The organism is Paenarthrobacter sp. 4246, from assembly GCF_040546855.1.
Taxonomy (GTDB): Bacteria; Actinomycetota; Actinomycetes; order Actinomycetales; family Micrococcaceae; genus Arthrobacter.
The window spans coordinates 227,866-342,604 of sequence record NZ_JBEPOP010000001.1 but is presented as its reverse complement, the minus strand read 5'-3'; the positions used below and the strand labels follow the sequence as shown (position 1 = coordinate 342,604).

The following is a 114,739-nucleotide window of genomic DNA, read 5'->3' as shown; positions in this document are numbered from 1 at the left end:
GAGCCATACCCACAGCCGGGATGCCGCCCAGTGCTCGCCGTATCCCTTCCACACGTTCCAGCTGGTCCCTGTGCGGAGGATGAGCCACCCCGCGGGGAGCATGACGGCGCCGACTACCAGGAAGGCCGCAACGACATCGGCAGGGCGGTGCCACTGGTTGATGAGCGTGGAAACTCCGGTGGCTACGGCGAAGGTGCTGCCGAGGAACCCGGCCAGGGGGCGCCAGCGCGGCGAAACCATCAGGAACACCGCGGCGGCAGCGGAGGCGGCCAGGGTGGTGTGCCCGGAGGGAAGTGAGTTCAGTTCCAGGGTTTGGACGCCGCGGTCGGGCCGGTCCGGGATGAGGAACTTGAGGATCTGCGTGGCCACGTTGGCGGCGATGCATGCGGCCACGGCGATGCCGGCGGCCTTCCAGCGGCGCCGGGCGATGGTCACGAAGAGCACCATGATGGCGGCGATCGCGAGCGACAGCATGGGCAGCATGTCCAGGAACTCCGTAGAGGCCCTCCCTGCTGTTCCGCCCAGCACGGTGGCTTCAACAAGCGCTGATTCGTCGATGAACTGGCCCATGGTGGTGCGCACAAAGAAGTAGTACGTTGCGGCCAGGCCCACCACGCTGGCGATGGTGGCCAGGATGAAAAGGAATCCTGTTCCGATGCCTGGGTCGCGCTGTTGAACCGGCCGTTTGCTCGACCTCCCGCTGGTGCGGAATTGCTGGGAACTCATTCTGTCTAGGGTGCCACAGTTCTCTGTAAGGCCGGTGTGAGCTCGGCCTTAGCGTGGCGGGGCGAAGTGAGATCCCTGCAACATTCCTGTGATGGTTGACACGTGTTAGGTGACAGGTTTAGGCTTCCTAACACGTGTTAGGGAAGGAAATCTACATGTCGGGAACCAATGGAGCTTTGCGTGAATTCACACGTAGAAGTGCCCTCACAGCCCTCGGCGCAGGAATTGTTGGAGTCACCGCGGCGTCGTGGCCGCGCCTGACCGGGGCCGATATTCCAGGCCGTGGGGACAGCAGCCTCAGCATCGCCATCATGGGCACCGCCGCGGACGCCGCAGCCCGCCAGAAGGTCATTGACGCTTTCGCTAAAGTCCACCCGGAAATAAAGGTCAAGGTCCAGGCGATCCAGGCTGTGGACTGGAAGGACTTCTTCACCAAGATTCTCACCATGGTGGCAGCAGGCACCCCGCCGGATGTGGTTTACGTGGCCACGGAAGGCGCCCAGCTCTTCGCAGAAAAGCTCGCCCATCCGCTGGATGAGTACCTCCGCCGGGACGCGGACCACATGAAGGAATACTTCGAGGACGTCCACCCCAGCCTGGTGGAAGCATTCATGTACAAAGGCAGCCTGTTCCAGCTCCCCATCGACTGGAACGCCGCCAACATGTACTACAACACCGCTGCGCTCACTAAAGCGGGACTGGAGCGGCCCTCCGATAACTGGACGCACACCGACTTCCGCAGCACCCTCGCTGCCATGAAGAAGGCCAACCCCAAGGACTTCACCCCCTATTACTGGACCAACCGTCTCTTCGGTGGAGTGGTGCCGTGGCTTTATGCCAATGACACCAGCTTCCTCAAGGAAACCAAGTCCCCGGGCGGCGAATGGCTGTGGGACGGCTTCTACGCCAACGACCCCTCACGCAGCCTCCGCTCCGGCGGCTACCAGTGGCTGGAACCCAACGCCGATGATCCCCGGGTCTTCGAATCCTTCGACTACCTCCGCGGACTGGTCAAGGACGGACTGGGTGTCCGACCGGAGGAAGGCGGCGGCAGCGCACTGATCGGCCTCTTCGCCTCCAACAGGATAGGTACGACGCCGGCGGGCGGCTATTGGGTCCAAGGCCTCCACGAAGCAGGGATGACAGAGAACGACTTCGACGTCCAGTTCTTCCCGAAATGGAGGAGCCAGCGCCACCAGTTTGGCACCGCAGGCTACGCCATCATGAAGACCGCCAAGGACAAGGACGCAGCCTGGGAATGGGTGAAGTTCAGCTCCAGCCGCGAAGCCATGCAGATCGTCTTCCCCACACCGAACACCACACCCGCCCGGCGGTCCATGGTCAACGAACAGCTTTACTCAGGAACCGGTCCACGGAACTGGAAGGTCTTTTACGACACCCTGGACAAGTTCCCCACCACAGGGCCCATTCCAGCGCCACCCCAGCAGGCCGCCGTCGAAACCGCCCTCATGAAAAATGTCAGCCTGGCCGTCAGTGGGGACGAGCGCCAACTCAAAGACGCCCTGACCTCCATGCAGCGTGACCTCGAAATTGCCCTGAGGAGGCAGCCATGAGCACCGCCACCAGTACTCCTACAGGCACGGGGAGCGAGCCGGGCCGTCGCCAGACCGCCCCTAAGAACGGACAAGGATCCAGGCGCGGCCGCGTCCAACAACGCTGGCTGCCGTGGGCCTTCCTGGCCCCGACCATTGTGGGCATGGGTATTTTTACCCTTCTGCCGATTGTCGCCTCGATTGCGCTCGCATTCTTCCGCTGGGACATCATCTCAGCGCCAACGTTCGTGGGTTTCGATAACTTCGCTGAGGTGGTCCAAGACCCCACGGTCCGTGTCTCGTTCCTGAACACCATCGTGTTCGTGGTGGTGGCAGTAGCCCTCCAGCTCGGGCTGGCGCTGGGCCTGGCGATCATGGTGCAGGAGAAGCTCCCGGCCTGGCTCAGGGTGTTCTTCCGCTCTGCCTTCTTTTTCCCGCTGATCCTGTCCGCGGCGTCGGTATCGATCTTCATGCGCTACCTCTTTAACGAGCAATTCGGCGTGGTGAACTGGTTGCTTTCCATCGTTGGCATCCCAGCGGTCCCGTGGCTGACGACGCCAACCGGGTCTGCCGCCGTCGTGATTCTTGTTTATGTGTGGCAGAACTTCGGGTTCTCGTTCCTCCTGTTCATTGGTGGACTGGCTTCTATTCCGGTGGAGACGTATGAGGCCGCGTCGATTGATGGGGCCACGGGTTGGCGCAAGCACTGGTTCGTGACCCTGCCGCTGCTCAGCCCCACCACCCTGGTGGCTTCGGTCATGGCTATCATCAACGCGCTGCAAGTGTTCGACCAGCCTTATGTCCTCACCCGCGGCGGGCCCGGCGACTCGACGCGCACAGCCGTGATGGTGATCTTCGAGTCCGCATTCCAGCGACTTGAGTTCGGCGAGGCCTCGGCGATCGGTGTGATCCTGACGCTCATCATCATGGCCATCACCGCCGCGCAATTCCGGCTCAGCAAACGATTCGTCTTCTACCAGTAAGGCCCGTCATGACTACCATTCAAGAACGTGTCACCACCACGGCGCCTGTAGTGAAGCGGAAGAAACGCGACTGGTCAGTGGCCGTCCGCGTCGTCGTCTTGCTGATCGCGTCCGTCTTCGTCCTGGGCCCGGTGTTGTGGACGCTGTCCACGTCGCTGCGACCGCCGTCGGAATCCTTCCAGCTGCCGCCCGCATTCCTTCCGCTGAACCCGGATTTCACCTCCTACGAGCAGGTGTTCAAGCAGCTCAACATCGTGCTGTTGGTGCTGAACAGCGCGCTGGTCACAGGTCTGATCGCTGTGGGGCAAATGATCACGGCCGCCTTGGCTGGCTACGCGTTTGCGCACCTTAAGTTCCGGGGGCGGGGCGCCCTGTTCTCGATCGTGCTCGCCACCATGATGGTGCCCGCGCAGGTCACGATCGTGCCCGTGTTCATGCTGATCCGTGGCGTGGGCCTCTCGGACACCCTGCTCGCGCTGATCATTCCGGCCATCCCGACGGCGTTCGGTACCTTCCTGATGCGGCAGTACTTCATGGGGTTGCCGGGTGAGCTCGCTGAAGCGGCCGCGATCGACGGCGCCTCGCCGTGGCGAACCTTCCGCTCCGTGTATGCGCCGCTGGCCATGCCTGGTCTGGCGATCGTGGGCATCCTGGCGTTCAACTTCCACTGGAACGAGTTCTTTAGGCCCCTCATCATGACCATCTCCGAGCAGAACTTCACCCTCCCGCTGGGCTTGGTCTCCCTTCAAGGCAACCTCGGCACCGGAAGCATTTCCGTGGTCCTGGCCGGTGTTGTCCTGTCCATGATTCCCGCGCTGGTGGTGTTCATGTTCGGCCAGCGCGCGCTGCAGGACGGCCTCACCGCGGGCACGGGCAAATAGTTTTCACTCTCTTTTGAAAGGGGTTCCGTTGACGGACCTTGCACTTTCTTCCTCTCTGGCTCTTGCGGCGACGCACCCGGATCCCGCATTCCCGCGCTTCCACCCGAGGCCGGCGCTAGGCTGGATCAACGATCCCAATGGCATCAGCTTCATCAACGGCCGGTACCACGTGTTCTTCCAGTACAACCCCTCGTCTGCGCGGCATTCGCAGATCAACTGGGGGCATGTGAGCTCTGGTGATCTAGTGCGTTGGGAAGAGCACCCCGTGGCGCTTTCTCCCCAGGCGGGCGGGCCCGACTCCGCCGGATGCTGGACGGGCGTAGTGACTTCGGACGATGGCGTGCCCACCGCCGCTTACTCCGGGATCAAGGACCACGGCGGTCACTCGCAAGTGGTGATCGCCCGTGGTTCTGCTGATCTGTTGACGTGGGAGCAGAACGGGCACGTGGCTGCGTCCATGCCTGAGGATCCGCTGGTAACCGCCGTCCGCGACCCCTTCATCTTCCGCTTCAACGGTGCCCGCTATGCCATGCAGGGTGCAGGGCTCTGCGACGGGCGCGCGGCCTTGCTGCTGTACACGGTGGACCACATGGATTCCTGGCAGTACCAAGGGATCTGGCTGACCACTGCTGATCCTGTGGCCGCTGAGCATACGCCGGCCGAGATCTGGGAATGCCCGCAGCTGGTGGAGGTACCTCTCTCTTCCGGTGGTTCCACCTGGGTCATGATGTTCTCCCTGTGGCTCTCCGGCGACGACCACGAGCACGCCAACGGGGTGGGATACCTGACCGGCTCCCTGTCCGCGGATCCTGCCACGGGGTTGCCGGTGTTTGCCCCGGCCTCGGGTGGGAAGGCGGATCTTGGCCGTGACTTCTACGCACCGCAGATTGTGCAGCTGGCCTACTCTGCGGGGTCTGCTGCTGCTTCTGTTCCTGCTCCTGCGGCGCTGTTGTGGGGGTGGGCCAACGAGGGCCCCGGGCGCGACGGTCGCCGTGGCCGCACCCAGGAAGAAATTGACGACGCCGGGTGGTCGGGTGTCCTGACGCATCCCCGCGTTCTGTCTGTAGTCGACGGGGCGCTGACTGTCACTCCTGCGCCTGAGATTGAGGCGTACCGGGGTGCTGCTGTGGCTGAAGGTGCGGCCGGCTCCGTTGCTGTGCCTGCGTTTGCCGAGGTACTGGTTCGGGGTAGCGCTTCCGGTTCCGTGGAGCTGGTGCTTGGTTCGGGTGCCGGTGCTCAAATGGTCTACTCGGGTTCCCTTGCTGCGGGGGAGGAGCTCCGGATCTTCATCGACGCTTCCCTCGTGGAGGTATATCGTGTCGGTTCCGTCGCCACCACCCTTCGGGCCTACCCGGCCCCGGGGGAGGAATGGCAGCTCACCTTGCCCGACGGCGCAACTGCCGACGTGTGGCAGTTGAGCCTTCCCGAATAGGCGGCAGGCCGGCGTCGTGCGCTGGTTGTGGGGCCCGCTTTGCTTGGTTGGTGCCCGGTTTAGGGCGCAGAGTGGGCCTCGCAACGTGAGTGTTCTGTGTTGTGGGGCCTGCTTTGCTTGGTTGGTGCCCGGTTTAGGGCGCAGAGTGGGCCTCGCAACGCGGGCCCCCAACGCGGGGTCTCAGCGCGTGGGCGCGGGGCCGGTCGATTCCCGGACGACGAGGCGGCAGGGGACCATCGTTTCCACGGTGGTTCCCTTTCCTGTGGTGTCGGTTCCCTCAATGGCGTCCAGCAGCGTGGTCATGGCGGCGCGGCCGATCTCCCGCAGCGGCAACGCCATGGTGGTGAGTGCCGGGACCATGGTGTCCGCGATCCGGGTTTCGTCGTCGTAGCCCATGACGGAAAGATCACCGGGGACACTGAGCCCAAGCCGTGCAGCCGCAAGCGTTACCCCGACGGCCAGTCGGTCGTTCGCGCACATGATGGCCGTCGGACGTTCAGCCGGGGACACGCCGTCGAGCAGTTTCATGGCGCCGCGGTAGCCGGCATCGATATCCCAGCCGGCCATGAAAATCCGGTCGCTCCGTAGCGGAACGTTGGCCGCTGCGTGCGCATCCCGGTACCCCTGAACGCGGAGTGGCGCGGCCGGTGAGTCTTCATCTCCTGCCAGCAGTGCGATGTCCCGGTGACCCAGTTGCAGCAAGTGCTCGGCAGCTTCGCGGCCGCCGGTAACTTCATCCGGAATAACGTGGTGCAGCTGCGGCTGGGGGAGGGCGTCGTAGCAGTTGGCCAACACGGACGGTACACGGAGCATGCCCTGTGGAACGTCGATCGGTTTCAAGCCCACAGTGACGTACATGAGCCCATCCACTTGCCGGTCCAGAAGGGTCTCGATGGCGCCGGCGTCCCGGGCGCTGTCCCGCTCGGTGTCCATGACAACTGTGACAAAGCCGCGGCTGCGGGCGATGTCATCCGCGCCGCCGATGATGTTGCCGTCGAAGGGGCTGACCACCACTTCATCGGACAGGATGCCAATCACCCGTGAACGCTGGTTGCGCAGGCTGAGTGCGATCGCGTTGGGAGAGTAGTTCAGTTCCAGCGCTGCTGCCCGGATCCGGTCCTGGCTTTCCTTGGCCACATTTCCATCGCCGCGGCCGTTCAGGACCAGCGAGACCGCGCTTCTGGACACACCGGCGCGCTTGGCGACATCCAACGCAGTGGCCTTGCGGTTCATGGGAGTGTCCTTCCGGTCGTTGACAGCAGTCTACCTAACTCGTGTGAGGTTTCCCTGTGGCGCTACGTGTTCATGGACGAGCCGAAGGACGACATCATGGTCTGCATCATGGTGGACGTCCAAATGCCGGCCACCACCATGCTGATCACAAAGACGGCGATGGTGATCCACACCGGCAACAGCCCGCGCTTGGCCGCCACCTTATTGACGATCACCGAACGGCCAATCACGTAGACCGCCGAGTTCAGGAACGTCCAGGCCCAGTGGAAGGGACGTACGACGCCGGACCTCGCCAACCGCTGATAGTCCAGGTACGCGAAGAACACCGAAAGGCCATAGATCACCAAGCTCGATGCCATCAGCAGGAAGTACCCCGGCGTATAGATCGAGAAGGGGTCAAGGGTGGTGACGCCTTGACGCGTGGTGATGACGCGGAACTCCGGCTGCCAGGTAAGCATGAACAATACCGAGACCAAGGGCAGCAAGGTGATGGCCCAAATGAAAGGGTTATAGACCGGTGTTTGCTCGCTGATCGGGGTACGCGGAGCCTTGAAAACCGGTTGGTACTGCATCTGCTGCGGAGCCTGGTGGGGAGCCTGGTGGGCCGTCCAGGCGCGGCCGTCCCACCAGCGCACCAGCCGGGGGTCCGAAGGGTCCGGGTACCAGCCGGGAGGCGTCGCGGAACCGGGTGTTGATTGAGTCATATCTCCCCCACATTGAGTCGTCTTCCGAGAATATCGCGATTGCTGTCTCTCGGTTGCCATGGGCCTCTCCCCAGCGCCTGTGAGGTGGTGTATGAGTGGTTTATGAGCTTCTTCGACGACCTCCCCGAGCCTCCCGAAGAGGCACGTCAACCGCAGCCGCTCAGGCCGGGGTGGGCCGGGCCGCCGTCGGACGAACTGCCAGGGGTGGTTCCCGGTGGCGGGTTTGTTTATCAGAGCCAACGGATGGTGGTGGCGCTGAAACTGGTGGAGGTTTACTCCACGGGTTGCCTGCTGGACTTGGTGTGGTCTGTTCGACGCATGGATGAATCCGAGCAGGAATGGCGGGAGATCGTAGAGGAGTGCTACAACAATCCGCGCTCCAGCCTGGACTCCAGGACGGGGCTGGAACTAGGGGTCGCTTTTGCGGACGGACGCAAGGCGGTCGCTGCCATCCACGGACCGGCGGCGTTCGAGGACACCGACGACGTCACTGGGCCGGTGCTGACAGCCTTGGGTGGAGGCGGAGGAAGCAACAACGGAGATTACGTCCAGTTCACCGGCCGCTACTGGTTGTGGCCGTTGCCGCTGGAAGGGGACACAACGCTGGTGGCCCGGTGGGAGGCGTTGGGACTGCCGGAAAGTTCCCTTGAATTGTCCGGCGTCCAACTGGGGGAGGCTTTGGGCAGGGTCCGGAACTACTGGTCTGGGTAGCTTGTCCACATAGCCGGAAAGACCGACGAAAGGGTCAGAAGGCCGCCGGTACAGTGGCACTATGCCTGCGCTTCCCCCACTCGAAGAACTTCTCGATTCGGCCCATGTGGTCTCTCTCCCCATGCGCGTGAGGTTCCGCGGCATCATGGAGCGCGAGACGCTCCTTATGCGCGGGCCCACGGGCTGGGGCGAGTTCTGCCCCTTCCCCGAATACGACGACGACGAATCCTCCCGTTGGCTGGCCGCCGCCCTCGAAGCTGGGTGGCTTGGTTTCCCCTCTCAGCTCAGGGACACCATCCCGGTCAACGCGACAGTTCCTGCCGTTACAGCAGAGCGCGTCCCGGAGGTGCTAACGCAGTTCGGGCGGGTGGACGCGGTAAAGATCAAGGTTGCCGAGCGCGGGCAGTCGCTGAGGGACGACGTTGCGCGGGTAAACGCAGTACGTGATGCTTTGCCGGAGGCCGCCATCCGCGTGGATGCCAACGGAGGATGGGACGTAGAGCAGGCAGTGAAGGCGCTGGGCAAGCTCTCGGCTGTCGGTCTTGAGTACGCCGAGCAGCCCGTACCCACCATTGAGGGCCTGGCCGAGGTCCGCCGTCGGCTCACTGACGCTGGGACGCCGGTCCTCATCGCTGCGGACGAGAGCGTACGCAAGGAAGACGATCCCCTTCGGGTAGCCAGGGCAGGCGCCGCGGACCTCATTGTGGTCAAGGTTGCTCCACTCGGGGGAGTCCGGCGGGCACTGGACATCGTGGAGCAAGCCGGGCTGCCCGCCGTCGTCAGTTCTGCTCTGGATACCTCCGTGGGCATCCGCGCTGGACTGGCGCTCGCAGCCGCGTTGCCCTCGCTGCCCTACGCTTGCGGACTTGGCACCGTATCGCTGTTTGCCTCGGATATTACGCTGGACCCCTTGGTGGCCGACGACGGCGCCATCCACGTCCGCGAGGCTGTCGCCGATCCCGGGCTGCTGGAGGAGTACGCGGCCTCGGCGGAACGTAGGGACTGGTGGCTGGACCGGCTTCGAAGGGTGCATGCAGTCCTGGCGGGAAACCAGCATCCTTTGTTCACCGTTTCTTAACCGGAGAGACCTCTCAGATTCGGTTTCCGCTGAAAGGCTCAGCGGGAACCTCGTACACCTCTGGAAGGTCTTCCCCATGTCTGAAACCACCGGACGCACGTTTCCGCTGCTCCCCATGCTCGGCCACACCAAGGGCAAGCGCAGCGCGGTTACCTGTGCTTTGAAGTGCGACAATGCCTGCTCTGGCGATGTCTGCAACACCAGCGCCAACGGCTACTTCCGCGATATCGCTTCAACAGCCATGTCCAGGCGTGCCGCACTGGGCCTCGGTGCCGCAGGAGCGCTCGCTATCGTGCTCGGTGGTGCCGTGACCGGTGGCGACGCCGCCGTGGCCGACCCGGGAAACGGACTCTCCGATGCTGCCAAGAAGGGCTTCGACAAGTCCAAGCTCAAGTTCACCGCCATCAAGCCGGTAGATGCAGCGGTGGATGCCTTCACCGTGCCCGAGGGCTTCGACTGGAAGCCGGTCATCCGCTGGGGCGACCCCCTCTTTGCCGACTCGCCTGCCTTTGACCTCAATGCGCAGACTGCCGCAGCCCAGGCCCGCCAGTTCGGGTACAACAACGACTACACGGACATCCTGCCTATCCCGGGTTCCAAGGATCGCCGTGCCGTGCTCTTCAGCAACCACGAGTACACCAACGAGAACATCATGCTGCCCGTAGGCTTCGACCCCGCAGAGGCACGGGCCATCGGCCGGGCCGGGCATGGCCTCGCCGTGGTGGAACTCGAGCGCAAGAACAAGAACAAGCCGTGGAACTACGTCCAGGGCGCACCTCTGAACCGCCGCTTCCTCACGGACACTGTCTACGAACTGACGGGCGCCGCTGCAGGCACCAACCTGGTCAAGACGATCGATGATCCGGCAGGCCGCTGGATCAAGGGCACCTTGGGCAACTGCGCGGGTGGAACCACCCCCTGGGGCACCATCCTCTCCGGCGAAGAGAACTTCAACGGCTACTTCGCCGCTCCCGGCACCAGCGACGGGGACAAGCGTTACGGTCTCTCCGCCAAGGCAACCACCCGCCAGTGGGAACTCGACGAGCCACGCTTCGATACCCGCAACTCCGGGTACGCCAACGAGGCCAACCGATTCGGCTGGATCGTTGAAGTTGACCCGTTCGACCCCACCTCCACTCCCAAGAAGCACTCCGCCATGGGCCGCTTCAAGCACGAAGGCGCCAACGTCATTGTTGCCCCGTCCGGCCGGGTAGTGGCGTACATGGGCGACGACGAGCGCTTCGACTACCTCTACAAGTTCGTCTCCAAGGGCAAGTACCAGGCCGGCGACTCCCGCGAGGCCCGCAAGAACAACATGAACCTGCTCTCCGAAGGTGACCTTTACGTTGCCAAGTTCACGGGCGATTCGCCTGCCGACATCGATGGCACCGGCAAGCTTCCCGCCGACGGCGCCTTCGACGGCACCGGCGAATGGCTGCCCCTTGTAGTCAACGGCACCTCCGCAGTTCCCGGCATGACCGTCCCGGAGGTCCTGGTCTACACCCGCCTGGCCGCCGATAAGGTTGGGCCTACCAAGATGGACCGTTGCGAAGATGTTGAGCCCAATCCGCGTACCGGCAAGGTCTACGTGGCCTGCACCAACAACACAGACCGCGGCAAGCCGGGCAAGGAAGGGGCCACCGAGGTCAACCCGCGCACCCTCAACCGTGACGGGCACGTCGTGGAAATCACCGAAGGCCGCGAGCAGACGGGCACCAAGTTCAACTGGAACCTGCTGCTGGTGGCCGGTGACCCCGCCAAGAACACCTCAACGTACTTCTCCGGATTCCCGGCGGACAAGGTTTCGCCGATCTCCTGCCCGGACAACGTGGCGTTCGACTCCGTGGGCAACCTCTGGATCTCCACCGATGGCGCCCCCGGCACCATTGGCTACGCTGACGGTCTGTTCAAGGTCACCCTTGAGGGACCGGAACGCGGCAAGGTTGAGCAGTTCCTTGCTGTTCCCCGCGACGCTGAAACCTGTGGTCCGATCATCCACGACGAAGAACGCACCGTGTTCGTCGCCGTCCAGCACCCAGGTGAGGATGGCTCGTTCGCGGCGCAGAACTCCTTCTTCCCGGACTACGTCCCGGCCGGAGCTACGCCCGCTCCGGGTGCTGCGCGGGCTCCCCGCCCCGCGGTGGTACAGGTCTTCCGAAAGTAGGTTCTTGTACCTTGCGCATGACGAGTGCTCTCCCGCCCGGGTTGCCGGGTGGGGGAGCACTTTGTATTCCCCGACGCTCTATCACCTCCCGCGTGCTTGGGCCGGACGCTCTGTCACCTCCCGCGTGTTTGAGCCGGACGCTCTATCACCTCCCGCGTTCCTGGCGGCTTGCGCCACAACTGGTAGCGCCCGAGGTGCGGAACAACGGCGACACCCTAGTTAGAGAGGGATGTCCGATGTGGGCCGGGATGTGAGAGAGGGATGTCCGATGTGGGCCGGGATGTGAGAGAACATTGAGGGCTCGCCTGCGCCAATAGACTGGGACGGTGACTTCCCAGGACTCTCTGACATCCATTGGTGCCGCCCGGATCGCCGTTACGGCACTGCTCGACGGCGGTGTGCGGCACGTGGTGGTGGCGCCGGGTTCGCGCTCCGCACCCATGGCCTACGCCCTCGCTGAAGCAGAAGCTTCGGGCCGCGTCCGGCTGCACGTGCGCATCGATGAACGCGACGCCGGATTCACCGCGCTCGGCCTGGCACTTTCCACCGAGGCCCCTGTTGCCGTGGTGACCACATCCGGCACGGCTGTTGGCAACCTCCTGCCGGCCGTCATGGAAGCCAACCATTCGGCCGTTCCCGTGGTGGTTATTTCCGCGGACCGCCCGGAAGAACTCCACGGAACCGGGGCGAACCAGACCACCACCCAACTGGACCTCTTCGGCGATCACGTGAGATTCGCCGTCGACGTTGCCGCGGGCGACCATCCCCAAAAAGCTGTTGCCACGGCGCTGTACGCAGCGACCGGTGCCCTCGAGGACACCCCGCCAGGCCCTGTCCAAGTGAATCTTGCCTTTCGTGACCCCTTGGTGCCAGCCGACGGCGACGCGCTCCCGACCGCTGAGGGACATGGCGTATTTCATTACGACGCCGGCCCTCAGGCACTGGTTCTCCCGGAAGCATCCAGGGAACTCCCCGAGCGACGCACCGTGGTCCTCGCAGGCCACGATGCTGGCCCTGTGGCCGAGGCCTTCGCCCGTGCCCATGGCTTGCCCCTGCTCGCTGAGCCGTCGTCCAATGCACGCTTCGGCCCGAACGCAGTGGGACCGTACCGCGTGTTGCTGGAGCACTTCGGGCCCCAATCACCATCTCCGATCGAACGCGTAGTCTTGTTTGGCCGCGCCACTCTGTCCCGTCCCGTGGCCGCCTTGCTGGCACGCGAATCAGTAGAGACAGCCATCTACCAACCCGTTCCTGTTGCTTGGTACCAGGCTGGCCGTCGCCGCGAAGTGCCCATCGAAACCCTTCCCGAGCTTGCAGAATTCGCCGGCCGCGGGTCCGCCGAATGGTTGGACTCCTGGCTCCTCGCCGGCGCCGCTGCGCAACACGGCTTGGATGGAGTGCTCGCGGGGGAGACCCTTGCCAGTGGCCCGTCCGTCGGGGCCGCCGTGTGGGAGCATTCCCGCGGACAGCTGGTGCTAGGGTCCTCCAACGGCATCCGCGACGTCGACCTCGCCGGACAGCCCCACACCGGACCGATTGCCAGTGTTTACGCCAACCGTGGCCTCGCCGGCATCGACGGCACCATCGCCACAGCCACAGGTATTGCCTTGGGCAGCGGACGCGAAACGACGGTCCTCCTGGGCGATGTCACCTTCCTCCACGACGCCGGGGGACTGCTCCTCGGCCACGGCGAACCCGTGCCGGACCTCCGCATCGTGGTGCTCAACGACGCCGGCGGTGCCATCTTCAGCCTCCTCGAGCACGGGGCCGTTGAGGACTCAGGCGCCTACGGCACCGCCGTCGAACGCCTCTTTGGTACCCCGCATTCAGTGGACATCGCGGCACTCGCGGCGGCGTACGGCGTCGGACATCAAGCGGTAAGTACGACGGCGGAACTTGCCTCGGCGCTCAAGGCGCCGCTCAAGGGGCGCACCATTGTGGAGGTGCGCGTAAACCGGACAGGCCTGCGGGATCTCCATGCCCGGATAAAGGCGGCCATTTCGGCTGCAGTGGGCCAGGTCCTGACAGCGAGGGGTTAGCTCTCGGGGCTTTGGGGGCTTCCAAAGCGCCGAGAGCTAACCCCTCGCGGCAGAAAGTTAGGCTTCTTCGACTCCGATGTGCGTCGGATCCAGGACGCGGCGCAGGAATTCCTTGGTGCGGGGCTGGGTGGGGGCGCTGATGACGTTTTCCGCCGGCCCTTCTTCGACCACAACACCGGCATCCATGAAGACCACGCGGTCGGCAACTTCCCGGGCGAAGCCCATCTCGTGGGTAACCACCAGCATGGTCATGCCTTCCTGGGCCAGCTTGCGCATGACGGCCAGGACATCGCCCACGGTTTCGGGGTCGAGGGCAGAGGTGGGCTCATCGAAAAGCATGAGCTGCGGGTCCATGGACAGGGCACGTGCGATCGCCACGCGCTGCTGCTGGCCACCGGAGAGCTGGTCCGGGAAGCGGTCGGCGAGGTGTCCCAAGCCAACGCGCTCCAGGTTGTGGCGCGCTACGTCCGAGGCCTCGGACTTGGAACGCTTGAGGACCTTGGTTTGCGAGATGGTGCAGTTGTCCAGGACGCTGAGATGCGGGAACAGGTTGAAGTGCTGGAACACCATTCCAACGCTTTGGCGCATCTTGTTGAGGTCTACGTCGGGGTCGGTGGCCTCGAACTTGCCCACGTTGATGGTGCCGGCGTTGGGTTGCTCGAGCAGGTTAACGCAGCGAAGGAGGGTGGACTTGCCGGAGCCCGAGGGCCCGATCAAGCAAACTACCTGACCAGGTTCAACGGTCAGGGAGATCCCTTTGAGGACCTCGTTGCTGCCGTAGGACTTGCGAAGGTCTTTGATGTCGACGCCCGCAGCGCGAACGCCGGACGTGCTCCCAGTGGAGTTATTCATGACTGTCCTGCCTATCGCTTCGTCCGCGCGGAGCGGCTTTCGAACTTCCGTGCCAGGAGGCTCAAGGGGATGGTGATGACCAAGTAGAAGGCGCCGGCCACGAGCAGCGGCGTCAGGCCGGCTCCGAGGCTGGAGATGCCGTCGCGCCCGAACTTGGTGAGCTCGTACTGGGACGCTGTGAGACCCAGGACGTAGATCAGCGAGGAGTCCTTGGTGAGAAGGATAATCTCGTTGGTGAGCGGCGGCAGGACGATCTTGAAAGCCTGCGGGATGACGATCGAAACCATGGCGCGCCACTGCGGCATGCCCAGGGAACGGGCTGCTTCCATTTGACCCTTGGGGACCGCCTGGAGGCCTGCGCGGAGGGTTTCAGCGATGTACGCCGCTGCCACCATACCCAAGGACACCATCACGATGATGTTCACGTCCCATTGGATTCCGAAGGCCAGTGGAACGCCGTAGCCGAAGGCGATGAAGACCAGCAGTGCGGGAACACCCCGGAAGAACTCGATATATCCCGTTGCGAGCCAGCGGTACAGCGGGAAGGACGAGAGCTTCATCAGGGCCAGCAGAAGGCCGCCGGACAAGCCCACCACGAATCCGAGGAACGTGTAGATGAGGGTGTTCTTGAGGCCTACAAGGAAGATGTCCGGGAACATCGGGCCGATCTTGGCGAAGTTGAAGACGCTGTTGCCAACCGTCTTCCAGTCCACGGCAAGGATGATTGCGGCCACGGCCACAACGAAGATCCCGGCCTGGACGTACAGACTGACTTTGGCTCGTTGACGTGCAGTCATTGCCATGGTGTTCTCACATTCATGTTGCGCAGGTGGGGCCCCGAAACAACGTGTCGTTTCGGGGCCCGCCTGCGTGGATCTGGGGGAGCCGGGGCTCGGACTACTTGGTGGCTTCGCCGAACCAGGTGGTCTCGAACTTCTTGAGGGAGCCGTCGTCGGTGATGCGCTTCAGCGTGGCGTTCACGGCGTCCGTCATGGCGGTGTTGCCCTTCTTGATGGAGATGCCCAGCTTCTCGCCCGTTGCGTAGTCTTCAACGCGCTTGAGGTTGGAGTCGTCCTTGATGGCGTAGCCCAGGACGGACTGGTTGCCGATTGCGGCGTCGATGGTGCCGGCCTTGAGGGCCTGGACCAGGAGGCCGGAGTCTTCGAACTGCTGTGCGTCGATTCCCTTGTCCTTGGCGTACTGGGCGCCGGTGGTGGCCTGCTGGACGCCCACCTTCTTGCCCTTGGCGCCGTCGATGTTGCTGATGCCGGAGGACGAGGTGGCCACGAGGGTCAGGTCGTCATCCAGGTAAGGGGTGGAGAAGTCCATGACGCTCTTGCGGACGTCGGTGATGGAGATCGAGGAGATGGAGACGTCGCAACCGGTCAGTGCGGTGCCGGTCTCGATTGCTTCGAAGGAGCTGTCCACCACGTTGAGTTCGGCCTTGACGTCCTTGGCGAGCTCGGCGGCGATGTCCATGTCGAAGCCGACGATCTTGCCGTCCTTCTGGAACTCGAAGGGCTCGTAGGGAACGTCCGAGCACACCGTGAGCTTGCCGGCGTTGATGAGCTTGAGGCCGGAGGCGTCCGTGGCAGCCGGGGTGGACGAGCCACCGCAGGCGGTGAGGGCCAGTGCGCCGGCTGCGAGCACAGCGGCAATCTTGGTGCCGGACAGAACCGAACGGGAGATCTGCATGTTGTTTACCTTTTGTTGCGGTGGATGCTGAACTGAGTCGGTTTTAGTGTAGCGCCGAACGTGAGATGTGCATCACAGGAAACGAAGTTTCACTATTGGATAACAAGTTTACGCGCTTATCAACCACGCCCGAGGGGGTTCAGTCTGGAATCCCAGATTCAGCGGCGGATCCCCAGCGCCTCAAGCATCGGCCGGAATTTCGCCCACGTTTCCGCCAGTTCGGCCTCCGGTTGCGAGCCCTCGACGATGCCGCACCCCGCGTACAGCCGCACCGTGTTGGCGTCCTCGATCACCGCGCCGCGAAGCGCGATACCCCATTCGCCATTGCCGGCGGCGTCGAGCCAACCGACCGGTCCGGCGTACGGGCCCCGGTCCAGATGTTCAAGTTTGCGAATCAACGCCCCGGCAACCAGGGTCGGGGTTCCGCACACTGCCGCGGTGGGGTGCAGTGCGTTGATCAGGGCCAAACACGTGGGCACGTGCCCCTCGATGTCCGCCAACTCTGCCTTAACGTCGGAGGCCAGGTGCCACACGTTGGGCAGTTCAAGGATGAAAGGTTCGCTGTGCGAGTTCATCGCTTCCGAGAAGGGGGCCAGCTGACGCGTCAGGGAATCGATCGCAATCTCGTGCTCATGCCGTTGCTTCTCGGACCCAGCCAGAACGCGCTCCGCATATTCCATGGGCGAGCCGTCCATACCGTCGGCATCACGTCGATCCAGGGTTCCTGCCAGCACACGGGCCTGCGCGGTGCGCCCCTCCACCTGAATCAGCATCTCGGGCGTTGCGCCCACCAATCCGTCCACGCCGTACGTCCAGCATTCGCGGTACCTTGCGGCGAGCTGGCGAAGTACCTCCGCAGCGTTGACGCCCTCCGGAAGGTTCGCGACGACGTCGCGCGCCAACACCAGCTTCTCCAGCTTCCCGGCCCGGATCTCCTCCACGCCGTTGGACACTGCCTGCATCCACGCGGCCTCGCTGAGGGAACCAGGGCTAAGGTGACCGGCGGAACCGTCGGCGGCAATCACCTCAGCTGAGGGCACGACGTCGGACCCGCCTGCCGATGAATCCTCACCGTTCGGTTCCGGTTCAGTCAGCCAGCGGTGCACGGAGGCGAGGACGCCCGCTTCGGTGAGGGGGGCGTCGTCGAACGTTAATTGGGTTGCCCAGGCACGACCATCGCGGATCCCCACCACCAGCTCCGGGAGGATCAAACGGGACACGTGCGGGGAGGTTTTGGAGAAGGCGAACGAGCCGAAAGCCACCGGGCCTGTGCCGGGAAGCTCCACATGATCAGTGATTTCGGCCTCAAGAATGAGGTGCCGCCACCAGATATCGGCCTCAAGGAAACGCTCGGGCCCGGTGGCATTGAAGCGGGTCAGCTCGCCGTAACCCACCAGTCCAGCCTCGCGGCGGGACCAGCAAAGAACGTCGTCCCGCACCAGAAACGACGGCAGCCCCCCGGAGGATGATTCAACATCGAGGGGGACTGTCAAGGTGCGGAGCGTGCTCGTCATGATGGAACAACAGTACTCCCGAGGACAACCAGAATCTGAGCCGACTTCTACAGCGCAGCAAAGTCGGCTGAATGTCTGAGACAATTACAGGGTGAACCGAGCATCCTTGGAAAAGCGTCCGGACGAAGTTGCGACGATGTTTGATGATGTCGCCCCAAAATACGACGTCGTCAATGATGTCCTGTCCATGGGGCAGACACGGCGTTGGCGCCGGATCGTGGTTGATGCTGTGGATGTGAAGGTTGGCCAGAAGGTCCTGGACCTCGCTGCCGGCACCGGAACCTCCAGCGAACCCTATGCTGACGCCGGCGTGGACGTTGTGGCCTGCGACTTCTCCTTGGGCATGCTGAAAGTGGGCAAGCGCCGCCGCCCGGACATTGACTTCATCGCCGGTGACGCCACCAACCTGCCGTTCGCGGACAACAGCTTCGACGCTTCCACCATCTCCTTCGGCCTGCGTAACGTCGTGGAACCCCGCAAGGCCCTGGAGGAGATGCTGCGCGTCACCAAGCCGGGCGGCCGCCTGGTCATTGCCGAGTTCTCGCACCCCGTAGTGCCGCTGTGGCGCAACCTCTACACCGAGTACCTCATGCGTGCTCTCCCGGCCATCGCTACCAAGGTGTCCTCCAACCCGGACGCCTACGTGTATCTTGCCGAGTCCATCCGCGCCTGGCCGGACCAGGACCACCTGGCGCAGTGGCTCAGCGATGCCGGCTGGACCGACATTACTTACCGCAACCTCAGCGGCGGCATCGTCGCCGTCCACCGTGCACAGAAGCCCGCCGAGCACCGCGAAAGTGTTCCCGTGGCTAAGCTTCGCCGCCAGATCAAACCGCGCCAACAGGCCGGCTGACCCCGTACCGCCTGCTGATTTAGGACGACGTGAAAGTACTGATTGTTGGCGCGGGCCCGGCCGGGTCCACCGCCGCGTATTACCTCGCCCAGGCGGGCATCGACGTCACGGTGCTGGAAAAGACCTCTTTCCCGCGTGAGAAAGTGTGCGGCGACGGCCTCACCCCGCGCGCCGTCCGCGAGATCCAGAAGCTTGGGCTGTCACATGCTGTGGAGGACGGGTGGCGCCGGAACAAGGGCCTCCGCCTCATCTCCGACGGTCGCACCATTGAACTGCCCTGGCCCGAGGTTTCTGACTTTCCCACGTATGGCCTGATCCGCACGCGCCTTGGCTTCGACGAATCGTTGGCCCGGCACGCCGAGGCCGCTGGCGCCGTCGTTCTTGAACGCCACAGCGTCACCTCCGCTTTGACCGCCGACGACGGTCGCGTCATCGGCGCACGTGCGTCGATCCTGGACGAGTCCGGACGCAAGACGGGCGAAACGCGGGACTTCCAAGCCGACGTCGTACTCGCTGCGGATGGCAACTCGACACGAACCGCCGTGTCGCTGGGGATGCATAAGCGCGACGACCGTCCTCTGGGCGTCGCTGTGCGAACCTACTTCACGTCGCCGCGCCATGACGACGACTGGATGGAAGGCTGGCTGGAACTTCCCGGCAAATCCGGCAAGCCGCTGCCCGGTTACGGCTGGGTGTTTGGTGTTGGCGACGGCACCTCCAACGTAGGCCTGGGCATCCTGAACTCCTCCAAGGAATTCGGCAAGCTCGACTACAAGCAGGTCCTGCGCGAATGGACAGCCGGGATGCCGTCGGACTGGGGCTTCACGCCGGAAAACCAGGTAGGGGAGATCCGCGGCGCCGCGCTGCCCATGGGCTTCAACCGCACGCCGCACTACTCACCCGGGCTGCTCTTGCTGGGCGATGCCGGTGGCATGGTGTCCCCGTTCAACGGTGAAGGCATCTCCTACGCCATGGAGTCCGCGCGGTTCGCGGCAGAGTTCCTGATCGACGGTGCCGCGCGTTCGGCTTCTGCCGGTTGGTCAACGCACGACGCCGACGCGCACCTCTCGCGGTACGCGGACTATGTGCGGGACCAGTGGGGATCGCACTTCACACTGGGACGCGCCTTCGCATTCCTGATCGGCAAGCCTGCCGTGATGAAGCTAGCCCTGCGGACCGGGATGCCGATTCCTGTGCTGATGCGCTTTGTGGTCCGCATGCTCGCCAACCTCACCGACCCCGCCGCGAAGGGCTTCGAAGACCGTGTGATCCGGGTCCTCGAGATGCTGGTGCCGGCCACGTCCAACACTTCCTCTGCCCGCGCCCTGACGCCGGCAGGCACCGACTCCGCGGTTTCCGCAACAACTAGTTAGGGTTATTCCGTGACGAACTCTGCCGAACACAGCTGGACGCATGCCGGACACGGCTTGCCACAGACTGTTGAGCCTGCTCCCAACACCACTGCGATCGCAACGGGACTCCAGCTTCCCGCCGGATTCGCGGCAATAGCCGGCGACGCCGAACTCGGTCCTGCCATCACCACCAACCTTGCCCGGGTGGAAAAGAAACTCCGCGAAGCCATCTCCAACTCGGACCCCCTGGCTGATGCAACGTCGCGTCACCTGGTGGAAGCCGGTGGCAAACGCATCCGCCCACTGCTTACCCTGCTGTGCGCCCACCTTGGCGATGCTTCACGTCCCGAGGTTGTCCAGGCTGCAGTAGTTGTGGAGCTCACCCACCTCGCAACGCTCTACCACGATGACGTGATGGACTCCGCTCCCTTCCGCCGCGGTGCTCCTACGGCCCATGAAGTCTGGGGCAACTCGGTGGCCATCCTCACCGGTGACCTCATCTTCGCCCGCGCTTCCATCCTGGTGTCCGAGCTCGGCTCCCGCGCCCTGGGCATCCAGGCCCGAACCTTCGAACGCCTGTGCCTCGGCCAGCTCCACGAAACCGTAGGACCGCGCGAAGACGAGGATCCCGTGGAGCACTACCTGTCCGTCATCGCGGACAAGACCGGCTCCTTGGTAGCCGCCTCCGGGCAGCTCGGCGCGATCTTTGCGGGTGCCGATGAGGCCTACGAGGACCTGCTGGTGGAGTACGGCGAGAAGGTGGGCGTTGCCTTCCAGCTTGCCGACGACGTCATCGATGTCACCGGTGTGAAGGTCAAGTCCGGCAAGTCCCCGGGCACCGACCTCCGCGAAGGTGTGCCGACTTTGCCTGTGTTGCTGCTCCGCCGAGACGCCGCCGCAGGGGATGCCTCCGCCACAGCTCTCCTGGAATTGATCGACGGCGACCTCTCCTCCGACGCCGCCCTGGCTGAGGCAGTGGCAGGCTTGCGTGAGCACCCGGTCACCAACGAGTCCTGGAAGATCGCCCGCCAGTGGTCCGCCGAGGCCGTCGCAGCCCTGGCACCGTTGCCCGAGGGAGTGGTGAAGGCCTCGCTGACCAACTTCGCGCATGCTGTGGTGGACCGCAGCAGCTAGTTTTGCGTTGGTTCCTGACCTTGTTTGAGCACACGACGGCCGCTATGCACCCTCATTGGGTTGCATAGCGGCTGTTGTGGTCCCAAAGAGGGTCAGGACGCCACACTTTCCGCTCACATCACGACGCCGGTATCCACTTTGGCGTCCAGCGTGACGGTCCGAAACGCCCGGCTTCCCTGTTGTTCAGGACTTCAAGCACCTCAGCCACCATCTTTTCCGGATGGTGAACGACATCGGAGTAGTAATAGCGAAGGACAAGGAAGCCGCCTCGCATGCTCGCATTGTTCCGGTACTGGTCCTTCTTCACCTGCCTGCCTTCCAAGTGAGTGCCGCCGTCGAGTTCGATGACCAGGGAACCGTTGATAAGGCAGTCGACTTCGCCGACGCCGGGCAACTGAACATGCATGCGGACCAGGAGACCGGCCCGCCGAAAGTGGGTGTGCGCCAAGACTTCCAGTAAGGAGTCAGCCCGAGGCAAGACCAGATCGAGTATCTGCCGGGCCCGTCCATTCCGGTTCCCGGGAAGTCTTGACCTGAGAAAGTCAGGGCCCAGCAGGGCCTGACTTACGGCACTCTGAACCAAGACCAGTGACTCGAGCTCAGGCCGGCACCTCAAAGCATGCAGCAGCACATCGGCCACACCAGCAACCGGAAGATAAGGGTGCCGGGGATGGGCGCAGGAGGCGTGATCAATGATTGCCGGAGCGGGAACACCGTTGCCGCAGCTGAGATGGAGGTCTTGCGGCTTATGCAGCAGCCACAGTCCGTAGAACCTCGCTGCCGAGATGCACGTCAGTCTGGCATTCAGTCGAAAGGCTGCAACGACGTCCGGGTCTGCCCCCTTGGCAGCGTAGACGCCGCGTTTCAACCTGGTGGCCAGCCCGGACTCGATCGCGGCAGCCAGCTTACGCTCAGTGAATCCAGCTCGTTGCAGGTCGAGTGTGCGGGCGACTCCGTGTCGGAGACGGAGGAATTCGACGAGGTCCATCTGGCCATGGTTGCCGTGCATGCCGGGGTCCGGGATAGGCATTTCGTCGTTATGTGGATAACTCAACGTTGCTGTAAATCGATCACGGGATGCGAAAAAATACATTGACCTGGAAAGTTGCATATGTGACAGAGTTGTCATAAGCTATTCACAGATCCACTAAATGCCTCCGGTGGGTCTGATGCGAACGGAGATTGTGGTCCCGGTTCGGTGCAGCGTATGACTCGTAACGTTGCAACGAACCGGGGCCATTCCTTTTTGACCTCAAACTCCGTGGCGTCCTGACCTTCTTTGAACACAGAACAGCCCCTATGCAACCAATAGAGGGTACATAGGGGCTGAAAGTCGTTCTAACAGGGTGAGGAAGCCACGGAGGCCCCAGGGGAATTAGTCTTCGTCGTCGTTGAAGGCCCACTCGAACATGTCGAACACGAACTCGGAGAACGTGCCTTCCTCGCTCTTCCACTGGCCGCGGGCGTTGTTGCGTCGCCAGACAATCGGGTCCGGGATGCCGAGATCGGCGGTGCGGAAGCCCCAGGTGAACTGCTCTTCCTCGTCCTCAAGGAACATGAGGAAGCCTTCGTCGTCCACCTCGAGTTCCTCAGGATCCCAGAAGTAGTGGTAGGCCTCCATGAGGTCCTCGCAGCCACCGATTGCGAGGTAGAACTCGCGCAGGACCAGAGGGATGGTGAAGGAGTGATCGGAGAGGGCGTCGTCCAGTTCGTCGGGCGTGAGGCCGTCTTCTTCCTGCCATTCATCCTCGAGATACTTTGGGACCAGCGCGCGGAACTTCTCGAGGAACATGTCAGTCATGCTCTTATCCTAGCTAATCCCGGGCACCCGAAATTGCGCCCGGGCCTGCGCCGGGGCGGTGCCAGCCACGAACGGCCAGGGGTACGTGCCAGCTGCGTCGCCAGGCCGTCACGCGGAAGGCGAAAACAACCGCTGCCACAACGCACGCATGGAGCCCCGTGAACGTACCCAGATGCCAGAGGAGGGTGGTGAGGCCTGCCCCCACAAACGCCGGGAGCGCATAGAGATCGCGGGCGTTAAACAGCGTAGGAATTTCGTTCGCTGTAATGTCGCGCAGCAGGCCTCCGCCCACCGCGGTGGTGACACCGAGCAGGATCGCGGCCACGGGGTTCATTCCGGCAGTCAGGGCCTTCAGTGTTCCGGTGATGCAGAACAGAGCCAGCCCACCGGCGTCGAACAGTGTTAACAGGGACGTGAAGCGCTGGACCGAGGAGAACAGGAAGTAGACCAGCATCGCAGCGAGCAGCGGGGGAGCCAGATAGGCCGGATTAGTGAAGGCAATCGGGGGACCGGTGTTGATGACGATGTCGCGGATCACGCCGCCGCCAAGGGCAACAATGGAGCCGAGGAGCACGGAGCCAACGATGTCGAACTGTTTGCGGGCAGCCAGCAGGGATCCCGAGACCGCGAAGAAGAACACGCCAACCAGGTCAAGCCAAAGGAGGACGATGTCGATGGAAATCAAGTGGACGGGTTCTTTCTGGATGCGACTCTCAATAGATGCTGGCTCAACGTTACGCTAGCTCCCATGAACAGCCCCGTTTTGATCGCCTGCGCCCACGGAACCCGGAACGCCGAAGGGCAGGCTGCCATCCGTCAGGTCATGGCAGAAATTGAAGCCCTCCGTCCCGGGTTGCGCGTGGTTGAGGCGTACGTCGACGTCCAGGAACCCGAGCTGGGCGGTGTGGTGGAGGGCCTGCCCGAGGGGACTGCCGCCGTCGTCGTCCCGCTTTTGCTGTCCACCGGCTTCCACATCAAGGTGGACGTGCCCAAGGCCATCAAGACCCGCCCCGAGGTAGTGGCCGCCAGGCCGTTGGGTCCGGACCCGCGGCTCGCTGAGTTGTTGGCCACGCACTTGCGCGCGGCGGGGCTGCAGGAGCACGACGGCGTCCTGCTGGCTGCCGCGGGATCGTCCCTTCCGGACGGCTCGGTTGATTCGGAAGAGCAGGCGAGACTGCTCGCAGAGCTGCTGCCGAACAAGGTGCGGGTGGCCTATGGTGCCAGCGCCCAGCCAACAGTGCCCGACGGCGTCGCCTCCTTGCGTGCCGAACTCGCTGCCGAACTCGCCTCCGAACCGAGCGGACCAGCAGGCAGGGTTTTCATTGCCTCGTACCTGCTGGCGACAGGCTATTTCCACGATCAGTTGGCGAAGGCCGGCGCGGACGTTGTCGCGGCTCCGTTGCTGCCGTCAAAGGTGCTCGCGGAGATCGCGCTGGAACGGTACGACGCAGTGTTGGAAAGGCTCTCCTAACCTTTATTCACGCGGAAAAGGGGCCAAATTGACCTGCACAAAACAGGCCCTTCGGACAAGGCCGCTGGCGTTTTCGTGACGAAATGTTTCCCTAGGTGACTTAGCATTTCCGGACCTTTGCTGGCGAAATCTGGCCACACCTACAGTCGATGTATGACAGATACAGCTGTAGCCGGTGCGTCCTCGGACACCGCAGTTCCCTCGCGTCCGGCGCGCACCCGCCCTGCCGCCAAGCCCCACGGCCAGTGGAAGGTTGACGGCACCGCGCCACTGAACGCCAATGAAACCTGGAAGCAGGAAGACAACGGACTGAACGTCCGTGAGCGCATCGAGTCTGTCTACTCCAAAGAGGGCTTCGATTCGATCGACGGAACGGACCTTCACGGCCGCTTCCGTTGGTGGGGCCTCTACACCCAGCGCAAGCCCGGGATCGACGGCGGCAAGACGGCAACGCTTGAGCCGCACGAGCTCGAAGACAAGTACTTCATGCTCCGCGTGCGCATCGACGGCGGTGCGCTGACCACCGAACAGCTGCGCGTCATCGGCCAGATTTCCGTGGACTTCGCCCGCGGCTCTGCCGACCTGACGGACCGCCAGAACATCCAGCTGCACTGGATCCGCGTTGAAGACGTGCCGGAGATCTGGCGCCGCCTCGAGGGCATCGGGCTGTCCACCACCGAGGCTTGCGGCGACGTTCCCCGCGTTATTCTTGGTTCCCCGGTTGCGGGCATCGCCAAAGACGAGATCATCGACCCCACACCGCTGATCCACGAGCTCGCCGAACGCTTCATCGGCGACCCCGAGCTGGCCAACCTGCCGCGCAAATACAAGACCGCCATCACGGGCCACCCGTCCCAGGACGTGGTGCACGAGATCAACGACTTCGCTTTGGTGGGAGTTGTCCACCCCGAACTCGGCGCCGGCTACGACCTCTGGGTTGGCGGAGGCCTCTCCACCAACCCCCGCCTGGCCGAACGCCTCGGTGTGTTCGTCTCGGCCGACGTCGCCGCTGAAGTGTGGCTGGGCGTCACCAGCATCTTCCGCGACTACGGCTACCGCCGCATGCGCACCAAGGCCCGCCTGAAGTTCCTCATGAACGACTGGGGCCCGGCTAAGTTCCGCCAGATCCTGGAGGACGAGTACCTTGGCTTCAAGCTCCCGGACGGCCCTGCCGCTCCCAAGCCCACGGCTCCCGGAGACCACATTGGCGTCCACGAGCAGAAGGACGGCAAGTTCTTCATCGGCGTGACCCCGACGGTGGGCCGCACCTCTGGCGAGGCCTTGGTTCAGTTGGCTGACACTCTGGAGAAGCACGGCAGCTACCGCCTGCGCACTACGCCGCACCAGAAGCTTGTCATCCTGGACGTCGCCAAGGAGCAGGTGGAACCCCTGATCGCCGAACTGGACACCCTGGGCCTCTCCGCCCGGCCGTCCGTGTTCCGCCGCGGCACCATTGCCTGCACAGGCATTGAATTCTGCAAGCTGGCCATCGTGGAAACTAAGGTAACGGCCGCTACGGCCATCGCTGAGTTGGAACGCCGCCTGGCCGACCTCGTGGAGACCAAGCAGCTGCCGTCGGCACTGTCCCTCCACATCAATGGCTGCCCCAACTCCTGCGCACGCATCCAGACGGCCGATATCGGCCTGAAGGGCATGATGCTGCCAACGCCCGACGGCGACCCCACCCCGGGTTTCCAGGTCCACCTCGGTGGCGGGTTGGCCAACAATGAGCGCGAGGAAGCCGGTCTGGGACGTACGGTCCGCGGCCTCAAGGTCACCGTGGAAGACTTGCCCGACTACGTGGAGCGTGTGGTCCGTAAGTTCGTCGCCGTTGGCGCCGAGGGCCAGACCTTCGCTGAGTGGGCACACTCCGCCGATGAAGGAGATCTCCAATGACAGATCCCGTCACCATCACCAACCTCGCCGCTGCGGCAGCCCGGCCGGCACTGCGTTCCCATGAAGAGCTCAAGGCACTTGCTGAGGCCGGGGCCGCCGAGCTCGGCTGGAACGCCTCCGCCACCGAAGCCATCGCCTGGGTGGCCCGCAACTTTGAGCTGCCCACCGTCACGGTGGCCTGCTCCATGGCCGACGCCGTCCTTCCGGCTTTGGTCGCGGACCAGCTTCCCGGCGTCGACGTCTTGTTCCTGGAGACCGGCTACCACTTCAAGGAAACGTACGACACCCGTAACGAAGTTGCCGCGAATCTGCGCGTCAACGTGGTGGACGTCCTCCCGGAAACCACCGTGGAACAGCAGGACCGACTGCTCGGCAAGGACCTGTTCGCCCGGGACCCTGCGCAGTGCTGCGCCCTCCGCAAGGTCCAGCCGTTGCGCCGCTCGCTGGCCGGCTACGAAGTGTGGTTCACCGGTGTCCGTCGCGACGAGGGCCCCACACGTACCAACACGCCGGTGGTTACCTGGGATGAAGGCTTCGGCCTGGTCAAAGTGAACCCGATGGTCGACTGGACCTTCGATCAGCTGATCGAGTACTCCGAGGACAACATCCTTCCCGTCAACCCCCTCCTGAGCCAGGGCTACCCGTCCATCGGCTGCCAGCCCTGCACCCGCAAAGTGGCCCCGGGCGAAGACCCCCGCGCCGGCCGCTGGGCTGGATCCGACAAGACAGAATGCGGACTACACACATGAGCACATACACAACCAACGCAACGCCGGATGCCTACGCAGCAGATGCCGCCCCCGCCCCTTCGCTGGACGGCAATGCTGCAAGCAGCATTGCGTCCAGCTACGACAGGCCCGATGCCACTCCCGGGGCGGCATCTGCTGCTTCGGCTCCGAAGTCTGAACGGTTGAGCTCACTGGACACCCTCGAGTCCGAGGCCATCCATATCATCCGTGAAGTTGTTGCCGAGTTTGAGAAGCCTGCGCTGCTGTTCTCCGGCGGCAAGGACTCTGTGGTCATGCTGCACTTGGCCACCAAGGCGTTTTGGCCGGGCAAGGTTCCGTTCCCCGTCCTGCATGTGGACACGGGGCACAACTTCCCGGAGGTCATCGACTTCCGCGACCGTACGGTGGAGCGACTGGGTTTGAAGCTTGTGGTGGGCTCGGTCCAGGAGTTCATAGACCGCGGCGAACTGGCTGAGCGTGCCGATGGCACCCGCAACCCGCTGCAGACCGTTCCGCTGTTGGACGCCATCCAGCGCAACAAGTTCGACGCCGTGTTCGGCGGCGGCCGCCGCGACGAGGACAAGGCCCGCGCCAAGGAGCGCATCCTGAGCCTCCGCGACGAATTCGGCCAGTGGGATCCGCGCAACCAGCGTCCTGAACTGTGGAACCTGTACAACGGCCGCCACACGGTGGGCCAGCACGTCCGTGCGTTCCCCATCAGCAACTGGACTGAGCTGGACATCTGGCGCTACATCGAGCGCGAGAACATCGAGCTCCCTGGCCTGTACTACGCCCACGAGCGCGAAGTTTTCGCCCGCGACGGCATGTGGCGCGCTGTGGGCGAAGTATCCCAGCCGCTGCCCAACGAGGAAGTCGTCACCAAACTGGTGCGCTACCGCACTGTGGGGGACATGTCCTGCACAGGTGCTGTGGAATCCGATGCCCGTACCGTGGCCGACGTCGTTGTTGAAGTCGCTGCCTCCACCCTGACCGAACGTGGCGCCACCCGAGCAGATGACCGCATCTCCGAGGCCGCCATGGAAGACCGCAAGAAGGACGGCTACTTCTAAATGAGCATCGAAACACTGGCTGCGGGTCTGGAAACAGCCCTGCCCACCACCCTCTTCCGTTTCGCTACTGCCGGCTCGGTGGACGACGGCAAGTCCACTCTGGTGGGCCGCCTCCTTCACGATTCCAAGGCGATTCTTGCTGACACGCTCGACGCCGTTGCCCGCACCTCTGCGGACCGCGGCTTCGGCGGCGAGAAGGGCGGGATCGACCTCGCCCTCCTGACTGACGGCCTGCGTGCCGAGCGCGAGCAGGGCATCACCATCGATGTCGCTTATCGCTACTTCGCCACCGACCGCCGCAGCTTCATCCTGGCGGACTGCCCCGGCCACGTTCAGTACACCAAGAACACGGTAACCGGCGCGTCCACTGCGGATGCCGTCGTCGTACTTATCGACGCCCGCAAGGGTGTCCTTGAGCAGACGCGCCGCCATTTGTCCGTGCTGCAGTTGCTGCGCGTTGCCCACGTGATCGTGGCCGTGAACAAGATCGACCTGGTTGATTTCAGCGAGCAGGTTTTCCGCGACATCGAGACCGATGTCCAGAAGGTTGCCCGCGAACTGGGCCTTGGTTCCGATGGAGTGGCGGACCTGCTGGTGGTGCCCGTGTCCGCCCTTGACGGAGACAACGTGGTGGACCGCTCCGAGCGCACCCCTTGGTACGACGGTCCGGCACTGCTGGAGGTCCTCGAAACCCTCCCGGCTGCTGACGAGCTTGAGGCCGAACTGGAGAGCTTCCGCTTCCCGGTCCAGCTGGTGATCCGTCCGCAGGGTGCCTTGGCTCCTGACGCTGTTGCTGCTGGGCTCGATGTGGAGGCGTACCGCGATTACCGTGCCTATGCCGGCCAGATCACCGAGGGCTCCGTAAAAGTCGGGGACGAAGTGAGTGTCATCAGCCCAGGCCACGAGCCGCGCACCACCACGGTGATCGGCATCGACTTCGCCGGCCAGTCGTTGGACGAGGCCGCAGCACCGCAGTCGGTGGCTGTTCGCCTGGCTGACGAGATCGACATCGCCCGTGGCGACACCATCGCAGCTGCAGGTACGGTCCGCGAAAGCACTGCAGACCTGTATGCGTCGTTGGCTTGGCTCTCGCCGAAGCCGCTCCGTGAGGGCCAGAAGGTCCTAGTGAAGCACGGTACGCGCACGGTCCAGGCACTGGTCCGGAACGTCACCGGCAAGCTGGACCTGGCCACGTTCAACGTGGAGCCGGCGACCAACCTGGAGCTTAACGACATTGGACACGCACAGCTCCGGCTCTCTGCTCCGTTGCCGTTGGAGAACTACCTGCACCACCGCCGCACCGGCGCTTTCCTGGTGATCGACCCCATCGACGGCAACACCCTTGCCGCCGGCTTGGTCAAGGACCACCCGGGCGACCACGAAGACGAACGTTACGTCATCTAGGGTCACACGTAGTCACAAAACCGCAGCTTGTTCGCGACTCCTCACGTTGTACGGCGGGAATTTCGGACAAGCTGCGGTTTTCTTTTTGGGGAAGGACCCATGCCACAGAACACCACGCTCAGCACGTACTTGACCTCCGGCAAGGACTTGGTCCTGGACGGTGCCTTGGCCACTGAACTCGAGGCGCATGGCTGCGACCTGGAGGATTCGTTGTGGTCCGCCAAGGTCCTGCTGGAGCAGCCGCACTTGATCAAGCACGTCCACCGCGACTACTTCGACGCCGGCGCCTCCGTGGCCATCACGGCCAGCTACCAGGCCACTCCGCAGGGTTTTGCGCGGCGCGGGTTGTCCGTGGAGGAGTCACTGGAGTTGGTGGCGTTGAGCGTCCGGCTGGCCGACGAAGCCCGCCAGGAAGCCTTGGCGGAGGGTTCTGCGAGCGGCCCTTTGCTGGTGGCCGGATCCGTGGGCCCCTACGGCGCCTACCTTGCCGATGGCTCCGAGTACCGCGGTGACTACACGCTTTCTGCCGCGGAATTCCGGGATTTCCACCGCCCGCGTATTGCGGCGCTGGTGGAAGCCGGTGCTGATTTCCTGGCGTGCGAGACGCTGCCGTCGTTCGCCGAAGCGGAGGCGCTGTTGGCGCTCGTGGCAGAGTTCGACGTCGAATCCTGGTTTACGTTCACGCTGCGGGACAGCGGCCACATCAGTGACGGAACGCCGCTTGGGCAGGTGACTGCGCTGCTCCGCGCGGAACCGCGCGTGGCCGCCGTCGGGGTTAACTGTGTGCCGCTGGAACTGGTGACGGACGCGCTGGGCACTCTGCAAGAGACTTCCGACAAGCCGTTGGTCGCGTACCCGAATTCGGGCGAAACTTACGATGCCGTGACCAAGACGTGGGCTCCCTCGGAGGGCGTTCAGGGCACCGGAACCCTGGCCGGCAACGCCGCTGTTTGGCTGGACCGGGGCGCCCGTCTCATAGGTGGCTGCTGCCGCACAACTCCGCGCGACATTGAAGCACTCGCGGCGAATATGACGCCACGTGAACCTGCGTGAACCTTGATTTCTACGGGATTGAAGCCGAAATATGACAGTCCTTACTGTGAAGGCATGACCTCTCCGGAATGGTCCTTGCTTGCCCTCGACGGGCGATGTCACGGGGCCTGATCTTCGCCCCCACTTCGCATCCCACATTCATAAGGACCCACCCTCATGTCGAACACCCCCGAGTCACAGAAACCCGATTCCGGCACCACCCGCATCGTCGCCGGTGAGACCGCACCCAAGCCCAAGCGCAGCCGCACTGTTGAGATCGCACTGGCCGTGGGCCTGGTGCTGCTGATCGGCGCAGGCGCCGCAGTTGCTTCCGCTGTTTCGCAGAACAACCAGGCTGCACCGGCTCCCACCACGACGCCTGCAGCTGAACTCAAGCTCGGCTACTTCAGCAACGTCACCCACGGCCCGGCGCTGGTAGGCACCAGCAAGGGCCTGATCGCCAAGGAACTGGGCGACACCAAGCTCAGCACGCAGGTCTTCAACGCCGGCCCGGCCGCGATCGAAGCCCTGAACGCCGGCGCCATCGACGCCACGTACATCGGCCCGAACCCGGCCATCAACTCCTTCGTCAAGAGCAAGGGCGAGTCCATCAGCATCATCGCCGGCGCAGCATCGGGCGGCGCCCAGCTGGTGGTCAAGCCGGAGATCAACTCCGCGGCCGACCTCAAGGGCAAGGTCCTCAGCTCCCCGCAGCTTGGCGGAACCCAGGACGTGGCCCTCCGCGCTTGGTTGGGCGATCAAGGTTTCAAGACCAACACCGATGGCAGCGGCGACGTCAACATCAACCCCACCGAAAACGCCCAGTCGCTGAAGCTCTTCCAGGACGGAAAGCTCGACGGCGCGTGGTTGCCTGAGCCGTGGGCCTCCCGCCTGGTGCTTGAAGCAGGAGCGAAGGTGCTGGTTGATGAGAAGGACCTGTGGGAAAACGGTGACTTCACCACCACCATCTTGATCGTGAATAAGAAGTTCGCTGCCGAACACCCGGAAACCGTGAAGGCTCTCCTGAAGGGTCACGTTGAATCCGTGAACTGGCTCAACTCGGCCTCGGCTGAGGAGAAGGCGACCACCATCAACGCGGTCCTGAAGGACACGGCAGGCAAGCCCCTTCCGGCCAACGTGATTGAACGCGCTCTGCAGAACATCAAGTTCACCACCGACCCGCTCGCCGGGACGTACAACAAGCTGCTGGAAGACGGTGTCAAAGCCGGAACCACCCAGCAGGCCGACATCAACGGCATCTTCGACCTCCGCACCTTGAACGAGGTTGAAGGCAAGAAGACCTCAGCCGCAGGTCTTGGCCAGGACTAAGCAGTAACGGGCTGGTCCGCTTCCCCTTGCGGTTCACGCGGGGGAAGCGGGCCGGCTTTTGGCCGCATCAGCTCTACCAATCAACACGAAGGACGGGACCATGCCAGTCGTACTCGAGAACCTGGGCAAGCGCTTCGGCGACGGCGCCCCGGTGCTGGACGACGTCAACGCCACCATCGCGCAAGGCGAGTTCGTCGCCCTCCTCGGTGCGTCCGGCTGCGGTAAGTCCACCTTGCTGAACATCATGGCGGGACTGGAACCGCCGACGTCGGGCGCCCTTGAAGTACCCAGCGACGGTGCCGCCTTCATGTTCCAGGACGCGGCCCTGTTCCCGTGGCTAACCGCGCGGGGCAACATTGAGTTGGCGTTGCAGTTGGCTGACAAGTCCAGCACGAAGGCGAGTCGGCGTGCCCGTGCCACCGAGCTGTTGGAGCTGGTGCACTTGGGCGGCGCGGGGGATAAGCGTCCCCACGAACTGTCCGGCGGCATGAGGCAGCGAGTCGCGTTGGCCCGTTCCCTGGCGCAGGACCGGCAGTTGCTGTTGATGGATGAGCCGTTCGCCGCCCTCGATGCGATCACCCGGGACCTTCTCCATGACGAGCTTGAGCGGATCTGGAAAGAAACGGGCCGGACCATCGTGTTCGTCACCCACAACGTGCGTGAGGCCGTCCGACTCGGCCAGCGCGTGCTGCTGTTGTCCTCGCGTCCCGGCCGGGTTGTGGCCGAATGGGACGTCACCGAGGAACACCGCACTGATCCGGGGCGGGCCGGGGAGCTGACCGGAACCATTACGCGCCGCCTTCGCGAGGAGATCCGCCGCCATGCCAAGTAACCCCATCACCACCGAAGAGCGGACCCTTCCCGTGACAGATTCAAAAGAGCACATCACCTCGCCGTCGCTGAAGGGCAACGCCTCGGAACTCCGGGACCTTGAAGCGGGCTTGGATAACCTCCAGTCAGACACAGGCCGCAAACACGGTATTGAGTGGAATCGTGTCCTGCTTCCCGTGGCCGCGCTGGTGGTCCTGATCCTTGCGTGGCAGTTCTACGTTTCCTTGGAGTTCAAGCGGCGTGACCTGGTACCGGGGCCGTTGGATGTCCTCACCCAGTTCGTGACCATGTGGGGTGAAGGCAAAGTCCAGGAAGCGGTGTGGACTTCGCTGCAGCGTGGTGTGATCGGCTTCCTGATCTCGGTGGTCATCGCTACTCCCGTGGGGTTGATCCTGGCTCAGGTAGCTCCCTTGCGCCGTGCGTTCGGGCCTCTGATCTCCGGGTTGCAGGTTTTGCCGTCCGTGGCATGGGTTCCCGCTGCGATCATCTGGTTCGGCCTGACCGACGCCACCGTCTACTTCGTGGTGTTCATGGGCGCTATCCCGTCCATCATCAACGGGCTCATCTCCGGTGTGGACCAGATCCCGCCGCAGTACCGCAGCGTGGGCACCGTCCTTGGCGCGAACCGGCTCCAGATGGCGCTGCAGATTGTTCTGCCCGCCGCACTTCCCGGGTACATCGGTGGGCTGAAGCAGGGATGGGCTTTCTCCTGGCGCTCCCTCATGGCCGCCGAAATCATCGCAGTGGGCGGCACCATCGGCTTCGGGCTGGGCTCATTGTTGGATCAGGGCCGTTTGCTCTCCGATATGACCATCGTGATGTCCGCGATCCTGCTGATCTTGTTCGTGGGCATCCTGATCGAGCTCCTCGTTTTCGGGCCGATCGAGAAGCGCTTGCTGCAACGCCGGGGTTTGCTGGCGGGCAGCAGCCGCTAACCATTGGAGTTTTTGTACACGTAATGCCCTTAAGAGTGCTTCTTAGGGGCATTACGTGTACAAAAACTCGCCCTTCCCGGCCGGATCTGGTTTCGGCCCGAATGAAGTGCTACGTTGCCACCAGCCTTTGCACGTGGGGGAGGCGATTCCCGGGAGTCGTGTGAAGGGTGGCAGGTCATGACCATGCAGCAAAGAACACTGGTGTCGGTTGCTGTAGCTGCACTGCTTTCCGTGACGTCGTGTGCAGCGCCGCCCCCGCAGCCCGATGCGGAAGCGAAGGCCGCTGTCCAGGCCCTCATTGAGCGGGCGATCGACCGCAGGAACCATCAAGTGGTCAGTGGCTTCTCTTCCGCCAAGGAAGACATCGGCAAGGATTTCGTTCCGGAAGCAGTTGAGCGCATTGAGCTTGAGTACCAAAAACTCCACCAACGCAGGGACTCCATTTCTCCCTATGGCGTCCTTTTGACGGACAGCGGCTCGGAGATGACCATCAAGAAATTCACCATCACCGATGCCGGCGCCAACGTAGAGATTTCGGAGCAGACACAGCTGGAACACGGTCCGGTGAACGGCGTGCAAGGCCCCAGCGAAGGTTACGCCTACGACCAAAAAGTTGAACTGTCAAAATCCGGGGAAGGCTGGAAGATCGTCAGTGTCTCCCCTCTCAATCCGGGCAAGCCATACCCGACCACAGTTGTTGATCCAGACACGCTTTAGGCCCTCGGCACTTGGCGTCGGCCGCTGCGTAACGGTCGACTTCCGGACGGCGGGCAAGGGCTCGACGGCGACCTCCCGCCGTCGAGCCCTTGCGTCACCAGACGGTGAGGTTAGAGTCCGGTCAGCAGATCCCGCATTTCCCGAATCTCTGCTTCCTGCGCCGTGACGATGTCCTTGCCTAGCTGGACAGCCTCCGGGTTCTTGCCCTGGGCTATCTCGGTTTTGGCCATGGTCACAGCACCTTCGTGATGCGCGATCATCTGCGTGAGGAAGAGCTTGGCCGCTTCAACACCGTGGGCATCCCTAAGCTTCTGCAGGTCCGCCTCGCTCAGCATGCCGTCCATGCCGTGGCCGCCATGCCCCGAGGATCCCATGACAGGCACGTTCCAGCTGTTCAGCCAGCCCGTCATCTTCTCTATTTCGGGTGCCTGCGCGTCTTTGATCTTCACGGCCAAGTTGGTAATCGAGGCCGGGATGTCAGCCTTCGCCAGCATGACGTCGGACATCTCCACCGCTTGGGAGTGATGGGGGATCATCATCTGGGCGAACATGGTGTCTGCGGCGTTGTGCCCGGCGTCGCTGCTGTTCGCAGAGGGGCTGATGGAGGTGCCGGAACTTCCATGGTCCATGCCCGGCATGGAACCGGAGCCGGGGTTGGAAGCGCAACCAGCCAGGGCAAGCAGAGCTGCGAGAGCCGCTCCGGTCACAGTGAAGTTAGTTCTGTTCATCAGTAAAAGTCCTTTGCATTTCGGGCGGCGGTGATATTCAGCCGCCCGGTAGTCAGCAGATGGTGAATGGATGTGCGGTCCCGGCTGTTACCGGACCATCCAGTGCTCACGTACGGCTGATGCAGAGTTGCCCGGGTGTAGGACCGTGGGGTTGGTAGGACCAGGACGGAAAAATGGTGGGCAGTTCCCACGATGCAGGGGTGACTTCGCCTGTCGTGCCGGGTGGGGGAGCGCTCAGAGAAGCTGTTGTGAGGGATGGGATGCAACCGGCAGCCTGAGTGCAGGAGCAGCTTCCAAATTCCGTGCCGTGATCGTCGCCAGCCGAGGCACCGCTCACCTCATGAGAAGGGCCGTGCGCGTGGTGGGATGAGGAGGTGCTCACTACAGGTGATGCCGCATGAGACGCATGCGTTCCCCCTGCCCCATGCGGACCGCTGATGATGTGCATTCCGAATATGCCTGCAATGACGGCCGTCACCAGAAGTAGAAGCAACGCCCGCACGAGGGAGGCGGCAAGAGCGCGAGGGGACAGCAGTTTGCTCACGATGCTTCACCACCTTCGTCCACTTCCAGTGGTGACAGTATACCCCCATAGGGTATCTACAAGTGATTCATTTTCTGTTGGCACTCCTTCCCCTATGCATTCCTCCGATTTCCGCTGCGCCATTGCCATTCGCAGCCTAGAATCGTCGAATGGGCCTTCTAACGTTCAGCATCAACGTCACGCTTGATGGTTGCGTGGACCATCAGGAGGGCATCGCCGACGACGAGACGCACGCCCACTTCACGCGTCTCCTGGATCAGAGCGGCGCAATGCTCTGGGGCCGGACTACCTACGAAATGATGGAGGTCTACTGGCCCTTGGTTGCCCGCGGCGAAGTAGAAGCGCCGCCAGCCCTACGCGAGTGGGCGATCACCTTGGAGGGAAAACCCAAGTACGTCGTTTCCACAACGCGGAGCGACTTCCCCTGGACGAACAGCCACCGGCTGGTCGGCGAACTGGGTACGGCCGTTCAGGAACTCAAGGACAGGACTCCCAAGGGGGTGCTTCTCGGCAGCGGGAAACTAGCAACAGAGCTGGACCGATTGGGCCTGATCGACGAGTACAAATTCCTCATCCACCCCATGATCACAGGCCACGGCCCCACCCTTTACCAAGGCGGACTGCCCAGCACCCGGCGCCTTGAACTGATCTCGGCCGAGCCGCTCAGTAACGGGGCGGTGGCGATGCATTATCGCCGGGCTGAATGAGGAAGGGGCAGGCACCGGACGACGTGGAGTTTGTACCACTCCACGCGAACTACGCTTTAGAAGTCCCCACCCGGGTAGATGCCCTCGGGTAAGGTGAAGCACGGCGAGCCCGAATCGATGTCAATCTGGTTTGGGGCCAGGCCTTCGGCGACAATGTAGTTCTCCCCGCTTCCGCTGCGAGCGATCATTTGAACTTCATAGGAACCCCCGATGTCGAGCCTGTTCCTGACTCCAAAGAGGCCGCTCTGATAGTGGGCTTCGATGTCCTTCACGATTGAATTGATTTTGGTTCCGTCGGCTACCGTGATGGTCGTGGAGCCCTTCCACTTGTGCTGTGTCTTGTTGCAGGACAGCAGCACGCCCTTCTTCTTTTGATCGATCGAGACAACCGTGCCTTTCGGGATCAGGGCGGCGATCTCCAATTCCATGGCTTGGGCTTTGGCCTTCGCTTCCTGCCACGTCAGTTCAGCTTTCGTCGGTTCACCCTGTGTCTTTGTTGCGGTGGTCACTGGTGGTTCGATGTGTGTCCCTCCGGGGCTTCCGGCGCAACCGGCCAGAACCATCGCACCCGCCAACAACAACGCCATGGCGCCGTGTCGCGCCCTCATCAAGGCAGAATTCCAGGCATGACTCTGAGTACTTGCAGGTTGTCCTCGTTGATTGAGGCGATGAGGTTGTGGTTGTTCATGTGGACCTAAAAATCTCCACCGGGGTAGGTGCCCTCGGGCAATGTGAAGCACGGCGAACCGGAATCAATGCGAATCACATTTGGGGTTAGGCCTCTACCGATAAGATATCCTTCACCGGGAGCGGGCCCAAGCAAATGCACTTGATAGTCACCATCAATTCCCCTTCGAGTTGTCACCTCGAAGCTGCCACCTCTGTAGTGCAGTTCAAGGCCTTTAATAACTTCTTCCACATTCGCGTCGGCCGTCAGCGTGATATCTGTCCAACCGTTCCAGTTGTGAGCGGTCTTGTTGCACGACAGGAGTACGCCGGTCTCCTTCTGAAGGACGGAAGTGACTTTGTCTTTCGGGATTAGACCGGCGATCTCGAGTGCGGTCTTCTGCGTATCTGCTTTCGCGCTTTGCCATGTCACGTTTGTTTCCAAGTCATTTTCCTCCCTTGAAATATCCGTACCAGTACAGCCGGAAAGACTTATGATGGTCACCAAAAATAGGGCGATAGCCGTGTAGCGTGACATTTTCATCGGTTAATCAGGCTTTGCATGTCCCGAAGCGCCTCCCGGTTGTCCTTAATGTTGGAGGCAATGAGGTTGTGGTTTTCCATGAGGATGTTCCCTTCTTCGACGGTGTTGATCGCCCTAAGTTGGTCGTCGTGGGGGCCGCGGTAGTAGTGCTGCTCAAACTCTTCGCGATGAATCGGATTGTTTCCCTCCCATACCACCCCTCTCTTCGTGACGGGGTTGGTAACTCCCTGGCCATGGATGAGCAGATCATAGTAATACAGGTTCGAATATTCCGTGGTTGGCTGTGGTTTCCAGTCCCGGAGCATGCCTGCCCCAGCAAGAGAGACCACCTTGTCGTATCGGGCCCCGGCGACTTCGGAGCTGGTGACGTTCGCCAGGCCCCAGCTGTGTCCGATGCCGGTTTGTTCGGCACCGTTCAGGTAGGGGTCAATACGCATTCCGGTCTCGAAACCTGCCAGTTGCTGCCCGGACGTGCGTGCGAGTTTCTCATCGTTCGCCTCACCGATTCTCGCGAGGTTGGGGCCGCCGGCGGTGTCCTCTTCCCCGGGGAACCGCCCATCCTTGTACACGAAAGCCACCGTCCCCGGCACGTTGTTATTGAGGTATGTCGAGACCTGCTGTACGCCGCCTTCGTAGAAGATGTTCAGTCCGGTGAACGTTCCTGGAACGTAGGTGATCACGTGCCGTGTGTCGGGGCCCGGGGTGCCGATCATTTGCACAATCCGGGACTGGTCCCGGTCATAGAGGTAAAGCTGAACTTGCCCGGCTTCCACCTGCTTCAGGTAGGCGACCTCATTTTCCAGCATTTTTGTTCGGTTCGGGTCGTGGTGGGCTTGCCCGATCCCCGACAATTTCCGGGCTGTTTCCAGGTCGTTCTCCGCCGCACGGAGCAGGCTTGGCGCGTTCAACTGGTTAGCCCGGACCCGGGCCAGTGCGGGCATCCCGTCCAAAGCGCCGAACATGGCCGGAGCCGCAGCCAGCAGCAGCTCCTGTACCTGCGTGAACCCGGACTCGTTCACTGCAGTGTGGGCTCCCGTTTTCATGCCCGCCCACCAAGCCCCGATTTTCGATGGGTCCATGCCTCGCAGGGTCTGCTGCCATCCGGGTATTGTGGCCAATGCCTTCACGTCAGCCTCGGAGGCAGTGGACAAGTAGCCCAGCAGCGCCGAGCCCGATAAGGTCATCGGCGCCGTGGCAAGCACAAGAACGCCGTTCGATACCGTTATCTGCCCGAGGTCACCGCTCCCACCGGCAGCACGGAACGTCGACGCGATGTCGGAAAGCCGGGTCGCGTCCTGATGGTTGTCTTCCAGGAACCGTCGCAGCCCGCCACGGACAGCGTCGAGATCAGAGTGCGCCCAGGAGCACTTGTCCTCGAACTCGGACACAGCTGCACTGACTCTGTTGGCCGCGCCTCGGTCTGAGTCGTCCTGGATCCTGAAGGTTGACACTGCGGAGTCCAAGGTGTCCGGATCAGCGGAACTCGCCCCACCAGTGCTTCCACTCGCCCAGACACGAAACCCCTGCCGCGCAGTCTCCACGCTCACCACCGGACGGTCAGTCGCCTCCATCGACGGGCGCGGCCCCACATCCACTGCAAAACCGCCGCCAGCACGCGCCCAACCGGAGGCAAGCGCCCACTCCGTCACCTGGTCCAAGCGACGCTGCTCAACCTCCGCGGCGCTCTTCGCTTCCTGTACCCGACGGGCAACGTCTTCCAACATATGGACCAGCTCCGAACGGGCCGCCCGTTCAGCGGCAACGTTCTCCCGGAAACAGTCAGCGAACACGCCCCGGAATTCCGTAAGAGCAGCAGTCGAGATCGATTCCCGCCCGCCGCGTTGATCCTGCAACGTACGCGCTGCGTCTCGACATGCACCGATCAAACGATCGGCACCCCCGTGTCGAAATTCATTTTACTCCATCAAATAGATAAACTGCCGACGGCTCCACTATACCTAATGCGCTCGACGGATTCTGAATCACTGTCGGAAAGCGCTGAGCGCTGGACGAGCGGCTCCGTGGAATTCTCCGGGCCTCCGCGGAGTTGTCCCGAACATGCACAACAAACGGATCGGTTTCCTCTCCTTCGGTCACTGGGCCCGCGTCCCCGGTTCCCTCGTGACAACGGCTGGGGAGGCCCTGAAACAGGGGATCGAACTCGCTGTGGCTGCTGAGGAACTGGGCATCGACGGAGCCTTCTTCCGGGTGCACCACTTCGCCCGGCAGCAAGCATCGCCCTTTCCACTGCTGAGCGCTATTGCGGCACGGACCAGCCGGATCGAAATGGGCACCGGCGTGATCGACATGAGGTACGAAAACAGCCTATACATGGCCGAGGAAGCAGCAGCCACGGACCTCATCAGTGATGGGCGGCTGCAGCTCGGAGTGAGCCGTGGTTCACCCGAACCCGCACGGAACGGAGCAGCCAACTTCGGCTACGTCCCCGAGGACGGTGAGGACGGTGGCGACATGGCCCGCCGCCACACTGCATTGTTCCGCAAAGCCATCGCCGGGCACGGGGTGGCCGAAGCGGACCCACATTACTCCGGCGGGGCCACAGGTCTGCTGCCCATCCAACCCCAGTCACCCGGCCTCCCGCAGAGAATCTGGTGGGGCGCCGGAACCCGGAAGACTGCAGTCTGGGCAGCAGAGCAAGGCATGAACCTCATGAGCTCAACCCTCCTCACTGAGGACACGGGAGTGCCTTTCGATGAACTGCAAGCCGAGCAGATCCGAATGTTCCGCGAAGCCTGGGCCGCCGCCGGACACGACTTTGAGCCACGAATCTCCGTCAGCCGAAGCGTGATCCCCATCGTGGACGACGTCGACAACCACTACTTCGGTCTGCGTGCCCAAGCGGACAGCCAGGACCAGGTAGGAATTCTCGACGGCGCGTTGTCCCGTTTCGGGAAAAGCTACATCGGTGAGCCGGATCAACTGGCGGACGAACTGGCGAAGGACGCAGCAGTGCAAGCAGCCGACACGGTCCTGCTCACAGTGCCCAACCAGCTTGGCGTCGACTACAACGCCAAGCTGCTGGGCAACGTCGCCAAGCACGTCGCTCCTGCTTTCGGTTGGAGCGCCAAAGCCTAGGACGCCACCGCCACCAGCTCGAGAACAGAAGACGAAGCAGGCTCCGCGAACACCCGGTACCCCCGTTCGTGATCGAACCCGTGTATTTCACGCGTATCCAAAGCAGCCATGAATTCGAGGGTTTGCCGGGTAATCACCTGCCCCGGGACCAGGATGGGAAACCCGGGCGGATACGGCGTCACGAACCCTGCGGAGATTACTTCCTGTCCTTCGGCCACGGCAGACGCCACCTGAGCCGCGGACAAGTAAACCGTGGAATCGGGCTTGTAACTCTCAAAGTAGGCGGACCGGATGTCCCCGTCCTCGCAGGAATCGTCCGTACGGAAGCGCGCGGCGAAGGTGCTGAAGTCGGGGAGCGGGGGAGTCGGGCGGGGAGCGTCGGACGAGGCGGGAAGTGACCGCTGCCGCGCCGAAGGATGCGGGTTCTCAAAACCTTCAGCGAGTTTCACCAGGACCTCGATCAGGTACGCCACGGAGCTTCGGGACGTGCCGATGTTGGTCATGAACAGCACAGTGTTCCGTGAGGTCTTGTTCACCTGTATGCCGTGATCGTCCATGAGGTAGCTGTGGCGGAAAGTGTCGCCGTCGATCCCTGTCTTGCTGATGTCCAGCGTCAGGCGGCTGGGATCGATGACGAATTCGTCCCGCTGCCAGGCGTCCTCCAGCTCCGACAGCCCATCCCGCAGCGGCATGCTGGAGCCGGTTTCCCTGTAGCGCGGACCGATGAGGTCCCGCGAGGAGAGCACCCGGAAGTACTTCTTCAGCAGGGGATGCCGGGCCACGGCTTGGGCCACGGACACGGCAAGGTCGGATTGCCGTTGCACCAGGCCGAAACCTTCCAGTTCCACCTGTCGTCTGCCAATGTCCAGGGAAGCCAGAATTTGGTAGTTGGGGGAGGTGGACGTGTGGGTCATGTATGCCTCGCGGAAGGACTCCCGGTTGGAGCCGGCGAAGTCCTGGTCATACACGTGGATCATGGAACCCTGCCGCAGCGAGGTCAACGTTTTGTGGGTTGACTGCGTTGCGTAGACCCGCAGGCGTGCCTTGGCAGGATCCGGAATCAGCCTGGTGGTGAGCCAGGCTTCGTCATCAACGGGTTCGCCGGTGACAGGGTCATGAAGGGCGGCGGCCTGTTCCGCGTACCGGGTGGCGTAGGCGGGATCCGTGAAGGAAGCTTCCAGGGCGGCTGCAGCCGCCATGCCGGTTCGACGCCGGTACACCGGATGGGAGCGGGCGAAGGCAAACCACGCCTCGTCCCACAGGAAAACCAGATCCGGTTTGATGGCCAGGCATTCCTCCATGACCCTTTCGACGTCGTAGACAACGCCGTCAAACGTGCAGTTGGTGAGGGTGACCATCTTCACTTCATGAAGCCGGCCTGCCCGCCGGTATTCCAGGAGCCTCCGCTTCAGGCTGGTCAAAGGGACAGCACCATAAAACGCGTACTTGTCCAGGGGATAGGCATCCAGGTAGGAGACTCGGGCACCGGCAAGCACAAAGGCGTAGTGGTGCGATTTGTGGCAGTTGCGGTCCACCAGCACAACATCGCCCGGAGCAAGCAGCGATTGATGAACGATCTTGTTGGCCGTGGACGTGCCGTTGGTGACGAAGTAGGTTCGCTGCGCCCCGAAGGCCCGGGCCGCGAGTTCCTGTGCGCGTTTGATGGACCCATGCGGATCCAGCAAAGAGTCGAGACCGCCCGAGGTGGCAGACGTTTCGGCCAACAGCAGGTTTGTCCCGTAAAAATCGGCCATGTCCCGGATCCACGGTGAAGTCCCTACAGACGCACCCCGGGAAATCGGCAGGGCGTGGAAGACGCTGGCCGGGCGGCGGCTGTAGTCCTGCAACGCCGTGAAGAACGGTGTTTCGTAGCGTTCGGCCACCCCGGATAGCAGTGACAGATGCAGGTCCAGATGATCCTGTCGCCGGAAAATCCGCCGGAACTTCCTGGTGAGGGATCCCGCCAGGGACTCGATGGAAACCCCTGCCACCAAGTAGACGTCCAGTTCCGGCCGCAGCACGGAAATTGCATCGGCCAGCGCAAGGATCCGTCTGATGGGTCGCGAGTCCTGCAAGTCTGCGGAGGTATGCCGGGCCAGGAACCTCCGGAGGTCGCTGCCCAACAGGTGGGAGCTGCGGAGGGAGAAGCCCGGGCGAAGAACAACGGACTGGATATCGGGGTTCAGCATGATGGCCACCAAGGCATCCTCATAGCTGGGAACCACGTTGACCGTGTACGTGAACGCATCCGAAGGGCGGCGCTGCGCAGCCATGGTGTTCTTGAGCGCCTCGGCTTCTTCGGGCTCAATGGTATCCACCACCAGGACCTCAAAGCGTGGCCGCTCCGCCGGCTCGGACTGGTCAACAACTTCCTCGTCCGGGAGCTCAGCGCGCGGCACTGCAGCTGTTTCCCCGGCAGAGGCGAGCGGGAGGTGGGACAAACCGCCCAGAAGCTGGAGCGCGGCCTGGGGTTCGCCGTCGTCGATTAATTGGCGCAACTGGGCCACGGCGTTGACTCCAGGCTCGGCCCAATAGGGTTCCACCGCCGCCAGGAGGGCAAAAGTCCGGTCGATCTGGGACAGCAAACCGGACTCCTGGTATCGGGCCGAGGCGAGCTGCCTGAGGGCGTACCCCAGGAACTCCCACGCATCGGCTCGGGACCGCCAGGCCCTGCTGGGGGTGCCGATTCTGGGGGACGGCGAAGAGGTGCTCATGTGTTTCACTTTCAAACTGAAAAGGGGTCTAGGACGTCAGGGCTGTACGGATGCGGCCGCGATACGCATACCAGCCGGCTATCAGCAGCGGCGCCAACACCAGCATCGAGGCCAGCACCCAGCGACCTGTTTCCGAGAACCCCATGGTGACCAGGACAAAGGCCAGGAAACCGAGCGTGAGGTAGGAGGTAAAAGGCGCTCCGAACAGCCGGAAGGCCGGGCGTACCACCTTGCCGCTGCGAACCCAGTGCTGGAGTTTGATGTGACAGAGCATGATGGTGGCCCAGCCGCCGATGATTCCCACGGCGGAGATTTCCAGCACGATCTCAAAGACCTGCGAGGGGACAACGGCGTTCAATCCAACGCCCACCAGGGTGATGGCCGCTGTCAGGAGGATGCCACCGTAGGGCACTCCGGACGCGCTGATCCGTCCGGTGAATTGCGGGGCGGAGCCGTTCACAGCCATGGACCGGAGGATGCGGCCAGTGGAATAGAGACCGGCGTTGAGGCTGGAGAGCGCGGCGGTGAGGACCACGAAGTTCATCACGGACGCCGAGATGGCTCCGGCCTGCGGATCACCGAGATGCGAGAAGAAGGTGACAAACGGGGATTCGCCGGCTTTGTAGGACGTGAAGGGAAGCAGGAGCGAGAGCAGCAGGACTGAGCCCACGTAGAAGACCCCGATGCGGATCACCACGGTGTTCACGGCCTTGGGCATCACCTTGTGGGGGTTGGCGGTTTCGCCGGCCGCGGTGCCCACCAGTTCCACAGCAGCGTAGGCGAACACCACGCCGCTGATGGCCAAAAGCGGCGCCACGGAGCCCATGGGGAACATGCCACCGTTCTCAGCGATGACGTTGAAGCCCGGAACGCCAACGTCCGTCCGGCCGCCGAAAACAATGAAGCAGATTCCCACCACGAGGAACGTCACCAGGGCACCCACCTTGATCATGGCAAACCAGAACTCCATCTCGCCAAAGATCTTCACGGACACCAGGTTCAGGGAGAGCACCACTACCAAAGCGATCAATGCGATCAACCACTGCGGGATGTCGTTGATGGGTGCCCAATATTGGCCCCAGAACTTCACATACAGGGCTACGGCGGTGACGTCCACAATGGAGGTCATGGCCCAGTTCAGGAAGTAGAGCCAGCCCGCGGTGTAGGCCATTTTCTCGCCGTAGAACTCCCGGGCGTAGGAAACGAACGAGCCCGACGTGGGGCGGTACAGCACCAACTCGCCCAGTGCCCGCAGGATCAGGAACGCGAAGAAGCCGCAGACGGCATAGACCAGCACCAGCGCAGGTCCGGACCCGTTCAGGCGGCCTCCGGCGCCCATGAAGAGCCCGGTACCAATTGCGCCTCCGATGGCGATCATCTGGATCTGCCGGGGCTTGAGGGTCTTGCGGTAGCCGGTTTCCTCTTGGGCGAAAGCGTTCGACGGCGGACTGGCAGCCAGGTCTGTTGGGGAAGGAAGGGTTTGTGTGGACGCAGGGGTGGGTATCACTTCGGGGGTCTCCTTTGACTCCGTTGCCACCACAGGTGGCTCAATACTCCACAACGTGGGGCTGGCTGCCTCGCAGTTGCGCCTGAAAATGGCCGCGCTGCAGTCAGTCTTTGTGGTGTGTGGGACAGTCACCAACTCTAGGTCGCTGCCGTCGACAACAAATTGGCTGGCGAACCAAATTCGGGGCCCGACTCTTGTGCCGGCGGGACAACACTGGTGTTCTGGAGGGCCGGTAATGTTTCTCGCTGTGCGTGCCTGCGCACATGTACCGGCGGCGCCCTCAATGGCGAGGAAGCGTACTGCTGAAGAAACTGATGTGGAGAGGAAGCGATAGCTTCGTTGAAAGCCCTGGAAATTGACGACGACGGAGTCGTCACCTTATTGAGCGACGTCCTGGAAGATCTGGGTGTCGGCAACGCCCGGTTGCTGCTGGCCCCGGCAGAGGACAACAGAACCGTTCGCGAAACTGTCATTGTTGATGCTGAAGACGACGACGAGATCCGACCAGGGTCCCTGGTCATGTTGATCGGCGTTCGCGGGCGTGCGGCGCTCCCTGCGCTCCGCCGCATCATGGCGGGCCGTCCCACAGCAGTTGCTGTCAAGGGCAGTGAACGCGAGTTGGAAGCCGCAGCAGAGTTGCTCCAACCGACCGGCATTGGACTGGTGGCTGTTGCCCCGGGGCTCCGCTGGGATAAGTTCGAGAGCATCGCGCTGGACCGGGTCCGGGAGAACGATGTGCCAGGGGAGACCCCCACGTCAGTTCACCGCGACTTGTTCGCGATCGCCCAAACTACGGCCACACTGACCAACGGCCACGTGGTGATCGAAGATCCGGGCAACAGGGTCCTTGCCTACTCCCCGGCATCCAATGACGTTGACGAGCTCCGCCGGCTGTCCATCCTGGCGAGGCGTGGCCCTGAAAAGTACCAAAAACTCCTGAAGGAATCAGGGGTCTACAAGCACCTGCAGGCCACTGAAGCGCCTGTCCATGTGGAAGCCAACCTTGATGCGGGTCTTCGTGAACGTGTGGCGATCGGCATTCACGCGGGCAGCCGGGTCATGGGTTACATCTGGTTGCAGGAAGGTGCCGAACCTTTGGCGGTCAACACGGACCGCATCATGGTGGGTGCGGCCCGGCACGCGGCCATCGAGTTGGTACGCCACCGCAATGAGCAGTCCCAGTCGATGCGCGAGGACCGGGTGTCCAGCCTGCTCAGTGGCACCGCCCAAGTCCATTCGCAGGCCCAATCGGCAGGCATCGATCCGTCGAAGCCAGCGGCTTTGGTCCTGATCTCGGCGGGCGGGCTCAGCCAGAGCGCGGCGGGGCTTCAGCTCCGCAGGGGAGAGCTCTCCAAAGTGGCATCAATCCACGCCGCAGCCTACCGGCCAGGCGCCGTAGTGGGGGCGTTGGGGATGGAAACGGCCATCATCCTCCCCGACGTGGACCCGCTGAAGTCCCTCCCCGCCATCAACCGGCTGGTCAACACCATCGTTCGTGATGCCACCACCCACCTTCATTTCCAGGTGCAGGCAGCAGTTGGTCCCATCGTTCCGCGCCTGGACGCCCTGCACGCCACCCTTGATCACGTGCGCAGCGTCCTCAAAGTCATGGAAGCAACACCGGACGTGCGCGTGGCCTCGTACAGCGACGTGGAAACGACGGTCCTGACCAGGGAATTGCTGGAGTTGCTGGAATCGCGGACTACCCTGCGTCATGCAGGAATCACCCGGCTGTGCGGCCGCTACCCGGAATTCGCATTGACCCTCCTGACTTACCTGGAGTTCTTTGGCGACGTGAACCGATGCGCCGAGGAATTGGCCGTCCACCGCAACACTGTTCATTACAGGCTCCGCCGCGCATGCGAAGTGGCTGGGCTGGATCTGCAATCAGCGGATGAACGCCTGCTGGCACACCTTCAGATCAGGCTCTGGACCTACGCAGGGACCAAGGGCTAGGAACCATGGATATCCAGAATCTCCTCGACGACATCGTCGGGGCCGTGCAGCCGCATGTCGGCCAAGGCAACGTAGCTGACTACATCCCCCAACTGGGAGCCGTGGATGCCCAACAATTCGGCATATCCGTCGCCACCCGTGAGGGCGAGGTGTATTCGGCCGGAGACGCCCACGTGGACTTTTCCATCCAAAGCATCTCCAAGGTCTTTGCACTCGCCTTGGTGCTGGCCTTCGATGGAGACAGTATTTGGAAACGGGTGTTCCGGGAGCCCTCCGGCAACCCGTTCAATTCGTTGGTCCAGTTGGAAAGCGAAGATGGCATTCCCCGGAATCCGTTCATCAACGCCGGCGCAATAGTTGTGACAGACCGGCTCTTGAGCCTGACAGGAAACGCCGCCCACGCCGTGCGGGACCTGATGCGCCAGGAGACCACCAAGGACAGCATCGATACCGATCACCACGTTGCCGGTTCGGAATTGGCCAACAGCCATCGCAATGCTTCTTTGGCCCACTTCCTGGCAAGCTGCGGCAACCTGGAAAACCCGGTGGACGATGTCCTGGACTCCTATGCGAAGCAATGCGCCTTGGCCATGACGTGCGAAGACCTGGCGCTCGCAACCAGATTTCTTGCCTCAAACGGTTTAGGGGCAGATGGGTCCCTGCTGTTGTCACCGGCGCAGACCAAGAGGATCAACGCCGTGATGCTCACCTGCGGAACCTACGATGCCGCGGGCGAATTCGCTTACAGGGTTGGACTTCCCGGCAAGAGCGGAGTGGGTGGCGGGATAGTGGCGGTGGTCCCCAACAAGTGCTCCATCAGCGTGTGGAGTCCGGGCTTGGGAAGATCCGGGAATTCCGTGGCAGGTGTTGCCGCGCTGGACGAATTCACCACCCGTACTGGCTGGTCCGTTTTTTAGGCGCATTATTGAGGGATGACCCCCAAGGACGGAAAGGCCACGAAACCACCCAAGGCCCGCAAGCCTGCTGCGCCTGCGCCGGGAACCCAACCCACCGCCGTCGCATTCTTGGAGCGCCTGAGAATCCGGCAGTCCGACGTCGAACAGGCCAAATATCAGCGGTACTTCAAGACCCGCCAAGGGGACTACGCCGAGGGTGACTTCTTCATGGGCGTCCGCATGGGCGAAGTCTTCACGCTGAGCAAGGAATTCGCGGCCATGCCCCCGGAGGAGATCGAGAAGCTCCTGGACCAGGACATCCATGAGGCACGCGCAGGTGCCGTGAAGATCATGTCGCTCCAAGCCCAGAAGAAGAAGACCACGGAAGAGCGCCGCCACACGCTTTACGAGCTGTACCTGCGGAGGCACGACCGCATCAACAACTGGGATCTGGTGGACCTCGGAGCCGGCAGGGTAGTGGGTGGCTGGCTCATGGATAAGCCGCGGGATCCGCTGTACCAACTGGCCCGTTCGGAAAACATGTGGGAGCGTCGGACCGCCATCGTCGCCACCTCGGCGTTCATCCGGGAAGGCCAGCTGGATGACACTTTCGCCATCGCCGAAATACTGCTGCATGACAAAGAAGACCTCATCAACAAAGCAGTGGGCGGCTGGGTCCGCGATGCCGGGCGTAGCAGCCGCGAACGCTTGTTGGCCTTCCTCGATGACCACGCAGCCACCATGCCCCGGACGGCGTTACGTTACGCGATCGAGCATCTGGGCAAGGAGCAGCGGGCCTACTACCTGACGCTTAAAGACAGGGTTTCCCCGAACTAGGCGGGGAAGTATGTGACGTTGGATTACCCAGCGTTACCGGGTGTTTCCGAGCCTTTGAAGCATGTTACGGGGCGGCCCTACAGTTTTTTCATGGCAATACAGGACATTTACCCCACCGCGCTGCGGCTGCTTGGCCGCCCGGTGCTGGTGGTGGGCGGCGGCCCCGTTGCGGAACGCCGTGCCAAGGGACTGCTCGACGCCGGTGCGAAAGTTACCGTCGTCGCGCCCGTTGCCACCGAAAACCTCCACCGACTCGCCGCTTCCGGGCTGCTCACCTTGGAACAGCGCGGGTACCGCACTTCAGACCTCGACGGCGTCTGGTTCGTTCAGACCGCCACTGGCACTGCCGCTGTGGACACCCAAGTAGCGGCCGACGCCGAGGCGCAGCGCATCTGGTGCGTCAACGCCTCGGACCACGAAGCATCAGCCGCATGGACACCCGCCGTCGCCGTGGTGGACGACGTCAAGATCGCCATCAACGCCGGGGGCGACCCCCGCCGTGCCATGGCCCTCCGTAATGCTGTGGCCACCGCACTTGAAACCGGCGACCTTCCGCTGCGACGCCACCGTAAGCCGGACGCCGCTGGCAAGACGCCCGCCGGCTCCGTTGCACTGGTTGGTGGCGGTCCTGGCGACTCGGGACTCATCACCGTCCGCGGTCGCCGCCTGCTGGGCCAGGCCGACGTCGTAGTTGCCGACCGTCTTGGCCCGCGCGAGCTGCTGAAGGAACTTGCCCCGGACGTCCGCGTCATCGAGGTCGGCAAGACGCCCGGCCACCACCCGGTTCCTCAGCTCGAAATCAACCGCATCCTCGTGGACGAAGCCCTCAAGGGCAACCGCGTGGTCCGCCTCAAAGGCGGCGACCCCTATGTCCTGGGTCGCGGTGGCGAGGAAGCGGAATTCTGCCGGCAGAACGGCGTCGAGGTTGAAGTGGTGTCCGGGGTGACGTCGGCCATCTCGGTTCCGGCGGCAGCTGGCATCCCTGTGACTCACCGTGGCCTGGCCAAGGGCTTCAGCGTGGTGACCGGCCATGAAGAGCTGTCCGAAGTCCCCGCCCGCCCCGATCACACTGTGGTGTTGCTCATGGGAGTAGCGCAATTGCGGGATTCCGCGGCTGCGCTGGCAGGCTCGGGTCTGCCTTTGGACACACCAGTAGGTATCGTAGAGAACGGGTATTTGCCGGAACAGCGCGTCACCATTGGCACTTTGGGGAGCATCGCGGACCAGGCAGAAGCCGTCGGTGTGGCCAATCCAGCCGTCATCGTGATCGGCGAGGTGGTCCGTGTGAGCCCCTTCGCGCCGCAGCATTTCAAGACCGCCGACTACAGCACCATTACCCCCAATCGTCCCCGCGTCCGCAGTAACTGAGAAGAAGAAGGAACACAGCCGTGTCAATTAGCACCCCCGTAGGTTCTGCGGACCGTCCGCTTCGCGTCGCCGTTATCGGCTCCGGCCCGGCCGGCGTTTACGCAGCTGACATCCTGACCAAGAGCGAGGCCGTCAAGAGCGGCGAACTCAACGTCAGCATCGACCTCTTCGACCGCTACCCGGCACCGTACGGCCTGATCCGCTACGGCGTCGCACCGGACCACCCCCGCATCAAGGGCATCGTCAACGCCCTGCACAAGGTCCTGGACCGCGGCGACATCCGCTTCTTCGGCAACGTGGACTACGGCACGGACATCTCCATTGAAGATCTCCGCAAACACTACGACGCCGTCATCTTCGCCACCGGTGCCATCAAGGACGCGGACCTGAACATCCCGGGCATTGAACTTGAAGGTTCCTTCGGCGGCGCAGACTTCGTTTCGTGGTACGACGGCCACCCGGACGTTCCCCGCGAATGGCCGCTGGATGCCAAGGAAATCGCTGTCCTTGGCAACGGCAACGTGGCCCTCGACGTCGCACGCGTCCTGTCCAAGCACGCCGATGATCTCCTGGTCACCGAAATCCCGGACAACGTTTACGCCGGCCTGAAGAACTCCCCGGTCACCGACGTCCACGTCTTTGGCCGCCGTGGCCCTGCACAGGTGAAGTTCACCCCGCTGGAACTCCGCGAACTCTCGCACTCCAAGGACGTGGATATCATCCTCTACGCCGAGGACTTCGAATTCGACGAAGAGTCAGACCGCCAGGTTCAGACCAACAACCAGACCAAGACCATGGTGGGCACGCTCACCAACTGGATCGCCGAGCAGCCCGAGGACCTCTCCGAGCTCACCGCTTCCCGCCGCCTGCACCTGCACTTCCTGCACAGCCCGGTGGAAATCGTGGACTCCCCGGAAACCCCCGGCAAGGTTGCCGGCATCAAGTTTGAGCGCACTGAGCTGGACGGCACGGGCAACGCCCGCGGCACGGGCGAATTCATCGATTACCCGGTCCAGGCCGTTTACCGCTCCATCGGTTACTTCGGTTCGGCCCTGCCGGACGTCGAGTTCGACCACAAGAAGGGCGTCGTCACGAACGACGGCGGTCGTGTCCTGGACGCCGACGGCCAGCACGTTCCGGGTCTCTACGCGACGGGCTGGATCAAGCGCGGGCCGGTCGGCCTCATCGGCCACACCAAGGGCGATGCCCTCGAAACCGTGACGTACCTCTTGGAAGACCGCGAAAACCTGCCGGTCGCCGAAGTTCCCGCGGCAGACGCCGTCGTGGATCTGCTCGACGCCCGTGGCGTGAAGTTCACCAGCTGGGAAGGCTGGCTGGCACTGGACGCCCACGAGCTTGCGCTCGGCGCCGCGGCCACCGAAGCCGGCGGTTCGCACGGCGTTGAGGTCAAGCGTGAGCGCATCAAGGTTGTGCCGCGCGAAGACATGGTCAATATTTCCCGCGATGACGTAGCCGCGGAGGTCTAAAACTACGCGGGGGTCATCCCATCTAACTGCTCCCCGAAAGGCAGAACTGAGAAATCAGTTCTGCCTTTCGGGGAGTAGCTATATCTGGAGCTAGTTGGTTATCCGAGCAGTTGCCCGTAGAGGCCGCTCAAGTATGTGTTCGCCACGCCTACCAATCTGTTCAGCATCAATCGATAACCCAGCCTGGACCAACCAGGGTGGGTCGTTTCTGCATGGATCAGCATCGGTTGCCAAGACCAGAGCTGCCACATCATGCGGCACGAAGATCGCAATGCGCGAAACGGCTTTTGCGCTTTCGTGACGCGGAAATCCAGATATTTCTCCGAATTCGGGATTATTAACACTCCAGAAATGATTGACTGGTGCAATGATCAGAAAGATGTAAACATTCCCTCACGACGGCGACATCGTAGTCTCCGCTTTCTCAGGGGGAGCAATGAAGGTTGGAAATCTAAAATCCGCTGCTGTCATGGCAATGATAGTTGTGATTCCGCTAGGAGTTCCCACCGCGGCGCATGGTGCCTCGGACATCTACTACGCATTTCAGAAACCAATGGCGCAAGGGCAGCACGCAGAGAGCGGATACGGCGGAACGAATGTCGGCGGTGAGGGATTCATGAACTCCACTTTTGGCGGCAAGTTGTACGTCCGAACTCGCGGGGATAACAGCGGTTATGTCTATGGAGGTATTGACGTACCGAATCATGCCCGTACCCGTTTTACGCACTTGCCTGCCGCTTTGACTCACGGCGACTGCTGGTGGGGCTACGGGCTTCAAATTCAAGGGACAGTAGGGGTTGACTGTGCCAGGTCACGACAATAAGCCGGCTTGCACTTGAGACCTGGCTTTCGATCCCTCTTCCTTTAGGAGTAGCAAATGACTTTTTCATCAAAGCACTTACGCTCGACCGCCGCTGCCACACTCGCGATCTCCAGCGTAGCGTTGGCCATCTTCGCGTCCCCTGCCCTCGCCACCAAAGAGGGTTCGCTGGATCCGGACGTTTTGGTCCCTGCGTTAGGCCAAGAACAGCGGGCAATAGACCTGCCCCCTTCAGCTGTAACCGCAAGCCATGCCTTATCGGACCTGGCAACAGATTCCATGCGCCTGCTAAAGAAGACAGAAAGCGCGTCGTACTATGCGGCTGTGAGTTCTGATCGGTCAGAAGTCTGCATGGTCGTATCCCTCGAGGCGCCGGCAGGAAACATCGGAACGGCTTGCATGACACGGGCCCACTTCAATGAGAGCGGTCTTTCACTCCATCTCTGGGGCGATCAGTCAGCCGCTAACGCGAAGGGAGTTACCGCTTATCTGGTGCCCGCTGATGTCGAACTGGAAGCCAACCCCACGTCGAAGTCCCTGCGGGCAGACTCGGTTAAGAGTAATCGGGCAAGCGGCCTGCTCCTGGTTGAAGGCCTCGAAGACTTGCCTCTCACGGTCGAACTGCCGCGAAGCACATCAAAGCGTGCGTTCGTTCTTAACCGATTGGACTAGGCAACGTGCCCAACACCAGCGTTATTCGAACGCTCGGGTCGATGATGGTTACAGTTGCTTGGGTACTTGCCCTTGGTTTCCTTTTGATCCAAATTCGAAACGCCCAGGACGGGATCATCACGGATTTTCTAGGCAACCCTATTCAAGCTATGGTTCCGAGGACGGCGTGGGAATACCAGCTCGCAGCAGTGATTCTCAGTGCAGTCACAATGGGGGTTTTCCGCAACCGTTTCTCGCCTCAAAAATCGAATGGCTCGGTGGCCCCACTTTGGGGAGCAACCATCACATTGGGAATGACGATGATTATTGCCATCATTATTGGGCAACCAGAAACTGAGCTGGGCCAGCGCACTAACTCAATTGTCTTGCAGTGCCTGGTAGAGGGGGCATTTTCACTAGCATCTGCAACAGTTCTCGGTATTCTCATTTCTTGGAACATCGCAATTTCGAGGAACCGGTTTCTGGGCCCAGGAGACCCCGAGCGATGAAGAGAATCAGGATTCCATAACCTGAGGTAAAGGGGGGGTGACGCAAGAGGCCTGTAGCAATGGGGATTCCTGGTAGTTGCAGGGATCACCATAGTAGGCTCCTCTGCTTCCGTTCCAAGCGCCGGCGGTACCCTGAACCATGGACGTCGTCGTCATCGAAACTCCCCAGTTGGGGGACCGCAGCTACCTGGTGCACGACGGCACTGTGGCGCTGGTGATCGATCCCCAACGGGACATTGACCGGGTTGAAGCCGCAGCTGTGGAAGCCGGCGTGCAGATTACGCACGTGGCCGAAACGCACCTCCACAACGACTACGTCACCGGCGGACTGATCCTCGCGGAGAAGCACGGTGCCGCGTATCTGGTGAACGCCGACGATCACGTCTCTTTCACCCGCGTCCCGGTCACTGACGGCCAGGTCCTGCGCATCGGCCGGCTCTCGGTTTCGGTCGTTGCGACGCCGGGTCACACCCACACGCACCTTTCGTACGTGGTCCGGGATGACACGCACGACGGCGGCCGGGAGGCCGTGTTTTCCGGCGGCAGCTTGCTCTACGGCTCGGTGGGGCGGACGGACCTGGTCTCGCCAGACGACACCGCGAAGCTGGCCCACGATCAGTACTCGTCGGTCCGCCGATTGGTGGACTCTGCGGATCCTGATGCGGCGCTCTACCCGACCCATGGCTTCGGATCGTTCTGTTCCATCGGCCCCGCAAGCCACCAGGAATCATCAACGATCGGCGAGCAGGCCAAGTCCAACCACGCCCTGACGGATCCCAACGAAGACCATTTCGTCTCGGAATTGCTGGAGAACATCACGGCCTACCCTGCGTACTACGCCCACATGAGTCCGCTCAATGCCGCCGGTGTCGGCCCGGCAATCCTTGAAGTTCCTGACTCGGTTGATCCTGTGGAGCTGAGCCGTCGCTTGCGGGCAGGGGAGTGGGTGGTGGACCTGCGTCATCGAGTGGCCTTCGCGAACAGCCATCTTCACGGCAGCGTGAGCTTCGAGTATGGGACGGGCGACAACTTCACCAGCTACCTCGGCTGGGTGATTCCCTGGAACCAGCCGCTCACGTTGCTGGGCCCGGTGGAAGATGTTGAAAAAGCGATCCGGGACCTGGCGAGGATCGGCATCGATAGTCCGGATGCCGCCGTCGGGCCTGACTCAACGGGTCTGGACATCGGTGCCGTGGCACCGGCGTCTCCCCAGGCGAGCTACCCGCACGGGGACTGGACTGAGTTACTGAAAAGCCGGGAGCCGGAAGACGTGGTGCTGGATGTTCGCCGCCCGGAAGAATTCAAGGTTTCACATGTGGCGGGCGCGCTGAACATCCCCGTCTACGAGCTCCTGGGGAGGATCACGGAGTTACCGGATGCCCGGATCTGGGTGCACTGTGCCACGGGGTACCGGGCGAGTGTTGCCGCCAGCCTGCTGGACAGGGCCGGGCATAACGTGGTCCTGATCAATGCAAGGTTCAAGGATGCCGCAGGAGCTGGAATCGAGACGGCGCCATGAAAAGGTGAAGCTACCGCGGCGCCTGGTCCGAGCAGTAATCCAGGTTCCGGTACACGCTTTGGACGGCGGCATCGGGATCGTGGGCTTCCAAGGCGTCCACCAGCTCATCATGGCCTTCGCGGGGGATGCCGTTGAAGCCGCCCTTGCGCTGCTGCCGGAGGAGGTCATTGTGGAACACCCCGCCAAACGAAACATACAGCTGGTGCAGCAAAGGATTACCTGACGCCAAGGCGACCCGCTCATGGAATTCCCAGTCGGCGCTGGCCCACGTGGGATAGTCCTCGGCCTGCCAGGCATCGTGCCGGAGCGCCAACAGTCGGCGCATTTCAGCCAGATCCTCTGCGGTGGCGTGCTTCGTTGCCAGGCGGGCGGCCTGGGTATCCAAGCCGAGACGGACCTCAACAATGTGTTCCTGGGTGTGCTCCAGGTACATGCGTTGGGCTGCGCCGGACATCTCGCTGTTCGCCCGGACGTAGGTGCCGTCCCCGCGACGAACCTCCAGCATGCCCGAGTGGGCCAGTGCCTTGATGGCTTCGCGCAGGGTTCCCCGCGAAACACCCAAGGTGGACATCAGCTCAGGCTCAGCAGGGATGCGCTCCTGAAGTGGCCATTCGCCGGACTTGATCATGGCCCGCAACTTGGCGGTGATCTCCTCGGCAAGGGCCGGGCGATGCGAAGGGGTCAGGGTCATGCAGTCCTCGGTCCGGTCTTGGTGGCAGTGCGCTTGCTCGTCAGCATGTGGCAGGTAACCATGAGCGCAACCGCCACGATGGACAGCAGGCCCAGGGGCAGCACCCAGCCGCCGGTGGCGCTGTGGAGGAGTCCCATGCCGAACGGACCGACTGCCGCAATCAAGTATCCCAGCGATTGGGCGATGGTGGAGAGTGCGGTGGTTTCCGCCGTCGACCGTCCGCTGCGGCTGATGATCACCAGAACCAGTGGGAAGATGCCCAAACCGAAACCGAACAGCACGGCAGGAACCACCGCCAACGACGTCGGTAGCCAGATCATGGCAGCAATTGCCACCAAGGTGGAGCTGCTGGCGAGATAGAGGGCGGGACGGAGCATGCCGGGCCGGGAGCCGAAGGCGAGAAGGATCATGCCGGCAGCAACCGAGACCAGCTGCATGACGCCGAACTGCAGGCCGCTTTCAGAGGCGCTCAGTCCTTGGGAGGTGAGGATGTAGGCGAACCAGCTCATCACGGCATAAGCCAGGAAGGCTTGGAACGTAAAGATAGCGGTGATCAGAATGCCCAAGCGCGTGCGCAACAGGGGCCACATGGACACCCTCGGCCGATCAGTCTTGGTGGCGTTCCGGTGGGTGTGGAGGACTATCGGCAGGAAGCCGAGGAGGGCTGCGACACCCAGCAGGCCCCAGGCAGCCAGACCCATGGAGGGTGAACCGAGTTCCTGCGCCAAGGGAACGCTGACGACAGCGGCGAAGGTGGCGCCGCCGGACATGGTGAACGTGTAAAGGCCGGTCATCATTGAAGTGCGCTCGGAGTAGTGTTCGCGGATGAACGACGGCATAGCCACGTTGCATACCGCCAGTCCGGACATGGCCAGGACGGTGCCACCGAGGAGGGCGCCCGTCACCGGAACGCCACGCACCAGCAAGCCGCCGGCCAGCAGCGCCAAAGCGATGGCAATGGCTTTCTCGACCCCCACGCGCCGGGTCAGCCACGACGTTCCCATGCCTGCGACAGCAAAGCACAGCAGCGGGATGGAGGGCAGGATGGACGCAACCAGAGCGCCGTAGCCCAGGACCTGCTGCAGTTCGTGGAACAGCGCAGCGGCACTGGTGATGCCGGCACGCAGGTTCAGGCCGATGAGCACCACGGCAATAATGCCGACGACGGCGACGACGCGTGTCTTGGGGACTGCCGGGTTTGCCGAAAGCGCGGGCGCCACCTGGGCAGTGCTAACAGTAGGGATGTTTCCAGTGCTGGGGGTAAGGGGAGTCGTCGCGGCCATACCTAAAGGTTAGACGTTTGACGTCTAATGTCTAGAGTTTTGTGGCGAAGCTCTCCGCTTGTGGTCGCGGGGTTTAGCGCGGGTTGCGCGAGCCCAAACGCTGCACCGCCAACGCCAGCCACAGCTGCACCCGGTCCGGCGTCTGGGAGGGGTCATAGCCCGTTAGCTCGGTGATCTGTGCCAGTCGGTACCGCACCGTATTCCGGTGCAACGTCAGGGCTTCCGCTACTGCAGCCACTGACCCGTTGTGGTTCAGATAGCTTTCCAGCGTGGCCACCAGCTCGGCCCCGTGAGCGGCGTCGAACTTCCGCAGCGGCGTGAGGGACTCGCTGGCCATGTCCGCGAGAGGAACGTCCTCGCTGGCCAGCAACAGGGACGTCAGGCTGAGGCGTTCGGGCTCGTTGACCGGCAAGCCGTGTGCCACGGCGTCGCGCGCTTCAAAGTAGCTCCAGCGCAAACCGTTCGGCTTTGTGTAGGCGCCGCCGATGCCGATCACGGCATGGATTCCGGCCTCCTGAAGGTGATCGCTGAGGCTCTTGGCCAAGGCAGTGGCAGAACTGCCGTCGTCGCTGATGACCGTGACCAGGTCCTTCCCGACGACGGCGCTGACGCCGGCTTCCAGCGCTTGGGGCAGCGAAATGCTGACCAATTGCTTGTGGTGCGCCGCGGACTCCGCAACAAGCACCACGTTCTTCCTGGTGCTGTTGATGCCAACACCGGCCAAGCGTCGGGCGGCTTCGATGGTCTCCAGGGTTCCGTGGATGACGTCGTCCAGCACCTGGCCGGCCATGGCCCGCTGGGATTGCCGCTGCTTGACCATGTTGTTGAGCTCCACGCTGATCAGGTTTTGCGCGTAGCTGACAATTCCTGAATCCACGAACGGCTGCTTCAGCCACAGAGTGCAGGCATCCCTGCGGCCGGTGGGAATCGGATACGAAGCCCAGCCATCCGCCGTCGGGGCCGGCTTCCCGGCCACGCTGTTGTAGAGCTGCGCGCTGAACTGGGTGAGCACGACCTCAGTGCGGAGCATGCTGCCGAGCTGCTTGAGGAGTTCGTTGAGGCCGCCACCGGTAAGGAGCGAGCGGGCCAGGATCTGGTGCCCGGCGAGGAGCCGTTCCAGGTTGGAGTAGTGGTCGGCCGAGTGCGACTCGGCCACGAGCTTTCCGATGGCAATGAAGGGAATTTCGTAGGGCACCTGCACCAGCGGCAGGCCCCAGCGGTTGGCTTCTGCAATGAGGGCTTCCGGGACGGCCTCATGCGTGAGGCCGATGCCGAATCCGATGCCCACTGCGCCGGCACGCTGGACCTGGCGGACAAAGCGCCGCTGGTCGGCAGCACTCTTGAGCCGCAACCCTGTGGTGAGGACCAGTTCTCCGCCACTGAGGAACCGTTGCGGGTCTTCCAGTTCCGTCACGGCAACCCAGCTGATGTCCTGGTTCCACGTGGTTTCGGCGAGGCCGGCTTGGCGGAGTTTCAGGGAGGGAACAGCGAGGAGGGAAGCGAGGGACATTGCCATGCTTTAAAGCGTAACCCGGCGCTGGTCAAGCGCACTAAGCGAGGGGTTCTTGTGTGTGCAGCTGGCTATTCCTTGCACCCCCTTCCTGGCATAGGCTCTGATCAGCTAAAACCCATGCCCAGACACCGAAAGAGGTTGCACACCGTGGTTCAAACCTTGCAGAACTTCATCAACGGCGAATTCGTTACGCCGGCAGGTACGGGTCTTCTGGACATCGTGAACCCCACCAATGGGGAGATCGTTGCCAAGTCGCCGATTTCGGTGCAGGCCGACGTCGACGCTGCCATGACCGCAGCAGCCGACGCCTTCAAGACGTGGAAGCACGTCACGCCCGGCCAGCGCCAGCTCATGCTTCTCAAGCTCGCCGACGCAGTGGAAGCCAACAGCGACGAACTCGTTGACGCCCAGCACCGGAACACCGGTCAGGTACGATCCCTGATCGCCTCCGAAGAGGTCGCCGCAGGCGCAGATCAGCTCCGCTTCTTCGCCGGAGCTGCCCGCATCATGGAAGGCAAGTCCGCCGGCGAGTACTTCGAGGGCCACACCTCATACGTACGCCGCGAACCGATCGGCGTCGTGGCCCAGGTTGCACCGTGGAACTACCCGTTCCTCATGGCCATCTGGAAGATCGGCCCCGCCCTGGCTGCCGGAAACACCGTAGTCCTCAAGCCCTCCGACACCACCCCGGAGTCCACCCTGGTGCTGGCACGCCTTGCCGGCGAGATCTTCCCGGCCGGCGTCCTCAACGTAGTCCTCGGCACCGGTGAAACCGGCGCCATGATGGTGGACCACAAGGTCCCGGGCCTGGTCTCCATCACCGGTTCCGTCCGCGCCGGCATCGCTGTCGCCAGCGGAGCAGCCAAGGGCCTCAAGCGTGCGCACCTGGAACTTGGCGGCAAGGCTCCGGCCATCGTCTTCAAGGACGCCGACATCAAGAAGAGCGCCGCGGCCATCGCCGAATTCGCCTTCTTCAACGCCGGCCAGGACTGCACCGCCATCACCCGCGTGCTGGTGGAGGACTCCGTTCACGACGACGTCGTGGCAGCCATGGTGGAACACACCAAGACCCTGCACACCGGTTCGCAGAACGACGAAGACAACTACTTCGGCCCGCTGAACAACGTGAACCACTTCAACGCCGTCACTTCGGTAGTAGAGCACCTCCCGGCCAACTGCAAGATCGAAACCGGCGGCCACCGCGCAGGCGAGAAGGGCTTCTTCTTCGAACCCACCATCATCTCGGGCGCCAAGCAGACCGATGACATCGTGCAGAAGGAAACCTTCGGTCCGGTCATCACTGTGCAGAAGTTCAGCACTGAAGCCGAAGCACTCGAACTGGCCAACGACGTCGAATACGCACTGGCCTCCAGCGTGTGGACCACCGACCACGGCACGGCCATGCGCATGAGCCGCGACCTTGACTTCGGTGCGGTCTGGATCAACACCCACATCCTCCTGACGGCAGAGATGCCGCACGGCGGCTTCAAGCAGTCCGGCTACGGCAAGGACCTCTCCATGTACGGCGTTGAGGACTACACGCGCATCAAGCACGTCATGTCTGCACTCGATGCATAACGCGTTCGCATAACCCGTACGAATTTCCCAGAAAGGCAACCACCCCATGACCACCACCGCGAACGAACTCTCGTACCGCATCGAGCAGAAGCGCAACATCAACGGCGCCTTCCCCGGCCCCAAGTCTCAGGCACTGGCCGAGCGCCGCTCCGCCGTCGTTGCTGCCGGCGTCGCCTCGGGCGTCCCTGTCTACGTTGAAGACGCCGACGGCGGCATCATCCGCGACGTCGATGGCAACTCCTTCATTGACCTGGGCTCCGGCATCGCCGTGACCAGCGTCGGCGCGTCCGACCCCGCCGTCGTCGCTGCCGTCCAGGAAGCTGCCGCGCACTTCACGCACACCTGCTTCATGGTGACCCCGTACGAGGGCTACGTTGCAGTTGCCGAGCAGCTCAACCGACTCACCCCGGGCGACCACGCCAAGCGCACCGTGCTGTTCAACTCCGGCGCTGAAGCGGTGGAGAACGCCGTCAAGGTTGCACGCCTGGCTACCGGCCGCGACGCCGTGGTTGCTTTCGACCACGCCTACCACGGCCGCACCAACCTGACCATGGCACTCACCGCCAAGGCCATGCCGTACAAGACCAACTTCGGCCCGTTCGCGCCCGAGGTCTACCGCATGCCCATGAGCTACCCGTTCCGTGAAGAGAACCCGGAGATCACCGGTGCCGAGGCCGCCAAGCGCGCCATCACCATGATCGAGAAGCAGATCGGTGGCGACCAGGTTGCCGCCATCATCATCGAGCCCATCCAGGGCGAGGGCGGCTTCATTGTCCCGGCCGAAGGCTTCCTTCCGTCACTGTCCGCTTGGGCCAAGGAAAAGGGCATCGTCTTCATCGCTGACGAGGTCCAGTCCGGCTTCTGCCGCACGGGCGAATGGTTCGCCGTTGACCACGAAGGTGTTGTCCCGGACATCATCACCATGGCCAAGGGCATCGCCGGCGGCCTCCCGCTGTCCGCGATCACCGGCCGCGCCGACCTGCTCGACGCCGTCCACCCGGGCGGCCTCGGCGGCACCTACGGTGGCAACCCGGTTGCTTGCGCAGCAGCACTCGCAGCGATCGACACCATGGAACAGCACGACCTCAACGGCCGCGCCCGCCACATCGAAGAGCTCGCCCTGGGCAAGCTCCGCGAACTGGCCGGCGAAGTTTCCGTGGTTGGCGACATCCGTGGCCGTGGCGCCATGCTGGCCATCGAGCTTGTTCAGCCCGGCTCCAAGGAACCGAACGCCGAGCTCACCAAGGCTGTAGCTGCCGCTTGCCTCAAGGAAGGCGTCATCATCCTGACCTGTGGCACCTACGGCAACGTGATCCGCCTGCTCCCGCCGCTGGTCATCAGCGACGAACTGTTGATCGACGGCCTCGAGGTCCTCGCCGCGGCCATCAAGGCTCACGCGTAAGTCTTACCGCTGTATTGAGGAGGGCCGGGATTTCCCGGCCCTCCTTTTGTGTCTCTGCGCCGAGGTCGCGGGAACGCGTCGTGTTCGCCGGAGCTTTCCGGGGGTTCTCGCACGGTTCCCACGTTCCCGGTGCTGGGAACACTGAACGCTCGACGGCGGATCGCGCCTAGCTGCCCAGCGTCAGGTTCTTCTGGTGGCCGTGTCCGTCGAGTTGGACCTCGATGACCAGCGGATTGGCGCTCACCAGGGACACCCCGGCGTCGGCATCCACCAGCGTGGACCTCGCCGAGTCATCGAGAGTGATCCGTACTGAGGATTGCGTCCGGGACGGGTCTGCCACGGACAAAGTGAGCTTGTCCCCGGACTGCATCGCGGCCACCGTGCACGGCCCGGACGCTGTGTATCCGCCGGCGGAACCTGTCGCGAAGAAGTTGGCCATCACCAGCTTGTCCTTGGCCACTTCCACCATCTGGACCCCGGCAGAGTTGGCCAGGACCTTCACGTCGGGGTTTGCGGACTGGGAGAACGTGGTGGAGTGGCCTGCAGCCGGCAGGACCATATAAGCGTAGCCGGACGCCACCGGGTCTTTGCCATGGCGGTGAGTGATGGTCACATAATCCCGGGAGACGGGATCGGTGGTGCCGCCGGTGTCTGCCCCTGAATTGACGTCGAACCAGCTTCCCGTCCGGCTGACGACGGCAACCTCGGGTGTTCCCGAAACGCCGGGTGCGTCGAGGAACACGTAACCTCCGTGGCCTTCGAGGTGCACGGAACGCTCCACGACAACGGGTGCATCACCGGCGCCCATCCGACGATTTCGGGAATCGGTCCTCACAGCCGGCACTGAACCTGCGGCGAAGGACCTGTTCTCCACAGTGGTCATGACTGCCGTACCTCCCGTGCCGGTGATGCCCGCGCCCAGGCAGACCACCGCGTCATCCAGGAAGAACCAGGATTTCCGGCCGGACAGGGTCTTGTTGTGGTTGAGATGGTCCATGCCGATCACACCCCACCTGCCGTCCACCGTGAGGCCGCCGGCGAAGGCCTGGAACGCGCGGGGGATTCCGGTCCCGGCAGCTCCTGCACCGCTGGCACGTACCTGGTCATTCACGGTAGTGCCAGGCAGTGCATAAGGATCCACGGTGGGCCAGAAGTCAGCGCTGAACTGGGACGGATCGGTCCGCGTGTACAGAAAGGTCATGCCATCGCCCTGGTACCAGCCGAGGTTGTTTTCGCTGTTGCCCCACTCGTAGCGGCCGATTCGCTTGGAGGAGAGGTTCACTGTGCAGCCCCAGTCCGGGCGGTGGTGGACCAGCCTGTCCTGGTCGGCGAACATACGGCTGTAAACGGGTGCGGGTGCGGCAACCACGGAGGCATCGGACAAGACACCGAGCGAGAGCAAGGACTTTGCCAGGCTCTGCGTTGGGTGCCCCACGAGTTTCTGGTCCGCGCAGCGTTCCAACCAGCCCTTGGCCAGAGCCAGGAATCGTGAACGGTAGGGCTCGTCGCAGCCAGGCGCCAGCAAAAGGACCGCGGAGATGAGTCCGAAGCCGCTGACGTAGTCGGGTTCGCGCTGACGGGAGACCGCACGCCCACGGATGGTGTCCATGATGCGTCCGTCCCAGACGAACGGGGCGTAGGTGTCTTCCACGGCGTCGAGAAGCACAGTGCGCTTGGGGTCATTGACTGCCCAGGTGCTGCCTCCGAGCATCGCGATGATCTCGGCGATCCCGGCCAGGGCCACCACGCCGTAGGTTCCTGCGTACGGCAGGTAAGAGTGCTGAACATAGGAGCCATCGGCGTAGAAGCCGTCTCCGCTGGTGACGTAGGTGAAGACGCTGTTGATTCCGCCGCGGACGGTGTCGCTCAAAGCGTCCCTGCCCAGGGCGATTTCGTCGGGTTTGTTGTCCAAGATGCCCCGCATGCAGCAGGCCAGCGACTTGTCCACGCGGTTGGCCCCGGTCTCCGCCAGGGATGTAGCACGGCCGCGCCAATTCGGGTTGGGCGTAAACCAGCGGACGGCTGCCAACAAGGAAGTCCGCAGGGCTTCGGGAACTTCGGCGTAAAGGAGCGTCAGGATGTCCACGGTCTTTCGGGGGACACCGATCTCCCAGAACCACCAGTTGCCCGCTGCCTTGGTTGACGGTTTGTACGCCGTGTCACTGAGCAGCTTGAGTCCAGCCACAATGTCAGCGGCCAGCTCAGGGTTCCCTGCGTAGGGGTTGCCCTGGACCGCGTATCCAAGTGCCATGTCGTAGAGCCGGTTGAAGTGCAGCCCCATGTTGCCGGTGGCTGCTGCGGACTGTCCGATGCCCGTCAGCGGAATGTCGTTCCACAGCGAGGTCCGTGCAGTGGTTTTGTCCATGGACGTCCACCATTTTTCGGCGGTTTTGCCCATTCCTTCAAGCTGGGCCGCGAGTTCTGGGATGTCTGCTGCGTTTCGGCCACCTGTCAGCACCAGCCGCCTGCGGTTGATGAGCTCCTGCAACCCTGGATCGGTGGCAGCAAAAGACGGGCCGGTGTGGGAAAGAAGTGCGCCCGCGAGGGCGGCTGCACCGGCGGTTCGGAAAAGGGTCCGGCGGCTCATGGAGGTTCCAGCGAAGTTCATGACTGCTCCGTTCAAGGCTGCGGCCCGGAACGCCCCCACCCAACAGATATGCGACGGCGGTCTCCCCAGCGGTGGGAAGGGCCACGGCAAGCAGCTAAGAGGGCGACCAGGCGTTGAAGGCGAGAGGTGGACGTGGTGGGAAAAGTTTCCGCAACCTTATGTCCGAGTCCCGGCTCTCTCAACAGAAATGAACAGAACTGCACAGCCCGTGATGGGACCAAACAGCGAGTGCGCTTAGGCGCCCGCAGCAGCCAGCCGGGCCTTCTTCTTCAGCACGGAGTTCTTCCTGGTGGTGCGGAGCATGTCGATGGTGAGCAGGATCAGGGCCAACCACACCACACAGAAGCCGATCCAGCGGGCCGTGGTCATGGTTTCGTTGAACACCGTCAGGGCCACGACGAACTGGAGGACCGGGGCAAAGTATTGCAGCAGGCCGATGGTGGTCATGGGCAAACGGCGGGCTGAAGCACCGAAGAAGAGCAGCGGCACGGCCGTGATCACACCGGAAGCCACCAGCAACCAGAAGTGGCCGGCGCCCATGGTGGTGAGTGTTTCAGCGCCTGTCACACCCAGGACCACCATGGTGATGGCCGCGAATGGAGCCAGGACGACTGTCTCAACGCTCAGGCTGGTGAGGGCGTCCACCTTGGGTCCCACACGCTTTTTGACGAAACCGTACAGGCCGAAGCTGAAGGCCAGGATCAGGGCAATCCATGGGAGTTGGCCGTAGGAGAAGGTCAGGACTCCCACTGCGACGAAGCCGATACCCACCGCAGCCCACTGCAGCGGTCGGAGCTTTTCCTTCAGTACAAAGACACCCAAGAGGACTGAGACCAACGGATTGATGAAGTAGCCCAGTGACGTCTCAACGGCGTGGCCGGTGGTGACCCCGAAAGTGTAGGTGAGCCAGTTGATGGCGATCAGGCCCGCTGCCAGGGCCAGGGGGCCGAACACGCTACGGTCCTTCACCGCGGCACCGAAAACCCGCCACGCCCGCGTGATGGTGATGAGCAGTGCACAGAAGAGCAGGGACCAGACAATCCGGTTGGCCACGATTTCGACTGCGCTGGCCGGCATCAGGACGAAGAAGTACAGAGGAAGAAGGCCCCACAGGCCATAAGCGCCTATACCGAAGAGGATGCCCGCCGTCGACTCGCTGCGTACTGGCTTGCCGGAACCCTTGCCAAGTTTGCCGACACCGCCGGTACTTTGCCCGCCGCCCCCAACTGTCGTCGTCGTGGGCTGGCTTGAAGAGGAAGAGCTGGCAGCTATCTGATCCGGAGTCGACACATTGTCGCCAACACCACGTAGGCACGCAATATTCCGCAATCTTGGTGAATTTCCGTGACTCCTGCCATATAAGCGGCCGGGCGTGGGGTGGACATCTAGAATTGGAATCTGCGCGCCCCAACAACGGCGTGGCTCACTGCTTCGGAAGGGCTAACGGTGTCCAACTCAGCCGCAACCACCCCCCAACGTCCGCTTCGCGTTGCCATCGTCGGCGCAGGTCCCGCAGGTGTTTACGCCGCGGACATCCTGACCAAATCCAACGAGGTCAAGGACGGCGACGTGGAGGTCAGCATCGACCTCTTCGAGGCATACCCCGCGCCGTACGGACTGATCCGCTACGGCGTGGCTCCCGATCATCCGCGCATCAAGGGCATCGTCAACGCGTTGCACAAGGTCCTGGACCGCGGCGATATCCGGTTCCTGGGCAACGTGACTTACGGCAGGGACCTGACGCTTCATGATTTCCGGGCCTTCTACGATGCCGTGATCTTCTCCACGGGTGCCATCAAGGACGCGGACCTGAACATCCCGGGGGTCGAACTGGAGGGTTCCTTCGGCGGCGCCGACTTCGTTTCCTGGTACGACGGACATCCGGACGTTCCCCGCGACTGGCCACTTGACGCCAAAGAGATCGCAGTGATCGGCAACGGCAACGTCGCTTTGGACGTTGCCCGGATGCTGGTCAAGCACCCGGAGGAATTGCTGGTCACGGAGATCCCGGACAACGTCTTCGCAGGTTTGAAGAAGTCTCCGGTCACTGATGTCCATGTCTTCGGGCGCCGTGGCCCGGCACAGGTCAAATTCACCCCCTTGGAACTGCGCGAACTGTCCCACTGCAAGGACGTGGACATTGTCCTGTACCCGGAGGACTTCGAGTTTGACGAGGCCTCGGACGAAGCCATCAAGACCAACAACCAGATCAAGACCATGGTCAACACCATGACCAACTGGTTGGTGGAAGAGCATGCCGAATCCGAGCAGCCTTCCTCCCGACGCCTGCACCTGCATTTCCTGCACAGCCCCGTGGAGATCCTCGATTCGCCGGAAACTCCCGGCAAGGTCTCGGGGATCAAGTTCGAGCGCATGCAACTGGATGGAACGGGCAACGTTAAGGGAACGGGCGAATTCATCGAGTACCCGGTGCAGTCCGTCTACCGTGCCATCGGATATCACGGTTCCCCTCTGGAGGAGCTTGAGTACGATGCCCGCCGCGGCGTCATACCGAACGACGGCGGTCGCGTCCTGGGTGCCGATGGCGAGCCCGTGCCGGGAATCTATGCCACGGGCTGGATCAAGCGTGGGCCGGTGGGGTTGATCGGCCACACCAAGGGCGATGCCCTGGAGACCATTGGCTTCCTCCTCGAGGACAGGCTCAACCTGCCCCCGGCCGAAAACCCGGATCCGCAGGCCATCATCGATCTCCTTGAGGAGCGAGGAATCGAGTACACCACGTGGGAAGGCTGGAACAGGCTGGATGCCCACGAGGCTGCCCTGGGTGCTGAGTGGTCCGCCGGCGAACGCTCCGCCGGCGAAGGCGAAGGAGACGGTGTGGTCCGCGAGCGCATCAAGGTTGTCCCGCGCGAGGAAATGATCCGGATCTCCCGCGGCTGACATTCTCCCTTCCCCGAACTAGACTTCACCGTACTGTCCCGCCCACCACACGTGCAGAGCACTGTTGATGCGGACTACCAGGGAGTTCGATGAGGAATCCAATCCATCCGCCTGTTCCAGGCAGCGACGCCGCGGCGCTGGTGCAAAAGCGTGCCCTGATTGGCCACGAGCGCTTGGACTCCCTCCGTCCCGGAACCATCCAGGACGGAACCACGCAAGACATCGTGGGGCTCCGCCGATTGGTGCGCGAGTCCTGGCAGCGTTCGGCCAGCCTGCAAGCCAACCCCGACGTCGCAGAGGCTCCCCTCGCGATGGACCAGGACGAGCTGGAGGAATACCGCCGGCAGCATCCGCTGGCCACCATCATGCCCGTGATCAAGAAGTTGCTGGTCCAACCCAGCCATGACAGCGGCCTGTTGGTGGCGGTGGGCGACGACGTCGGCCGGCTCCTATGGGTGGATGGTGACCCGGTGATGCAGCGCCGTGCTGAAAGCATGATGTTCGTGGCCGGCGCCGACTGGTCCGAAGCTTCCGTGGGCACCAGCGCACCGGGCACGGCACTCGCCCTGGACCGCAGCATCCAGATCTCCGGCGCCGAGCACTTCAAACGCTCCGTCCACCCGTGGAGTTGCACTGCGGTTCCCTTCCATGACCCCGACTCCGGGGCGTTGCTGGGCGTTGTGGACATCACCGGCACCGAAACCGCAGTGGCCGCGCACACCCTTTCCCTGGTGGAGGCAACAGTTGCCGCCGCCCAGGCGCAACTGCGGATCGAACGCCTGACGCTGGCCGCAGCGGTTCGTGAGAAGCCTCGACGCCGGAGCGCAGCCGCCACCTCCGGCCATGCCCTGTACCGCAACAGCCTGCAACTGTTGGGCCGTGACCAGGCCCTGCTCAGCATTGACGGCAGGACGGTGTCCTTGTCCGCACGGCACAGTGAAATCCTGGCCATCCTGGGCAGCCACCCTGATGGGCTCAGCGCTGAGGACCTCTGCGCCCAGTTGTACCCCGGAGACGGCTACTCTGCCACGTTGCGGGCCGAGATGGTGCGCCTCCGCAAAGTGATCCAGGAGCTCAGCCCGGACGCTGTTCCCCAGTCGCGGCCCTACCGCTTGCCCGTCGAGCTGCTTCCCGACTCCGGCCAGGTCCTCAACTGCCTGCAGCGAGGCGCCCACCGTATAGCCCTGGAAATCTACAAGGGTGCAGTCCTGCCACGCTCGGAGGCGCCCGGCGTCGTGCAGTTGCGTGAAAGGGTTTCGCACTTGCTGCGCGAGGCGCTGCTCAGCGACGGCAGCGTTGATTCGCTGCTGAAGTACGCGGAGCTGCCCGAGGCGAAGTACGACATCGACCTCCGCCTTGCCGTCTTGAAGCTGCTGCCGCCGCGCTCACCCAAGCGGGCCGCCGTCGTCGCTGACCTTGAACGGATCGAAACAGACATGACAGCGTGAGCTGACTCACATGGTTGCAACGTAGCTGCAACCTCGGGGCTCCTAGGCTCGGATCAATGGCGATAGCCACCGTGATTCGCAGCAAAGGAGCTAGCAATGACTGTTTACGCACAGCCGGGTGCCGAGGGTTCGAAGGTCACGTTCAAGGACCGCTACGAGAACTGGATCGGCGGCGAATGGGTTGCCCCGGTCAAGGGTGCCTACTTTGAAAACATCACCCCCGTCACGGGCAAGGCCTTCTGCGAGGTTGCCCGCGGCACCGCCGAGGATATCGAGCTGGCGTTGGACGCAGCCCACAAGGTCGCACCTTCCTGGGGAAAGACCTCCGCCACCGAGCGCGCGGCAATCCTCAACAAGATTGCCGACCGCATTGACGAGAATGTGGAGTTGCTCGCAGTCGCGGAAACTTGGGACAACGGCAAGCCAGTCCGCGAAACCCTCAACGCCGACATCCCTCTGGCCGCCGACCACTTCCGCTACTTCGCCTCCGCTGTCCGTGCCCAGGAGGGCCACCTCTCCCAGCTTGATGAGGACACCACGGCCTACCACTTTAAGGAACCGCTGGGCGTTGTTGGCCAGATCATCCCGTGGAATTTCCCCATTCTTATGGCCGTCTGGAAGTTGGCACCCGCGCTCGCCGCCGGCAACGCCGTGGTGCTCAAGCCCGCCGAGCAGACACCCACATCCATCCTGGTCCTCATGGAACTCATCGGAGATCTCCTCCCGGCCGGTGTAGTGAACGTGGTCAATGGCTTTGGTGTGGAGGCAGGCAAGCCGCTGGCTTCAAGCTCCCGGATACGCAAGATCGCTTTCACGGGTGAGACCACCACTGGCCGTTTGATCAGCCAGTACGCGTCGAACAACCTCATTCCGGTCACGCTGGAACTGGGCGGCAAGAGCCCCAATATCTTCTTTGACGATGTTGCGGACCAGAACGACGCTTTCTACGACAAAGCCCAGGAAGGCTTCACGCTCTTTGCCTTCAACCAGGGTGAGGTCTGCACCTGCCCGTCCCGTGCGCTGGTCCAGGAAGGCATCTATGACTCCTTTATGACTGACGTCGTGGCCCGCACCAACAAGATCATCCAGGGCAACCCGTTGGATACCGAGACCCAGGTTGGTGCGCAGGCATCGAATGACCAGCTGGAGAAGATCCTGTCCTATATCGACATCGGAAAGCAGGAAGGTGCCAAGGTGCTCACCGGTGGTGCCCGCGCCGAGCTCTCCGGTGACCTGGCAGGGGGCTACTACGTCCAGCCCACCATTTTCGAGGGCCATAACCGGATGCGCATCTTCCAGGAGGAGATCTTCGGCCCGGTAGTGTCCGTCACCAAGTTCAGCGACTACAACGACGCCATCGGCATCGCCAACGACACCCTCTACGGTTTGGGGGCCGGAGTCTGGTCGCGCAATGGAAATGTCGCCTACCGCGCAGGCCGGGAAATCCAGGCTGGCCGCGTATGGGTCAACAACTACCACGCCTACCCGGCAGGGGCTGCGTTCGGCGGCTACAAGTCCTCAGGTATTGGCCGTGAGAACCACGCCATGATGCTGGACCACTACCAGCAGACCAAGAACCTCCTGGTCAGCTACAACGAGAACAAGCTCGGCTTCTTCTAGGAGTCCTTGTACAGCAGATGCCCTTATGGAGCTGGTTTAAGGGCATCAGCTGTACAAAAACTCCCATCATTCGTTCAGATCAAAGGAGATCGTCAATGACCACCATGCAAGCTGCTGTCGTCACTAAGTTCGGTACCGACCTCGAGATCAAAGAAGTGGAAAGGCCGACGCCGGGTCCCGGCCAGGCGCTGGTCCGTCTCATTACGTCGGGGGTATGTCATACCGACCTGCACGCGGCCGAAGGCGACTGGCCAGTCAAGCCGACACCGCCGTTTATCCCGGGCCATGAGGGTGTGGGAGAAGTAGTGGCCCTAGGTGAGGGCGTCACGGATGTTGCTGTCGGCGACCTGGTGGGCAATGCCTGGCTGTGGTCTGCCTGCGGTGACTGCCAGTACTGCCGGACCGGGTGGGAGACCTTGTGCGAGTCCCAGCAGAACGGTGGCTACAGCGTGGATGGCTCGTTTGGCGAGTACATGCTGGTGGACACCCGGTTTGCGGCGCGGATCCCGGAAGGCTCCGACCCGGTGGAAGTTGCGCCGGTGCTGTGTGCCGGCGTCACCGTGTACAAGGGCCTGAAGATGACCGAGGCCAGGCCGGGGCAGTGGGTCACCATCTCCGGCATCGGCGGTCTGGGACACATTGCAGTCCAGTACGCGGTGGCCATGGGACTCCGGGTAGCAGCAGTGGACATTGCCGATGACAAACTGGCCCTGGCCCGCGAACATGGGGCAGAGCTGACAGTCAACGCCCTGCACGAGGATCCGGCGGAAGTCATTCAGCGGGAAACCGGCGGTTGCCATGGAGTCCTGGTGACGGCTGTGCATCCTTCGGCCTTTGGACAAGCCATTGGAATGGCTCGTCGTGGTGGAACGATCGTGTTCAACGGATTGCCGCCCGGAGACTTCCCGGCGCCCATCTTTGAGATCGTCCTCAAGGGCCTGACCGTCCGCGGTTCCATCGTGGGAACGCGCCAGGACCTTGAGGAGGCACTGGAGTTCTACGCCCAAGGGAAGATCAAGCCAACCGTCTCCACCCGGGAGCTTTCGGAGGTCAACGCGGTCTTTGACGAGATGAAGCACGCCAAGATCGACGGCCGCGTGGTGCTGAAGTTCTGATGAACAACACCAGCTTGGAGGCCGCGGTGACCCTGCCCGGGGAGGATTTCTCCCGGGTAGGGCTCACCGCGGTGTCCGTGGAACTCCTGCGGAAACTCTGGGACCAGCACGGACCGCTCATGTTCCATCAGTCCGGTGGTTGCTGCGACGGCTCCGCTCCTATGTGCTATCCGGCGGGGGAGTTCCTGACCGGTGACTCCGATGTCCTCCTGGGCAGGTTCGACATTGGGACCGGCGGCGAGCCACAGCCTCTCGAGTTCTGGATGTCCAAGGAACAGTTCAATTACTGGTCGCACACCCATCTCACCGTGGATGTGGTTCCGGGCCGGGGCAGCGGTTTCTCCGTTGAGTCTCCCGAAGGGAAGCGATTCCTGATCCGCTCAACACTCATGGACTGGGACGTGCCCAGCATTTAGGGTGGCTGGCTGGTGTGATCGGCGCAACGTGCCCCCATCACACCAGCCACACCTGTCACGGGAATTCTGTAGGCGTCTCACTATCTGGGATAAATATGGCCGTCCATTGGCCGGACACTATTCTTGATGAGTCCTATACCACTCCCATCCAGAATGTGGCATTTTTATGAACATTTTCAGGACCAAATCGATCGAGCAGTCGATCGCCGATGCTGACGAACCCGGTCGCAAGCTCAAGCGCAGCCTGAGCACCTGGGACCTCATGATCATGGGCGTCGCCGTCGCTGTCGGCGCCGGGATCTTCTCGGTTGGCGCCAAGGCTGCTGCAAACTTTGCCGGCCCGGCCGTCACCATCTCCTTCGCCATCGCCGCTGTCACCTGTGCTTTGGCCATCATGTGCTACGCCGAATTCGCCACAGCTATCCCCGTGGCAGGCTCCGCCTACGTGTTCACGTACGCCACCATGGGCGAGGTCCTCGCCTGGATCATCGGCTGGAACCTCATCCTTGAGCTCTTCACCGCAGCTGCTGTGATCGCCAAGTACTGGGGCATCTACCTCAGTACGGTCTTTGGTCTGATGGGCGTGGAGATGCCACCGTCGATCCAGGTGGCTGGTGTTGACCTCTACTGGGGTGCTTTCCTCATTGTTGCGATCTTCACCGTGCTGCTGGTGCTGGGGACGAAGCTGTCCGCCCGCGTCGGCAACGTTTTCACGCTGATCAAGATCGCCGTGGTGCTCTTCGTGATTGTGGTTGGCTTCAGCTACGTGAAGTTCTCCAACTACACCCCCTTCATTCCAGCCTCCGAGCCCACCGACTCCGGTGTCGCGGACGTTATGAAGCAGTCCTTCTTCGGCTTCCTCACGGGCGCCGCTCCGGCCCAGTATGGAACTCTGGGCGTCTTCGCCGGCGCAGCCTTGGTGTTCTTCGCCTTCATCGGCTTCGACGTAGTGGCAACCTCGGCAGAAGAGGTCAAGAACCCGCAGAAGACCCTTCCCCGCGGTATCTTCGGTGGCCTTGCGGTAGTGACGCTGCTGTACATCCTGGTCTCCCTTGCCTTGACCGGAATGGTCTCCTACACGCAGTTGGCCGAGGTAAAGAACCCCACCTTGACCACAGCTTTTGAGGCCGTGGGCAACACTGATGCTGCCAAGGTCATCGCGTTCGGCTCCCTGGTGGGCCTGACCACCGTGATCATGGTGCTGCTCATGGGCCTGTCCCGCGTGGTCCTTGCCATGAGCCGCGACGGACTCCTGCCACGCTCACTGTCCAAGACCAGCGAAAAGCGCTCCACTCCGGCCCGCCTGCAGATCATCTGTGGCGCAGCGGTGGCCGTGGTGGCAGGTGTCACCAAGGTGGACTTGCTCGAGGAAATGATCAACATCGGAACGCTCTCTGCGTTCGTGATGGTGAGCTTGGGCATCCTGGTGTTGCGCAAGAAGCGTCCGGATCTCAAGCCAGCCTTCCGTGTCCCGTTCGGCAAGGTCCTGCCGTGGGTCTCCGCAGTGCTCTGCTTCTACCTCATGACCAACCTTGCTGTTGAAACCTGGATCTTCTTCGCGATCTGGTTGGTCATTGGCATGGCCATCTACTTCGCCTACGGCCAGCGCAACTCCCGCCTGAACGAGAAGTTCGCTGCGGCCAAGGCCTCCGTCAACGGCGCTCCGGAAAGTCGCCGGGTCGACGGCGACGAGGACGAAGACAGCTACACGAAGGTCTAAACCAATCGCGGCAGCTTGTCAGACAGCAGCAGTCGCCAGCTCCACGAAGCGCCCGGAAGCCATTGGTTTCCGGGCGCTTCGACGTTACGGTGCCGCATGCGTACCCACCCACTCCACCAAAGGCCTCAGCACCTCCCAACGGGCAGCGATCTCATCCTTGGCTGCGGGAGTGGACGACCACGCAGGCTGACCCACCTCCACGCCCGCTGACAGGGACTTGTGCTTGAGCAGCTCCCCGCGCGGATGGTCCTTGTCAAAGCCCCGCGGAACGGTCTTGAGCTTCTCGCCCTCAATGGTGAAGCCTGCCGCCGCCACAGCCTCAACAATCCTTTGGAGTTCTTCCCCACTGTCCGGAGCGTCCACAGCAGCCCGGAAGCGCGCCAGCTGCGCCGGAGTGTGGGAGTGGTAGCCCCCGCCGATCAGCAAGCCATCGGCGCTGATCTGGACGTAGTAGCCAACGCCCTCCTGTGTGGCGGCAAAGGCCCCCTGAGCAGTCTTGTACGGTGACTTGTCCTGGGAGAACCGGATGTCCCGGTTGGGACGAAAGATCTTTGCTGGCCCGAACTGCGGCTCCAACTCTGAAAGGAGAGCTGTCATCGGCTCCCTGACCTCGGCGTCGTACGTGGTTTTGTGTTCAAGCCACCACTCGCGGTTGTTGTTCTCTTCAAGCTCGGCGTAAAAGCGGAATGCGGCACCAGGGATGCCTTCGAATGTGCTCATGTAAGGATCCTATGGACCCCACCAACGGCCCAGCCATAGGCCAGAAGAGCTATGTGGAAAACAAAAAGAACACCCCGCCGCGGAGAAGATCCGCAACGGGGTGTTCCTCGAAATGCTGTAGAGCAAAGACGCTTAGAGCTTGTTGGCTGCTTCGGCGTCGGACTCGGTCTGGCCTGCACCGAGGTTGGCGCGGAGCTTGGCGCCAAGATCGGAGTCAACGTTGGTCCAGTACTGGATTGCGCGTTCCTTGATGTCGGCGTTCTTCACGCCGCCAACAGCACCGGTGATGGTGTCCAGGAGGCGGGCCTTGGCAGCGTCGTCGTAGACCTCGCGGTACAGGGTACCGGCCTGGCCGAAGTCGTCGTCCTCAGCGTGCAGGGTGTGGGCGGAGAGGGTGAGCTCGCCGTCGTTCTCCCAGCCACCGGCGGGCGACGTCGGCTCAACGGCGGCCGGGCCACCAACGGAGTTCGGTGCGTACACCGGGGTGGACGGGGAGTTGAACAGGAAGCGACCCTGGCCGTCCTGGCTGTAGTTGTTGACCTGGTTCTTGGGCTGGTTCACCGGGATCTGTGCGTGGTTGGTGCCCACGCGGTAACGGTGTGCGTCGGCGTAGGAGAAGATGCGGGCCTGCAGCATCTTGTCCGGGGAAGCGGCAATGCCCGGTACGAAGTTCGACGGCGCGAAGGTGGCCTGCTCGATCTGCGCGAAGTAGTTCTCCGGGTTCTTGTTCAGCTCCATGGTGCCCACGTGGATCAGCGGGTAGTCAGAGTGCGGCCACACCTTGGTGAGGTCGAACGGGTTGAAGCGGTACGTCTTGGCGTCCTCGTAAGGCATGACCTGGACGTGCAGTTCCCAGGACGGGAAGTTGCCGTCGGCGATGTTTTCCTGGAGGTCGCGGATGTAGAAGTCCGCATCCGAGCCGGCAAGCTGCTCAGCCTGGTCACCGGTGATGGTCTTGACGCCCTGGTTGGACTTGAAGTGGTACTTGACCCAGAAACGCTCGCCGGCGGCGTTGATCCACTGGTAGGTGTGCGAGCCGTAGCCCTGCATTTCACGCCAGGAAGCCGGGAGGCCGCGGTCACCCATGAGCCATGTGACCTGGTGGGCGGACTCGGGGGAGAGGGTCCAGAAGTCCCACTGCATGTCAGCGTCACGCAGGTGGCTGCCCGGGAGGCGCTTCTGGGAGTGGATGAAGTCGGGGAACTTGATGCCGTCGCGGATGAAGAAGACGGGGGTGTTGTTGCCAACGAGGTCGTAGTTGCCCTCGGAAGTGTAGAACTTCACGGCGAAACCGCGGGGGTCACGCCAAGTATCGGGAGAACCGTTCTCGCCGGCAACGGAGGAGAAACGGATCAGCATGTCCGTCTCGACGCCCGGCTGCAGGAAGGCTGCCTTGGTGTAGGCCGAAACGTCCGAGGTGGTCTTGAACGTACCAAACGCGCCGCCACCCTTGGCGTGCACTACACGCTCCGGAACCCGCTCGCGGTTGAACTGTGCAAGCTTCTCCACCAGGTAGTGGTCGGTGAGGATGATGGCACCGTCAGCGCCGACGGACTTCGAGTGCGCGTCGGAGGTAACGGGGGCACCTGACTGGGTTGTTGAAATGGCAGTCATTGTTCTCCTTTTTCTTATTTCTGAGTTACGGAAGTTACGGGAAGCTGTTGTTTGGACTGGCAGTCCTGGCAGACGCCTTGGTACAGGACATCTGCGATCTGGATGGTCATGGGCTTGGAATTCTCATCCCAGTGCGGGGTGAGGCACGGTGCGTGTCCCACGGCGCAATCGACGTCCTCCACTTTGCCGCAGCTGATGCAGACGGCGTGGTGGTGGTTATCGCCCACCCGGGTTTCGTAAAGGGCCGGGGAGTGCGGAGGCTCAAAGCGTCGCAACATCTGCAGGTCCGTCAGGTCGCTGAGAACCACGTAAACGGACTGCGCCGTCAGTTCAGGAAGCTCTTTGCGGGCAGCGGCAAGAATGCCTTCTGCTGGAGAATGCGGATGGTGCTGGACTGCGGCGAGCACTGCCAGCCGCTGTTTGGTCACACGCCGGCCGTGGGCATGCAGGGCGGCTGCCCATTCTGCTTGCTCGGCTGTGTGATCTGTCATGCATTCATTGAAACACTTATTTTGAGGAGTTCACAATAAGGCAAGGCTAACTTCAGGCAAATTTAAGAGGTCCTCCAAGGGATTGACGTCTTCGGCAGCTGATCTGCGCACCGCATGGACCCGAACAGGGGGACCTGGGCTCGCCCCTTCCAGAGCCACGCAACTGACACCGCTGAAGCCGCCGGCCTGGGGGAGTGCGGTCAGGGCTGCACCCATCGCCAGCAATTCGACCGGCCTGACCTCGCTGATGGCCGCCACTTTCCTGACGGGTTGAATCACCGTATGGCGGGGACCCGCGTCCACAGCCCGGACCAGCGGTTCAGGCCCGGAATAAGGCTCGACGCCGGAACGCGCCATGGCGTCGAAGCCCGCCATGGTTTCCGGCCGCGCCAGCCGCAGTGCCTCACGCATGGCTGCGTCGGTGGCTTCCATATCGTGGTCCGGTTCGCCCTTCCGGCGGTGCGCCGGAAGCGACAGCTGCTGTCCCGGCGTCGTGGTTTCTCCGGCCCACCGGCCGAAGAGGTGGAAGGTGGGCGTCGACGATTCCGCCACCGGCTCCCCGATTGCTGAACCCAAGGGGTGCCATTGGTGGGTAAACATGATGGCGCACCGGGTGACGCCCAGGACGTTGGCCATAGCGGCACGGACCAGGCCGTGGCAAAAAAGCCAGTCGGCGGCTGACGGGTGTGCGAACTCTGTTGAGGGATCCGAGAGCCTGATCAGCACATGCCCGGCGGTGAGGGGGTGACGTGGCCTGGCGATCTCCCAAAAGGCCGAACGGTACAGCAATTGTCGCGATGCAACCATGTCAACTCCTTCCCCCGGGTGAGCCTACCAAGCGGAGCGCTACGGGCGGGAGAGCCCAAATGGGGCGGAACGCGGGCGGCGGAAGGCTCGTTTAAGGTAGGACGGTGGCGAAACTACTGGCAGACATCACTCCGCTGAAGGAGAGCCCTGCCTTCCGGCGGCTCTGGTTGGGTGCATCGGTGGCTGCCATCGGTACCCAACTGACGTTGGTGGCGGTCAGCCTGGAGGTCTACCGGCTCACCCAGGAGAGCTTCTATGTGGGCCTTCTTGGTATCTTCGCGCTGGTCCCGCTGGTGATCGCCGGACTCTACGGTGGGTCCATTTCGGACGCCTATGACCGCCGCAAAGTGGCCATCATCGCCTCCCTTGTCCTCTGGGCCACCACAGCTGGGCTCGCCTTGCAGGCATGGCTGGAGATCGGCAACATCTGGATCCTCTACGCCTTGGTGGCCATCCAAAGTGGAGCGCAGGGCATCAATGGTCCCGCCCGCAGCGCCATCATTCCGTTGCTGGTCCGCAAGGACCTGCTCCCTGCAGCCAACGCCCTGAGCATGCTGACCTTCGGCCTGTCCATGACTGCCGGACCGCTCCTGGCAGGCGTTCTGGTGGCCACCATCGGCTTCGGCTGGACCTATACGATCGATGTCATCAGCTTTACGTTCGCCCTCTGGGGCCTCTTCAAGCTCCCGCCTTTGCCGCCGTCCAAGGACGCTGTGCGGCCGGGCCTGCGATCCGTGGTGGAGGGGTTCCGCTTCCTGGGTACCCGCCCCAACGTCCGCATGACCTTCATCATCGATCTCATCGCCATGATCTGCGCCCAACCGCGTGCTCTGATGCCTGCCATAGGCGCCGTCATGATCGGCGGAGGCGAAGCCACAGTGGGCGTACTGCTTGCGTCAACGGCTGTCGGGGCTTTTCTCGCCGGCCTGTTTTCCGGCCCGCTGGGTCGGGTACGAAAACAGGGCAGTGCCGTGGTGTGGTCCGTGGTGGGCTGGGGAGCATCCATTGCCGGCTTTGGGCTGGTGGTGCTGCTCGCAGGCGATTCAGGCCGCGACGGCGTGACTCCCTGGTTGATTCCGGCAGCCCTGTGCTGTGCCCTTGCCGGTATTTCAGACTCCGTCAGCGCCGTCTTCCGCACCACCATCCTCCAGTCGGCCACCCCGGATCATCTGCGCGGACGGCTGCAGGGCGTGTTCATCGTGGTGGTGGCGGGGGGACCGAGAGTGGGGGACATGCTGGCCGGAGGTGTCACACAGTTCCTCAGCGAAGGCGGAGTGTTGCTGATAGGTGGACTCCTCTGCATCGTCCTGGCGTGGCTGGCTTCGCGCCTCCAACCCGGGTTCGTTGCCTACGACGCCAAACATCCGGTGCCGTAGCAGTGCCGGTCACCCCACCACCGTAGGCTGGGAGCGGAACACGACGACCGGCGTCGGCGTTAATCCGTACAGAACCCCTGCTGGAGTCGAAGGAAGAGGCAAGAACCACCGTGCACAAACACAACAATGGACTCAAGACGGCGGCACTGTTCGGCGTGCTGTGGGCGGTGTTGTTGGGTTTGGGCGCCCTCATCGCAGCGGGAACGCGCAGCACCACGCCCATCTGGATCATGGCGTTGATCGGCGTCGGCACCACCGCCTACGGATACTGGAACAGCGACAAGATCGCCATCCGGTCCATGGCCGCCTACCCGGTCACTGAATCCCAGGCTCCTCATCTGTACCAGATCGTTCGGGAGCTTTCCGTCAGGGCCAACAAGCCAATGCCGCGGATCTACCTGTCGCCCACCATGACCCCCAACGCCTTTGCCACCGGCCGCAACCCCAAGAACGCCGCCGTGTGCTGCACCGAAGGGATCCTGCACCTCCTGGACGCCCGGGAACTCCGGGGAGTGCTGGGGCATGAACTGATGCACGTGTACAACCGCGACATCCTGACCTCGTCGGTGGCTGCTGCAGTGGCCGGAGTCATTACGTCCGTGGGGCAGATGCTGCTGATCTTCGGCAGCGGGGACCGGCGCAACGCCAACCCGCTGGCCACCATCGCCATGGCGTTGCTGGCTCCGTTCGCGGCTTCGCTCATCCAGATGGCCATCTCCCGCACGCGGGAGTACGACGCCGATGAGGACGGTGCCGAGCTCACCGGCGATCCGCTGGCACTCGCCTCAGCCCTGCGCAAGATCGAGTCCGGCGTCACCCAGCTGCCGCTCCCGCAGGACCAGAAGCTCGTCAACGCGTCGCACTTGATGATTGCCAACCCGTTCCGGGGTGGCGGCATGCGGCGGATGTTCTCCACCCACCCGCCGATGAAGGAACGGATCAGCCGCTTGGAGCGGATGGCCGGCCGCCCGCTTTCCTAGGTTCACAGTGAACCGGTCACGCCCGGACTACGCGAACAGCCCGTCGCCGATGTAGCCGCACTGCCGGACTGACCTGGATGGGACCATCCGTGGCGCCCGTGGTCTTGGTGTTGTCCGTATTCCCGGGCAGCAAATAACCCTCTGAGACGCCGATCGCGCCTCCAACTATCTCTGCAGTCTTCTCTCCAAGACAACGCAACCGCACCTCAGGGGGAGGATCCTCGAACGGGAAAAGTTCTGCCGTTCCGGACCATCTACGCACGTTCGTGGCCCAAGCCAGAGCGTCTAACACAGGCATGCAGCAGGATCTCATGCAGTTGGGCACCGCGTGGGTGTCCTTCACCTCATCGTGCTCCTGGGTTCTGCTCGGATCGAACTCGTTCCCTGGCGGTTTTGAGCGGCTCTTGAGCGAGAATGAAGCGGATGCTTACTGGATTGAACACATCGCTGATGCATTCGCTGCCGCCGGCGGAGGATCCCTCTCACATGGTGCGCTCGACCTGGCCCGTACTGGTCTCACGCCGTTGAGTGACCAAGATTTGTTACATGCGCTCTCGTCCCTGCCCGCGCAGGAGCTCGCCGCCATGCTGACGGCCTCTCCAGCGCTAAAGTCACAGCTTCAGTTGATAAACCCAACCGAGATCCACTCGTGGTGGACGGGACTGAACCCACCCCCGGGCGCCAAAACCCAGTTTTCGGTACGGCAGGACCTCTTGCTGACAAAGCTCCCTACTGTCTTCGGAAACCTGGAAGGAATGCCCTACAAGGCCCGTGACCACGCCAACCAAACCGCGCTTAAGGCAGCCGTAACCGATGTGAAGGCCCAAATCGCCCAAATGCAGGCTCTCGTCGATGAGACTCCCGTGGCCTACGGTGAGGTGCCTCCCGTGGTGGCCGTGATGAGGAAATCACTCACTGACTTGCAGAAACGACTCGACGTGCTCCACAACATCGGAGACGCCCTGAAAGGTCCACACGGCAGCACCAGCGAGCGGCATCTCATCTCGCTCACTCAGGACAACCCACCCTTGGCATCCGTGTCGATCGGCGATCTCGACACGGCGAGCAGTGTCACCTACGCGGTTCCGGGCATGAATACCACCACCGGTGACATGACGGGGTGGACGAAAGCAGCCCAAAACCTACATAACCTGCTTCCAGAAGGAAGCGCTGTGGTGTCCTGGATTGGGTACGAGACCCCACCCGCGCCCGCACTGGATAACAACTTCAACCTCGGCGTTCTTGACGTGAATCGAGCAGTAGCGGGTGGGCATAAGCTCGCCGGGGCGCTCGGTGGCCTGTCTGCAGTCCGCGGTGAGAGCGCGCCGCAACTCAATATTGTGGCTCACTCGTACGGGAGTACCACTGCCGCGGTGGCCCTGACGCAGCCGGGTATCAAGGTGGATAACTTCGTCACTCTCGGCTCGGCAGGGCTGCCCGATAACGTCCATACCGCCGCTGACCTCAACGCAGGACACGTATACTCCGGTCATGCGCGCGACAAGATACCTGGCGAAACCGAAAGCGGTGACCAGTGGGCCTGGACTGGCCGGGAAAACAGCCGTGACCACCACGTGAACCCGATAAAACCGGAGTTTGGTTCCCACGCCTTCGGCACTGATACCGGCGGCGACGCCGGACGGCCCGTCACCGACCACAACGGTCTCATGTCTGATGGTGGCGAACAGGCCGGATATTTTGACGAGCGAACAGAGTCTCTAAAAAATGTAGCCTGGGCAATCAGGGGAGAAACCGAGAAGATCACCCCGTATGTCCCGCTAGGGCCGACTGATCTGCAGAAGGCCCTACTGGAAGGAATGTCGAATGCCAGCGGTTAAGACGCATATTAGGATCCTCACGGCCGTGACGGCCGTGCTAATGATGGGAATGACAATAACGGCCTGCGCTGAGAAGGAGCCAAACGCGACAATGTCAGACAAAGCGACACCGGAAAAGACAATCAGCGCAAGGGAAGGGCGGGACCGGGCGGTCGAACTCGTCATCAACACCACCAAACAGCTCGACGTGACCGGCTGGTGGCCCCGCAACGGCGTCGCGTGGGCGCAGGAGTGCTCCCTAGGGTCGGGCGAGAAGGGAGCCAGCTATGGTTACGACCGCTGGGCACCCCAAGGAACGAACCATGTTGAAGACGGCAAACGCGTAGCCGAGTATTGGAAATCCCTGGGCATGACCGTTCGCACCGTGAATCCAACGACACACCCGACCGTCTTCGCAGAGGGCGGTCCCGTACTTCGGGCTGAGTTCGATACTGATGCATCTGACAAGTCGTACAGCATAGGTGCTACTGCCCCGTGCTCACTGGGCGACGCAGTTACACTGAATGACGAAGACGAAGCAGAACGTAAACAAGGCAAAGTACTCCCCGGAGACGAAGGCCTAGTCGTTCGAGAAGACCCCACGCAATAACTCCACGAGGCAACCAGACCTGATGTCCGCCATTCAGTCCTTACTGTCGGTCACTAGCCGTTCTCACTGTTGATAGCCTTCTTGGCATGCCTGAAGACGATAAGCCGAGCCCGCGTTTCCTGACGATCGAACAGGATGCCGAGGAACTGGCGACCAGTGAGGTTCAGATTCGCGCCATGCTCAAGACCGGCCAGCTCAAAGGCATCCAAATCGGTGGCCGCAACGTCTGGCGCATCGGACGGCAAGACCTAGAAGAGTTCATCCAGGACGCCTACCGACAAGTCAGCGAACGAATCGCAGCGGGCAACCTCGATGAGGACAGCCTTCTCCTCCAAGGCCGTAGTCGCTGAAGATCGCAGCCCTTTTTCATGCCCGGATCAGTTGGCGCAGGGCCGGACCTTGCCGCTTGAAGGCATAGGCACATTCACGCTTCACGACTTGCGGCACTTCTATGCGTCAGGCCTCATCGCGGATGGCTGCGACGTCGTTACCGTGCAGCGAGCGCTGGGGCACGCACAGCCTTCGATCACCCTGAATACCTACTCGCACTTGTGGCCAACTGCTGAAGACAAAACGAGGACCGCAGGATCAAGGCTGATCGCTGCGGTCCTCGGTGATTCTGCGGACTTTGTGCGGACTGCGGACACCGCTGCCCAGTAGTCACGCGGCCAAATCCGTGTTAGCTGCGGAAGTTCACGAACTGCAGGTCGGCCTCTTCGAACTTCTTCAGGATGTTCATGGTTTCCTGAAGGTCGTCACGGGACTTGGAGGTCACGCGGAGTTCGTCGCCCTGGATCTGGGACTTGACGGACTTGGGGGCTTCATCGCGGATGATCTTGTTGATCTTCTTGGCGATGTCCTGGGCAATGCCTTCCTTGATGGTGCACTCCAGGCGGAATTCCTTGCCGGAGGGGAAGGGCTCGCCCTGGTCCAGGGACTTCAGCGAGATGCCGCGCTTGATCAGCTTGGACTGGAAAACATCCAGGACAGCAAGGACGCGGTCCTCGGAGTTGGCCTTCATGAGGATCTTCTCGCCGCTGAAGTCGATCTCCGCGCCAACGCCCTTGAAGTCGTATCGCTGCGCGATTTCCTTCTGGGACTGGTTCAGTGCGTTGGCGACCTCTTGCTTGTCTACCTTGCTGACGACGTCGAATGTGGATTCGCCTGCCATGACTCTCCTTAGGTTGGGGGCCCTGTGAGGGCGGGTTGGTCTGGCATCCAGCCTAGTACGGAAGGTGCTGCTTGGGGCTGTGGAGCGCATTCACAGTTCGCTCACAGCACATGCAAGGTTGGAACTGAGGCTGCCGGTTGAGAGTTGTACCAGTTGGAAGAACGCATAGTGGAGGATCAGCATGAGCAGCAAGGCCGTCCAGTCCATCAGTAAATCCGCGTCTGCAGCAGCGGGCTCCCTTGGCACGGCTGCAGTTGCCGCAGCCAGTGCTGTTGCGGCCGCGGCTGTTGCGGCTTCGATCGTCCTGAGCCCGGTACCCGATGCCACCGCGCGCATGGACGGAGTGCACGCTGACCTGCTGCGGGCGGTGCAACTCAACCAGATCACCGCCGAGCAGGCCGAGAAGTTCGAAGCGAAACTCGCCGGCCGGATCCTCGGGGAAGTCTGACATACCGCGAAATCCCGGGCGTTTTCCCTCGATTAGATTCTTCGCAGAAAGTTCTGTAAGGTTGTCTCTGCCTTCGGTTACCGGATCTAAAAGAAACGGTCTCCGAAAGTGATCTTCTTTTGAAGTTCGGCAGATTACCCGAGCGGCCAAAGGGGGCTGACTGTAAATCAGCTGGCAACGCCTACGGGGGTTCGAATCCCTCATCTGCCACCCAAAGAAAATCCCCGGAACCACTGGTTCCGGGGATTTTTTGTGTTTCCAGGGAGTTCCCGGCGCCGGATTCCTGCCGGGGAATCGGGCTGTTGTTCGCTCTTGCGCCGAGTGGGATCTGAACGAACGCGGGTCCGGCCGTGCCGCCATCACCCACTTTGACCGAAGCTACCCGGCGACTCGCCGCAATACAGGGCGTGTCATGGCATCTGGGCTTCCAAAGTAGGTGGTGAAGGTACGTGTTCGAGCGGAATGCCGCGCCTAGACCTCGCGCTCCCGCCCAAACTCCGTGGTTTGCCTGACCGCCGCGGCTTCCCGGAGCTCGGCGATCTCCATGCGCAGCGCCGCGATCTCGGTCACCAGGTCAGCCATTTCCGCGCGAACGGGTTCCTCGGCCGCGGCGGCCTTCACTTCCGCTGCCGCTGCAACGCCCTCAGCGTTCTCCTCAATCCGTTGAACCAGCCAGGAAGCGATGGATGCTGTGACAATACCCAGCACCGCGATGCCGCTCATCATGAGGGCCGCGGCCACGATCCTTCCAATGGGGGTCACGGGATACAGGTCTCCGTAGCCAACAGTGGTGATGGTGGTGACGGCCCACCAGGCGGCGTCACCGAAATTGAGGATCTTGGCGCCGGGGTCATTCTGTTCGACATCCAGTACGGCCAGTGCGCCGATGAGGATGAGCATCGCCGCCGCTCCTGCCACGTAGGTGGCAACCCGCCCGCGTAGAGTTTCGCCCACGGTGCGCTGGAGAACGGACAGCAAAGTGACCAACCGCAGCAGCCGCAAGGGCCGGAAGAAGGGGAGCACCACGATCAGGAGTTCGTGCAGGTTCCAGAGGAACCACCGCATCCTGTCTTCGGCAAGCCACAGGTTGACGAAGTAGTCCAGCGCGAAGATGCCCCAGGTAATCCAGAGGACAATCTCGAACGGCACCGCAGCGGCGCCGTTCACCCTGCCGATGACCTGCCACGCATAGGCAGTGAGGAAAATCAGTGCGGTGCCCATGAGGGGCCATTCCACCAGGTCCCGGTATCGCGCTTGTGTCATAGGGGAATACTAGCCACCGCAGGCGCCCCAGCCGGACGGGACTCAAGGACGAGCCCGTACAGGAGGAGCCCGCACCGTGCAGGTTCAGGCGGCGGGCGTCTCCAGCCAGTATCCGTCGAGGTGGTGGATCAACTGCCTGCCGAGGCCGCCCTTGAGCTGGATCCACAGCGTGCTGCGGTCCTCGGTCATGCCGTCGATGGTTCCCTCGATGCGGTTGCCGCGGGCGTCCTGGAGGACAACGTTCTGGTGGCGTGAAAGTTCGGGCCAGACCTGGCCCTGTGGCCTGGTGGTTTGCAGCGTGCTCAAAGGGTCCCCCTTGTATGGTCATTCATCAGATGAGTTTCAGATATTCTGCATGTCTTTGATGAACCAGCGGTAAACGTTAGTGCAAACGTTGGACATAAAGCAGGTCATGGACTACTGGCCTGTCCATCATGCGGTCCACGCCTTTCGCGGGAAGTTACCCATGGGTAACATTGTGGGCATGCATCTGCTTCTTCGCACCCTCATGCTGCTCTTCACTTCCTCCAAGCGCTCGCCGCTGGGTGTCTGGGAGGAGTCCTCCCTCCCCCTGAAAGTGCTGCCGACGGACATCGACATTGCCCTGCACGTCAACAACGGCATGTACTTTTCGCTGATGGACCTCGGCCGCTTCGACCTCATGGTCCGCAGTGGCATTTGGGCCAAGATGCGCAAGAAGGGGTGGAGCCCGGTGGCTGCCGGCGAAACCATCGCTTTCCGCAAATCCTTGCAATTGTGGCAGCGCTACACCATTGAGACCCGCATCATCGGCCTGGATACCAAGGCCATCTATTTTGAACAGCGGATGGTGGTGGACGGTGAAATCTACGCCCGTGCGCACATTGCCACGCGACTGGTAGCCAAGGGCAGACCCGTCACCCAGGAAGAAATCATCGCGGAGTTCGGTGCGCCTCCAGCAGGCCTTGAATTGCCCGAATGGATCCATGAGTGGCGAGAGAACAATGCACTGCCCGGAGCGCGTCGCCCCGCCCCGCACGTCTGGAGCTAGACACCCACATCACGGTGCCGCAGCGCCACGGCACCGAGGGCAATAAGGGCTGCCGAAATTGTGAAGAGCCCGGCGACAGCTCCCCAGTCGGCGCCATTGGTCACAGGGGAGTTGCCATACGCCCAGTGATAGGGCGAAAGATTCAGCAACCACTCGACGTCGGGACTTTGCCTCCCCACAGCGTTGAAAACATACCCGAGGACAGCGACGGCGGCACCCGCGGCAACGGCGTATATCTTCCGGCCGGTCATTGCTCCCGCACAGAGGGCCGCCGTTCCGCTGAGAAGGGCAAGAGCGGCGAACAGCAGCACCGCCCCGGCGAGATGTCCGACGTCGATGCCCAGTTGCGCAGGCCCATTCAATCCCAGCACCATCAGGAAGACGAGGACGGAAAGGAACGCGATCCGAACCAGGATGGCGAGGGCGCGTTCCAGCACCACCTGCACGCGGGTCACACTGTGGGCGAGAGTCAGCTCCAACAGCCCCGATTCTTCGTCTCCTCCCACTGCTGCCGCGCCCCAGCCGATGGAGGCCATGGACATCAGCAGGAAGCCAATCAGGCCGAACATGGTGGCTTGGGTGTAGCCGGGGCCTGATGCGATTTGATCGTAGTTCAGGGCTTTGGTCATCTCGGCGGGAAGCGCATTGATCAGGTCCTGCATCTGCGCGCTGCCGCCGATCGAGGGGTAGAGCGGCAGGTACAGCATGCAGGCCGCCGCCAGGCCCAACGCCCAAGCCAGCGTGGAGCGCCAGGAATCGGTCAGGGCCTTGGTGAAAAGGGGCAGGATCCTAGGCACGGTGCGCTCCTTCCGCACGACGATGAGAGTCAGCCGAACCGGCGTCGCCCGTGTCAGCAGCGGATTCGGTGTCAACGCCACCGGTGTACAAGGTCAGGACGGCCTCTTCGAGGTCCGGTTCTTCCAGGACGAGGTCCGTCAGGTCCAGTCGCGCCAACTCCTGGACCAGGGGCTGGACGTGCCCGGAAAGCGTCGCCGTTGCCACCACTGTCCCGGCAGCGTGGCCGTCGGCCGGGAGCTCGCGCACCACGACGTTGGCGATGCCCGGCACCCGGGCCAGCAGCGCCCCGACGTCGTTCGCTGCGGTACCGGTGCTGTTGAACCGGAGCTGCCGCACGGCCGCCATCCGCAGGGCCTCCACCGTGGACACGGTGACGATTTCGCCGTCGCGGAGGATGGCGACGGCGTCGGCTGCTTGTTGGACTTCACTGAGGACGTGGGAGCTGAGGAACACCGTTGCGCCTGCGGCCACTGCCTCGCGGACCATGGCATGAAAAACCTGCTGGACCAAGGGGTCGAGGCCGCTGGTTGGTTCGTCCAGCACCAGGAGTTCGGGTTGGTGCATGAAGGCCTGCAGCAACCCCAGCTTCTGTTTGTTGCCTTTGGAGAGTTTCCGGGTTTGGCGGTCCAGATCCAGGTTCAGGCGGTCAGCGAGGTCGTTGACGTGGTGAGGGTCTACGGGGCCGCTGATGGCGGCAAAGTGCTCCAGCGTGCGGCGGCCGGTGGTGCGGTTCTCCAAGTGGAGCTCGCCGGGGAGGTAGCCGATCCTGCGTCGGAGGGACGTGCCCGCGCGGCGGGGATTTTGTCCGAGTACCGAGATGGAACCCGCGCTGGGCCGGATGATGTCCAGCAGGCAGCGCATGGTGGTGGTCTTGCCGGCGCCGTTGGGGCCGATGACGCCGAACACCGTCCCGGCTTCCACCGCAAAATCCAGTCCGTGAAGGACCTCGCGGTGACCGAACATCTTGCGCAAACCCTCGACGACGATTGCCTGGGTCACGGGGCATGCTCCCTTCCGTGGTTGATGGAATCTTGCTGCAAAGCGTCGCGGGCCGCCTCAAGGAACCGCGAATCGGTATAGAAACCGTGGGTATATATCTCCAGGGCAGGCAGTGTGAGTTGCCGCAGCAACCCAGGTCCGATTCCGTGGGGCTCCGGAGTGACTTCGCCCAGCGTCCTTGAGAGGTGCCTGCCCAGCATGAGGATGGACAAGCTGTTGGAGGCAATCACGACGGCGGTGGACCGGACGTCGTCGAACTTCCGGATGGTTCCCGCCGCGATTCCGGCGTTGATGATGTCCTCCGTTTGCCTCACTACAGCATCAAAGAAGGCATCGCCGGCCTCGGATTCGTCACCCAGCGATTGGCGGATGTAGGCGATCTCCTGGGCATACTGTCCCGGGTTGTTGAGGTAGTCCTGGATCAGTTGGCGTGTTGATCCTGGGTGGGTCTTCTCGCGGCCCTGGCTGGCTGTTTGGGCGAGGACGTGTTGGTCGCAGGCGGCGCGGAGGCCCTCTTTGCTGCCGAAATGGTGGATGACCAAGCCAGGGCTGACCCCGGCCAGCGAGGCAACTGCCCGGACCGTTGCGCGGGCGAATCCATCGCGGCCGAACAGTCCGATGGCGGCGTCGCGGATGCGGGCCCGGGTGGTGAGATCCTCTGCGCTTGAACGCATGTTTCAAACACTAAACACCTGTTCAATGTCTATCAAGTGGCAGGGTCATAACGATGTGGCACCATTGGCTGGGTCGCCGGTGTTGAGTGTGCCGGCGTCGCAGATACTTGCCTCAGTGATATTGATGGGGCAGCAGGTGGGGGTTGGCGAAGTGGGCTTTGACAAGACGGCCGTGGGGCCGGTGCGGGGTTGGTTGCTGGGCGCGGCAGCCGTGGCGCTGCTGGTTCCCGGCGCGCTGGGTGCGGCACTCCCCGCGCAAGCCGCTCCCGCCCTCAGCGCTCCTGCCCAAGCTCCAGTCCCGGTGACGGTTCCGACGGAGACCTCGACGCCGCCCCTCACTGGCGCGATCGGCACCCTGTACAACACCAGCGCATGGGCACGAAGCGTGCTGCTCCGCCCCACCAGTGCCGAGGAATGTTCCGGCAGCGGGAGCACCAGCGGTTGCGTGCAGCGGTTTGCCGGCGGCGACATCGCTTGGTCCGCGCGCACCGGAGCGCGCGTGGTGGTCAACGGACCAGTCCGTACGTCGTGGTGGGCTGCCGGTGGCCCATCCGGTTTTCACGGCTACCCAAAGACCGACACCACCACTGGGCTGCGCAACGGAGGGTCCAAGCAAACGTATGAACGCGGCGCCATCACGTACTCGCCGGGAACGGGTGCGCAGCGGACCAGCGGATCCATCCATCTGGCCTGGGGCCGTGCCGGCTTTGAAATCGGTTATCTGGGCTACCCGGTCACGGGGGAAAGTACGGGACTGCGCGACGGCGGCGCCTGGCAGGCGTTTGAACGAGGGTTTGTGGTGTGGTCACCGGCCACCGGGGCACATCCGTCCATGGGCGCCATCCGTGAACGATGGCGGAAAGCCGGGATGGAAGAAGGCGAGCTGGGGTACCCCGCCACGGATGAAGCCCTGGGGCTGAAAAATGGCGGCTCATCCCAGCAGTACCAGCGCGGAACAATCATCTGGTCGCCAGCCACCGGTGCCCGGGCATTGACGGGTGCCATCCGGAGCTACTGGTCCTCCACAGGAGGCCAAAACGGCGCCCTCGGATATCCGGTAGGCGAGGAAGTCCGGCAAAACACCTTTGTCTACCAACTCTTCCAGGGCGGCACGGTCTACTGGTCCGCGGCGACTGGGGCGCATTCCACCACCCATGGCGATGTCCACAACCGTTACAACTCGCTGGGTGGAGCGGCCGGACAGCTGGGGCTCCCGCTCACGGACAAGCTTCCGCGTGCCGGTGGACTCGTGCAACAGTTCGTCAACGGCTGGCTGGTGTGGGGGCCGTCCACCGGTGCGCGGATTGTTGGACACCCTACCTATAGGGTGTGGTCCGCCAACCCTGGTGAGTTCGGCTGGCCCGTCCGCGATACCTGGACTGACGGCCGGGGTACCCATGTGGCCTTCCAGAAGCTGGAAACCATCTGGAACGACGTTACGGAGGAGCTCTACTCGGCCGAAGCTGTTGACGCATCCACCGTGGTTTTCCTGGGTGACTCCCAACTGGACCTGGATTCCTGGGGCGAGCAAGGTGCCCGCGGGGCCGGTTACCCGCGCCAGGTAGTCCGCAGCATTGGCGGGCTCGGCTACGTTTCCGGAAGTCCCGCCGTCGGGGGTGGCTCGGCGACTGACGCGCTGGCGCAGGACCGGATCCTCCTGCCGCAGGGCAACCCCGGGCTGGTAGTGGTAACCCTGGGCGGCAACGACGCCAGGATCGGCGCCACGGATGCAGCCATCCTGTCCCAGGCCAACCGGCTGTGGGACGAACTCCGGCGCAAGTATCCCCGCAGCACCATCCTGGTCAATGGCGTGCTGTCACGGTATGACTCCAACCACGTCCAACGCCGGTGGGTGGATGGCCTGGTGACCCGCGAAGCTGCACTTCGCGGTTGGCCGCGGATTTCCATGGCCGGTACGGCGACCATTGCGGGAGCCGCAGGCAACTACCTCGACGACACCCACATGAACCAGACCGGCCACAACAAGGTGGCGCCGCTGTATGCGTCCGCACTGAAGTACGTGTTGGGCAAGTAAGGGAAACCGGGCTTTATTCCCGGTAACGCGTGAAGCGAACAGGGCGCCCCTCCACGGGACTTAGCGGGCAGGGTCGCGTACCGTGGAAGCATGGCTACAGTTGACATCACTGGAGAACAGTTCGCATCGACCATCGAGGACAACGACATTGTCCTGGTGGATTTCTGGGCTGCATGGTGCGGCCCGTGCCGCCAGTTTGCGCCCACATACGGGGCAGCTTCGGACAAGCACGCCGACGTCGTTTTCGCCAAGGTGGACACCGAGGCCGAACAGCAACTGGCCGCCGAAGCGGGTATCACGTCCATCCCCACGCTCATGGCTTTCCGCGAAAAGGTCCTGGTCTTCTCGCAGCCTGGCGCCCTCAACGGCCAGCAGCTTGAGCAGGTCATTGAAGCCGTGAAGGGCCTGGACATGGACGAGGTCCACGCCCACGTTGCCAAAGCGCGTGCCGAGGCTCAGGAAAACTAGGAACGAGCGGCGGATTGAAACACTGAAACCGCCGGAAACGCACCGAGGTCGCCGGAAATGTCCGGCGACCTCGGTGCTTTAAAGCGTTCCCGCAGTATGGCGGCGGTCAGAGCCGTTCGAGCTTGACGGGCTCAGCCAGCAAGGCGCTAAGGGACTCATTCAGGTCCTGTACGGCGATCCCCTTGGAGTGCTTCTCGAGGAGTTCCTCGGACTCCCAGCGCTCCGTAAGGACGAGCTTTTCCTCAGTGGCCTCGGTCAGTTCATAGCGGATGCAGCCGGGCTCGTTCACAACCTCGTCGATGGCGATTTCCAAGGCGAGCTTCACGCGGAAGAACTCGCCCTCGTTGGGGATGAACGTGGCCTGCAGGTCAATAGGTGCACTCATGGATCCAACCCTACCGGCAGGACACGGCCCCGCTGGAGGTGGTTACGGTTCTGTTGCGCCCCGTCCCTTGGTAGCGTTCCGTCATGTTGTCCTACACTGCCGGAGACACTGACGTCCCGCTGCTCGAAGAGACCATCGGCGCTAATTTTGAGCGCATCGCCGCACAATTCCCCTTGCGGGACGCCCTGATTGAAGCGGCCGCGATGCCAGGCGGTGACGCCCGCCGCTGGAGTTACGAAAAACTGAACGACGACGTCAATCGCCTCGCCCGCGCACTGCTCGCTGTGGGTGTGGCCAAGGGTGAAAGGATCGGTATCTGGAGCCCCAACTGCGCCGAGTGGACCATCCTGCAGTACGCAACGGCCAAGGTCGGTGCGGTACTGGTCAACGTAAACCCCGCTTACAGGAGTCACGAACTGGAATTCGTGGTGCAGCAGAACGGCATGCGGATGCTGGTGGCTGCGCCTTCAGACAAAAACAGCGACTATGTGGGCATGGCCAGGAATGCGGCCGGAAACTGTCCGGAACTCCGGGAGATCGTATTCCTCCCGGGAAGCCCCGGGCAGGAGTTGGCCGGGGGCGAACCGGAAGCCAATCACGAACTGACGTATGCCCAACTCCTGACCCGGGCTGACGGCGTCGGGCCTTCCGCTGTACGGGACCGGATGGCCGAACTTGACCCGCACGACGCCATCAACCTGCAGTACACCTCGGGCACCACGGGCTTTCCCAAGGGCGCGACGCTGACGCACCACAACATCCTCAACAACGGACACTCCATTGGCCGGCTCCTTAATTACACCGAACGCGACCGCGTGGTGATTCCGGTGCCGTTCTACCATTGCTTCGGCATGGTGATCGGGAACCTGAATGCCCTCAGTTTCGGTGCGGCTACCATCATCCCCAGCCGCGGATTCAATCCGTCGGCGGCGTTGGAAGCGGTGCAGGACTTCGGCGGGACGTCGCTGTATGGGGTGCCCACCATGTTCATTGCGGAACTGGCCTTGGAGGACTTTGGCTCCTACGATCTTTCGACGCTGCGGACCGGCGTCATGGCCGGCTCGCTGTGCCCCATGGAAGTGATGCGCAGGGTCATCGAAGAGATGCACATGGTGGACGTCGCCATTTGCTATGGCATGACTGAGACCTCGCCCGTGTCCACCATGACCCGTGCCGGGGACACCCTGGAACACCGGACCAGCACGGTGGGACGGACCATGCCGCACCTGGAGAGCCGAATTGTGTCGGCCGGCTCGGCAGAGGTGGTGGAGCGGGGCGTGGTCGGTGAGCTGTGCACCCGGGGCTATGCGGTGATGAGCGGCTATTGGGGTCAGCCGGACCAGACAGCCGAAGCGATCGACGCCGAAGGATGGATGCATACCGGCGACCTCGCCCTCATGGATGAAGACGGGTACGTGGTGATCGAAGGCCGCATTAAGGACATGGTGATCCGCGGTGGCGAGAACATCTACCCGCGTGAAATCGAGGAATTCCTGTACTTGCATCCCTCCATCCAGGACGTGCAGGTGATCGGCGTTCCGGATGACAAGTACGGTGAGGAACTCATGGCTTGCATCATCCTCAAGCCCGGTGCTGCGGCCCTGACCGCCGGGGACGTGGCCGAGTACTGCCGCGGGAAGCTGGCGCACTACAAGATTCCCCGCTATGTGGATGTACGCGACAGCTTCCCCATGACGGTTTCCGGCAAAGTTCGGAAGGTGGACATGCGGCAGGAAGCGGTGTCGCGCCTACACCTATAGGGAACAGGCCGTCAGTTGGTATTCCGGCTGATGGTCCGGATTCCCACGGCAAGTCCGACGCCGGCAGTCACCACAGCGGCCACGAGCCCCCAGAACGTGTCCATGCCAATAGTCCCGGAGAAGAGTTCGCGTTCGGCGTTGACGAGGTAGGTCAGGGGGTTGAACAAGCTGGCCACCTTCATCCACTCCGGCCCCGCCTCAATGGGCAGCATGATCCCGGACAGGATCATGAGCGGGAAGAGCAAGGTTTGCTGGACGCCCCAGAAGATCCATTCCTTGTTCTGAGACACAAGGGCCAAGGCGTAGGACAACGCGCCGAGTCCGATGCCGAAAATGCCCAGGATCACCAACCCCAGCAGCACATGAAGGGGATGGAACACGAAGCCGAACGGAATGCACACCACGGAGATCAGCAAGCCCTGCACCACCAAGGGAGCCCACTCCTTCAGGGCCCTGCCGATCATGAGAGAGGACCGTGACAATGGCGTGGCAAGGATCCGCTCATAGGAGCCGGTCATCAGCTCATACTGCAGGTTGGACCCGGTCATGGAGGTACCGAACAGGGCGATCATCACCACCACGCCCGGCAGGAACCACTGGAGGGTGGACTGGCCGCCGAAAGCCGGGGCGCCCACCGCCGCACCAAGGAGCGGACCGAAGAGACCCAGGAACACCAGCGGTTGGATGAGGGAGAAAATCAGCGAGAACGGATCCCGCAGGGGCAGCAGCATCTCCCGCCAGAACACGAACCAGGTGTCCGTCACGATGCTTCCGGCACCTCGCTCCTGCACGGCGACTCCCGGCGCCACGGCATGTTCAATCATCAGACTTCAGCTCCTTCCCGCAGGCTGCGGCCAGTGAGTTCCAGGAAAACGTCGTCCAGTGTTGGTGGTTTCAATTCCAGCGACTGGGCGGGAGCTCCGGCGTCGTGCATGTCCTTCAACAACCCGGGCGCCAGCCGGGAACCGTGGGCCAGCCGAAGACGGAAGCGGACTACGCCGTCGTACGTATTTTCCTGGATGTCGCCCTCGGCCGCGGCCCGGCCCAACAGGCCGCGGACTTCTGACGCGGAACCGGCCGCAACTTCCACGGCCATCAGGTCCCCGGCCAGGTTCGCCTTGAGCCGGGCAGCGGTGTCGTCCGCGATGATGGTGCCGTGGTCGATCACGATCACGCGCTCGGACATCGAATCGGCTTCGTCCATGTAATGCGTGGTGAGCACTATGGTGGTCCCGTGTTCCTCGCGCATCCGCATGATGTGCTCCCACAGATTGGCGCGGTTTTGTGGGTCCATCCCGGTGGACGGCTCATCAAGGAACAGCAACCCGGGGGAGTGCATCAATCCCAACGCCACGTCCATGCGGCGGCGTTGGCCGCCAGAGAGCTTGATGACTGTTCGTTTGGCGAGATCGGCCAGGTCAAGGGAAGCCATGAGGGTTTCGGCGCGTGCCTTGGCATCGGTGGTGTTCATCCCGTAGAAGCGGCCCTGCATGATGAGTTCGTCGATCACGCGGTAGCTGTGGCCGCCTCCGTTGCCCTGGCCGATGTAGCCGATCCGTGCCCGAACGCCGGCGGGGTCCTTGGCGACGTCTACGCCGGCAACGGTGGCTGAACCGGAGGTGGGCTTCAGCAGGGTGGTGAGCATGCGCAACGTGGTGGATTTGCCAGCCCCGTTGGGGCCAAGGAAAGCGACCAGTTCGCCGGGACCCACGTCAATGTCCACGCCCTTGACGGCCTCTACGGTTTCCTTTTTCACGGTGAACGTCTTGGTGAGTTTTTTCGTGTGGATCACGGTGGCTCCAAGGAGGGCTGGTGATGGCTCGTAGACGTCACGCTATACCCGTGACTTCGGTCAGTCCACGGCTCTGCGGACAGCTCCCGTCCGCAATGAAAAGTCAGTGCCGGCGATGATCCTGAACGGTCATCCGCGGCCCGAAAGTGGGTTTGCGGAAGCCGCTCAAATAGAGCATCCTGACCAGCCTCTGCCTCTGCCCGCACCACGGTTCCAGCAGTTCCAGCATGCCGGCGTCATCCGTCTTCCGACCCGTCAGGGCGTAGCCCACGTACGAGGCCAGATGGTAGTCGCCCACGGAAATCGAGTTGGGGCAGCCATGCGTCCGTTGGACCACCTCGGACGCCGTCCAGATGCCGATCCCAGGGATGGTCTGCATCCTGGCGCTCGCCTGCGCTGAGTCCAGGCCGGCCAGCCGTTCAAGCGCGACGGCGGACTGCAGCGCCCGCATCACGGTCGCCGAGCGCTGTGGTCCAACTCCGGCTTTGTGCCACTCCCACGATGGGACGGCCAGCCATTCCCGGGCAGTGGGAGGAACCAACAGTCCCGCGGGGGCCCTGCCCGGGGCGGACGTTCCGTAGCGATACATCAAGTACCGGTACCCGCGGCGTGCCTCCAAGGTGGTGACCTTTTGTTCCAAAATGGTGGGCACCAGGGAGTCAACCACGCGCCCGGTGGAGGGCAGCCGCAAAGCCAGGTTCCGGCGTCGTGCTTCTGTGACACGCCGCGGAAGCGTGGCATGGAAAGCGGGCTCGTCGAAGGCCGACCAATCGTCATGGGCCCCCAGCAAGCGTGGCACTCCGGCGATGGCGTCTTGGGCCCCGGGTCCCCACGCCTGGGCGTCCACAAACGAATCGGGGCCCACACCGCCTGCGGAAAGCCTCACCGTGACCGGACCCGAAGCTGCGGTGAAGGCCATCCAGAAACCGTTGGCGTGCGTGGCGAACGACGGATCGGCGTTGCCGCGCATCAGCGGAAACATGGTCTGGTCCAAGCGGAAGGCACCGCCCGGATGCCACCTCACGGCTGCGTCTGCCGCGGCCGCAACAACGGGCGGAGCGTCTGCGATGGTCATGTTTTCATGGTCCCACGTCCGGCTGACAATCATCTGGCTGAACCCCTTACGACGGCGGCCGCCCGGGTCTAGACTCCCTGATGTGGCGTGGGTGGGCCGCGCCATATCCCAGGTACAAGGAGCGCGAATCGTGGCCGCAATAGTGCATTTCGAGATTCCTACGGATGACAAAGACCGTGCCAACACCTTCTATGAAAGCGCCTTCGGCTGGAACCTCAGCCCTATGCAAGGGATGGACTACACCATTGCCATCACGGCACCCTCCGACGAACAGACCGGCACGCCGAAGGAGCCCGGAGCGATCAACGGGGCACTGTTCCCGCGGACGGACGCGCTGAAGACACCTGTGCTCACCATCGACGTGGACAACATTGACGCAGCGCTGGCTCAGGTGGAGGCTGCTGGTGGCAGCGTGGTCCAGGCCAAGGACGCCGTTCCCACCATGGGCTGGTATGCCTACTTCAAGGACACTGAGGGCAACGTCATGGGTGTGTGGCAGACCGACACCTCCGCCGGCACGTAGCCAGGGGCCGAAGCAAGCCCGGCACCTGGCAGGCGGTAACTTTGTACCTATGAAGTACGCCCAGTCCGTGTTGGACCTCATCGGCAATACGCCGCTCATCAAGCTCAACCACGTCACGGAGGGCATCAAAGCCACCGTCCTGGTGAAGCTCGAATACGTCAACCCCGGCGGATCCATCAAAGACCGGATCGCCGTGAAGATGATCGAGGATGCGGAAAAGGACGGCCGGCTCCAGCCGGGCGGAACCATCGTTGAGCCGACGTCCGGCAACACCGGAGTCGGATTGGCGCTGGTAGCCCAGCAAAAGGGCTACAAGTGCATTTTCGTCGTGCCGGACAAGGTGGGCGAGGACAAGCGCGCCGTCCTGCAGGCGTACGGCGCCGAAGTAGTTGTCACGCCAACGTCCGTGGCTCCTGACAGCCCGCAAAGCTACTACGGCGTTTCCGACCGCCTCGTCAGCGAGATTCCTGGCGCCTTCAAGCCGGACCAGTTCTCAAACCCCGCCGCACCAGGCAGCCACTACGAGTCCACTGGCCCGGAAATCTGGCAAGACACCGACGGCCGGGTCACGCACGTGGTCATCGGTGCCGGAACAGGCGGCACCATCACCGGCACAGGCCGCTTCCTCAAGGAAGTCTCCGCGGACCGTGCAGAGTCCGACGGCGGCCAGGTCAAGATCATCGGGGCGGACCCCGAAGGTTCGGTGTACTCAGGCGGCACCGGCCGGCCCTACTTCGTGGAGGGCGTAGGCGAGGACATGTGGCCCGGCAACTACGACCCCTCCGTTCCGGATGCCGTCCTTGCCGTCTCCGATGCCGACTCTTTCGCCATGACCCGCCGCCTCGCCCGCGAAGAGGGCCTCTTGGTGGGCGGCTCGTCCGGTATGGCCGTGGTGGCTGCACTGCAGGCTGCCAAGGACCTGGACGAGTCAGCCGTCGTGGTGGTGATCCTCCCGGATTCCGGCCGCGGCTACCTGGCCAAGATCTTCAACGACCAGTGGATGCGCTCTTATGGCTTCCTCTCCGGAGGTGAAGAGTCCTCCGTGGGGGAGGTCCTCAAGTCCAAGACGGGCGAGATGCCGGATCTGGTCCATATCCACCCCAACGAGACCGTCCGCGATGTCATCAACATCATGAACGAATTCGGCGTCTCCCACATCCCGGTCCTCTCACAGGAACCACCCGTAGTGATGGGCGAAGTCCTGGGAGCCGTGGACGAGCGAAGCCTCACCAGCAAATTGTTCCGTGGCGAAGCGAAGCTGTCGGACAAGGTCTCCGAACACATGGGGGAGCGCCTGCCCGTTGTCGGCTCACTGGAAACCATTTCAGCCGCGCGCGAGCTGTTGTCCGACGTCGATACCGTCATGGTGACCTTCGCGGGCGCCCCGGTAGGTATCCTGACGCGCCACGACCTTCTGGCGTACCTGAGCAACTAGGCGCCAGCGCCCCGCCCCGGCGCCTATCCAATCGTCCAACGACCCAAGAGGAGCTTCCATGTCTGCCACCAACAACGCCGGCTTCAACACGCGCGCCGTCCACGCCGGACAGGCCTTCGAACCCCGGACCGGTGCTGTGGTGCCGCCGCTGCACTTCAGCTCCACCTATGCCCAGGACGGCATCGGCAACCTGCGGTCCGGGTACGAGTACGGGCGCGGCGGCAACCCGACCCGCGACGCCCTCCAGGAGCAGCTGGCCGCCCTCGAAGGTGGTACCGCAGCGTTTTCCTTCGGCTCGGGCCTGGCTGCCGAGGACTCATTGATCCGTGCGATCGCCCGCCCCGGTGACCACATCGTCCTGGGTAACGACGCCTACGGTGGCACCTACCGCCTGATCAACCGGGTCCTGGGCGATTGGGGCATAGGCAACACCCCCGTGGATATGTCGGACCTCGACGCTGTGGCAGCAGCAGTCGCCGCGAACAACACCAGGATCGTCTGGGTGGAGACGCCGTCCAACCCGATGATGAAGATCACCGATATTGAGGCCCTCGCCGCTGTAGCGCACGACGCCGGTGCCCTCCTGGTGGTGGACAACACCTTCGCGTCTCCCTACTTGCAGACCCCGCTTGCCCTGGGTGCTGACGTGGTGGTCCACTCCACCACCAAGTACATCGGCGGCCACTCCGACGTCGTGGGTGGCGCGATTGTGGTCAAGGACGATGAGTTGGCGGAGAAGATCGGCTTCATCCAGTTCGCGGTCGGTGCGGTTTCCGGTCCCATGGATGCTTTCCTCACAACCCGCGGACTGAAGACACTGGGCGTTCGCATGGACCGTCACAGTGACAACGGACAGGCAGTGGCTGAGTGGCTGCTGCAGCGTCCCGAGGTGGAAGCGGTGCTCTACCCGGGCCTCCCGGACCACCCTGGACACGAGCTTGCAGCGAAGCAGATGAAGAAGTTCGGCGGCATGGTCTCCGTTCAGTTCAAGGGTGGCGAGGCAGCGGCACGCACGGTCGCCGAGTCCACCTCGGTGTTCACGCTGGCCGAATCCCTGGGTGGCATCGAGTCCCTGATGAACTACCCGTCGGAGATGACTCACGCCTCCGTGAAGGGCACCGAACTCGCTGTTCCGGTCAACCTCCTGCGCCTTTCCTGCGGGATCGAGGAAGCCGAGGACCTGATCGCCGACCTTGAGCAGGCCTTTGCCAAGATCAGTAACGGCTGACACTGTGGCTTCTCCTTCACACACGGCGGCTCCCACCACGCAGCGGGGCTGGATCCTCACCGCGGCGGGTGCGCTGACCCTCGCCGTGGCGGTGTGGTTCCTCTACACGGACTACGAGCCGGCGCTGAACGACTTTGAGGTCTACTTCTACGGCGGTGGCAAAGTCCTGGAAGGCGGCGATCTCTACGCTGTCCGGGAGGGCCTGCCGTTTACCTACCCGCCGTTCGCCGCGCTGCTCTTCACGGGTTTGGCGGCCATGGGCTTCTTCGCCAGCAGCCTGGTCTTCATCCTCGCTGCCTTGGTGGGTGCGGGAGTGGTGGCTGCTTGGCTGGCACGGCACTACTTCGGTTTGACGGGCTGGCGCTCAGCGTTTGCCGACTACCGTTTCCGAACCACGGCCTTGGTGGGGGCAGGGGCCATCCTGCTGCTGGGGCCTTGGCGGGATACCTTCGTCTTCGGGCAGATCAACATCATCCTGATGGGCGTCATCCTGGCTGACTTCGCCCTGTACGGGAAAGTCCGCGCAGGTGAAATCCGATGGCCAGCAGGCCTCCTGATCGGCCTGGCCGCAGGAGTGAAGCTGACCCCGCTGGCGTTTGGTTTGTACTTCCTGGTGCGCCGCGACTTCAAAGCACTGGGGTGGATGGCTGGTGGCTTCTTCGGATCCATTGCGTTTGCCTGGGCGGTGCTGCCGCAGGCTTCCGTGGACTTCTGGACCAAGATCCTGCCCGACACCGGCCGGATCGGCGGACCGGCGTACGTGGACAACCTGTCCGTCAAAGGCCTGCTCCTGCACTTCGGCATGCCGGACTCTTCCTTCACCAATGTGGTGTGGCTGGTCCTGTCCCTGGGGCTGGTGGTCCTTGCGGGGCTCATTATCAAGTGGGCCGTGGACGCCGACGAGAACTTCATCGCCGTTTCGGCCACCGCCATCCTGATGCTCCTGATCAGCCCGGTTTCCTGGTCGCACCACTGGGTGTGGGTCGCCGTTGCCCTGCCCAGCATGGCGTTTGCCATGCACCGGGTACCCTCGCGATCCGGCCGGATGCGCACCGCCGGATGGATCATCGCGGCCTGCTCCACGGTTGCCTTCTTCATGACACCCAAGAACCTGGCCGTCTGGGCCGGAGCTGCGGAGTGGGGCAAGGACCCGCAGACCCAGTGGCAGCTCATGATTTCGTCCCTTGGCGTGGTGTGCGGAATAGCCATGCTGGTCTATTGGGCAGTGGCCTACCATCCCTCGCGGACCCGGAAGTAGCCCGCGAGCCCATCCGCGTAGCAATGAATCCGGCCCTTGGCCGCCCTCCTCACCGCTCTACGGTGGGTGGGGCGGACAAGGGCCGGATCACCCTTATGCGCCTAGCCTGAAATACCCTCCCGGCCGTCTTCCTCACGCCCGGTCAGGCGCCTCCTGAACGACCCATCATCGGCGGAGGTGAGCTGGAGATCGTACCAACCTTCCAGAGTGTCCCAGCCAATCTTCCTGGTGTGCCCGGCCTTCAGCTTCACGGTCTGGTTGTTCTCCGCGTACTGCAGGGACTCCAGCTTCACGGTTACTGTTGCCTTGCCGTCGTTGCGTACTTCCAGTTCCACGGCTTTCCTGCCGCGGCGGCCTGTCACGGTGACGTCGACGCCGGACGCGGCACCCGTCGTCGTGCCTTTCAGTTCGTACTGGTACCGGTTGGGGCCGGTGACGACGACGTCGAACGCGCCGGAGTTGACGGGGAAGTCCACCTTCTGGGTGCCGAGCACGTCCACGTGACGGGGTTCGGTGACCTCGCCGGCGTAGCCGTACACGGTGAAGTGGGTGGATCGGGTTCCCGTGTTCGTCAGCGTCAGCGTCAGCGCGGCGGCACCTGTTCCGGACTGGATTGTGGCCGAAACCTGCGGCCGGTAAGGGAGCGGGCGGGCCGGGCGACTGCCGGTTTCCTGCATCGGGGCCACCTGCACGGCCGGGGGATTCGGGCGCCAGCGGCTGATTTTGGCCGGCACTGCGCCCGGGTGGTCAAGGTCGGGGGGAGTGCCCGGGGAGGTGAAGTCGAAGACACCGGTCAGGTCACCGCAGACCTCGCGTCGCCACGGGGAAATATTCGGTTCCTCCACGCCGGTCCAACGCTCCAGGAAGCGCAGCACGGAGGTGTGGTCGAACACTTCCGAGCTGACGTAACCGCCCACTGTCCAGGGTGAAACTACCGTCATGGGCACACGCGGTCCCAGGCCGATGGGCCTGGCGGTGGTCCAGTCGGTGGACTCTCCCGATGCCGGACGCGGCTGGACGGGCGGAGGGACGTGGTCAAAGTAGCCATCGTTCTCGTCGAAGTTCAGGAAAATCGCTGTGCTGTCCCACGTGTCCGGGTTGCTGGCCACGGTATCCAGCAAGCGGTACACGAAGTTTGCGCTGCCCACCGGTGTTGAGGCGCCGGGGTGCTCGGAGTCGGCCGCTGACGGCACAAGCCAGCTGACCTGCGGCAAGGTGCCTTCGGTGATGTCTGTGCTGAGGCGCTCCAGGAGTGTGTCCGGACGGCCACGCCACATGGCTTTGTCGAACAGTGCTCGTTCGGTGTCAGTGAGGGTGGCACGGCCCTGCTCCAATTGGGCAAGGAGGCGGTCCTGATCAGCGGGTGTTTTGCCCTGAAGCTGGTCGTAGAACTCTTCGGTGGTGCGGAGGTTCCCATCCACCGAGGCAAGCATCTTGCGGCCGATCGCCTTGAACGTGGTGAAGTACTCCACAGCATTGTCCGTGAAGTTGTCCCAGTCCTGGTAGATCTTCCATGAGACGCCCGCCTTTTCCAGGCGCTCAGGGTAGGTGGTCCAGTCATAGCCGCCGTGGTCGTAGCCGTAAGCCGCGTTGGTGACGGCACGCTTGGTGCTGGCGGGCTCGTTACCCGTGGTGCCGCTCCAGAGGTAGTTGCGGTTGGGGTTGGTGGAACCGTTGACGGAGCAGTGGTAGGCGTCGCAGATGGTGAAGGTATCCGCGAGCTCGTATTGCAGTGGAATGTCCTGGCGCTCGTAGAACGTCATGGTGGAAGCGCTCTTGGCGGGAATCCACTGATCGCACCAGCCGTTGCTCCAGGCCGTGGTGGTGCCATTGAAGGAGTGGTCCAGATCGCCCAGGTACTGGATATCCGTGCCCGGCCTCCCGGCGAGTTCGGCTGCTTTGCGCAGGGAGAACGGCAGCACTGTTTCGCCCGTGGCGCGCGGCTGCTCGAACATGGACTTGCCGTTGCGCAGGCGGGCGACGGCTTTGTCGCCGTAGCCGCGGACCCCACGCAATGAGCCGAAGTAGTGATCGAAGGAGCGGTTTTCCTGCATGAGCACAATGACGTGCTTGATGGACTGCAGGCTTCCCGGTGGGACTGGCTTAGCCATGGCGGCCTGAACCGAGGGCGGCAGGAGGGACCCGGTGGCCGCCAGCGCCGTCGCTGCAGCTGCCGTGCCGAGGAAGCCGCGGCGGGAGAACCCTTGCGCTTGGGTTGAACGATTAACCATTTCAGGGGAATTCGAGGACATTCAGGAGTGCCTTTCGTGGTCAGAGGTGACCGGGTAAGCCTAAGCAGCCAGGGTGAACCTCGGGTGAAACAGGGGCAAACCGGCGGGGTGTGTCGCGCAGATCACATGGCATCCGCTCAGCCCACGCCTAGTTGAGGGCTATCACCAGCATCTGGTTGGTTCCCGGGATGCAGGTCTGCAACACGGCCTTGGGAAAGCCGCCGAAGACTGCCGAGACGTCACTGGTGGTCCCGCCCAGCGGAACCTGTCCGCGAGCGTTCACCGTGTAGGTTCCATAGCCAGCCAGAGTGACCGTTTGGCCCACGACGATGCCCGAGAACCGGTCCCACCCGCCGCAGTAGTCGTGCTCGGTGATGAACACCGCGAAGGCGTCGGTGGGGGTGTAATGGACCGGGCCGATGCACGCGTCCACCAGCTCCTGCCCGCCCGACCCGGCAATGTAGATGGTCCGGGCGGCCAGCTTGGCGGGTGCCGGGACCGGTTCGCTGACGGGGGCAACGTATTCCGCTGGTGGAATCACGACGGCGGCAGCCGGCACGGGCGCGGCAGCTGGGGGAGCGGCTGGGGGCTCGGGCGCTGGAGCCGGAGGAACGTCAGCCTGCTCCGGGGCGGCAACCTGCGGTGCCGCCGACGGTGACGTTGGGGCAGGAGGTGCTTCCTTGGGCGTGTCCCTTTCCACCGATGTCGTCACGACGGCGGGTGCGACGTGCCGCTCAAACGATGCTGCTTCGAGTGCCGTGGACGATTCCGGGCGCGCTAACTCCTGGCGTGTTGCCGAAGCAGCGCTTTGACCGGACAGCGGCGGCGTCATGGTGATGGCTGCGATCATGGCGCCGGCCAGCACCAAGGCCCTGAGGGGACTGCCCGGCCCTGCCCTGCCGGACCGGAGGGGTTGGCCTGTCGGCGGCGCGGTGTGCGGTTGTGGCTCGCCCTGCAGAGTCATGGGAACTCCAAGCGGGAGTGGATCCGCTGTGAAAGCCGGAACGGATATTCAGGAATCCCCAGACACTTTCGATTCTAAGAACCCGATGGACCTTTGAGCACCCGTGGTGGCTACTCGTCTTTTCTACGAAACGACGTGGGTACTACTTGGCTCAATGGCATGTTCTTGGGCCGGCACCTGGCTTTCTTGAGAAAAGTCAGCTACTTTGACCCCATGCCTCTTCGCTCCGACTGGTCCGCCCGCACGTGCAGCCTGGCCCGCGGGCTCGATGTCCTTGGTGACCCTTGGGGAAGCCTGGTCCTCCGCGAGATCTTCTTCGGCAACGGCCGGTACGAGGCCATTAAGCAACGCCTGGGGGTTGCGGACAACGTCCTCAGCAAACGGCTTGGCTGGCTGGTTGAGTCGGGTCTGCTGGCCCGGCGCGCCTATCACGACGGCACCCGCACCCGTCAGGAATACGTCCTCACCGCCAGAGGCGAGGACGCACTGCCCGTCTTGAACGCCATCATCATATGGGCCGGGAAGAACCTGGACGCACCCAATGAGGTGTCCCACATGGAGGTGGTCCACACGGACTGCGGTCAGGCAACATCCTCCGCCGATACCTGCACTCACTGCGGCACCAACCTGACCGCAGCCAACACCAGCTGGCACAGCTTCACGCGCAGCGAGCATCCGCTTCCACTGGCCGTCGCGCCGGAAACCCGCCCACCTTCTTCCCTTGAAACGGAGATCCCCGCATGACCCCGCCCGAAAAGACAGCCCAGGTCAAAACATCGGGTGCTCCCACCGGCAGACGCAGACGCATCCACCCCGCCTGGATCGTGGCAGCGGTGGCCTTCCTGGCGTTGGTGGGGGCAGCAGGATTCCGTGCGGCACCCGGCGTGCTCATGGTTCCGTTACAGGAGGAGTTCGGCTGGTCAACAACGGTGTTGTCGCTGGCAGTCAGCATCAACCTGGTCCTGTTTGGCCTGACGGCGCCGTTCGCGGCAGCGCTCATGGAACGCTTCGGCATCCGCAAAGTGACCTCTCTGGCGCTGTGCCTCATCGGTTTGGGGTCGGCCCTCACCGTGTTCGTGAACCAGTCCTGGCAGATCCTGCTGACCTGGGGTTTGCTGATCGGCCTCGGCACAGGCTCCATGGCCCTCGTGTTCGCGGCCACCATCGCCAACACCTGGTTCGCCAAGAGCCGTGGACTGGTGATCGGGATACTGACCGCCGGGAGTGCCGCCGGGCAGCTGGTGTTCCTTCCCTTCATCGCCGCGCTCGCCCAGAACCCGGGGTGGCGCGGGGCCTCGCTCCTCATCGCCGCCGGTGCGCTCGCCGTGGTCCCGCTGGTGCTGCGCTGGCTGCGGAACTCACCCGCCGACGTCGGGGTCTTGCCGTACGGCGCCCAGGAACCGGTCGTGCGGGAGCCTCGTGCGCACGAAGCTGACACCCAGGCAGCCGACGCCGGAGCAACCACGCCGGCGACAAAGGATTCCGCGAACGCGGCTGTCCGTGCCTTGCAGGTGCTTAAACGGGCCAGCAAAGTCCGCACCTTTTGGGCCTTGGCGGCAGGCTTCGCGATTTGTGGAGCAACCACCAATGGACTGATCGGCACGCACTTCATTCCGTCGGCGCACGATCACGGCATGCCCGAAACCACAGCGGCTGGCTTGTTGGCCGTCGTCGGGATTTTTGACATCGTGGGGACCATTGCTTCCGGCTGGCTGACCGACCGTTTCAACCCCAAAGTGCTGCTGGCGGTGTACTACCAATTCCGGGGAATCGGGTTGCTGGTGCTGCCGTTGCTGCTGGGCTCGACCGTGGAGCCGAGCATGATCATTTTCGTGGTGGTCTACGGGCTCGACTGGGTTGCCACCGTGCCTCCCACCGCAGCTATCTGCCGCTCAGTCTTCGGTGCGGACGGCTCCGTGGTCTTCGGTTGGGTGTTCGCCGCCCACCAGCTTGGAGCCGCAGTGGCAGCACTGTTGGCCGGTTTCATCAGGGATGCCACCGGACATTACAACTACGCGTGGCTGGGTGCGGCTGCCATGTGCACCGTGGCTGCGGTCATCAGTGCCACCATCCGGAAGGACGCCGTGAAGAAGGAGCCTGTGGCGGTTTCCTGACTGGATATTGCCTGGGGCTGGTTGTGGGGCCCGCTCTGCGTGCCATCCCCACCGGGAAGGACGCAGAGCGGGCCCCGCAACGCTCCGTCAGCCCGACTGGCCGTCAGTGATCCGGAACGTCAGCGTCCGGGCTTCGGGGCGCAACGCATACTCCGGCCAAACGTCCGGTCCGCACGCCCTGGATCCGAGGCCGTGCTGGGCAGCATCGAGGTAGAGGAAGCTGCCCTTGCTTTCCGGCAACTCGTGCGGGTGACCAGCTGCCGAGATCTCCTGCGCTGTGTGCCGGGAGAGAGTAAACCCGGGCAAGCGGCCACGGGAGTCTGGAATGGCATCGAGCGTCAGCCAGGGTTGCCCGGCCTGCTGCAGGTCAAGCGAGCGGACAGCACTGCGGTGTCCCGATTCCTGCGGCTTGGCGTACGGCACCGTGAGGTCATCGATGCCTGCCTCGTACCGTCCCACCAGCGTGGCGTGCATGCTGTCCGGGTAGGATTCCCGGGGTCCGGTGCCGAACCACGAGGCCCGGTCCACGGACCCCGGAAGGTCGAATCGCACTCCTACCCTTGGCCAGATGATGTCCCAGCCCGTGCTGGGGACGATGTCCACGCGCAGGAACAGTTCGCCACCGGCGAGCTGCCAGTTTTCCCCTACTGACACCCACTGGGCGGCATCTGCAGCGGCATAGCGGGTCTGGACCACAACTCCGGACTCGTCGGCAGAAATCTTCTCAACGCGGGCTGTGATCCGGTCCAAACCAGCAGCGCGCCATACCGCTTCCATGGACGGGGCAGGGGTGCCGTTGCCGTTGTTGAGCCACGGATCGGCGTGGTCGTAGCTGCCACGGCCCGCACCGGCGTCGTTGTCCGTAGGTGCGCGCCACAACTCCAGCCGCGGACCGGAGACCGGCAGTCCGGCAAGTGAGACCAATCGGCCGTCCTCAAAGGTGGCAGGGCCCAACGAAAGTGTTCCTTGGACAACGTCAGCCGCACGTTCGGCGGACGCCAGGGGGCGCGGGGCGCTCAGGCGGGGACGGGCTTCGGTCAGTTCGAACTGCGCCGCAGAGATCACATGGCCGGCCTCAGCCCACGGGGTGTCCTTGCGGAGGACAACCTCTGCCGTCAGCCAGTGCTCACCGGCTCCCACGGATGCGGGCTCCGGCAGGGCGAGGCGTGCAGTATCACCAGCAGCGAGCTGCCCGCCGGCCGGCGTCACGATATCGAGCTCACCGGAAGCAGCAAGAACACCATCCAGCTCGGTACGCCAGCGCAGTACGACGTCGGACGCGTCCGACGTGTGCCGCAGATTGGCGACGGAGACGTAACGGCGCGTGCCGCCGTCGGACGCTTCCGTGGAGAAGCCCAAGCGGATCGGTGCGACGATCTGCTTGTACTCGAAGAGGCCCGGGCTGGGCGTGGAGTCGGAGAGCACCATGCCATCCATCACGAAGTTGCCGTCGTGCACAACCTCGCCGAAGTCGCCCCCATAGGCGAAAAACTCCGTGCCCTCGGCCGTCGTGGTGCGGATGCCGTGATCCCGCCATTCCCAGACGAAGCCGCCGTGCAGCCGGGGGAAACGGTCCACCAGGTCCTCATACTGGTCGATCGCGCCCGGACCGTTACCCATCGCGTGCACGTATTCGCACAGGATGAACGGCTTGCTCCGCTGCCGGGCGGACTCCGCAGCGGAGCAACCCAGCAGGAGCGAGCCGGAATCGTCGCGGCCAATCGCTTCAGTTTCGGGAACGGAGGAGTACATCCGCGAGTAGACGTCCGTGTAAGCGCCGGTGTAATCGCCCTCGTAGTGGACAGGCCGGCCGCTGTCCCGGGCATGGGTCCACGCCGACATTGCCGCCAGGTTGGAGCCCGTGCCGGATTCGTTGCCAAGGGACCACATGACGATGGACGGGTGGTTCTTGTCGCGTTCCACCGTGCGCTCCATACGATCCACGTAGGCTTCACTCCAGGCGGGATCGTCGCTGGGATTACCTACCCAGCCGTGCCGTTCGAAGCCATGGGTCTCAAGGTCGCACTCAAGAATGACCCAGAAACCCATCTCATCCGCGATGTCCAGCAAGCGCGGGTGCGGCGGGTAGTGGCTGGTCCGGATCGCGTTGACGTTGAACTGCTTCATCAGGGCAAGATCGGCCCGGGCGAAGTCCTCATCGAAGACCCTGCCGCGGTCCGGGTGAGTCTCGTGCCGGTTGACTCCGTGGAACACCACGCGCCGGCCGTTCACCAGGAACTGGTCACCCTTGATCTCCACGGTACGGAAACCCAGGCGCAGCGATATGGTCTCGCCTTCGCTTTCCACCGTTGCGTTGTACAGGCGCGGAACCTCTGCGGACCAAGGTTCGACGGCGGTGATCGCCACCGGGGCGACGTCGGCAGGGGAGTCCCAGACGACGTCGACGTCCAGTTCCGGAACTGACAGCCGAACCGGGTAAGCGGCGTCGTTAGCGGTGATTTCAGGGTCGATCACGCCTGAGCCGGCGGTGTAAGAGGTCCGCAACCAGACGTCGTCGATGCCCTTCTGAGGGCGGGACTGGATGCTGATGTCGCGGAAGATGCCAGGCAGCCACCACTGGTCCTGGTCCTCCACATAGCTCGAGGCGGACCATTGATGGACGCGGACAGCCATCACGTTGCGTCCCGGGCGGAGTACCTCGGTCACATCAAATTCCTGCGCAAGCCGGCTGCCCGTTCCAACACCGATTTCGACGCCGTTGAGCCATACCTTGTAGCGGGACTCGACGCCGTCGAACCTCAGCACTGTCCTCCCGGCGGCGTCCCAGGTTGCCGGGACCTCGAACCATCGGCGGTAATCGCCCGTCGGGTTTTCGTCCGGGACGTGCGGCGCATTGGCAGGGAAGGGAAACTGGACGTTGGTGTAGATGGGGCGCCCGTAGCGGCCCTCACCCTCCAAGACCCAGTGGGCCGGAACCGGGATGGTGTCCCAGCCGGAGTCGTCCAACGCCTCATCAGCAATAGCTTCGATGTCCTCCCCGGGAGGAAGGACTCCGCGTCCACCCGGCGTACCGGGAGCGCCGGGGAGAAACCGGAACCGCCACTGGCCGTTGAGGGACAGGGTGGGGGCGTCAGTGTGCAGCCAGGACCGGGCCGGCACTCTCTTGCCGGTACCGGGGCCGGTATCGGTGATGTAGTTGACGTCGGGTGACGGGGTCATTACTTAACGGCTCCTTCTGTCAGCCCGCCGCGCCAGAAGCGCTGCAGGACAACCATGGCAATGCTGAGCGGAATGATGGAGAGCAGTACTCCACCGGTGGTCAGTTCGTAGAATTCGGGCAAACGGTCAACCTGGCTCAGCCAGTTGTTCAGGCCGAGCGTGATGGGGTAGAGCTCCGAGTCGGACAACATGACCAGGGGCAGGAAGTAGTTGTTCCAAATGCCTACCAACTGGAACAGGAACACGGTGACCAGGGCCGGCGTCAGTACCTTCAGCCCAATGGTGTGGAAGATGCGGAGTTCGCCGGCGCCGTCGATCCTGGCTGCCTCAATCAGCGAGGTATCCACGGTGGCCTGGGCATAAATCCTGCAAAGGAACAGGCCGAATGGGGATACCAGCGAGGGCAGCAGGACGCTCCAGTAGGTGTTCGCAAGGCCCATCTGGCTGAACAGCAGGAAGAGCGGCAGGGCGGTTGCCGTGCCCGGCACCAGCACGCCGCCCAGGATGGTGCCGAATACCAGGTTCCGGCCACGGAACTGGTACTTTGCCAAGGCATAGCCCCCGGCTGCGGCAAAGTACGTCGCCAGGAGGGCACCGACGCCGGCGTAGATCGCGGAGTTCAGGAACCAACGGCCAAAAATGCCGTTGTCGTAGCTGAGCACACGGCCGATGTTTTCCCAGAGGGAAAACGTCGGGGCGAACCAGAATCCGTTGGTGGAGAAGAGATCGGCCGTGGACTTGGTGGAGGCCACGACAACCCAGTACACGGGAATCAGGAAGTACAGCGCCACGACTACCAAGAGGGCGGTGACAATGATGGTGGACGACCGCCGTCGTCCGGCGGAGCGGTCCGGACCCGCGGATGGTGTGCTGCGGACGGGGGCTGTGGGTTGTTTGGTTGCTGTGGCGGTCATGAGGACTTCCTGTTCGTCAGTGCGAGGAAGGCGAAGGAAAGGGCGAACGCGGCCACGGCGATGATGACCGACTGGGCTGCGGCGACGTTGTAGTCGTTGTACGCGAAGGCCGTGGTGTAGGCGCTGAGGTTGGGGGTGTACTGGCTGTCGATGGCGGGGGCGACCGTCTTGAGTACCTGTGCTTCGGCGAAAAGCTGCAGGGTTCCGATGATGGAGAACACTGTGGTGAGCATGAGGGCCGGACGAATCAAGGGCAGTTGGATGCTCCTCGCCACGCGCCAGGTGGAAGCGCCGTCTACCTTGGCTGCTTCATAGAGTTCCACCGGGATGGCTTTGAGCTGCGCCACGATGATCAGCATGTTGTAGCCCGTGTAGCTCCACGTGACGATGTTCGCGATGGACCAGAGCACGCTGTTGGCGCCGAGGAAATCGGGGGTGAGGCCCACAATCTTCGCGGCGTCGAACAAGGGGCTCAGGCCGGGGACATACAAGAAGGACCAGAGGATGGTGGCGATGACGCCGGGAACGCCATAGGGCAGGAAGTAGGCGGCGCGGAAGAAGCCCGGCCACTTTGCCGAGGCTGATTCGAGCATGAGGGCCAGCACCGTGCACAAGACGATCATGACGGGCACTTGGACGATGCCGAACAGCAGCATCCTGCCGACGGACGCAACGAAGCTGCCGTCGGCCAAGGCCTGGGCGTAGTTGCTGAAACCGGCGAACTCACTCCTTACCCCTGCCTCGCCGAACAGTCCGCTGCGGGTCACTTTGGTGAAGCTGGACATGATGGCCACCACTATGGGCAGCAGGAATGTGAGGACGAAGAGGGCAAGGAATGGTGCAAGCAGCAGCCAGGGTGCACGTGCGGCGGCGCCGTTCCGCTTGCCTCCGCGTGCTGGGGCGGCGGGACGCTGTACTGTGGGTGCGGTGCGGGTGGTCGTCATGCCGTTTCCTTCCGGATGGTGAGGCCCTTGTTCTTGAAAACGGTGATGATCTGCTGCTCCGAAGCGGCGATGGAATCCACCAGCGACGTCCCGAAGGCTTTCTTGCGGAAACCGTCGCTGAGGATGTTGAAGGACTGCTGGGTCACCGGCCACCAGGACCAGTCCGGGTTCTGCTGTTGGGTGGCGGGGACGAAGACTTCCTGGTTGTATCTCTGGCCGCCGAAGAAGGCCGAGGGCTGTTGGCGGGCCGTGCCAATGAAGTCAGGGTTGGGTGACCAGCCGATGCCACTGTGCTTGATCTGGGCGTCGATACCCTCTGTGGACGTGGTCAGCCACACGGCGAACTCGAGTGCTTCCTGAGGGTGCTTGCAGTTGGCCAGGACTGCAGCCGTGGAACCGCCGAGGTAGCTTGAGCCGAAGCCCGTGGCACCCCATGTGGGCATCGCTGCGGCGCGCCATTTTCCTTCGGATCCGCTGACACCCTGCACCAGGGCATCGCCCCAGCTGCCGGTGATGGTCGAGGCAATCCCGCCCTTGCCGGCAGCGGCAAACCAGCCCGGGGAGAAGGCGCCGTACGCGGTAGTGACGAGGTCGTCGTCGATCGCTTTATCGAAGAAGCGCGCGGTGTTAAGTGTGGCGTCATCGGTCATGTTGATGACCCAACCATCCTCCTCCGGGCGCAGCCACTGCGCACCGGCCTGGCCGGCAAAAGAGGCAAATGGAGAGGCATCACTGATGGGGAAGCAGTCCAGGTAGCTGTCCACGGAGCGAAGTTCGGCGGCCAGGGCAGCCCATTCGTCCCAGGTTTTTGGGATGCTGCCACCTACCTTGTCCAGGATGGCCGGCTGGTAGAACATGCTCATGGGGCCTGCATCCTGGGGGATACCGTAGACGCCTCCGGTGTAACTGACCTGCTTCCACAGGGTGGGATCGTACAGGTGGGCGTGGTCGTTGGCGCCGTAGCGCGAGAGGTCCACGAGTCCATTCACCAGCATGAACTCCGGGATGGACCTGAATTCAACCTGTGCCAGGTCCGGCCCGCCTCCTGCTGCCAAGGCCGAGTAGAGCTTTTGGTACCCGCCGGAGTTGCCTCCCGGGATCCACACCACGTCCACTTGGATGTTGGGGTGGGCAGCATTCCAGACGTCCGCAACGTTCTGGAAGTCCTTGAGCCAGGCCCAGTAGGTCAGCCGCACAGGCTCTCCCGCGGCCGGGATGGTGGGGGCAGCGTTGACGGACTGTGTTCCAGGAGTTGCGCACCCGGTCAGCAAGCCCATGGCTGCTGTTCCCAGGCCAGCGCCCAGGAGTTGTCTTCGCGTGAATCGGGTCATAAGCCTTCACCTCTTCGTGTCAGGTTGACGATGCCGCGCTCCGGGATTTGTGGGTCCCGCCGAGGCAAGTGTGACCACGGTAACAGAAAATTCGAGTAACCACTCGAATTTCGCACTGAGGCTGTAACGCGCATGTACACTGGCTAGCCATGACCACAAAGGACGTGGGCCGCGCAGCGAGGCGGGGCCCCTACGCGAAATCCGAGGAACGCCGCCGGACCATCCTGGATGCTGCCCACGAGGTATTTGCTGCCCACGGGTACCGTGGCGGATCGCTGCAGGATGTTGCTGACCGGGTGGGGCTGAGCCAAACCAGCCTGCTGCACTATTTCCCGTCCAAACGCGATCTCCTGATGGCAGTCCTGGAGCGGCGCGACGAAATCACCGGCGACGCCTTTCCGGACGACATGGAAGAAGGCCTGGTTGACTCGGTCATCCGGACGGCGCTCTTCAACGAGAACATTCCGGGCGTGGTTGAGCTGTACATCGTCCTGTGTGCAGAATCCGTCACCGATTCCCACCCCGGGCGGGTGTATTTCACCGAACGCTTCGAACGTCTTCGGAAGAGCTACGCGCTGCGTTTCGCCGAGCTGGCTGCCGAAGGCAGGCTCCGGCCCGGCGTCGACCCTGAATTGGCTGCCATGTCCTTGGTAGCCCTGTGGGACGGGCTGCAGACGCAATGGCTGCTGGCTCCCGACGAGGTGGACGTGGTGAAGGGCCTGCGCGGCTATTTCACGCTGGTGGTCCTCCCCGAGCCCTGACCCAACCAGGTGTAAGCAAACGTCCCATTGGGGGCTCAAACCGACATGTGCTGTTACATACTTGGGTGCTTTAGCCTCGGAAGGCCCCGATGCCCGTAATGTGCTGGCCCAGGATCAGGGTGTGGACCTCATCCGTGCCCTCGTAGGTCCGCACGGATTCAAGGTTGTTGGCATGCCGGAGGGGTGAATAGTCCAAGGTGACGCCGTTCCCGCCCAGGATGGTGCGGGCTTCCCGGGCGATCTTAATGGCCTCGCGGACGTTGTTCAGCTTGCCCAGGGAAATCTGCTGGGGCCTAAGATGGCCGGCGTCCTTCAAGCGGCCCAGGTGAAGGGCAAGCATGGTGCCCTTCTGGATCTCCACCAGCATGTTCACCAGCTTCTCCTGCGTCAATTGGTAACCGGCCAGGGGGCGGCCGAATTGGAGCCTGGTGCCCGCGTATTCCAGGGCAGCTTCGTACGAGTCCCGCGCAGCCCCCATGGCACCCCATGCAATGCCGTAGCGCGCCTCGTTCAGGCACGTAAAGGGTCCGCGAAGTCCAGCGGCGCCAGGGAGGATGGCTTCAGGATCCAGCCGCACATCGTCGAACGTTACGTCGCACTGAACTGAGGCACGCATGGAGAGCTTCGGCTCGATCGGCGTCGCCGTTACCCCGGCTGTTCCGGCGGGAACAAGGAAGCCCCGGATTCCATCCTCAGTGTTGGCCCACACCACCATGACGTCCGCAATGGACGCGAGCCCAATCCAGCGCTTGGTGCCATCAAGGACCCAGCCATCGGCAGTTTCACGGGCAAACGTGGTCATGGATGATGGATCCGAACCCGCGCTGGGTTCCGTTAGCGCGAAGCATCCGATCAGCTCGCCGGCCGCCATCCGCGGAAGCCACTGCTCCTTCTGCGCCTCGGAGCCCCAGCGGTGGATCGCCGTCATGGCGAGGGAACCCTGCACCGAGACGAACGTGCGGATCCCGGAGTCTCCGGCCTCCAATTCCATGGCTGCCAAACCATACTCGACGGCGGACCTGCCGGGACAGCCGTACCCCTCCAGATGCATCCCCAGAACCCCGAGCTCGCCCAGCTCGGGGGCGATCTCCCTCGGGAAATGAGCGTCCTCATACCAGCGTGCGATGGCGGGACGGATCCGTTGGGCCGTGAAATCACGGACTTTGTCGCGGAGAGCCAGCTCCTCCACCGTAAGCAGGGAGTCGAGGGCCAGGACGTCGGAGGTGTTCGTCGTTGAATCGCTCATTCCAGCATCCTAGGTGGCTGGCCCGCCGGCTGGGACCATGCAGCCCGCCGGCCGGGGAATCCCCTTCAGTAGTATGGAGGCGGGGGTCGCACACGTCCCCCTCTGCGATTTGGTTAACTTGGGGGATTTTGCATGGCACTGCCTGACGTCGATTTAAGGGCCGAGGCGGCGGCCGCACCACCGGGCACGCCGGTACATCCATCCTCGGTGTTCCTTCGCCTGCTGCCGCTGGCCGTGATGGCGGTTCCGGTATGGATGATGCTCGCCGACTGGGCCAAGCAAGGCCTGGACTTCAGCGTCTACTGGTTCGGCGGAAGCATCCTGAACCAGTCCGGGACGTCGCCGTCGGACCTGTACGGCCCCACTGTCGCTTCAGCCGGCGGCCCGCAGCTCCCCTTTACGTACCCGCCGTTCGCGGCCCTCGTGTTTGGTGTGTTGGCCCGATTGCCACAATCGTCGGCGCTCATGTTGTTCAACGTTGCAGGCGTCGCCGTGGCGGCCTGGGTGTCTGTCACCATCGTCCGGTACTGGTCATCGAAGCCAGATCTTCGGAGTGCGCTGTCCTCCAAGAAGAACTGCTGGATAGCCGCCGCGTTGTTCCTTGGAGTCCTGTTCCTTGGGCCGTGGCGCGAAACGCTGGCGTTCGGGCAGATCAACATCATCCTCATGGGCCTGATGGTCATCGACCTCCTGGGCGGTCTGTCCAAGCGGCGGGGCTTCCGGGGCACGGGCTTCCTGGTGGGTGTTGCCGCCGGCATCAAACTGACACCCTTGGTGTTTGGCCTGTACTTCCTGATGCGCAAGGACTGGCGTGGGCTGGCGAACATGTCCATCGGCTTTGCCGGCACGGTGCTGCTTGGCTGGTTGTTGAGGCCTGCAGAGTCCTTGCAGTTCTGGCTGGAAATCCTCCCCGATACGTCCAGGATCGGCGGTGCCGGCTACGTGGACAACCTCTCCATCAAGGGCGCCCTTCTGCACTTCGGCGTCCCGCACGACGCCGTAACCCCTCCCTGGATCGCCTTGGGATTGGCTACCGTCGTCCTGGCGGCTCTGCTGGTCAGGGAGGCCAGCGCCCAAGGCGCACGCGTTATTGCCATTTCGACGACGGCACTTGCCATGCTGCTCATCAGCCCGGTTTCGTGGTCCCACCACTGGGTCTGGATGGCCATCATCCTGCCGGCGTTCGCCTGGACCATCAAGGAAACACCGGCCCGTTACAAGGCCCAACGGGTAGTGATGAGTGCCGTGCTGGCTGTTTCAACACTGGTGTTCTTTTTCTCGCCAAAGACCGTCGGCACCGTTCTGGGTTCGCCTGACTTGAATGTCCAGACGCCC

Annotated in this window: 100 protein-coding genes and 1 tRNA gene (2 of these 101 running past the window's edge); 59 read left to right on the top strand and 42 right to left on the bottom strand. The window is 63.0% G+C overall.

The features are described from left to right. Positions 1-726, bottom strand: the 5' portion of a protein-coding gene (locus ABIE35_RS01615; RefSeq protein WP_354512133.1) for a phosphatase PAP2 family protein. The gene continues 186 nt to the left of window position 1, outside the view; the window shows 726 of its 912 coding nt (coding positions 1-726); its start codon is at positions 724-726; the stop codon falls past the left edge of the window. A gap of 155 nt (positions 727-881) precedes the next feature. Here ABIE35_RS01615 and ABIE35_RS01610 point away from each other — a divergent pair, with 155 nt between their 5' ends. From ABIE35_RS01610 to ABIE35_RS01595, 4 genes are read left to right on the top strand one after another with little or no spacing between them, the layout of a single operon-like run. Then, the gene (locus ABIE35_RS01610; protein ID WP_354512132.1) at positions 882-2,300 is read left to right on the top strand and encodes an ABC transporter substrate-binding protein; all 1,419 of its coding nucleotides are present in this window, start codon (positions 882-884) and stop codon (positions 2,298-2,300) included. Then, positions 2,297-3,262 carry a carbohydrate ABC transporter permease gene (locus ABIE35_RS01605; protein WP_354512131.1) on the top strand — a complete coding sequence of 322 codons (966 nt, stop codon included), beginning with the start codon at positions 2,297-2,299 and terminating at the stop codon, positions 3,260-3,262. The genes ABIE35_RS01610 and ABIE35_RS01605 overlap by 4 nt, the downstream gene beginning before the upstream one ends. A gap of 8 nt (positions 3,263-3,270) precedes the next feature. Further along, a complete protein-coding gene (locus tag ABIE35_RS01600) occupies positions 3,271-4,143 on the top strand; it encodes a carbohydrate ABC transporter permease (RefSeq protein WP_354512130.1) in 873 nt (290 codons plus the stop codon). Positions 4,144-4,171: 28 nt separating this feature from the next. Then, positions 4,172-5,575 (top strand): glycoside hydrolase family 32 protein, encoded by a 1,404-nt coding sequence (locus ABIE35_RS01595; protein WP_354512129.1) that lies wholly within the window; start codon positions 4,172-4,174, stop codon positions 5,573-5,575. Between the two features lie 180 nt (positions 5,576-5,755). On the opposite strand, the gene ABIE35_RS01590 is transcribed toward ABIE35_RS01595, so the two are convergent. Next, on the bottom strand, positions 5,756-6,808 hold the full coding sequence (locus ABIE35_RS01590; protein WP_354512128.1) for a LacI family DNA-binding transcriptional regulator: 1,053 nt from the start codon (positions 6,806-6,808) through the stop codon (positions 5,756-5,758). 62 nt (positions 6,809-6,870) lie between these two features. Beyond that, positions 6,871-7,512 (bottom strand): DUF2510 domain-containing protein, encoded by a 642-nt coding sequence (locus ABIE35_RS01585; RefSeq protein WP_354512127.1) that lies wholly within the window; start codon positions 7,510-7,512, stop codon positions 6,871-6,873. Positions 7,513-7,614: 102 nt separating this feature from the next. Here ABIE35_RS01585 and ABIE35_RS01580 point away from each other — a divergent pair, with 102 nt between their 5' ends. From ABIE35_RS01580 to menD, 4 genes are all read left to right on the top strand, one after another. Continuing rightward, positions 7,615-8,223, top strand: coding sequence for a hypothetical protein (locus tag ABIE35_RS01580; protein ID WP_354512126.1), 609 nt, complete (start codon positions 7,615-7,617; stop codon positions 8,221-8,223). Between the two features lie 61 nt (positions 8,224-8,284). Next, on the top strand, positions 8,285-9,301 hold the full coding sequence (locus ABIE35_RS01575; protein WP_354512125.1) for an o-succinylbenzoate synthase: 1,017 nt from the start codon (positions 8,285-8,287) through the stop codon (positions 9,299-9,301). 76 nt (positions 9,302-9,377) lie between these two features. After that, a complete protein-coding gene (locus ABIE35_RS01570; protein WP_354512124.1) occupies positions 9,378-11,465 on the top strand; it encodes a PhoX family protein in 2,088 nt (695 codons plus the stop codon). A 326-nt stretch (positions 11,466-11,791) separates the two neighbouring features. Beyond that, a complete protein-coding gene (gene menD / locus ABIE35_RS01565; protein WP_354512123.1) occupies positions 11,792-13,504 on the top strand; it encodes a 2-succinyl-5-enolpyruvyl-6-hydroxy-3-cyclohexene-1-carboxylic-acid synthase in 1,713 nt (570 codons plus the stop codon). A gap of 57 nt (positions 13,505-13,561) precedes the next feature. Here menD and ABIE35_RS01560 read toward each other — a convergent pair whose 3' ends face one another. From ABIE35_RS01560 to ABIE35_RS01545, 4 genes are all read right to left on the bottom strand, one after another. Continuing rightward, a complete protein-coding gene (locus ABIE35_RS01560) occupies positions 13,562-14,356 on the bottom strand; it encodes an amino acid ABC transporter ATP-binding protein (RefSeq protein ID WP_207594361.1) in 795 nt (264 codons plus the stop codon). Positions 14,357-14,367: 11 nt separating this feature from the next. Further along, positions 14,368-15,159 carry an amino acid ABC transporter permease gene (locus ABIE35_RS01555; RefSeq protein ID WP_354512122.1) on the bottom strand — a complete coding sequence of 264 codons (792 nt, stop codon included), beginning with the start codon at positions 15,157-15,159 and terminating at the stop codon, positions 14,368-14,370. A 94-nt stretch (positions 15,160-15,253) separates the two neighbouring features. Further along, on the bottom strand, positions 15,254-16,051 hold the full coding sequence (locus ABIE35_RS01550) for an ABC transporter substrate-binding protein (protein WP_089595936.1): 798 nt from the start codon (positions 16,049-16,051) through the stop codon (positions 15,254-15,256). Positions 16,052-16,209: 158 nt separating this feature from the next. Further along, complete coding sequence (locus tag ABIE35_RS01545; RefSeq protein ID WP_354512121.1) at positions 16,210-17,565, bottom strand: isochorismate synthase; 1,356 nt, start codon at positions 17,563-17,565, stop codon at positions 16,210-16,212. 91 nt (positions 17,566-17,656) lie between these two features. Here ABIE35_RS01545 and ABIE35_RS01540 point away from each other — a divergent pair, with 91 nt between their 5' ends. Genes ABIE35_RS01540 through ABIE35_RS01530 form a run of 3 tightly spaced genes read left to right on the top strand, consistent with a single transcriptional unit; the run spans position 17,657 to position 20,904 of the window. Continuing rightward, complete coding sequence (locus tag ABIE35_RS01540; RefSeq protein WP_089595934.1) at positions 17,657-18,418, top strand: demethylmenaquinone methyltransferase; 762 nt, start codon at positions 17,657-17,659, stop codon at positions 18,416-18,418. Between the two features lie 29 nt (positions 18,419-18,447). Further along, on the top strand, positions 18,448-19,791 hold the full coding sequence (locus ABIE35_RS01535; RefSeq protein ID WP_354512120.1) for a geranylgeranyl reductase family protein: 1,344 nt from the start codon (positions 18,448-18,450) through the stop codon (positions 19,789-19,791). A gap of 9 nt (positions 19,792-19,800) precedes the next feature. After that, on the top strand, positions 19,801-20,904 hold the full coding sequence (locus tag ABIE35_RS01530) for a polyprenyl synthetase family protein (RefSeq protein ID WP_354512119.1): 1,104 nt from the start codon (positions 19,801-19,803) through the stop codon (positions 20,902-20,904). A gap of 118 nt (positions 20,905-21,022) precedes the next feature. Here ABIE35_RS01530 and ABIE35_RS01525 read toward each other — a convergent pair whose 3' ends face one another. The 3 genes from ABIE35_RS01525 to ABIE35_RS01515 all read right to left on the bottom strand — a co-directional run bounded on the left by ABIE35_RS01525 (position 21,023) and on the right by ABIE35_RS01515 (position 23,390). Then, positions 21,023-21,892, bottom strand: coding sequence for a DUF559 domain-containing protein (locus ABIE35_RS01525; protein ID WP_354512347.1), 870 nt, complete (start codon positions 21,890-21,892; stop codon positions 21,023-21,025). Positions 21,893-22,279: 387 nt separating this feature from the next. Next, on the bottom strand, positions 22,280-22,705 hold the full coding sequence (locus tag ABIE35_RS01520) for a hypothetical protein (protein ID WP_354512118.1): 426 nt from the start codon (positions 22,703-22,705) through the stop codon (positions 22,280-22,282). Between the two features lie 13 nt (positions 22,706-22,718). Then, on the bottom strand, positions 22,719-23,390 hold the full coding sequence (locus ABIE35_RS01515; protein WP_354512117.1) for a trimeric intracellular cation channel family protein: 672 nt from the start codon (positions 23,388-23,390) through the stop codon (positions 22,719-22,721). 63 nt (positions 23,391-23,453) lie between these two features. Between ABIE35_RS01515 and ABIE35_RS01510 the strand changes: the two genes are divergently transcribed. The 10 genes from ABIE35_RS01510 (at position 23,454) to ABIE35_RS01465 (ending at position 34,118) form a co-directional block, all read left to right on the top strand. After that, positions 23,454-24,176, top strand: coding sequence for a sirohydrochlorin chelatase (locus tag ABIE35_RS01510; protein WP_354512116.1), 723 nt, complete (start codon positions 23,454-23,456; stop codon positions 24,174-24,176). A gap of 153 nt (positions 24,177-24,329) precedes the next feature. Beyond that, on the top strand, positions 24,330-26,072 hold the full coding sequence (locus tag ABIE35_RS01505) for a nitrite/sulfite reductase (RefSeq protein WP_207594353.1): 1,743 nt from the start codon (positions 24,330-24,332) through the stop codon (positions 26,070-26,072). Next, positions 26,069-26,821: a phosphoadenylyl-sulfate reductase gene (locus ABIE35_RS01500; RefSeq protein ID WP_354512115.1), complete on the top strand. Its 753-nt coding sequence runs from the start codon at positions 26,069-26,071 to the stop codon at positions 26,819-26,821. The genes ABIE35_RS01505 and ABIE35_RS01500 overlap by 4 nt, the downstream gene beginning before the upstream one ends. After that, positions 26,818-27,870: a sulfate adenylyltransferase subunit CysD gene (gene cysD, locus ABIE35_RS01495; RefSeq protein WP_354512114.1), complete on the top strand. Its 1,053-nt coding sequence runs from the start codon at positions 26,818-26,820 to the stop codon at positions 27,868-27,870. Before ABIE35_RS01500 ends, cysD begins: the two co-directional genes overlap by 4 nt. Next, positions 27,871-29,274 (top strand): sulfate adenylyltransferase subunit 1, encoded by a 1,404-nt coding sequence (locus ABIE35_RS01490; RefSeq protein ID WP_354512113.1) that lies wholly within the window; start codon positions 27,871-27,873, stop codon positions 29,272-29,274. 99 nt (positions 29,275-29,373) lie between these two features. After that, positions 29,374-30,327 (top strand): homocysteine S-methyltransferase, encoded by a 954-nt coding sequence (mmuM, locus tag ABIE35_RS01485; protein ID WP_354512112.1) that lies wholly within the window; start codon positions 29,374-29,376, stop codon positions 30,325-30,327. A gap of 156 nt (positions 30,328-30,483) precedes the next feature. Further along, positions 30,484-31,635, top strand: coding sequence for an ABC transporter substrate-binding protein (locus ABIE35_RS01480; RefSeq protein WP_354512111.1), 1,152 nt, complete (start codon positions 30,484-30,486; stop codon positions 31,633-31,635). Positions 31,636-31,735: 100 nt separating this feature from the next. Further along, positions 31,736-32,467 (top strand): ABC transporter ATP-binding protein, encoded by a 732-nt coding sequence (locus tag ABIE35_RS01475; protein WP_014922475.1) that lies wholly within the window; start codon positions 31,736-31,738, stop codon positions 32,465-32,467. After that, positions 32,457-33,401, top strand: coding sequence for an ABC transporter permease (locus ABIE35_RS01470; RefSeq protein ID WP_354512110.1), 945 nt, complete (start codon positions 32,457-32,459; stop codon positions 33,399-33,401). Before ABIE35_RS01475 ends, ABIE35_RS01470 begins: the two co-directional genes overlap by 11 nt. Positions 33,402-33,578: 177 nt before the next feature. Further along, a complete protein-coding gene (locus tag ABIE35_RS01465) occupies positions 33,579-34,118 on the top strand; it encodes a hypothetical protein (protein WP_354512109.1) in 540 nt (179 codons plus the stop codon). A gap of 110 nt (positions 34,119-34,228) precedes the next feature. On the opposite strand, the gene ABIE35_RS01460 is transcribed toward ABIE35_RS01465, so the two are convergent. After that, a complete protein-coding gene (locus ABIE35_RS01460) occupies positions 34,229-34,846 on the bottom strand; it encodes a DUF305 domain-containing protein (protein ID WP_354512108.1) in 618 nt (205 codons plus the stop codon). A gap of 693 nt (positions 34,847-35,539) precedes the next feature. On the opposite strand from ABIE35_RS01460, the gene ABIE35_RS01455 reads away from it, so the two are divergent. Next, complete coding sequence (locus tag ABIE35_RS01455) at positions 35,540-36,097, top strand: dihydrofolate reductase family protein (RefSeq protein WP_354512107.1); 558 nt, start codon at positions 35,540-35,542, stop codon at positions 36,095-36,097. A gap of 56 nt (positions 36,098-36,153) precedes the next feature. Here the strand turns inward: ABIE35_RS01455 and ABIE35_RS01450 are convergent, their stop codons facing one another. The 3 genes from ABIE35_RS01450 to ABIE35_RS01440 form a co-directional block, all read right to left on the bottom strand. Continuing rightward, entirely contained in the window at positions 36,154-36,705 is a 552-nt protein-coding gene (locus tag ABIE35_RS01450) for a hypothetical protein (protein WP_354512106.1), read from the bottom strand. An 86-nt stretch (positions 36,706-36,791) separates the two neighbouring features. Continuing rightward, the gene (locus tag ABIE35_RS01445) at positions 36,792-37,301 is read right to left on the bottom strand and encodes a hypothetical protein (protein ID WP_090817229.1); all 510 of its coding nucleotides are present in this window, start codon (positions 37,299-37,301) and stop codon (positions 36,792-36,794) included. 2 nt (positions 37,302-37,303) lie between these two features. After that, entirely contained in the window at positions 37,304-39,097 is a 1,794-nt protein-coding gene (locus ABIE35_RS01440; protein ID WP_354512105.1) for a hypothetical protein, read from the bottom strand. Between the two features lie 268 nt (positions 39,098-39,365). Here ABIE35_RS01440 and ABIE35_RS01435 point away from each other — a divergent pair, with 268 nt between their 5' ends. Beyond that, positions 39,366-40,403: an LLM class flavin-dependent oxidoreductase gene (locus ABIE35_RS01435; protein WP_354512104.1), complete on the top strand. Its 1,038-nt coding sequence runs from the start codon at positions 39,366-39,368 to the stop codon at positions 40,401-40,403. On the opposite strand, the gene ABIE35_RS01430 is transcribed toward ABIE35_RS01435, so the two are convergent. Both ABIE35_RS01430 and ABIE35_RS01425 read right to left on the bottom strand, forming a co-directional pair. Beyond that, on the bottom strand, positions 40,400-43,117 hold the full coding sequence (locus ABIE35_RS01430; protein ID WP_354512103.1) for an aminotransferase class I/II-fold pyridoxal phosphate-dependent enzyme: 2,718 nt from the start codon (positions 43,115-43,117) through the stop codon (positions 40,400-40,402). The two genes, ABIE35_RS01435 and ABIE35_RS01430, sit on opposite strands and share 4 nt — an antisense overlap. A gap of 28 nt (positions 43,118-43,145) precedes the next feature. Then, the gene (locus ABIE35_RS01425; RefSeq protein ID WP_429388116.1) at positions 43,146-44,624 is read right to left on the bottom strand and encodes an amino acid permease; all 1,479 of its coding nucleotides are present in this window, start codon (positions 44,622-44,624) and stop codon (positions 43,146-43,148) included. Positions 44,625-44,963: 339 nt separating this feature from the next. Between ABIE35_RS01425 and ABIE35_RS01420 the strand changes: the two genes are divergently transcribed. The 8 genes from ABIE35_RS01420 (at position 44,964) to ABIE35_RS01385 (ending at position 54,667) form a co-directional block, all read left to right on the top strand. After that, positions 44,964-46,580 (top strand): PucR family transcriptional regulator, encoded by a 1,617-nt coding sequence (locus ABIE35_RS01420; protein ID WP_354512102.1) that lies wholly within the window; start codon positions 44,964-44,966, stop codon positions 46,578-46,580. Between the two features lie 5 nt (positions 46,581-46,585). Then, complete coding sequence (locus tag ABIE35_RS01415) at positions 46,586-47,497, top strand: glutaminase (protein WP_354512101.1); 912 nt, start codon at positions 46,586-46,588, stop codon at positions 47,495-47,497. 15 nt (positions 47,498-47,512) lie between these two features. After that, the gene (locus ABIE35_RS01410; RefSeq protein ID WP_354512100.1) at positions 47,513-48,313 is read left to right on the top strand and encodes a DNA alkylation repair protein; all 801 of its coding nucleotides are present in this window, start codon (positions 47,513-47,515) and stop codon (positions 48,311-48,313) included. Positions 48,314-48,403: 90 nt separating this feature from the next. Further along, complete coding sequence (gene cobA / locus ABIE35_RS01405; protein ID WP_354512099.1) at positions 48,404-49,681, top strand: uroporphyrinogen-III C-methyltransferase; 1,278 nt, start codon at positions 48,404-48,406, stop codon at positions 49,679-49,681. 20 nt (positions 49,682-49,701) lie between these two features. After that, entirely contained in the window at positions 49,702-51,168 is a 1,467-nt protein-coding gene (locus ABIE35_RS01400) for an FAD-dependent oxidoreductase (protein WP_354512098.1), read from the top strand. A gap of 877 nt (positions 51,169-52,045) precedes the next feature. After that, positions 52,046-52,660: a hypothetical protein gene (locus tag ABIE35_RS01395; protein WP_354512097.1), complete on the top strand. Its 615-nt coding sequence runs from the start codon at positions 52,046-52,048 to the stop codon at positions 52,658-52,660. A 5-nt stretch (positions 52,661-52,665) separates the two neighbouring features. Further along, entirely contained in the window at positions 52,666-53,148 is a 483-nt protein-coding gene (locus ABIE35_RS01390; RefSeq protein ID WP_354512096.1) for a hypothetical protein, read from the top strand. Between the two features lie 139 nt (positions 53,149-53,287). Next, the gene (locus ABIE35_RS01385) at positions 53,288-54,667 is read left to right on the top strand and encodes an MBL fold metallo-hydrolase (RefSeq protein WP_354512095.1); all 1,380 of its coding nucleotides are present in this window, start codon (positions 53,288-53,290) and stop codon (positions 54,665-54,667) included. Between the two features lie 10 nt (positions 54,668-54,677). Here ABIE35_RS01385 and ABIE35_RS01380 read toward each other — a convergent pair whose 3' ends face one another. The 3 genes from ABIE35_RS01380 to ABIE35_RS01370 form a co-directional block, all read right to left on the bottom strand. Further along, positions 54,678-55,358: a FadR/GntR family transcriptional regulator gene (locus tag ABIE35_RS01380; protein WP_354512094.1), complete on the bottom strand. Its 681-nt coding sequence runs from the start codon at positions 55,356-55,358 to the stop codon at positions 54,678-54,680. Beyond that, positions 55,355-56,641 carry an MFS transporter gene (locus ABIE35_RS01375; RefSeq protein ID WP_354512093.1) on the bottom strand — a complete coding sequence of 429 codons (1,287 nt, stop codon included), beginning with the start codon at positions 56,639-56,641 and terminating at the stop codon, positions 55,355-55,357. The genes ABIE35_RS01380 and ABIE35_RS01375 overlap by 4 nt, the downstream gene beginning before the upstream one ends. A 73-nt stretch (positions 56,642-56,714) precedes the next feature. Beyond that, entirely contained in the window at positions 56,715-58,157 is a 1,443-nt protein-coding gene (locus ABIE35_RS01370; RefSeq protein WP_354512092.1) for a PucR family transcriptional regulator, read from the bottom strand. A gap of 144 nt (positions 58,158-58,301) precedes the next feature. Here ABIE35_RS01370 and ABIE35_RS01365 point away from each other — a divergent pair, with 144 nt between their 5' ends. Both ABIE35_RS01365 and gabT read left to right on the top strand, forming a co-directional pair. Next, on the top strand, positions 58,302-59,732 hold the full coding sequence (locus ABIE35_RS01365) for an aminobutyraldehyde dehydrogenase (protein WP_310206333.1): 1,431 nt from the start codon (positions 58,302-58,304) through the stop codon (positions 59,730-59,732). 46 nt (positions 59,733-59,778) lie between these two features. After that, positions 59,779-61,134 (top strand): 4-aminobutyrate--2-oxoglutarate transaminase, encoded by a 1,356-nt coding sequence (gene gabT, locus ABIE35_RS01360; protein ID WP_354512091.1) that lies wholly within the window; start codon positions 59,779-59,781, stop codon positions 61,132-61,134. A gap of 166 nt (positions 61,135-61,300) precedes the next feature. Here the strand turns inward: gabT and ABIE35_RS01355 are convergent, their stop codons facing one another. Next, positions 61,301-63,742 (bottom strand): polysaccharide lyase 8 family protein, encoded by a 2,442-nt coding sequence (locus tag ABIE35_RS01355; RefSeq protein ID WP_354512090.1) that lies wholly within the window; start codon positions 63,740-63,742, stop codon positions 61,301-61,303. A gap of 234 nt (positions 63,743-63,976) precedes the next feature. After that, a complete protein-coding gene (rarD, locus tag ABIE35_RS01350; protein WP_354512089.1) occupies positions 63,977-65,071 on the bottom strand; it encodes an EamA family transporter RarD in 1,095 nt (364 codons plus the stop codon). Positions 65,072-65,188: 117 nt separating this feature from the next. Between rarD and ABIE35_RS01345 the strand changes: the two genes are divergently transcribed. The 6 genes from ABIE35_RS01345 to ABIE35_RS01320 all read left to right on the top strand — a co-directional run bounded on the left by ABIE35_RS01345 (position 65,189) and on the right by ABIE35_RS01320 (position 72,962). Beyond that, a complete protein-coding gene (locus tag ABIE35_RS01345) occupies positions 65,189-66,643 on the top strand; it encodes an FAD-dependent oxidoreductase (RefSeq protein ID WP_354512088.1) in 1,455 nt (484 codons plus the stop codon). An 89-nt stretch (positions 66,644-66,732) separates the two neighbouring features. Continuing rightward, positions 66,733-68,091, top strand: a complete 1,359-nt coding sequence (locus ABIE35_RS01340; RefSeq protein ID WP_354512087.1) for a GAF domain-containing protein — start codon at positions 66,733-66,735, stop codon at positions 68,089-68,091. Positions 68,092-68,187: 96 nt separating this feature from the next. Beyond that, on the top strand, positions 68,188-69,711 hold the full coding sequence (gene exaC / locus ABIE35_RS01335) for an acetaldehyde dehydrogenase ExaC (RefSeq protein WP_354512086.1): 1,524 nt from the start codon (positions 68,188-68,190) through the stop codon (positions 69,709-69,711). Between the two features lie 104 nt (positions 69,712-69,815). After that, positions 69,816-70,826, top strand: a complete 1,011-nt coding sequence (adhP, locus tag ABIE35_RS01330) for an alcohol dehydrogenase AdhP (RefSeq protein WP_354512345.1) — start codon at positions 69,816-69,818, stop codon at positions 70,824-70,826. Further along, positions 70,826-71,242 (top strand): DUF779 domain-containing protein, encoded by a 417-nt coding sequence (locus tag ABIE35_RS01325; RefSeq protein WP_354512085.1) that lies wholly within the window; start codon positions 70,826-70,828, stop codon positions 71,240-71,242. The genes adhP and ABIE35_RS01325 overlap by 1 nt, the downstream gene beginning before the upstream one ends. 166 nt (positions 71,243-71,408) lie before the next feature. Then, a complete protein-coding gene (locus ABIE35_RS01320) occupies positions 71,409-72,962 on the top strand; it encodes an APC family permease (RefSeq protein WP_354512084.1) in 1,554 nt (517 codons plus the stop codon). Between the two features lie 84 nt (positions 72,963-73,046). Here ABIE35_RS01320 and ABIE35_RS01315 read toward each other — a convergent pair whose 3' ends face one another. The 4 genes from ABIE35_RS01315 to ABIE35_RS01300 all read right to left on the bottom strand — a co-directional run bounded on the left by ABIE35_RS01315 (position 73,047) and on the right by ABIE35_RS01300 (position 76,594). Continuing rightward, a complete protein-coding gene (locus ABIE35_RS01315; RefSeq protein WP_354512083.1) occupies positions 73,047-73,682 on the bottom strand; it encodes a DUF2461 domain-containing protein in 636 nt (211 codons plus the stop codon). A gap of 132 nt (positions 73,683-73,814) precedes the next feature. Further along, positions 73,815-75,296, bottom strand: coding sequence for a catalase (locus ABIE35_RS01310; protein WP_354512082.1), 1,482 nt, complete (start codon positions 75,294-75,296; stop codon positions 73,815-73,817). 14 nt (positions 75,297-75,310) lie between these two features. Next, on the bottom strand, positions 75,311-75,787 hold the full coding sequence (locus ABIE35_RS01305) for a Fur family transcriptional regulator (protein ID WP_089595887.1): 477 nt from the start codon (positions 75,785-75,787) through the stop codon (positions 75,311-75,313). A 30-nt stretch (positions 75,788-75,817) separates the two neighbouring features. Beyond that, positions 75,818-76,594, bottom strand: a complete 777-nt coding sequence (locus tag ABIE35_RS01300; protein WP_354512081.1) for a hypothetical protein — start codon at positions 76,592-76,594, stop codon at positions 75,818-75,820. 104 nt (positions 76,595-76,698) lie between these two features. On the opposite strand from ABIE35_RS01300, the gene ABIE35_RS01295 reads away from it, so the two are divergent. The 6 genes from ABIE35_RS01295 (at position 76,699) to ABIE35_RS01270 (ending at position 82,037) form a co-directional block, all read left to right on the top strand. Beyond that, positions 76,699-77,970, top strand: coding sequence for an MFS transporter (locus tag ABIE35_RS01295; RefSeq protein WP_354512080.1), 1,272 nt, complete (start codon positions 76,699-76,701; stop codon positions 77,968-77,970). 110 nt (positions 77,971-78,080) lie between these two features. Further along, positions 78,081-78,950 (top strand): zinc metalloprotease HtpX, encoded by an 870-nt coding sequence (htpX, locus tag ABIE35_RS01290; RefSeq protein ID WP_089595884.1) that lies wholly within the window; start codon positions 78,081-78,083, stop codon positions 78,948-78,950. A gap of 311 nt (positions 78,951-79,261) precedes the next feature. Further along, positions 79,262-80,788: an alpha/beta hydrolase gene (locus ABIE35_RS01285; RefSeq protein WP_354512079.1), complete on the top strand. Its 1,527-nt coding sequence runs from the start codon at positions 79,262-79,264 to the stop codon at positions 80,786-80,788. Continuing rightward, positions 80,775-81,377 (top strand): hypothetical protein, encoded by a 603-nt coding sequence (locus ABIE35_RS01280; protein ID WP_354512078.1) that lies wholly within the window; start codon positions 80,775-80,777, stop codon positions 81,375-81,377. Before ABIE35_RS01285 ends, ABIE35_RS01280 begins: the two co-directional genes overlap by 14 nt. Before the next feature lie 86 nt (positions 81,378-81,463). Next, complete coding sequence (locus tag ABIE35_RS01275; protein WP_354512077.1) at positions 81,464-81,727, top strand: helix-turn-helix domain-containing protein; 264 nt, start codon at positions 81,464-81,466, stop codon at positions 81,725-81,727. Beyond that, the gene (locus ABIE35_RS01270; protein WP_354512076.1) at positions 81,690-82,037 is read left to right on the top strand and encodes a tyrosine-type recombinase/integrase; all 348 of its coding nucleotides are present in this window, start codon (positions 81,690-81,692) and stop codon (positions 82,035-82,037) included. Before ABIE35_RS01275 ends, ABIE35_RS01270 begins: the two co-directional genes overlap by 38 nt. A 19-nt stretch (positions 82,038-82,056) precedes the next feature. Here the strand turns inward: ABIE35_RS01270 and ABIE35_RS01265 are convergent, their stop codons facing one another. Further along, positions 82,057-82,548, bottom strand: coding sequence for a YajQ family cyclic di-GMP-binding protein (locus ABIE35_RS01265; protein WP_017200185.1), 492 nt, complete (start codon positions 82,546-82,548; stop codon positions 82,057-82,059). Between the two features lie 181 nt (positions 82,549-82,729). Between ABIE35_RS01265 and ABIE35_RS01260 the strand changes: the two genes are divergently transcribed. Together ABIE35_RS01260 and ABIE35_RS01255 are read left to right on the top strand one after the other, a co-directional pair. Beyond that, complete coding sequence (locus tag ABIE35_RS01260; protein ID WP_089595882.1) at positions 82,730-82,996, top strand: hypothetical protein; 267 nt, start codon at positions 82,730-82,732, stop codon at positions 82,994-82,996. 128 nt (positions 82,997-83,124) lie between these two features. Beyond that, positions 83,125-83,206, top strand: a tRNA-Tyr gene (locus ABIE35_RS01255). Positions 83,207-83,467: 261 nt separating this feature from the next. Here the strand turns inward: ABIE35_RS01255 and ABIE35_RS01250 are convergent. Both ABIE35_RS01250 and ABIE35_RS01245 read right to left on the bottom strand, forming a co-directional pair. Next, positions 83,468-84,259 carry a potassium channel family protein gene (locus tag ABIE35_RS01250; protein WP_354512075.1) on the bottom strand — a complete coding sequence of 264 codons (792 nt, stop codon included), beginning with the start codon at positions 84,257-84,259 and terminating at the stop codon, positions 83,468-83,470. Between the two features lie 84 nt (positions 84,260-84,343). After that, a complete protein-coding gene (locus ABIE35_RS01245) occupies positions 84,344-84,565 on the bottom strand; it encodes a hypothetical protein (RefSeq protein ID WP_089595880.1) in 222 nt (73 codons plus the stop codon). 178 nt (positions 84,566-84,743) lie between these two features. Here ABIE35_RS01245 and ABIE35_RS01240 point away from each other — a divergent pair, with 178 nt between their 5' ends. Continuing rightward, a complete protein-coding gene (locus ABIE35_RS01240) occupies positions 84,744-85,289 on the top strand; it encodes an acyl-CoA thioesterase (protein ID WP_354512344.1) in 546 nt (181 codons plus the stop codon). On the opposite strand, the gene ABIE35_RS01235 is transcribed toward ABIE35_RS01240, so the two are convergent. From ABIE35_RS01235 to ABIE35_RS01225, 3 genes are read right to left on the bottom strand one after another with little or no spacing between them, the layout of a single operon-like run. Then, on the bottom strand, positions 85,286-86,086 hold the full coding sequence (locus ABIE35_RS01235; protein WP_354512074.1) for an efflux permease Rv1217c-related protein: 801 nt from the start codon (positions 86,084-86,086) through the stop codon (positions 85,286-85,288). The two genes, ABIE35_RS01240 and ABIE35_RS01235, sit on opposite strands and share 4 nt — an antisense overlap. Then, positions 86,079-87,086 (bottom strand): ABC transporter ATP-binding protein, encoded by a 1,008-nt coding sequence (locus ABIE35_RS01230; RefSeq protein WP_354512073.1) that lies wholly within the window; start codon positions 87,084-87,086, stop codon positions 86,079-86,081. The genes ABIE35_RS01235 and ABIE35_RS01230 overlap by 8 nt, the downstream gene beginning before the upstream one ends. Further along, positions 87,083-87,760 (bottom strand): TetR/AcrR family transcriptional regulator, encoded by a 678-nt coding sequence (locus tag ABIE35_RS01225; RefSeq protein ID WP_354512072.1) that lies wholly within the window; start codon positions 87,758-87,760, stop codon positions 87,083-87,085. Before ABIE35_RS01225 ends, ABIE35_RS01230 begins: the two co-directional genes overlap by 4 nt. Before the next feature lie 25 nt (positions 87,761-87,785). Between ABIE35_RS01225 and ABIE35_RS01220 the strand changes: the two genes are divergently transcribed. Further along, positions 87,786-89,795: an SGNH/GDSL hydrolase family protein gene (locus ABIE35_RS01220; RefSeq protein WP_354512071.1), complete on the top strand. Its 2,010-nt coding sequence runs from the start codon at positions 87,786-87,788 to the stop codon at positions 89,793-89,795. Positions 89,796-89,885: 90 nt separating this feature from the next. Further along, positions 89,886-90,263 (top strand): thioredoxin family protein, encoded by a 378-nt coding sequence (locus tag ABIE35_RS01215; protein WP_354512070.1) that lies wholly within the window; start codon positions 89,886-89,888, stop codon positions 90,261-90,263. Positions 90,264-90,369: 106 nt separating this feature from the next. Here ABIE35_RS01215 and ABIE35_RS01210 read toward each other — a convergent pair whose 3' ends face one another. Beyond that, positions 90,370-90,648 (bottom strand): putative quinol monooxygenase, encoded by a 279-nt coding sequence (locus ABIE35_RS01210; RefSeq protein ID WP_011775682.1) that lies wholly within the window; start codon positions 90,646-90,648, stop codon positions 90,370-90,372. 83 nt (positions 90,649-90,731) lie between these two features. On the opposite strand from ABIE35_RS01210, the gene ABIE35_RS01205 reads away from it, so the two are divergent. Beyond that, positions 90,732-92,408: an AMP-binding protein gene (locus tag ABIE35_RS01205; protein WP_354512069.1), complete on the top strand. Its 1,677-nt coding sequence runs from the start codon at positions 90,732-90,734 to the stop codon at positions 92,406-92,408. Positions 92,409-92,419: 11 nt separating this feature from the next. Here ABIE35_RS01205 and ABIE35_RS01200 read toward each other — a convergent pair whose 3' ends face one another. The 3 genes from ABIE35_RS01200 to ABIE35_RS01190 all read right to left on the bottom strand — a co-directional run bounded on the left by ABIE35_RS01200 (position 92,420) and on the right by ABIE35_RS01190 (position 95,275). Then, positions 92,420-93,232, bottom strand: coding sequence for an ABC transporter permease (locus ABIE35_RS01200; protein ID WP_354512068.1), 813 nt, complete (start codon positions 93,230-93,232; stop codon positions 92,420-92,422). Next, positions 93,232-94,200, bottom strand: a complete 969-nt coding sequence (locus tag ABIE35_RS01195; protein WP_354512067.1) for an ATP-binding cassette domain-containing protein — start codon at positions 94,198-94,200, stop codon at positions 93,232-93,234. The genes ABIE35_RS01200 and ABIE35_RS01195 overlap by 1 nt, the downstream gene beginning before the upstream one ends. A 103-nt stretch (positions 94,201-94,303) precedes the next feature. Continuing rightward, positions 94,304-95,275, bottom strand: a complete 972-nt coding sequence (locus ABIE35_RS01190; RefSeq protein WP_354512066.1) for a DNA-3-methyladenine glycosylase family protein — start codon at positions 95,273-95,275, stop codon at positions 94,304-94,306. 130 nt (positions 95,276-95,405) lie between these two features. On the opposite strand from ABIE35_RS01190, the gene ABIE35_RS01185 reads away from it, so the two are divergent. From ABIE35_RS01185 to ABIE35_RS01170, 4 genes are read left to right on the top strand one after another with little or no spacing between them, the layout of a single operon-like run. Then, the gene (locus tag ABIE35_RS01185; protein WP_354512065.1) at positions 95,406-95,798 is read left to right on the top strand and encodes a VOC family protein; all 393 of its coding nucleotides are present in this window, start codon (positions 95,406-95,408) and stop codon (positions 95,796-95,798) included. 49 nt (positions 95,799-95,847) lie between these two features. Further along, positions 95,848-97,233, top strand: coding sequence for a cystathionine beta-synthase (locus ABIE35_RS01180; protein WP_354512064.1), 1,386 nt, complete (start codon positions 95,848-95,850; stop codon positions 97,231-97,233). Positions 97,234-97,291: 58 nt separating this feature from the next. Next, complete coding sequence (locus tag ABIE35_RS01175; RefSeq protein WP_089595868.1) at positions 97,292-98,461, top strand: cystathionine gamma-synthase; 1,170 nt, start codon at positions 97,292-97,294, stop codon at positions 98,459-98,461. A 4-nt stretch (positions 98,462-98,465) separates the two neighbouring features. Continuing rightward, positions 98,466-99,719 carry a glycosyltransferase 87 family protein gene (locus tag ABIE35_RS01170; RefSeq protein ID WP_354512063.1) on the top strand — a complete coding sequence of 418 codons (1,254 nt, stop codon included), beginning with the start codon at positions 98,466-98,468 and terminating at the stop codon, positions 99,717-99,719. A 101-nt stretch (positions 99,720-99,820) separates the two neighbouring features. Here ABIE35_RS01170 and ABIE35_RS01165 read toward each other — a convergent pair whose 3' ends face one another. Together ABIE35_RS01165 and ABIE35_RS01160 are read right to left on the bottom strand one after the other, a co-directional pair. Beyond that, on the bottom strand, positions 99,821-101,971 hold the full coding sequence (locus ABIE35_RS01165; protein WP_354512062.1) for a phosphocholine-specific phospholipase C: 2,151 nt from the start codon (positions 101,969-101,971) through the stop codon (positions 99,821-99,823). A gap of 127 nt (positions 101,972-102,098) precedes the next feature. Further along, positions 102,099-102,914 (bottom strand): peptidoglycan-binding protein, encoded by an 816-nt coding sequence (locus tag ABIE35_RS01160; protein ID WP_354512061.1) that lies wholly within the window; start codon positions 102,912-102,914, stop codon positions 102,099-102,101. A gap of 213 nt (positions 102,915-103,127) precedes the next feature. Here ABIE35_RS01160 and ABIE35_RS01155 point away from each other — a divergent pair, with 213 nt between their 5' ends. Next, positions 103,128-103,658 carry a winged helix-turn-helix transcriptional regulator gene (locus ABIE35_RS01155; protein ID WP_354512060.1) on the top strand — a complete coding sequence of 177 codons (531 nt, stop codon included), beginning with the start codon at positions 103,128-103,130 and terminating at the stop codon, positions 103,656-103,658. Then, positions 103,655-105,028 (top strand): MFS transporter, encoded by a 1,374-nt coding sequence (locus ABIE35_RS01150; protein WP_354512059.1) that lies wholly within the window; start codon positions 103,655-103,657, stop codon positions 105,026-105,028. The genes ABIE35_RS01155 and ABIE35_RS01150 overlap by 4 nt, the downstream gene beginning before the upstream one ends. Positions 105,029-105,115: 87 nt before the next feature. Here ABIE35_RS01150 and ABIE35_RS01145 read toward each other — a convergent pair whose 3' ends face one another. Genes ABIE35_RS01145 through ABIE35_RS01130 form a run of 4 tightly spaced genes read right to left on the bottom strand, consistent with a single transcriptional unit; the run spans position 105,116 to position 111,397 of the window. Continuing rightward, positions 105,116-108,208 carry a glycoside hydrolase family 2 TIM barrel-domain containing protein gene (locus tag ABIE35_RS01145; RefSeq protein WP_354512058.1) on the bottom strand — a complete coding sequence of 1,031 codons (3,093 nt, stop codon included), beginning with the start codon at positions 108,206-108,208 and terminating at the stop codon, positions 105,116-105,118. Beyond that, the gene (locus ABIE35_RS01140) at positions 108,208-109,122 is read right to left on the bottom strand and encodes a carbohydrate ABC transporter permease (protein WP_354230375.1); all 915 of its coding nucleotides are present in this window, start codon (positions 109,120-109,122) and stop codon (positions 108,208-108,210) included. Before ABIE35_RS01140 ends, ABIE35_RS01145 begins: the two co-directional genes overlap by 1 nt. Next, entirely contained in the window at positions 109,119-110,066 is a 948-nt protein-coding gene (locus ABIE35_RS01135) for a carbohydrate ABC transporter permease (protein ID WP_354512057.1), read from the bottom strand. Before ABIE35_RS01135 ends, ABIE35_RS01140 begins: the two co-directional genes overlap by 4 nt. Further along, entirely contained in the window at positions 110,063-111,397 is a 1,335-nt protein-coding gene (locus tag ABIE35_RS01130; protein ID WP_354512056.1) for an ABC transporter substrate-binding protein, read from the bottom strand. Before ABIE35_RS01130 ends, ABIE35_RS01135 begins: the two co-directional genes overlap by 4 nt. Before the next feature lie 149 nt (positions 111,398-111,546). Here ABIE35_RS01130 and ABIE35_RS01125 point away from each other — a divergent pair, with 149 nt between their 5' ends. Continuing rightward, positions 111,547-112,158, top strand: a complete 612-nt coding sequence (locus ABIE35_RS01125; RefSeq protein WP_354512055.1) for a TetR/AcrR family transcriptional regulator — start codon at positions 111,547-111,549, stop codon at positions 112,156-112,158. 70 nt (positions 112,159-112,228) lie between these two features. Here ABIE35_RS01125 and ABIE35_RS01120 read toward each other — a convergent pair whose 3' ends face one another. Then, the gene (locus tag ABIE35_RS01120) at positions 112,229-113,404 is read right to left on the bottom strand and encodes an acyl-CoA dehydrogenase family protein (RefSeq protein ID WP_354512054.1); all 1,176 of its coding nucleotides are present in this window, start codon (positions 113,402-113,404) and stop codon (positions 112,229-112,231) included. Positions 113,405-113,536: 132 nt separating this feature from the next. On the opposite strand from ABIE35_RS01120, the gene ABIE35_RS01115 reads away from it, so the two are divergent. Then, positions 113,537-114,739, top strand: partial view of a glycosyltransferase 87 family protein gene (locus ABIE35_RS01115; protein WP_354512053.1) — the 5' portion only. 153 nt of this gene lie beyond the right edge of the window; the window shows 1,203 of its 1,356 coding nt (coding positions 1-1,203); it begins with the start codon at positions 113,537-113,539; its stop codon lies off the right edge, out of view.

What these genes read in the sequence shown, in the direction of transcription:
- ABIE35_RS01610 (WP_354512132.1), top strand. Translation starts at nt 882, where the DNA reads ATGTCGGGAACCAATGGAGCTTTGCGTGAATTCACACGTAGAAGTGCC.
- ABIE35_RS01605 (WP_354512131.1), top strand. Translation starts at nt 2,297, where the DNA reads ATGAGCACCGCCACCAGTACTCCTACAGGCACGGGGAGCGAGCCGGGC.
- ABIE35_RS01600 (WP_354512130.1), top strand. Translation starts at nt 3,271, where the DNA reads ATGACTACCATTCAAGAACGTGTCACCACCACGGCGCCTGTAGTGAAG.
- ABIE35_RS01590 (WP_354512128.1), bottom strand. Translation starts at nt 6,808, where the DNA reads ATGAACCGCAAGGCCACTGCGTTGGATGTCGCCAAGCGCGCCGGTGTG.
- ABIE35_RS01585 (WP_354512127.1), bottom strand. Translation starts at nt 7,512, where the DNA reads ATGACTCAATCAACACCCGGTTCCGCGACGCCTCCCGGCTGGTACCCG.
- ABIE35_RS01580 (WP_354512126.1), top strand. Translation starts at nt 7,615, where the DNA reads ATGAGCTTCTTCGACGACCTCCCCGAGCCTCCCGAAGAGGCACGTCAA.
- ABIE35_RS01575 (WP_354512125.1), top strand. Translation starts at nt 8,285, where the DNA reads ATGCCTGCGCTTCCCCCACTCGAAGAACTTCTCGATTCGGCCCATGTG.
- ABIE35_RS01570 (WP_354512124.1), top strand. Translation starts at nt 9,378, where the DNA reads ATGTCTGAAACCACCGGACGCACGTTTCCGCTGCTCCCCATGCTCGGC.
- ABIE35_RS01560 (WP_207594361.1), bottom strand. Translation starts at nt 14,356, where the DNA reads ATGAATAACTCCACTGGGAGCACGTCCGGCGTTCGCGCTGCGGGCGTC.
- ABIE35_RS01555 (WP_354512122.1), bottom strand. Translation starts at nt 15,159, where the DNA reads ATGGCAATGACTGCACGTCAACGAGCCAAAGTCAGTCTGTACGTCCAG.
- ABIE35_RS01550 (WP_089595936.1), bottom strand. Translation starts at nt 16,051, where the DNA reads ATGCAGATCTCCCGTTCGGTTCTGTCCGGCACCAAGATTGCCGCTGTG.
- ABIE35_RS01545 (WP_354512121.1), bottom strand. Translation starts at nt 17,565, where the DNA reads ATGACGAGCACGCTCCGCACCTTGACAGTCCCCCTCGATGTTGAATCA.
- ABIE35_RS01525 (WP_354512347.1), bottom strand. Translation starts at nt 21,892, where the DNA reads ATGGACCTCGTCGAATTCCTCCGTCTCCGACACGGAGTCGCCCGCACA.
- ABIE35_RS01520 (WP_354512118.1), bottom strand. Translation starts at nt 22,705, where the DNA reads ATGACTGACATGTTCCTCGAGAAGTTCCGCGCGCTGGTCCCAAAGTAT.
- ABIE35_RS01510 (WP_354512116.1), top strand. Translation starts at nt 23,454, where the DNA reads ATGAACAGCCCCGTTTTGATCGCCTGCGCCCACGGAACCCGGAACGCC.
- ABIE35_RS01505 (WP_207594353.1), top strand. Translation starts at nt 24,330, where the DNA reads ATGACAGATACAGCTGTAGCCGGTGCGTCCTCGGACACCGCAGTTCCC.
- ABIE35_RS01500 (WP_354512115.1), top strand. Translation starts at nt 26,069, where the DNA reads ATGACAGATCCCGTCACCATCACCAACCTCGCCGCTGCGGCAGCCCGG.
- cysD (WP_354512114.1), top strand. Translation starts at nt 26,818, where the DNA reads ATGAGCACATACACAACCAACGCAACGCCGGATGCCTACGCAGCAGAT.
- ABIE35_RS01490 (WP_354512113.1), top strand. Translation starts at nt 27,871, where the DNA reads ATGAGCATCGAAACACTGGCTGCGGGTCTGGAAACAGCCCTGCCCACC.
- mmuM (WP_354512112.1), top strand. Translation starts at nt 29,374, where the DNA reads ATGCCACAGAACACCACGCTCAGCACGTACTTGACCTCCGGCAAGGAC.
- ABIE35_RS01480 (WP_354512111.1), top strand. Translation starts at nt 30,484, where the DNA reads ATGTCGAACACCCCCGAGTCACAGAAACCCGATTCCGGCACCACCCGC.
- ABIE35_RS01475 (WP_014922475.1), top strand. Translation starts at nt 31,736, where the DNA reads ATGCCAGTCGTACTCGAGAACCTGGGCAAGCGCTTCGGCGACGGCGCC.
- ABIE35_RS01470 (WP_354512110.1), top strand. Translation starts at nt 32,457, where the DNA reads ATGCCAAGTAACCCCATCACCACCGAAGAGCGGACCCTTCCCGTGACA.
- ABIE35_RS01465 (WP_354512109.1), top strand. Translation starts at nt 33,579, where the DNA reads ATGACCATGCAGCAAAGAACACTGGTGTCGGTTGCTGTAGCTGCACTG.
- ABIE35_RS01460 (WP_354512108.1), bottom strand. Translation starts at nt 34,846, where the DNA reads ATGAACAGAACTAACTTCACTGTGACCGGAGCGGCTCTCGCAGCTCTG.
- ABIE35_RS01455 (WP_354512107.1), top strand. Translation starts at nt 35,540, where the DNA reads ATGGGCCTTCTAACGTTCAGCATCAACGTCACGCTTGATGGTTGCGTG.
- ABIE35_RS01450 (WP_354512106.1), bottom strand. Translation starts at nt 36,705, where the DNA reads ATGAGGGCGCGACACGGCGCCATGGCGTTGTTGTTGGCGGGTGCGATG.
- ABIE35_RS01445 (WP_090817229.1), bottom strand. Translation starts at nt 37,301, where the DNA reads ATGTCACGCTACACGGCTATCGCCCTATTTTTGGTGACCATCATAAGT.
- ABIE35_RS01435 (WP_354512104.1), top strand. Translation starts at nt 39,366, where the DNA reads ATGCACAACAAACGGATCGGTTTCCTCTCCTTCGGTCACTGGGCCCGC.
- ABIE35_RS01430 (WP_354512103.1), bottom strand. Translation starts at nt 43,117, where the DNA reads ATGAGCACCTCTTCGCCGTCCCCCAGAATCGGCACCCCCAGCAGGGCC.
- ABIE35_RS01415 (WP_354512101.1), top strand. Translation starts at nt 46,586, where the DNA reads ATGGATATCCAGAATCTCCTCGACGACATCGTCGGGGCCGTGCAGCCG.
- ABIE35_RS01410 (WP_354512100.1), top strand. Translation starts at nt 47,513, where the DNA reads ATGACCCCCAAGGACGGAAAGGCCACGAAACCACCCAAGGCCCGCAAG.
- cobA (WP_354512099.1), top strand. Translation starts at nt 48,404, where the DNA reads ATGGCAATACAGGACATTTACCCCACCGCGCTGCGGCTGCTTGGCCGC.
- ABIE35_RS01395 (WP_354512097.1), top strand. Translation starts at nt 52,046, where the DNA reads ATGACTTTTTCATCAAAGCACTTACGCTCGACCGCCGCTGCCACACTC.
- ABIE35_RS01385 (WP_354512095.1), top strand. Translation starts at nt 53,288, where the DNA reads ATGGACGTCGTCGTCATCGAAACTCCCCAGTTGGGGGACCGCAGCTAC.
- ABIE35_RS01380 (WP_354512094.1), bottom strand. Translation starts at nt 55,358, where the DNA reads ATGACCCTGACCCCTTCGCATCGCCCGGCCCTTGCCGAGGAGATCACC.
- ABIE35_RS01375 (WP_354512093.1), bottom strand. Translation starts at nt 56,641, where the DNA reads ATGGCCGCGACGACTCCCCTTACCCCCAGCACTGGAAACATCCCTACT.
- ABIE35_RS01370 (WP_354512092.1), bottom strand. Translation starts at nt 58,157, where the DNA reads ATGGCAATGTCCCTCGCTTCCCTCCTCGCTGTTCCCTCCCTGAAACTC.
- gabT (WP_354512091.1), top strand. Translation starts at nt 59,779, where the DNA reads ATGACCACCACCGCGAACGAACTCTCGTACCGCATCGAGCAGAAGCGC.
- ABIE35_RS01355 (WP_354512090.1), bottom strand. Translation starts at nt 63,742, where the DNA reads ATGAACTTCGCTGGAACCTCCATGAGCCGCCGGACCCTTTTCCGAACC.
- ABIE35_RS01340 (WP_354512087.1), top strand. Translation starts at nt 66,733, where the DNA reads ATGAGGAATCCAATCCATCCGCCTGTTCCAGGCAGCGACGCCGCGGCG.
- exaC (WP_354512086.1), top strand. Translation starts at nt 68,188, where the DNA reads ATGACTGTTTACGCACAGCCGGGTGCCGAGGGTTCGAAGGTCACGTTC.
- adhP (WP_354512345.1), top strand. Translation starts at nt 69,816, where the DNA reads ATGCAAGCTGCTGTCGTCACTAAGTTCGGTACCGACCTCGAGATCAAA.
- ABIE35_RS01325 (WP_354512085.1), top strand. Translation starts at nt 70,826, where the DNA reads ATGAACAACACCAGCTTGGAGGCCGCGGTGACCCTGCCCGGGGAGGAT.
- ABIE35_RS01320 (WP_354512084.1), top strand. Translation starts at nt 71,409, where the DNA reads ATGAACATTTTCAGGACCAAATCGATCGAGCAGTCGATCGCCGATGCT.
- ABIE35_RS01315 (WP_354512083.1), bottom strand. Translation starts at nt 73,682, where the DNA reads ATGAGCACATTCGAAGGCATCCCTGGTGCCGCATTCCGCTTTTACGCC.
- ABIE35_RS01310 (WP_354512082.1), bottom strand. Translation starts at nt 75,296, where the DNA reads ATGACTGCCATTTCAACAACCCAGTCAGGTGCCCCCGTTACCTCCGAC.
- ABIE35_RS01305 (WP_089595887.1), bottom strand. Translation starts at nt 75,787, where the DNA reads ATGACAGATCACACAGCCGAGCAAGCAGAATGGGCAGCCGCCCTGCAT.
- ABIE35_RS01300 (WP_354512081.1), bottom strand. Translation starts at nt 76,594, where the DNA reads ATGGTTGCATCGCGACAATTGCTGTACCGTTCGGCCTTTTGGGAGATC.
- ABIE35_RS01285 (WP_354512079.1), top strand. Translation starts at nt 79,262, where the DNA reads ATGCAGTTGGGCACCGCGTGGGTGTCCTTCACCTCATCGTGCTCCTGG.
- ABIE35_RS01280 (WP_354512078.1), top strand. Translation starts at nt 80,775, where the DNA reads ATGCCAGCGGTTAAGACGCATATTAGGATCCTCACGGCCGTGACGGCC.
- ABIE35_RS01275 (WP_354512077.1), top strand. Translation starts at nt 81,464, where the DNA reads ATGCCTGAAGACGATAAGCCGAGCCCGCGTTTCCTGACGATCGAACAG.
- ABIE35_RS01270 (WP_354512076.1), top strand. Translation starts at nt 81,690, where the DNA reads ATGAGGACAGCCTTCTCCTCCAAGGCCGTAGTCGCTGAAGATCGCAGC.
- ABIE35_RS01265 (WP_017200185.1), bottom strand. Translation starts at nt 82,548, where the DNA reads ATGGCAGGCGAATCCACATTCGACGTCGTCAGCAAGGTAGACAAGCAA.
- ABIE35_RS01260 (WP_089595882.1), top strand. Translation starts at nt 82,730, where the DNA reads ATGAGCAGCAAGGCCGTCCAGTCCATCAGTAAATCCGCGTCTGCAGCA.
- ABIE35_RS01250 (WP_354512075.1), bottom strand. Translation starts at nt 84,259, where the DNA reads ATGACACAAGCGCGATACCGGGACCTGGTGGAATGGCCCCTCATGGGC.
- ABIE35_RS01240 (WP_354512344.1), top strand. Translation starts at nt 84,744, where the DNA reads ATGCATCTGCTTCTTCGCACCCTCATGCTGCTCTTCACTTCCTCCAAG.
- ABIE35_RS01225 (WP_354512072.1), bottom strand. Translation starts at nt 87,760, where the DNA reads ATGCGTTCAAGCGCAGAGGATCTCACCACCCGGGCCCGCATCCGCGAC.
- ABIE35_RS01220 (WP_354512071.1), top strand. Translation starts at nt 87,786, where the DNA reads ATGTCTATCAAGTGGCAGGGTCATAACGATGTGGCACCATTGGCTGGG.
- ABIE35_RS01215 (WP_354512070.1), top strand. Translation starts at nt 89,886, where the DNA reads ATGGCTACAGTTGACATCACTGGAGAACAGTTCGCATCGACCATCGAG.
- ABIE35_RS01210 (WP_011775682.1), bottom strand. Translation starts at nt 90,648, where the DNA reads ATGAGTGCACCTATTGACCTGCAGGCCACGTTCATCCCCAACGAGGGC.
- ABIE35_RS01205 (WP_354512069.1), top strand. Translation starts at nt 90,732, where the DNA reads ATGTTGTCCTACACTGCCGGAGACACTGACGTCCCGCTGCTCGAAGAG.
- ABIE35_RS01200 (WP_354512068.1), bottom strand. Translation starts at nt 93,232, where the DNA reads ATGATTGAACATGCCGTGGCGCCGGGAGTCGCCGTGCAGGAGCGAGGT.
- ABIE35_RS01190 (WP_354512066.1), bottom strand. Translation starts at nt 95,275, where the DNA reads ATGACCATCGCAGACGCTCCGCCCGTTGTTGCGGCCGCGGCAGACGCA.
- ABIE35_RS01180 (WP_354512064.1), top strand. Translation starts at nt 95,848, where the DNA reads ATGAAGTACGCCCAGTCCGTGTTGGACCTCATCGGCAATACGCCGCTC.
- ABIE35_RS01175 (WP_089595868.1), top strand. Translation starts at nt 97,292, where the DNA reads ATGTCTGCCACCAACAACGCCGGCTTCAACACGCGCGCCGTCCACGCC.
- ABIE35_RS01165 (WP_354512062.1), bottom strand. Translation starts at nt 101,971, where the DNA reads ATGTCCTCGAATTCCCCTGAAATGGTTAATCGTTCAACCCAAGCGCAA.
- ABIE35_RS01160 (WP_354512061.1), bottom strand. Translation starts at nt 102,914, where the DNA reads ATGACTCTGCAGGGCGAGCCACAACCGCACACCGCGCCGCCGACAGGC.
- ABIE35_RS01155 (WP_354512060.1), top strand. Translation starts at nt 103,128, where the DNA reads ATGCCTCTTCGCTCCGACTGGTCCGCCCGCACGTGCAGCCTGGCCCGC.
- ABIE35_RS01150 (WP_354512059.1), top strand. Translation starts at nt 103,655, where the DNA reads ATGACCCCGCCCGAAAAGACAGCCCAGGTCAAAACATCGGGTGCTCCC.
- ABIE35_RS01145 (WP_354512058.1), bottom strand. Translation starts at nt 108,208, where the DNA reads ATGACCCCGTCACCCGACGTCAACTACATCACCGATACCGGCCCCGGT.
- ABIE35_RS01140 (WP_354230375.1), bottom strand. Translation starts at nt 109,122, where the DNA reads ATGACCGCCACAGCAACCAAACAACCCACAGCCCCCGTCCGCAGCACA.
- ABIE35_RS01135 (WP_354512057.1), bottom strand. Translation starts at nt 110,066, where the DNA reads ATGACGACCACCCGCACCGCACCCACAGTACAGCGTCCCGCCGCCCCA.
- ABIE35_RS01130 (WP_354512056.1), bottom strand. Translation starts at nt 111,397, where the DNA reads ATGACCCGATTCACGCGAAGACAACTCCTGGGCGCTGGCCTGGGAACA.
- ABIE35_RS01125 (WP_354512055.1), top strand. Translation starts at nt 111,547, where the DNA reads ATGACCACAAAGGACGTGGGCCGCGCAGCGAGGCGGGGCCCCTACGCG.
- ABIE35_RS01120 (WP_354512054.1), bottom strand. Translation starts at nt 113,404, where the DNA reads ATGAGCGATTCAACGACGAACACCTCCGACGTCCTGGCCCTCGACTCC.